The sequence below is a fragment of the Bosea sp. (in: a-proteobacteria) genome (assembly GCF_023953965.1).
Lineage (GTDB): Bacteria > Pseudomonadota > Alphaproteobacteria > Rhizobiales > Beijerinckiaceae > Allobosea.
The window spans coordinates 902,153-1,014,526 of the sequence record NZ_JAMLIX010000001.1 but is presented as its reverse complement, the minus strand read 5'-3'; the positions used below and the strand labels follow the sequence as shown (position 1 = coordinate 1,014,526).

106 protein-coding genes and 1 tRNA gene (2 of these 107 only partly in view) are annotated in these 112,374 nt (G+C 68.5%); 48 read left to right on the top strand and 59 right to left on the bottom strand.

The genetic code is table 11. The features are described 5' to 3' along the window. The 5 genes from M9917_RS04775 to M9917_RS04755 form a co-directional block, all read left to right on the top strand. A protein-coding gene (locus tag M9917_RS04775) for a sugar-binding transcriptional regulator (RefSeq protein WP_297251343.1) crosses the window boundary here: on the top strand, nt 1–554 show its 3' portion. 421 nt of this gene lie to the left of the window's left edge; 554 of the gene's 975 nt are visible here — the last part of the coding sequence; its start codon lies beyond the left edge, outside the window; the stop codon is at nt 552–554. A 135-nt stretch (nt 555–689) separates the two neighbouring features. Further along, complete coding sequence (locus tag M9917_RS04770) at nt 690–2,015, top strand: NAD(P)H-dependent oxidoreductase (protein WP_297251341.1); 1,326 nt, start codon at nt 690–692, stop codon at nt 2,013–2,015. A gap of 4 nt (nt 2,016–2,019) precedes the next feature. Next, the gene (locus M9917_RS04765) at nt 2,020–3,033 is read left to right on the top strand and encodes a thiamine pyrophosphate-dependent dehydrogenase E1 component subunit alpha (RefSeq protein ID WP_297251339.1); all 1,014 of its coding nucleotides are present in this window, start codon (nt 2,020–2,022) and stop codon (nt 3,031–3,033) included. Continuing rightward, nucleotides 3,030–4,022 carry an alpha-ketoacid dehydrogenase subunit beta gene (locus tag M9917_RS04760; RefSeq protein ID WP_297251337.1) on the top strand — a complete coding sequence of 331 codons (993 nt, stop codon included), beginning with the start codon at nt 3,030–3,032 and terminating at the stop codon, nt 4,020–4,022. The genes M9917_RS04765 and M9917_RS04760 overlap by 4 nt, the downstream gene beginning before the upstream one ends. Nucleotides 4,023–4,027: 5 nt before the next feature. After that, entirely contained in the window at nt 4,028–5,290 is a 1,263-nt protein-coding gene (locus M9917_RS04755) for an acetoin dehydrogenase dihydrolipoyllysine-residue acetyltransferase subunit (RefSeq protein WP_297251335.1), read from the top strand. Nucleotides 5,291–5,395: 105 nt separating this feature from the next. On the opposite strand, the gene tam is transcribed toward M9917_RS04755, so the two are convergent. From tam to hrcA, 10 genes are all read right to left on the bottom strand, one after another. Next, nucleotides 5,396–6,181 (bottom strand): trans-aconitate 2-methyltransferase, encoded by a 786-nt coding sequence (tam, locus tag M9917_RS04750; protein ID WP_297251333.1) that lies wholly within the window; start codon nt 6,179–6,181, stop codon nt 5,396–5,398. Then, nucleotides 6,178–6,957, bottom strand: a complete 780-nt coding sequence (locus tag M9917_RS04745) for a class I SAM-dependent methyltransferase (protein WP_297251331.1) — start codon at nt 6,955–6,957, stop codon at nt 6,178–6,180. Before M9917_RS04745 ends, tam begins: the two co-directional genes overlap by 4 nt. Next, nucleotides 6,957–7,742, bottom strand: a complete 786-nt coding sequence (locus M9917_RS04740; RefSeq protein ID WP_297251329.1) for an ABC transporter ATP-binding protein — start codon at nt 7,740–7,742, stop codon at nt 6,957–6,959. Before M9917_RS04740 ends, M9917_RS04745 begins: the two co-directional genes overlap by 1 nt. 4 nt (nt 7,743–7,746) lie before the next feature. After that, complete coding sequence (locus M9917_RS04735; protein WP_297251327.1) at nt 7,747–8,811, bottom strand: FecCD family ABC transporter permease; 1,065 nt, start codon at nt 8,809–8,811, stop codon at nt 7,747–7,749. An 18-nt stretch (nt 8,812–8,829) separates the two neighbouring features. Next, complete coding sequence (locus tag M9917_RS04730) at nt 8,830–9,966, bottom strand: ABC transporter substrate-binding protein (protein ID WP_297251324.1); 1,137 nt, start codon at nt 9,964–9,966, stop codon at nt 8,830–8,832. A gap of 217 nt (nt 9,967–10,183) precedes the next feature. Further along, entirely contained in the window at nt 10,184–10,390 is a 207-nt protein-coding gene (locus M9917_RS04725; RefSeq protein ID WP_297251322.1) for a CsbD family protein, read from the bottom strand. A 94-nt stretch (nt 10,391–10,484) separates the two neighbouring features. Next, nucleotides 10,485–12,290 carry a translation elongation factor 4 gene (gene lepA, locus M9917_RS04720; protein ID WP_297251320.1) on the bottom strand — a complete coding sequence of 602 codons (1,806 nt, stop codon included), beginning with the start codon at nt 12,288–12,290 and terminating at the stop codon, nt 10,485–10,487. A 103-nt stretch (nt 12,291–12,393) separates the two neighbouring features. Beyond that, a complete protein-coding gene (locus M9917_RS04715; RefSeq protein WP_297251318.1) occupies nt 12,394–12,645 on the bottom strand; it encodes a DUF3297 family protein in 252 nt (83 codons plus the stop codon). Between the two features lie 70 nt (nt 12,646–12,715). After that, a complete protein-coding gene (locus M9917_RS04710) occupies nt 12,716–13,378 on the bottom strand; it encodes an ankyrin repeat domain-containing protein (RefSeq protein WP_297251316.1) in 663 nt (220 codons plus the stop codon). Next, nucleotides 13,375–14,460, bottom strand: coding sequence for a heat-inducible transcriptional repressor HrcA (hrcA, locus tag M9917_RS04705; protein WP_297251314.1), 1,086 nt, complete (start codon nt 14,458–14,460; stop codon nt 13,375–13,377). Before hrcA ends, M9917_RS04710 begins: the two co-directional genes overlap by 4 nt. 142 nt (nt 14,461–14,602) lie before the next feature. Here hrcA and rph point away from each other — a divergent pair, with 142 nt between their 5' ends. Genes rph through hemW form a run of 3 tightly spaced genes read left to right on the top strand, consistent with a single transcriptional unit; the run spans nt 14,603 to nt 17,141 of the window. Further along, entirely contained in the window at nt 14,603–15,319 is a 717-nt protein-coding gene (gene rph / locus M9917_RS04700) for a ribonuclease PH (RefSeq protein ID WP_297251312.1), read from the top strand. Between the two features lie 2 nt (nt 15,320–15,321). Continuing rightward, a complete protein-coding gene (locus tag M9917_RS04695; RefSeq protein ID WP_297251310.1) occupies nt 15,322–15,969 on the top strand; it encodes a non-canonical purine NTP pyrophosphatase in 648 nt (215 codons plus the stop codon). Then, complete coding sequence (gene hemW, locus M9917_RS04690; protein ID WP_297251308.1) at nt 15,966–17,141, top strand: radical SAM family heme chaperone HemW; 1,176 nt, start codon at nt 15,966–15,968, stop codon at nt 17,139–17,141. Before M9917_RS04695 ends, hemW begins: the two co-directional genes overlap by 4 nt. Nucleotides 17,142–17,152: 11 nt before the next feature. Here the strand turns inward: hemW and M9917_RS04685 are convergent, their stop codons facing one another. From M9917_RS04685 to ugpB, 4 genes are all read right to left on the bottom strand, one after another. Beyond that, entirely contained in the window at nt 17,153–18,232 is a 1,080-nt protein-coding gene (locus tag M9917_RS04685) for a sn-glycerol-3-phosphate import ATP-binding protein UgpC (RefSeq protein ID WP_297251306.1), read from the bottom strand. A 7-nt stretch (nt 18,233–18,239) separates the two neighbouring features. Continuing rightward, on the bottom strand, nt 18,240–19,088 hold the full coding sequence (ugpE, locus tag M9917_RS04680; RefSeq protein WP_297251304.1) for a sn-glycerol-3-phosphate ABC transporter permease UgpE: 849 nt from the start codon (nt 19,086–19,088) through the stop codon (nt 18,240–18,242). Continuing rightward, the gene (gene ugpA / locus M9917_RS04675) at nt 19,088–19,969 is read right to left on the bottom strand and encodes a sn-glycerol-3-phosphate ABC transporter permease UgpA (RefSeq protein WP_297251302.1); all 882 of its coding nucleotides are present in this window, start codon (nt 19,967–19,969) and stop codon (nt 19,088–19,090) included. Before ugpA ends, ugpE begins: the two co-directional genes overlap by 1 nt. 135 nt (nt 19,970–20,104) lie before the next feature. Beyond that, entirely contained in the window at nt 20,105–21,430 is a 1,326-nt protein-coding gene (ugpB, locus tag M9917_RS04670) for a sn-glycerol-3-phosphate ABC transporter substrate-binding protein UgpB (protein ID WP_297251300.1), read from the bottom strand. Between the two features lie 204 nt (nt 21,431–21,634). On the opposite strand from ugpB, the gene M9917_RS04665 reads away from it, so the two are divergent. Next, nucleotides 21,635–22,813, top strand: coding sequence for a fumarylacetoacetate hydrolase family protein (locus M9917_RS04665; RefSeq protein WP_297251298.1), 1,179 nt, complete (start codon nt 21,635–21,637; stop codon nt 22,811–22,813). A gap of 181 nt (nt 22,814–22,994) precedes the next feature. Beyond that, the gene (locus M9917_RS04660; protein ID WP_297251296.1) at nt 22,995–24,701 is read left to right on the top strand and encodes a hypothetical protein; all 1,707 of its coding nucleotides are present in this window, start codon (nt 22,995–22,997) and stop codon (nt 24,699–24,701) included. Nucleotides 24,702–24,711: 10 nt separating this feature from the next. Here M9917_RS04660 and M9917_RS04655 read toward each other — a convergent pair whose 3' ends face one another. Then, nucleotides 24,712–25,608, bottom strand: a complete 897-nt coding sequence (locus M9917_RS04655; protein ID WP_297254706.1) for a methylated-DNA--[protein]-cysteine S-methyltransferase — start codon at nt 25,606–25,608, stop codon at nt 24,712–24,714. Between the two features lie 178 nt (nt 25,609–25,786). After that, nucleotides 25,787–26,281 carry a DUF2244 domain-containing protein gene (locus M9917_RS04650; RefSeq protein ID WP_297251294.1) on the bottom strand — a complete coding sequence of 165 codons (495 nt, stop codon included), beginning with the start codon at nt 26,279–26,281 and terminating at the stop codon, nt 25,787–25,789. 53 nt (nt 26,282–26,334) lie between these two features. Here M9917_RS04650 and nth point away from each other — a divergent pair, with 53 nt between their 5' ends. Continuing rightward, nucleotides 26,335–27,036 (top strand): endonuclease III, encoded by a 702-nt coding sequence (gene nth / locus M9917_RS04645; RefSeq protein ID WP_297251292.1) that lies wholly within the window; start codon nt 26,335–26,337, stop codon nt 27,034–27,036. A 9-nt stretch (nt 27,037–27,045) separates the two neighbouring features. On the opposite strand, the gene M9917_RS04640 is transcribed toward nth, so the two are convergent. Genes M9917_RS04640 through M9917_RS04620 form a run of 5 tightly spaced genes read right to left on the bottom strand, consistent with a single transcriptional unit; the run spans nt 27,046 to nt 31,301 of the window. Then, entirely contained in the window at nt 27,046–27,990 is a 945-nt protein-coding gene (locus tag M9917_RS04640; RefSeq protein WP_297251290.1) for a 2-hydroxyacid dehydrogenase, read from the bottom strand. Beyond that, nucleotides 27,987–29,312: a thymidine phosphorylase gene (gene deoA, locus M9917_RS04635; protein ID WP_297251288.1), complete on the bottom strand. Its 1,326-nt coding sequence runs from the start codon at nt 29,310–29,312 to the stop codon at nt 27,987–27,989. Before deoA ends, M9917_RS04640 begins: the two co-directional genes overlap by 4 nt. After that, nucleotides 29,312–30,043, bottom strand: coding sequence for a deoxyribose-phosphate aldolase (gene deoC, locus M9917_RS04630; protein WP_297251286.1), 732 nt, complete (start codon nt 30,041–30,043; stop codon nt 29,312–29,314). Before deoC ends, deoA begins: the two co-directional genes overlap by 1 nt. A gap of 3 nt (nt 30,044–30,046) precedes the next feature. After that, nucleotides 30,047–30,856 carry a purine-nucleoside phosphorylase gene (locus M9917_RS04625; protein WP_297251284.1) on the bottom strand — a complete coding sequence of 270 codons (810 nt, stop codon included), beginning with the start codon at nt 30,854–30,856 and terminating at the stop codon, nt 30,047–30,049. Between the two features lie 34 nt (nt 30,857–30,890). Continuing rightward, nucleotides 30,891–31,301 carry a cytidine deaminase gene (locus tag M9917_RS04620; protein WP_297251283.1) on the bottom strand — a complete coding sequence of 137 codons (411 nt, stop codon included), beginning with the start codon at nt 31,299–31,301 and terminating at the stop codon, nt 30,891–30,893. Nucleotides 31,302–31,402: 101 nt separating this feature from the next. Here M9917_RS04620 and M9917_RS04615 point away from each other — a divergent pair, with 101 nt between their 5' ends. Continuing rightward, the gene (locus M9917_RS04615) at nt 31,403–32,179 is read left to right on the top strand and encodes a HesA/MoeB/ThiF family protein (protein WP_297251281.1); all 777 of its coding nucleotides are present in this window, start codon (nt 31,403–31,405) and stop codon (nt 32,177–32,179) included. Between the two features lie 9 nt (nt 32,180–32,188). On the opposite strand, the gene gshB is transcribed toward M9917_RS04615, so the two are convergent. The 3 genes from gshB to rsmI are packed head-to-tail and all read right to left on the bottom strand — an operon-like array spanning nt 32,189 to nt 34,485. Next, entirely contained in the window at nt 32,189–33,136 is a 948-nt protein-coding gene (gshB, locus tag M9917_RS04610) for a glutathione synthase (RefSeq protein WP_297251280.1), read from the bottom strand. A gap of 60 nt (nt 33,137–33,196) precedes the next feature. Further along, nucleotides 33,197–33,580: a YraN family protein gene (locus M9917_RS04605; protein WP_297251278.1), complete on the bottom strand. Its 384-nt coding sequence runs from the start codon at nt 33,578–33,580 to the stop codon at nt 33,197–33,199. After that, entirely contained in the window at nt 33,577–34,485 is a 909-nt protein-coding gene (rsmI, locus tag M9917_RS04600; protein ID WP_297254704.1) for a 16S rRNA (cytidine(1402)-2'-O)-methyltransferase, read from the bottom strand. The genes M9917_RS04605 and rsmI overlap by 4 nt, the downstream gene beginning before the upstream one ends. A 182-nt stretch (nt 34,486–34,667) precedes the next feature. On the opposite strand from rsmI, the gene M9917_RS04595 reads away from it, so the two are divergent. After that, on the top strand, nt 34,668–35,879 hold the full coding sequence (locus M9917_RS04595; RefSeq protein ID WP_297251276.1) for a penicillin-binding protein activator: 1,212 nt from the start codon (nt 34,668–34,670) through the stop codon (nt 35,877–35,879). On the opposite strand, the gene M9917_RS04590 is transcribed toward M9917_RS04595, so the two are convergent. From M9917_RS04590 to M9917_RS04575, 4 genes are all read right to left on the bottom strand, one after another. Next, on the bottom strand, nt 35,839–38,016 hold the full coding sequence (locus M9917_RS04590; protein WP_297251274.1) for a protein-disulfide reductase DsbD family protein: 2,178 nt from the start codon (nt 38,014–38,016) through the stop codon (nt 35,839–35,841). The genes M9917_RS04595 and M9917_RS04590 overlap by 41 nt on opposite strands. Nucleotides 38,017–38,149: 133 nt before the next feature. Further along, on the bottom strand, nt 38,150–38,923 hold the full coding sequence (locus M9917_RS04585; RefSeq protein ID WP_297251272.1) for an ABC transporter ATP-binding protein: 774 nt from the start codon (nt 38,921–38,923) through the stop codon (nt 38,150–38,152). Continuing rightward, on the bottom strand, nt 38,899–39,582 hold the full coding sequence (locus M9917_RS04580) for an ABC transporter permease (RefSeq protein WP_465246365.1): 684 nt from the start codon (nt 39,580–39,582) through the stop codon (nt 38,899–38,901). Before M9917_RS04580 ends, M9917_RS04585 begins: the two co-directional genes overlap by 25 nt. A 74-nt stretch (nt 39,583–39,656) precedes the next feature. After that, on the bottom strand, nt 39,657–40,682 hold the full coding sequence (locus M9917_RS04575) for an ABC transporter substrate-binding protein (protein WP_297251267.1): 1,026 nt from the start codon (nt 40,680–40,682) through the stop codon (nt 39,657–39,659). A gap of 160 nt (nt 40,683–40,842) precedes the next feature. Between M9917_RS04575 and M9917_RS04570 the strand changes: the two genes are divergently transcribed. Then, on the top strand, nt 40,843–41,310 hold the full coding sequence (locus M9917_RS04570; protein ID WP_297251265.1) for an Lrp/AsnC family transcriptional regulator: 468 nt from the start codon (nt 40,843–40,845) through the stop codon (nt 41,308–41,310). Between the two features lie 76 nt (nt 41,311–41,386). On the opposite strand, the gene M9917_RS04565 is transcribed toward M9917_RS04570, so the two are convergent. Next, on the bottom strand, nt 41,387–43,672 hold the full coding sequence (locus M9917_RS04565; RefSeq protein WP_297251263.1) for an NADP-dependent malic enzyme: 2,286 nt from the start codon (nt 43,670–43,672) through the stop codon (nt 41,387–41,389). Nucleotides 43,673–43,859: 187 nt separating this feature from the next. On the opposite strand from M9917_RS04565, the gene mutS reads away from it, so the two are divergent. Beyond that, nucleotides 43,860–46,571, top strand: coding sequence for a DNA mismatch repair protein MutS (mutS, locus tag M9917_RS04560; protein ID WP_297251261.1), 2,712 nt, complete (start codon nt 43,860–43,862; stop codon nt 46,569–46,571). Between the two features lie 3 nt (nt 46,572–46,574). On the opposite strand, the gene M9917_RS04555 is transcribed toward mutS, so the two are convergent. From M9917_RS04555 to M9917_RS04545, 3 genes are all read right to left on the bottom strand, one after another. Further along, nucleotides 46,575–47,432, bottom strand: coding sequence for a C40 family peptidase (locus tag M9917_RS04555; RefSeq protein ID WP_297251259.1), 858 nt, complete (start codon nt 47,430–47,432; stop codon nt 46,575–46,577). Nucleotides 47,433–47,575: 143 nt separating this feature from the next. Beyond that, on the bottom strand, nt 47,576–47,929 hold the full coding sequence (locus tag M9917_RS04550) for a MarR family winged helix-turn-helix transcriptional regulator (protein WP_297251257.1): 354 nt from the start codon (nt 47,927–47,929) through the stop codon (nt 47,576–47,578). Between the two features lie 80 nt (nt 47,930–48,009). After that, nucleotides 48,010–49,392, bottom strand: a complete 1,383-nt coding sequence (locus tag M9917_RS04545; protein WP_297251255.1) for a leucyl aminopeptidase family protein — start codon at nt 49,390–49,392, stop codon at nt 48,010–48,012. A gap of 128 nt (nt 49,393–49,520) precedes the next feature. Between M9917_RS04545 and M9917_RS04540 the strand changes: the two genes are divergently transcribed. Then, entirely contained in the window at nt 49,521–50,387 is an 867-nt protein-coding gene (locus M9917_RS04540; protein ID WP_297251253.1) for a tetratricopeptide repeat protein, read from the top strand. Between the two features lie 7 nt (nt 50,388–50,394). Here M9917_RS04540 and M9917_RS04535 read toward each other — a convergent pair whose 3' ends face one another. Further along, on the bottom strand, nt 50,395–51,279 hold the full coding sequence (locus tag M9917_RS04535; protein WP_297251252.1) for an aldose epimerase family protein: 885 nt from the start codon (nt 51,277–51,279) through the stop codon (nt 50,395–50,397). Between the two features lie 136 nt (nt 51,280–51,415). Between M9917_RS04535 and M9917_RS04530 the strand changes: the two genes are divergently transcribed. The 3 genes from M9917_RS04530 (at nt 51,416) to M9917_RS04520 (ending at nt 53,880) form a co-directional block, all read left to right on the top strand. After that, entirely contained in the window at nt 51,416–52,312 is an 897-nt protein-coding gene (locus M9917_RS04530) for a 2-dehydro-3-deoxygalactonokinase (protein ID WP_297251250.1), read from the top strand. Next, entirely contained in the window at nt 52,309–53,235 is a 927-nt protein-coding gene (locus tag M9917_RS04525) for a ribokinase (RefSeq protein ID WP_297251248.1), read from the top strand. The genes M9917_RS04530 and M9917_RS04525 overlap by 4 nt, the downstream gene beginning before the upstream one ends. 123 nt (nt 53,236–53,358) lie before the next feature. After that, nucleotides 53,359–53,880, top strand: a complete 522-nt coding sequence (locus tag M9917_RS04520) for a retropepsin-like aspartic protease family protein (RefSeq protein WP_297251246.1) — start codon at nt 53,359–53,361, stop codon at nt 53,878–53,880. Between the two features lie 186 nt (nt 53,881–54,066). On the opposite strand, the gene M9917_RS04515 is transcribed toward M9917_RS04520, so the two are convergent. The 3 genes from M9917_RS04515 to M9917_RS04505 form a co-directional block, all read right to left on the bottom strand. Then, nucleotides 54,067–54,672: a TadE/TadG family type IV pilus assembly protein gene (locus M9917_RS04515; RefSeq protein WP_297251244.1), complete on the bottom strand. Its 606-nt coding sequence runs from the start codon at nt 54,670–54,672 to the stop codon at nt 54,067–54,069. Between the two features lie 14 nt (nt 54,673–54,686). After that, entirely contained in the window at nt 54,687–55,301 is a 615-nt protein-coding gene (locus M9917_RS04510; RefSeq protein ID WP_297251241.1) for a TadE/TadG family type IV pilus assembly protein, read from the bottom strand. Between the two features lie 186 nt (nt 55,302–55,487). Further along, nucleotides 55,488–55,988, bottom strand: coding sequence for a pilus assembly protein N-terminal domain-containing protein (locus M9917_RS04505; protein WP_297251239.1), 501 nt, complete (start codon nt 55,986–55,988; stop codon nt 55,488–55,490). Between the two features lie 415 nt (nt 55,989–56,403). Between M9917_RS04505 and M9917_RS04500 the strand changes: the two genes are divergently transcribed. From M9917_RS04500 to M9917_RS04460, 9 genes are all read left to right on the top strand, one after another. Continuing rightward, nucleotides 56,404–56,577 carry a Flp family type IVb pilin gene (locus M9917_RS04500; RefSeq protein ID WP_297251237.1) on the top strand — a complete coding sequence of 58 codons (174 nt, stop codon included), beginning with the start codon at nt 56,404–56,406 and terminating at the stop codon, nt 56,575–56,577. A 148-nt stretch (nt 56,578–56,725) separates the two neighbouring features. Continuing rightward, the gene (locus M9917_RS04495; RefSeq protein WP_297251234.1) at nt 56,726–57,238 is read left to right on the top strand and encodes an A24 family peptidase; all 513 of its coding nucleotides are present in this window, start codon (nt 56,726–56,728) and stop codon (nt 57,236–57,238) included. Nucleotides 57,239–57,352: 114 nt separating this feature from the next. After that, complete coding sequence (cpaB, locus tag M9917_RS04490) at nt 57,353–58,126, top strand: Flp pilus assembly protein CpaB (RefSeq protein ID WP_297251232.1); 774 nt, start codon at nt 57,353–57,355, stop codon at nt 58,124–58,126. Then, nucleotides 58,123–59,568 (top strand): type II and III secretion system protein family protein, encoded by a 1,446-nt coding sequence (locus tag M9917_RS04485; RefSeq protein WP_297251229.1) that lies wholly within the window; start codon nt 58,123–58,125, stop codon nt 59,566–59,568. The genes cpaB and M9917_RS04485 overlap by 4 nt, the downstream gene beginning before the upstream one ends. Nucleotides 59,569–59,603: 35 nt before the next feature. Beyond that, a complete protein-coding gene (locus M9917_RS04480; RefSeq protein ID WP_297251227.1) occupies nt 59,604–60,347 on the top strand; it encodes a CpaD family pilus assembly protein in 744 nt (247 codons plus the stop codon). After that, nucleotides 60,347–61,612 (top strand): CpaE/TadZ family protein, encoded by a 1,266-nt coding sequence (locus M9917_RS04475; RefSeq protein ID WP_297251226.1) that lies wholly within the window; start codon nt 60,347–60,349, stop codon nt 61,610–61,612. Before M9917_RS04480 ends, M9917_RS04475 begins: the two co-directional genes overlap by 1 nt. Nucleotides 61,613–61,693: 81 nt before the next feature. Continuing rightward, on the top strand, nt 61,694–63,145 hold the full coding sequence (locus M9917_RS04470) for a CpaF family protein (protein WP_297251224.1): 1,452 nt from the start codon (nt 61,694–61,696) through the stop codon (nt 63,143–63,145). Between the two features lie 27 nt (nt 63,146–63,172). Beyond that, the gene (locus M9917_RS04465) at nt 63,173–64,147 is read left to right on the top strand and encodes a type II secretion system F family protein (RefSeq protein ID WP_297251222.1); all 975 of its coding nucleotides are present in this window, start codon (nt 63,173–63,175) and stop codon (nt 64,145–64,147) included. A gap of 7 nt (nt 64,148–64,154) precedes the next feature. Further along, complete coding sequence (locus M9917_RS04460) at nt 64,155–65,132, top strand: type II secretion system F family protein (protein WP_297251220.1); 978 nt, start codon at nt 64,155–64,157, stop codon at nt 65,130–65,132. A gap of 7 nt (nt 65,133–65,139) precedes the next feature. Here M9917_RS04460 and mnhG read toward each other — a convergent pair whose 3' ends face one another. Genes mnhG through M9917_RS04430 form a run of 6 tightly spaced genes read right to left on the bottom strand, consistent with a single transcriptional unit; the run spans nt 65,140 to nt 71,125 of the window. Further along, complete coding sequence (gene mnhG, locus M9917_RS04455; protein ID WP_297251218.1) at nt 65,140–65,505, bottom strand: monovalent cation/H(+) antiporter subunit G; 366 nt, start codon at nt 65,503–65,505, stop codon at nt 65,140–65,142. Further along, a complete protein-coding gene (locus M9917_RS04450) occupies nt 65,502–65,783 on the bottom strand; it encodes a K+/H+ antiporter subunit F (RefSeq protein WP_297251216.1) in 282 nt (93 codons plus the stop codon). Before M9917_RS04450 ends, mnhG begins: the two co-directional genes overlap by 4 nt. Continuing rightward, nucleotides 65,780–66,265 carry a Na+/H+ antiporter subunit E gene (locus M9917_RS04445; protein ID WP_297251214.1) on the bottom strand — a complete coding sequence of 162 codons (486 nt, stop codon included), beginning with the start codon at nt 66,263–66,265 and terminating at the stop codon, nt 65,780–65,782. Before M9917_RS04445 ends, M9917_RS04450 begins: the two co-directional genes overlap by 4 nt. Continuing rightward, complete coding sequence (locus tag M9917_RS04440) at nt 66,262–67,872, bottom strand: monovalent cation/H+ antiporter subunit D (RefSeq protein ID WP_297251212.1); 1,611 nt, start codon at nt 67,870–67,872, stop codon at nt 66,262–66,264. Before M9917_RS04440 ends, M9917_RS04445 begins: the two co-directional genes overlap by 4 nt. Before the next feature lie 2 nt (nt 67,873–67,874). After that, a complete protein-coding gene (locus tag M9917_RS04435; RefSeq protein WP_297251210.1) occupies nt 67,875–68,213 on the bottom strand; it encodes a Na+/H+ antiporter subunit C in 339 nt (112 codons plus the stop codon). Continuing rightward, nucleotides 68,204–71,125 (bottom strand): monovalent cation/H+ antiporter subunit A, encoded by a 2,922-nt coding sequence (locus M9917_RS04430; protein WP_297254702.1) that lies wholly within the window; start codon nt 71,123–71,125, stop codon nt 68,204–68,206. The genes M9917_RS04435 and M9917_RS04430 overlap by 10 nt, the downstream gene beginning before the upstream one ends. Nucleotides 71,126–71,223: 98 nt before the next feature. Here M9917_RS04430 and M9917_RS04425 point away from each other — a divergent pair, with 98 nt between their 5' ends. Beyond that, nucleotides 71,224–71,475, top strand: coding sequence for a helix-turn-helix domain-containing protein (locus tag M9917_RS04425; protein ID WP_297251209.1), 252 nt, complete (start codon nt 71,224–71,226; stop codon nt 71,473–71,475). Nucleotides 71,476–71,509: 34 nt separating this feature from the next. On the opposite strand, the gene M9917_RS04420 is transcribed toward M9917_RS04425, so the two are convergent. The 4 genes from M9917_RS04420 to trpA all read right to left on the bottom strand — a co-directional run bounded on the left by M9917_RS04420 (nt 71,510) and on the right by trpA (nt 75,535). Further along, nucleotides 71,510–72,190: a L,D-transpeptidase gene (locus M9917_RS04420; RefSeq protein ID WP_297251207.1), complete on the bottom strand. Its 681-nt coding sequence runs from the start codon at nt 72,188–72,190 to the stop codon at nt 71,510–71,512. Between the two features lie 129 nt (nt 72,191–72,319). After that, on the bottom strand, nt 72,320–73,642 hold the full coding sequence (locus M9917_RS04415) for a bifunctional folylpolyglutamate synthase/dihydrofolate synthase (RefSeq protein WP_297251205.1): 1,323 nt from the start codon (nt 73,640–73,642) through the stop codon (nt 72,320–72,322). A gap of 29 nt (nt 73,643–73,671) precedes the next feature. Then, on the bottom strand, nt 73,672–74,586 hold the full coding sequence (accD, locus tag M9917_RS04410) for an acetyl-CoA carboxylase, carboxyltransferase subunit beta (RefSeq protein WP_297251203.1): 915 nt from the start codon (nt 74,584–74,586) through the stop codon (nt 73,672–73,674). A gap of 103 nt (nt 74,587–74,689) precedes the next feature. Continuing rightward, nucleotides 74,690–75,535, bottom strand: coding sequence for a tryptophan synthase subunit alpha (gene trpA / locus M9917_RS04405; protein WP_297251201.1), 846 nt, complete (start codon nt 75,533–75,535; stop codon nt 74,690–74,692). Nucleotides 75,536–75,613: 78 nt separating this feature from the next. Here trpA and hrpB point away from each other — a divergent pair, with 78 nt between their 5' ends. Then, complete coding sequence (hrpB, locus tag M9917_RS04400) at nt 75,614–78,103, top strand: ATP-dependent helicase HrpB (protein ID WP_297251199.1); 2,490 nt, start codon at nt 75,614–75,616, stop codon at nt 78,101–78,103. A gap of 6 nt (nt 78,104–78,109) precedes the next feature. Here the strand turns inward: hrpB and M9917_RS04395 are convergent, their stop codons facing one another. The 3 genes from M9917_RS04395 to aroA all read right to left on the bottom strand — a co-directional run bounded on the left by M9917_RS04395 (nt 78,110) and on the right by aroA (nt 81,076). Beyond that, a complete protein-coding gene (locus M9917_RS04395; RefSeq protein ID WP_297251197.1) occupies nt 78,110–78,904 on the bottom strand; it encodes a DUF1194 domain-containing protein in 795 nt (264 codons plus the stop codon). A 178-nt stretch (nt 78,905–79,082) separates the two neighbouring features. Continuing rightward, entirely contained in the window at nt 79,083–79,736 is a 654-nt protein-coding gene (gene cmk, locus M9917_RS04390) for a (d)CMP kinase (RefSeq protein ID WP_297251195.1), read from the bottom strand. After that, entirely contained in the window at nt 79,733–81,076 is a 1,344-nt protein-coding gene (gene aroA / locus M9917_RS04385; RefSeq protein WP_297251193.1) for a 3-phosphoshikimate 1-carboxyvinyltransferase, read from the bottom strand. The genes cmk and aroA overlap by 4 nt, the downstream gene beginning before the upstream one ends. Before the next feature lie 221 nt (nt 81,077–81,297). Between aroA and M9917_RS04380 the strand changes: the two genes are divergently transcribed. Together M9917_RS04380 and M9917_RS04375 are read left to right on the top strand one after the other, a co-directional pair. Continuing rightward, a complete protein-coding gene (locus M9917_RS04380; protein WP_297251191.1) occupies nt 81,298–81,693 on the top strand; it encodes a TIGR02300 family protein in 396 nt (131 codons plus the stop codon). A 165-nt stretch (nt 81,694–81,858) separates the two neighbouring features. After that, nucleotides 81,859–81,934, top strand: a tRNA-Ala gene (locus M9917_RS04375). 94 nt (nt 81,935–82,028) lie between these two features. Here the strand turns inward: M9917_RS04375 and M9917_RS04370 are convergent. Continuing rightward, nucleotides 82,029–82,925, bottom strand: coding sequence for an SMP-30/gluconolactonase/LRE family protein (locus M9917_RS04370; protein WP_297251189.1), 897 nt, complete (start codon nt 82,923–82,925; stop codon nt 82,029–82,031). A gap of 151 nt (nt 82,926–83,076) precedes the next feature. Continuing rightward, entirely contained in the window at nt 83,077–83,988 is a 912-nt protein-coding gene (locus M9917_RS04365) for a LysR substrate-binding domain-containing protein (RefSeq protein ID WP_297251187.1), read from the bottom strand. A 10-nt stretch (nt 83,989–83,998) separates the two neighbouring features. On the opposite strand from M9917_RS04365, the gene M9917_RS04360 reads away from it, so the two are divergent. Continuing rightward, the gene (locus M9917_RS04360; protein WP_297251185.1) at nt 83,999–85,150 is read left to right on the top strand and encodes an enoyl-CoA hydratase/isomerase family protein; all 1,152 of its coding nucleotides are present in this window, start codon (nt 83,999–84,001) and stop codon (nt 85,148–85,150) included. A gap of 88 nt (nt 85,151–85,238) precedes the next feature. Then, nucleotides 85,239–86,621 (top strand): MmgE/PrpD family protein, encoded by a 1,383-nt coding sequence (locus tag M9917_RS04355; protein ID WP_297251183.1) that lies wholly within the window; start codon nt 85,239–85,241, stop codon nt 86,619–86,621. Here M9917_RS04355 and M9917_RS04350 read toward each other — a convergent pair. The 4 genes from M9917_RS04350 to M9917_RS04335 are packed head-to-tail and all read right to left on the bottom strand — an operon-like array spanning nt 86,599 to nt 90,408. Then, nucleotides 86,599–87,771, bottom strand: coding sequence for a CaiB/BaiF CoA transferase family protein (locus M9917_RS04350; protein ID WP_297251181.1), 1,173 nt, complete (start codon nt 87,769–87,771; stop codon nt 86,599–86,601). The two genes, M9917_RS04355 and M9917_RS04350, sit on opposite strands and share 23 nt — an antisense overlap. After that, nucleotides 87,768–88,865 (bottom strand): CoA transferase, encoded by a 1,098-nt coding sequence (locus M9917_RS04345; protein WP_297251179.1) that lies wholly within the window; start codon nt 88,863–88,865, stop codon nt 87,768–87,770. Before M9917_RS04345 ends, M9917_RS04350 begins: the two co-directional genes overlap by 4 nt. Continuing rightward, nucleotides 88,804–89,235: a Zn-ribbon domain-containing OB-fold protein gene (locus M9917_RS04340; protein ID WP_297251177.1), complete on the bottom strand. Its 432-nt coding sequence runs from the start codon at nt 89,233–89,235 to the stop codon at nt 88,804–88,806. Before M9917_RS04340 ends, M9917_RS04345 begins: the two co-directional genes overlap by 62 nt. A 9-nt stretch (nt 89,236–89,244) precedes the next feature. Continuing rightward, nucleotides 89,245–90,408: a thiolase family protein gene (locus M9917_RS04335; RefSeq protein ID WP_297251174.1), complete on the bottom strand. Its 1,164-nt coding sequence runs from the start codon at nt 90,406–90,408 to the stop codon at nt 89,245–89,247. 659 nt (nt 90,409–91,067) lie between these two features. Between M9917_RS04335 and M9917_RS04330 the strand changes: the two genes are divergently transcribed. Next, entirely contained in the window at nt 91,068–92,249 is a 1,182-nt protein-coding gene (locus tag M9917_RS04330) for an acyl-CoA dehydrogenase family protein (RefSeq protein ID WP_465246323.1), read from the top strand. 399 nt (nt 92,250–92,648) lie between these two features. Here the strand turns inward: M9917_RS04330 and M9917_RS04325 are convergent, their stop codons facing one another. Next, nucleotides 92,649–93,860, bottom strand: a complete 1,212-nt coding sequence (locus tag M9917_RS04325) for an IS256 family transposase (protein WP_297254662.1) — start codon at nt 93,858–93,860, stop codon at nt 92,649–92,651. A 59-nt stretch (nt 93,861–93,919) separates the two neighbouring features. Here M9917_RS04325 and M9917_RS04320 point away from each other — a divergent pair, with 59 nt between their 5' ends. The 13 genes from M9917_RS04320 to M9917_RS04260 all read left to right on the top strand — a co-directional run bounded on the left by M9917_RS04320 (nt 93,920) and on the right by M9917_RS04260 (nt 108,833). Beyond that, the gene (locus M9917_RS04320) at nt 93,920–94,966 is read left to right on the top strand and encodes an HpcH/HpaI aldolase family protein (protein ID WP_297251170.1); all 1,047 of its coding nucleotides are present in this window, start codon (nt 93,920–93,922) and stop codon (nt 94,964–94,966) included. A 122-nt stretch (nt 94,967–95,088) separates the two neighbouring features. Next, complete coding sequence (locus M9917_RS04315; RefSeq protein WP_297251168.1) at nt 95,089–95,922, top strand: enoyl-CoA hydratase/isomerase family protein; 834 nt, start codon at nt 95,089–95,091, stop codon at nt 95,920–95,922. A 138-nt stretch (nt 95,923–96,060) separates the two neighbouring features. Beyond that, the gene (locus M9917_RS04310; RefSeq protein ID WP_297251167.1) at nt 96,061–97,089 is read left to right on the top strand and encodes an ABC transporter substrate-binding protein; all 1,029 of its coding nucleotides are present in this window, start codon (nt 96,061–96,063) and stop codon (nt 97,087–97,089) included. 98 nt (nt 97,090–97,187) lie between these two features. Then, the gene (locus M9917_RS04305; RefSeq protein WP_297251164.1) at nt 97,188–98,993 is read left to right on the top strand and encodes an ABC transporter permease; all 1,806 of its coding nucleotides are present in this window, start codon (nt 97,188–97,190) and stop codon (nt 98,991–98,993) included. A 22-nt stretch (nt 98,994–99,015) separates the two neighbouring features. Continuing rightward, nucleotides 99,016–100,128 (top strand): ABC transporter ATP-binding protein, encoded by a 1,113-nt coding sequence (locus M9917_RS04300; protein WP_297251163.1) that lies wholly within the window; start codon nt 99,016–99,018, stop codon nt 100,126–100,128. 78 nt (nt 100,129–100,206) lie between these two features. Beyond that, complete coding sequence (locus tag M9917_RS04295; protein WP_297251161.1) at nt 100,207–101,514, top strand: MmgE/PrpD family protein; 1,308 nt, start codon at nt 100,207–100,209, stop codon at nt 101,512–101,514. Between the two features lie 51 nt (nt 101,515–101,565). Further along, on the top strand, nt 101,566–102,540 hold the full coding sequence (locus tag M9917_RS04290; RefSeq protein WP_297251159.1) for a hydroxymethylglutaryl-CoA lyase: 975 nt from the start codon (nt 101,566–101,568) through the stop codon (nt 102,538–102,540). Between the two features lie 106 nt (nt 102,541–102,646). Beyond that, entirely contained in the window at nt 102,647–103,315 is a 669-nt protein-coding gene (locus tag M9917_RS04285) for an RraA family protein (protein ID WP_297251157.1), read from the top strand. A gap of 95 nt (nt 103,316–103,410) precedes the next feature. Further along, nucleotides 103,411–104,571 carry a CaiB/BaiF CoA transferase family protein gene (locus M9917_RS04280; protein ID WP_297251155.1) on the top strand — a complete coding sequence of 387 codons (1,161 nt, stop codon included), beginning with the start codon at nt 103,411–103,413 and terminating at the stop codon, nt 104,569–104,571. 71 nt (nt 104,572–104,642) lie between these two features. After that, on the top strand, nt 104,643–105,848 hold the full coding sequence (locus tag M9917_RS04275; protein ID WP_297251153.1) for an acyl-CoA dehydrogenase family protein: 1,206 nt from the start codon (nt 104,643–104,645) through the stop codon (nt 105,846–105,848). Between the two features lie 38 nt (nt 105,849–105,886). Continuing rightward, a complete protein-coding gene (locus M9917_RS04270; RefSeq protein ID WP_297251152.1) occupies nt 105,887–106,711 on the top strand; it encodes an N-acyl homoserine lactonase family protein in 825 nt (274 codons plus the stop codon). Between the two features lie 50 nt (nt 106,712–106,761). Continuing rightward, nucleotides 106,762–107,673 (top strand): HpcH/HpaI aldolase/citrate lyase family protein, encoded by a 912-nt coding sequence (locus M9917_RS04265; protein ID WP_297251150.1) that lies wholly within the window; start codon nt 106,762–106,764, stop codon nt 107,671–107,673. 104 nt (nt 107,674–107,777) lie between these two features. Continuing rightward, entirely contained in the window at nt 107,778–108,833 is a 1,056-nt protein-coding gene (locus M9917_RS04260) for a LacI family DNA-binding transcriptional regulator (protein ID WP_297251148.1), read from the top strand. A 31-nt stretch (nt 108,834–108,864) separates the two neighbouring features. Here M9917_RS04260 and tcuB read toward each other — a convergent pair whose 3' ends face one another. From tcuB to M9917_RS04245, 3 genes are all read right to left on the bottom strand, one after another. Then, entirely contained in the window at nt 108,865–110,055 is a 1,191-nt protein-coding gene (gene tcuB, locus M9917_RS04255; RefSeq protein ID WP_297251146.1) for a tricarballylate utilization 4Fe-4S protein TcuB, read from the bottom strand. After that, nucleotides 110,052–111,443: an FAD-dependent tricarballylate dehydrogenase TcuA gene (gene tcuA / locus M9917_RS04250; RefSeq protein WP_297251144.1), complete on the bottom strand. Its 1,392-nt coding sequence runs from the start codon at nt 111,441–111,443 to the stop codon at nt 110,052–110,054. The genes tcuB and tcuA overlap by 4 nt, the downstream gene beginning before the upstream one ends. A gap of 221 nt (nt 111,444–111,664) precedes the next feature. After that, nucleotides 111,665–112,374, bottom strand: partial view of a Gfo/Idh/MocA family protein gene (locus M9917_RS04245; RefSeq protein WP_297251142.1) — the 3' portion only. 436 nt of this gene lie beyond the right edge of the window; only the last 710 of its 1,146 coding nucleotides appear in the window; the start codon falls outside the window, past its right edge; its stop codon occupies nt 111,665–111,667.

Sequence of the window (112,374 nt, the reverse complement as noted above, 5' to 3'; positions counted from 1 at the left end):
GCCCGATCGAGGGGATGTCGGTGGTCTCGCTCCTGGGCGGGCTGACGCATTCGCGCAGCATCAATCCCTCCGCCGTGGCGCGTCGCGTCGCCGATCTGTTCGGCGCGGACTGCTTCCAGCTCACCGCGCCGGTCTTCGTGGCGCAGCCCGAAATCCGTGAGGCGCTCTGGCGCGAGCCGACGCTGCGCGAGCTGCGCGACAGGGCCCGGGCCGCGGACATCGCGCTCGTCAGCGTCGGCGACGTCCAGGGGAATGCCACGCTCTTCCGCGAAGGGTTGCTGCCCCGGGCCGATCTCGCCTCGCTGCGCAAGGCGCACGCCGTCGGCGATCTGCTCTGCCACTTCATCGATGCCGAGGGCCGGCTGGTCGACCATCCCGTCAACCGCCGCGTCATGGCGGTGAGCCCGGCCGATCTCGCCGGGATCGGCCTCGTCGCGATCGCGGCCGGCGGCGCCGACAAGGAGCATGCGATCCGCGCGGCGCTGCGCGCCAGCGCGGCGAAGGCGCTGATCACCGACGAAAGCGCGGCCGAGGCGCTGCTGGCCGACGCATGATCGCGGCGCCGGGGCTGCGATTTGCGCTCCGAACCCGCCCGGATCTGAACAAATGTATTGAACGACACATCTATGTTCGATAAGGATCGCGAAGCCTGGCGGGGCGAGCGGTGCTGCTTGAAGGAAGGGCGGACGATGACGGTTGCCAAGGTGGGTCTGGGCGCGGAGCTTGCGGCGCGTGCTGAAGCACAGGGGCCCGTCACCATCGGCCTTGCCGGCGCCGGCCAGATGGGCACCGACATGGTGGTGCAGCTGGCGCTCATGCCCGGCGTCCGCCTCGGCGCCCTCTGCGAGATCGATCTCAAGGCCGCCCGCGACGCGCTGACGCTGGCGGGCCATGCGCAGGGCGACATCGCCGAGGCCGGCAACGCCGGCGGCATCGACACGGCGATAGAGGCCGGCAAGGTCGCCCTGACCCAGGATTTCAAGGCGCTCTGCGCGGCCGGCCGCGTCGATGTGGTGATCGACGCCACCGGCAATCCCAATATCGGCACGCTGATCGCGCTCGAAGCCTTCCGCAACGGCAAGCATGTCGTGATGCTCAATGTCGAGGCCGACATCACCATCGGCCGCCATCTCAAGGCGCAGGCGCGCAAGGCCGGCGTGGTCTATACCGGGGCTGCCGGCGACGAGCCCGCCGCCGCGCTCGAGATCGTCGGCTTCGCCCAGGCGCTCGGCTTCGAGATCGTCGCGGCCGGCAAGGGCAAGAACAACCCGCTCAAATTCGACGCGATGCCGGAGGAATACGAAGAGGAGGCGCGCCGCCGCAACATGAACGCGCGCATGCTGGTCGAGTTCGTCGACGGCTCCAAGACGATGATCGAGATGGTGGCGCTCGCCAACGCCACCGGCCTCGTTCCCGACGTGCCGGGCATGCACGGGCCGGCCGCGACGCGCGACGAGCTCGCCCGGGTGCTCTGCCCCAAGGCCGACGGCGGCATCCTGACGCGCAGCGGCGTCGTCGATTATTCGATCGGCAAGGGCGTCGCGCCCGGCGTTTTCTGCATCGTCAAGCCGCGCCATCCGCGCGTGCTCGAGCGCATGACCGATCTCAAGGTCGGGCCGGGCCCGTGCTACACGATTTTCCGTCCCTATCATCTGACGAGCCTCGAGGTGCCGCTTTCGGCGATCCGCGCGGTGGTCGGCGGCCGGCCGGACATGGAGCCGCTCGACCGGCCGGTGGCCGAATGCGTCGGCGTGGCCAAGCGCGACCTTCAGCCCGGCGACGTCCTCGGCAAGATCGGCGAGCGCGACTATCGCGGCTTCGCCATGACCTGGAGCCAGGCGCGCTCCGAAGGCGCCCTGCCGCTCGGCCTGGCCGAGAAGGCGCGGGTGACGCGGCCTGTGAAGGCTGGCGAGCGGCTGAGCTATGCGAACTGCGCGCCGGAGGAGAGCTTCGTCATCACCCAGATCCGCCGGCGGCTCGACCAGGCCGACGCCGCCTTCACCGACGCGGCCTGACGCCATGGCCAGGACACGGGAAGCCGATAACCGCCCCTTCGCCTTCCGGCATTTTTCGGCTGAGATCCTGCGGGACGCGCTGCGGCAGATGTATCTGATCCGGCGTTTCGAGGAGGGAGCCGAGGAGAGCTATATGCGCGGCCTCGTCCACGGTACCATGCATCTGTCGATCGGGCAGGAGGCTTCCGCCGTCGGCATCTGCCTGCCGCTGACCGATCGCGACCAGATCACCTCGACCCATCGCGGCCACGGCCATTGCATCGCCAAGGGCGCCGAGGTGAAGCGCATGTTCGCCGAGTTCTTCGGCAAGACCACCGGCTATTGCAAGGGCCGCGGCGGCTCGATGCACATCGCCGACGTGTCGAAGGGCAATCTCGGCGCCAACGGCATCGTCGGCGGCGGCATCCCGATCGCGGTGGGAGCCGCGCTCTCGCTCAAGATGCAGAAGCGCGACGACGTCGTCGTCTCCTTCTTCGGCGACGGCGCCAACAACGAGGGCGCCTTCCACGAGGCGCTCAACATGGCCTCGCTCTGGAAGCTGCCGGTCGTCTTCGTCTGCGAGAACAACGGCTACGGCATGTCGACCTCGACGGCCCGCTCGACCGCGGTCGCCAACGTCGCCGATCGCGCGGCGGCCTATGCCATGCCGGGCGTCACCGTCGACGGCAACGACCTCTCGGCGGTGGCCGAGGCCTCCGTCGCGGCGGTGGCGCGGGCCCGCGCCGGCGAGGGGCCCTCGCTGATCGAGTGCAAGACCTATCGCCATCGCGGCCATTCCAGGAGCGACCGCAACCGCTACCGCACCAAGGCCGAGATCGAGGAATGGATCGAGCGCGATCCGATCGGCCGCTTCGAGGCCCAGCTCCTCGATTACGGCGTGCTGACGAAAGAAGCGATCGCGGAGCTCGGCGCCGAGGTCGAGCGCGAGATCGCCGAAGGGATCGACTTCGCCAAGGACAGCCCCGCTCCGCTCGTCAGTGAGGTCGCGCGCTACGTCTACACGGAAGTGAGCCGATGAGCCCCCGCGAACTGTCCTACGCCCAGGCCATCCAGGAAGCCATGGCGATCGCCATGGAGGCGGATGAGCGCGTCTTCCTGATGGGCGAGGACATCGGCGTCTATGGCGGCGCCTTCCAGGTGACCGGCGACCTGATCGAGCGCTTCGGCCCCGAGCGGGTGCGCGACACGCCGATCTCCGAGCTCGGCGGCGCGGGCGTCGCGGTCGGTGCCGCCGTCACCGGCATGCGGCCGATCTTCGAGTTCCAGTTCTCCGATTTCGCGACGCTCGCCATGGAGCAGATCGTCAACCAGGCGGCGAAGATGCGCTATATGCTCGGCGGCGAGGTCTCGGTCCCGCTCGTCATGCGCTTTCCCGCGGGCTCCGGCACGGGTGCCGCGGCCCAGCACAGCCAGAGCCTGGAAGCCTGGTTCGGCCATGTGCCCGGCCTCAAGGTCATCCAGCCGGCGACGCCGCACGATGCCAAGGGCATGCTGCTCGCGGCCATCGCCGATCCCGACCCCGTGATGATCTTCGAGCACAAGCTGCTCTACAAGATGAAGGGCGAGGTGCCGGAAGGCCATTACACCGTGCCGATCGGCAAGGCGGCGGTCCGGCGCGAGGGCCGTGACCTGACCATCGTCGCCACCGCGATCATGGTGCACAAGGCGCTGGAGGCAGCCGAGACGCTGGCCGCCGAGGGCATCGACGTCGAGGTCGTCGACCTGCGCACGATCCGGCCGATGGATACGCAGACGGTGATCGCCAGCGTGAAGAAGACCTCGCGCCTGCTCTGCGTCTACGAGGGCGTCAAGACCTTGGGCGTCGGTGCGGAGGTCAGCGCCATGATCGCCGAGAGCGAGGCGTTCGACTATCTCGACGCGCCGATCCGCCGCCTCGGCGGTGCCGAGACGCCGGTGCCCTACAATCCCGAGCTCGAGAAGGCGACCGTTCCCCAGGTGCCCGATATCCTCGGCGCGGCGCGCGAGCTCGTCGGCGGGAGGGCCTGAAGCCCATGCCGACCGAAGTGATCCTGCCCAAGGTCGATATGGACATGGCGAGCGGGCGCATCGCGCGCTGGTTCGCCGATGAGGGCGCGACCGTCGCCAAGGGCGATGTCCTCTTCGAGATCGAGACCGACAAGGCGGCGATGGAGATCGATGCGCCGGCGAGCGGCGTCCTCGTCCGCGCGCCCGGCACGGAGGATGCCGATATCCCGGTCGGCGAGGTCGTCGCCTGGATCTATGGCGAGGGCGAGACCCCGCGATTCGATGCAAGCCCTGCCGCCCCGGCGCCGGTTGCCGCGACGATCGAGCCGCCCGCGCCATCGCAACCGGCTGGTACCGAGGTCCCGGCCGGCGCGCCGGCGCCCGGCCGGACCGTCGCGGCCACGCCGCTGGCGCGGCGGCTGGCGCGCGCGCGTGGCATCGACCTCACGCGCGTGACCGGAACCGGCCCGCGCGGGCGGGTGCAGGCGCGCGATGTCGAGGCGGCGCAAGGCGCGCCCTCTGTCGCGACTGCGGCCGCGCCCGCCGGGGCGACCTGGCTGCGGCGGGAGGGCGAGGGGCCGCCCTTGGTGCTGATCCACGGCTTTGGCGCGGAGACGGCGAGCTGGCGGCCGTTCCTGCAGGCTTTCCGCCGCGCCATGCCGATCGTCTCGATCGATCTGCCGGGCCATGGCGCGGCGGTGGAGGTTGCGGCCTCGCGGTTCGACGACCTCGTCGCCCATGCCGAGGCGCAGTTGCAGGCGCTCGGCATCGGCGTCGCCCATCTCGCCGGCCATTCGCTCGGCGGCGCGGTGGCGGCGGCGGTCGCGGCGGGGGTTGCGGTCGAGGCGCGCTCGCTCTTCCTCATCGCCCCGGCCGGCCTCGGCCCGGAGATCAATGCCGGCTTCACCGAGGGTTTCGCCGCGGCGACGGACGAGGCTGGCTTACGCATCTGGATGCGCGAGCTCGTCCAGGATCCCGAGAGCCTGTCCGACGCCTTCGTCAGGGCGGCGGCGCGGGCACGCGCCGATGGCCGCCAGGCGCGGGCGCAATCGGGTCTCGCGCGCGCCCTGTTCGCCGGGGGCACGCAACGCTTCTCGGTTCGCGGCGCGCTCGGCCGGCAGACGATCCCCGTCAAGGTCGTCGCGGGAACCGCCGACCGGATCATCCCGGCCCGCCATGCCCAGGGCCTGCCGGGGCAGATCGCGCTGCACCTGTTCGAGGGCCTCGGCCACATGCCGCAGCTGGAGAGCCGCGCGGCCGTCGCGGCGCTGCTCGACCAGCTCGTCTAGGATCTGGCGACGCTTGCCCTGCCGCTGTCATTCCGGGTTCGCGCCTAAAGGCACGCCCCGGAATGACAGTGGTGGTGCAGACCGGGAGTGCTCGGAACCTGCCGCCTAACCCTCGCGCACCGCGACGATGAACAGGCGCGGGAAGCGCAGCAGCACCTTGCCGTCGCTCTCGACCGGATAATGCGGTGCGATCTGCTCGCGGTAGCGCGCGAGGAACTGGGTCCGCTCCTCGGCCGTGAGCGGGTCGAGATAGGGCTTCAGCCCCGTGGTCGCGAACCATTCGGCGATGGCGTCGAGGCCGGCGAGCGCATGGACGTAGGTCGTCTGCCAGATGTCGACCCGGCAGCCGGCCTCGCCGAGCCAGCGCCGGTAATCCCCGAAGGAGCCGATCGTCGCCCGCTCGCCTGCGGCGGCAGCCAGCTTCACCGCCCAGGGACCGGCCGCTGCGACCGCGCGCATCGCGGCGTGGGAGGGCTCGTCGAGGTTGTTCGGCATCTGCACGGCAAGGCAGCCGCCGGGCCTGAGCGAGCGCGCCAGCCGCGGGAAATGGGCGGCATGATCCGGCAGCCATTGCAGCACGGCATTGGCGAAGATCAGGTCATGGCCCGCCGCATCGGTCCAGGTCGCGACATCGCCGAGGATGAAGCCGAGGCCGGGCAGGCGCGCCTTCGCCTTCTCCAGCATGTCCGGCGAGGAATCGAGCCCGTCGATGACGGCGTCGGGAAAGCGTGCCGCGATGAGCTCGGTGCTGTTGCCGGGCCCGCAGCCGAGATCGATGCAGCGCTGCGGCCGGCTGAGCGGCACGCGGGCGAGGAGGTCGATCGACGGCCGTGTCCGCTCGTCCTCGAAGCGCAGATATCGCGCGGCGTCCCAGTCCGGTTTCGCGCTCATGCGGCGGGTTTGCGCGCCAGGAGGGCGAAGCGGGTCGAGGAGCCGAGCCTGATCGCGTCGTGCAGGGGCGCGGCCCGCTGCTGCTCGCGCACGACCTGGCCGTAATCGGCCGGGGCGATGTCGGTGAAGCCGGCCGCGGTCAGCATCGCCTCGAGGCGCTGGCGGCTCAAGCCGTCCTTGAAATAGAAGCGCTTCGTGATCGAGGCGTGCGTGTCGGCATCGATCTGGTGGGCGGGCGCGCCGCGCCTGTCGCGCAGCCAGGTGCCGAAGCGGTTGACCAGCGCCTGCCAGCGCGTGCGGTTGACCCAGTCGCCATCGATCACCAGAAGCCGGCCGCCGGGCCGCAGCACCCGGAACCATTCCGCGAAGGCGGCCTCCGGGTCGGTCAGCGTCCAGACCAGATGGCGGGTGATCGCCGCGTCATAGCTCGCCTCGTCGTCGAGCAGGCGCTCGGCATCGCCGAGCCGGAAGCGGGCGGCCTTGCCGTGCTTGGCGCGGGCGCGCTCCAGCATCGCTTCCGAGAAGTCGAGCGCGGTGACGCGGTGCTTCAGCGTAAGCAGCGCGCGGGTGATCTCGCCGGTGCCGCAGGCGAGGTCGAGCACGTCGAGCGGCTCGGAGCCGAAGGAGGTGCCGATCAGGCGCTGGAAGGCCTTGAGCTCCCGGTCGGACTTGATCGCATGGCCGTAGGAGAGATCGAAGCTCTCGGCCCGCGCCGACCAATAGGCGCGGATCTCCTCCTTCAGGGTGAAGTTGTCGTGCGAGGCGGATGTTGGCATCAGTGAACCTGGATATAGGGCTCGACCAGAAGCGTGCCCCGGGCCGAACGCTCCAGATGCACGCCGACGGCATATGTCTCGGAGACGGCCTGATGCGCAAGTACCTCGGCCGGGGGGCCGGCCTGCGCGATGCGCCCGTCATTCATCAGCAGGACGCGATCGGCGAAGCGCGCCGCGAGCGAGAGATCGTGGATCGCGACCATGGTGACGATGTCGCGCCGGCGCGTCGCCTCGCGGATCGTCGCCATGACGTCGAGCTGGCGGCGCACGTCGAGCGCGCTGGTCGGCTCGTCGAGCAGGAGCACGTCGGGCTCGCGCACCAGCGCCTGGCCGATCGCGGCGAGCTGGCGCTGGCCGCCCGAGAGCGTGGCGATGTCGCGCGAGGCGAAGGGGGCAAGGCCCAGTTCCGCGATCACCGCCTCGACGGCGCGGGTGTCCTCCGGCGAGGCGGCGAGCGCATAGCCGCGATGCAGGCTCTTGCGGGCGATGAGGATGATGTCGAAGACCGAGAGCGCGACGCGCGCCCCGGTGTCCTGCGCGAGGTAGAACACCTTGCGCGAGCGCTCGCGCTGCGGCAGGCCGGACAGATCGTGGCCGTCGAGCGAGACCGTGCCGGCAGCCGGCCGCAACAGCCCGGCGGCGCAGCGGAACAGGGTCGACTTGCCCGAGCCGTTGGGCCCGACCAGCGCCGTGAGCTCGCCGCGCGGCAGCGCCTGCGTGTCGAGGCCCTGCAGGACCGGCGTCGCGCCATAGCGGAAGGTGAGGTCGCGGATCATCAGCGCCATGGCTTCAGACTCCCCGCCCGCGGATCGACATGACCAGGCTGATGAAGAAGGGCACGCCGATCAGCGCAGTGATGATGCCGATCGGATAGATCACGCCGGGCGTGATCACCTTCGAGACGCTGGAGGCGAGCGAGAGCAGGACCGCGCTCGCGGTGGTCGCGACCGGCAGGAAGAAGCGCTGGTCCTCGCCGACCAGGAGCCGCGCGATATGCGGGCCGACGAGGCCGATGAAGCCGATGCCGCCGACGAAGGAGACCGAGACGGCGGCGAGCAGCGAGGTCGCGACCAGGATCTCCAGCCGCAGGCGATCGACGCGGACGCCGAGGCTTTCGGCCCGCTCGTCGCCGAGTCTCAGCGCCGTCAGCGCCCAGCCGCGCATCAGGAAGAACGGCAAGGCGAGCGCGATCAGCAGCCCGGCGACATAGACCTTCTCCCAGCTCGCCCGCGCGAGGCTGCCCATCGTCCAGAACACGATCTGGGTGAGCTGCACCTCGTTGGAGCGGTATTGCAGCAGCGCGGTCACGGCGTTGCAGGTGAACAGCAGCGCGATGCCGACCAGGATCATCGTCTCGGGGCTGACGCCGCGCAGCTTGGTCATGAAGAACAGGGTCAGCGAGGCGGCGAGCGCGAAGATGAAGGCGTTGGCGGTGACGATATAGGGCCCCGCGCCCGGCACGACGCTCCAGCCGAGCACGATCGCGACCGAGGCGCCGACCGTCGCCGCCGCCGAGACGCCGAGCGTGAAGGGATCGGCCAGCGGATTGGCGAGGATGGTCTGCATGCCCGCCCCGGAGAGGCCCAGCATCGCGCCGACCGTGAGCGCCATCAGCGCGATCGGCAGGCGCAGCTCCCAGACGATGACGGCAAGCCGCGGCTCGGCCGCCTGCCGGTCGATCAGCGTGTGCAGCACCGTGCCGAGCGGCAGGTTGCCGGGGCCGATCGAGACGTCGAGCGCGAGCGCCAGCATGAGCGCGACGCAGCCGAGCACGACGAGCCTGAGCCGGCGTCGGTTGCGCCGGCGATAGTCGCCGGTGGCGCTCGCCGGCGCGGGCAGGGTTGCGGCCATCATCGGCGTAGGGCCTCGAGCCTACTGGAGCTTCGCCCAGAAAATCCCGGAATAGGGGATCGGCAGGAACTTCTCGTGGAACTCCTTGAACACCGCCTCCGGGTCGATGTCCTTGAAGCGGTCCGGGTAGAATTCCTTCGCCATGGCGAGTTCGGCGATGAAGTAATAGGGCAGGTCGTAGAACTGATGGTAGAAGGCCATCACCTTCTTGCCCTGCACCGCCTTGAGCTCACGGAAGCCCGGCCGCTGCATCAGCGCCGTCAGCTGCTTCTGCACCTGCTCCGGCGTCGCGTCGTAGCCCAGCGCGACCGCGGTGCTGCCCGGGTTGCTGCCGTACCAGTTGGCGCCGGTGAGGAAATAGATCTCCGGGTTGTCGGCGAGCACCTTTTCCTGGGCGGCCTGCGCCTGGAAGGCGGAGAAGTACTGGCTGCCCCAGTTGCGCCCGCCGGCCTCCTCGATATAGCGGCCGAAATTGAACGGGCCGAAGGTGGCGCAGCAGGGCAGCAGGCCCGCGGCGCGCTCGACGAAGACCATCGGCTTCTGCTTGTCGGGGATCGCACCGACGCGGGCATAGATGCCGCGCGTCTGGCGGATGTAGTAGTCGGCGAAGGCGTTCGCCTCCTTCTCGCGGGCGAGGATGCGGCCGAGCAGCTGCACGCTCGGCAGCACGTTCTGAGTCGGGTCCTGGCGGAAATCGACGAAGACCGTGGCGATGCCGGCCTTCTCGAGCTTGCCGAGCAGGCCGGTCTCCTGCGCCTTGAAGTAGTTGGACAGGTCGAGGATGTAGACCTCGGTTCCGAGCGAGGCGATCTTCTCCATGCTGACATCGGCGGCATAGGGGTTGCCCATGATCGCGACGTCCTTGGCATGCGGGAATTTCGCGAGATATTTCGCCCAGGCGCCGGGATCGTTGTCGATCAGGTCGTTGCCCCAGCCGACGACGCGCTTGAACGTGTCCTCGCGGTCGAGCATCGCCAGCGTATAGAGCTGGCGCCCCTCGCTCAGCACGATCTTCTGAGGGTTGCGCGTGACGTTGACGACACGGCCGGCGAGATCGGTGACCTCGATCGTTTCGGCATGGGCCGCGCCGGCGACGAGGAGCGATGCGCCGATGACGACGGCGCGGGACAGGCGGGCAAACCACGAGGGAGTGGGCATGAGGAGGCATCCTTCCGGGAGGGACGCCTTCGCGCTATCACAGCTTATCGCGGCGCGGCAAAGTAATTCTTCTTGTTTTGAATTGGTCTAAATTAGATCTATTCTAGGGTTCGGCCAGAATTCAAAGACAACAACTGATGGTGACGGCAGGCCGGCATCGGAAAAGCCCGGCGCATCGCACCGGGCTTCCCGTTCACGGCGGCCGATCGCCGGCCGCTCACTGCCATTGCTGGCGCTCGTACCAGGCGTCGACATCGCTGCGCGCCTTGTCCTTGGCGAGGCCGTAGCGCTCCTGGATCTTGCCTTCGAGCTGGTCGCGCCTGCCGGCGATGACGTCGAGATCGTCGTCGGTCAGCTTGCCCCACTGCTCCTTGACCTTGCCCTTGAACTGCTTCCAGTTGCCTTCGACGCGGTTCCAGTCCATCGGGACCTCCTCATTCGCATGGGTGTCCCGGGAACAACGCGCCGGCGGCGCGATTGTTCATCGTGGCCGCCTGATGCGGACGAGGAAGCGCGGCTCAATCGTCCATCTTGAGGGCGGCGATGAAGGCTTCCTGCGGGATCTCGACCCTGCCGAACTGCCGCATCTTCTTCTTGCCTTCCTTCTGCTTCTCCAGAAGCTTTCGCTTGCGCGTGGCATCGCCGCCATAGCATTTGGCGGTGACGTCCTTGCGCAGCGCCCGGATGGTCTCGCGGGCGATGATCTTGCCGCCGATCGCCGCCTGCACCGGGATCTGGAACATATGCGGCGGGATCAGCTCCTTGAGCTTCTCGCACATGGCGCGCCCGCGCGCCTCGGCGCGCGTGCGGTGGACCAGCATCGAGAGCGCGTCGACCGGCTCGGCATTGACCAGGATCGACATGCGCACCAGGTCGCCCTCGCGATAATCGGTGATCTGGTAGTCGAAGGAGGCATAGCCCTTCGAGATCGACTTCAGCCGGTCGTAGAAGTCGAACACCACCTCGTTGAGCGGCAGGTCGTAGACCACCTTGGCGCGCGAGCCGACATAGCCGAGGTCGATCTGGAGGCCGCGCCGGTCCTGGCAGAGCTTCAGCACGGAGCCGAGATAATCGTCGGGCGTGAAGATCGTCGCGCGGATCCAGGGCTCCTCGATCGCCTCGATCTTCATCACGTCGGGCATGTCGGCCGGGTTGTGCAGCTCGAGCGTGTTCCCGTCGCGCAGGCGCAGCCGATAGACGACCGAGGGAGCCGTCGAGATCAGGTTGAGGTTGAACTCGCGCTCCAGCCGCTCCTGGATGATCTCCAGATGCAGAAGCCCGAGGAAGCCGCAGCGGAAGCCGAAGCCGAGCGCGGCCGAGGTCTCCATCTCGTAGGAGAACGAGGCGTCGTTCAGGCGCAGCTTCGCCATGGCGCCGCGCAGATCCTCGAAATCGGCGGCGTCGACCGGGAAGATGCCGCAGAACACCACCGGCTGCACCGGCTTGAAGCCCGGCAGCGGCTCGGCGACCGGCTTCTTCTCGTCGGTGATGGTGTCGCCGACGGCGGTGTCCGCCACCTCCTTGATCGAGGCGGTGAAGAAGCCGACCTCGCCGGGGCCGAGTTCCTTGACCTCCTGCATCTTGGGCTTGAACACGCCGACGCGGTCGACGCCATAGGAGGCGTTGGCGCGCATCATGCGGATGGTCATGCCCTTCTTCAGCACGCCGTCGATGATGCGCACCAGCACGACGACGCCGAGATAGGTGTCGTACCAGCTATCGACCAGCATCGCCTTGAGGGGAGCGTCGGGGTCGCCTTTCGGGGCGGGCAGCTTCTCGACGATCGCCTCGAGCACGCCTTCGATGTTGAGGCCGGTCTTGGCCGAGATCGGCACGGCGTCGGAGGCATCGAGCCCGATCACGTCCTCGATCTGCTGCTTGATGCGCTCGGGCTCGGCAGCGGGCAGGTCGATCTTGTTGAGGACGGTGACGATCTCGTGATTGGCGTCGAGCGCCTGGTAGACATTGGCGAGCGTCTGCGCCTCGACGCCCTGCGAGGCGTCGACCACGAGCAGCGAGCCCTCGCACGCGGCAAGAGAGCGCGAGACCTCATAGGCGAAGTCGACATGGCCGGGCGTGTCCATCAGGTTCAGGATGTAGTCCTTGCCATCCTTGGCGCGGTAGTCCAGCCGCACCGTCTGCGCCTTGATGGTGATGCCGCGTTCCTTCTCGATGTCCATCGAGTCGAGGATCTGGTCGCTCATGTCGCGCGCGGCGACGGTGCCGGTCTGCTGGATCAGCCGGTCGGCCAGCGTCGACTTGCCGTGGTCGATATGGGCGACGATCGAGAAATTGCGGATATTGTCGATGGTGCGGGTGCTCATGCGCGCGCCATAGCAGTGAAGCCGCCCGCCGCCAAGCGGGCGCCATCGTCATTGCTTCGCCACGCTCGCAATGACGGAAGAAGGCGTGCTTCGGCCTTCCGTCTCAGCCTTCGTTGGCCTCGCCGCGCACATAGGGCTCGACCGGCCCCTTGAGCGTGATCGTCATCGGCCGTCCGAAGCGGTCCTTGGCGGTGCCGGCGGCGACCTTCACCCAGCCCTCGGAGACGCAATATTCCTCGACATTGGTCTTCTCGACACCCTTGAAGCGGATGCCGATGTCGCGCGCCAGCACCTCGGCATCGTAATAGGGGCTTTCCGGGTTGACGGAGAGACGGTCGGGAAGCGCTTCGGACATGGGCGGAACCTGGATTGGCGGAAACGATGGCTTTCCGCGCTCGATAGCCGCTTCCGCCGGCAAAGCCAACTCAGCGCTGCACCCGGCCGCCCGCCTGCTCGATCAGCCGCGCGACGGCGCCCTGCCCGCGCGCGCGGGCATGGGCCAGAGGTGTTGCGCCGTCGCGGTCGGCGAGGTTCGGATCGGCGCCGGCGTCGAGCACGAGCTTCGCCACCTGCTGATGGCGCGGGCCGCCATCGCCGAGGATCACGATCTCCAGGAGGCAGGTCCAGCCGAGATCGTTGACGTGGTTCACGTCGATGCCGCTGGTCAACAGCAGCTTCACCGTCTCGACATGGGCGCGCTCGCAGGCCGGGATCAGCGCGCTGCCGCCATAGCGGTTGCGCAAGGAGAGATCGGGCTTGAGCGGCAGCATCGCCGCGACGATCTCGGCCCGGCCGGCGGCGCCGGCGAGGAGCCAGGGCGTGTCGCGGTTGGCGGCCTGGGCATTGAGGTTCGCGCCGGCGGCGAGCAGGGCTTTCGCCGCCCCGACATGGTTGCCGGCGACGGCGACGAGCAGGGCCGTCCGGCCTTGCGCATCGCGCGCTTCGAGATCGGCGCCCTGCGCGATCAGGGCCTTCACCGCCTCGGTGCGCCCGGCCTCGGTGGCCGCGATCAGATCGGATGCGGCCTGCGCGGGGGGAAACGTCATCAGGCAGGCTCCGAGGATGATCGTCCGCAGGCGGTGTTTCATCGGCTCGTATCCAGCAGGCGGCCGACGACCTTCGCCGTATAGTCGACCATCGGCACGATGCGGGCATAGTTCAGCCGCGTCGGGCCGATGATGCCGACCACGCCGACGATGCGCTGCTCGGCGTCGCGGAAGGGCGCGGCCACCATCGAGGAACCGGACATCGAGAACAGCTTGTTCTCCGAGCCGATGAAGATGCGCACGCCGTCGCCCTGCTCGGCGCGGGTCAGGAGGTCGATCACGTCGGTCTGGGTCTCGAGATCGCCGAACAGCATGCGGATGCGTTCCAGGTCCTCCTGCGCCCTGAGATCGTCGAGCAGGTTGGCCTGGCCGCGCACGATCAGATGGCGGTCGCTGCCGGGCCCGGCCTGGGTCGCGATGCCGCTTTCGACGAGGCGGGCCGTCAGCGCGTCGAGCTCGCGCTCCATCTGGGCCCGCTGCCCGGCAATCTCGCCGCGGAGCTCGGCGAGTGTCTTGCCGAGGACGCGGGCGTTGAGGAAATTCGCGGCCTCGCTCAGCGCCGAGGCCGGCAGCCCGGCCGGCAGCGCCAGCAGCCGGTTCTCGACCGCGCCGTCCTCCGAGACCAGCACGACCAGCGCGCGCAGCGGATCGAGCCGCACGAATTCGATGTGCTTCAGCCGGACATCGGCCTTGGTGGTGACGACGACGCCGGCGCCGCGCGACAGGCCCGACAGCAGCGCGGAGGCTTCCGCCAGCGTCTGGTCGAGATTGCGGTTGCCGGCCGCGACCTTGATCTGGGCCTCGATGCGCGCGCGCTCCTCGGCGGTGAGGTCGCCGACCTCCATCATCGCATCGACGAAGAAGCGCAGGCCCCGCTCCGTCGGCAGCCGCCCGGCCGAGGTGTGCGGCGCGTAGATCAGCCCCGCGAGCTCCAGATCGGTCATGACGTTGCGCACCGTCGCCGGCGAGAGCGCCATCGGCAGAAGCCGGGCGATGTTGCGCGAGCCGACCGGCTCGCCGGTGGCCAGATAGCCGTCGACGATCTGGCGGAAGATGTCGCGCGAGCGCTGGTCGGTCTCGACCAGGTTGCTCAGGGTCTCGGGGCGGGGGGTGGGGGCGCTCATGGACCTGTTCAGGCGAACCGTCGTTCCTTGTCCTATTGTCGTCATGCGGAGGCCGCGGATCAAGGGGCGGCGCGGCCGGCGCCTTGCCGTGTCGGCTGCGAGCGCCTACAAGCCGCCACTTCCCGAACGACAGGACAGTTCCATGCGACCCTCCAAACGCGCCGCCGACGAGATGCGCAAGGTCACGCTCGAACGCGGCGTGGTGCGCTATGCCGAAGGCTCCTGCATGGTGACGTTCGGCGAGACCAAGGTGCTCTGCGCCGCGACCGTCGAGGAAAAGGGGCCGCCCTGGCTGCGCGGCACCGGCAAGGGCTGGGTCACGGCCGAATATTCCATGCTGCCGCGCGCGACCCATGAGCGGACGCGCCGCGAGGTCACTTCCGGCAAGCCGTCGGGCCGCACGCAGGAGATCCAGCGCCTGGTCGGCCGCTCGCTTCGCGCCGTCGTCGATCTCACCGCGATCGGCGAGCGCCAGATCGTCGTCGACTGCGACGTGCTCCAGGCCGATGGCGGAACCCGCACCGCCTCGATCACCGGCGCCTGGGTCGCGCTGCACGACGCGCTGAAATGGATGGAAGGGCGCAATTTGCTCAAGGGCACGAACCCGCTGAAGGACCATGTCGCGGCCGTCTCCTGCGGCATCGTCGCAGGGCAGCCGGTGATCGATCTCGATTATGTCGAGGATTCCGGCGCCCAGACCGACGCGAACTTCGTCATCACCGGCACGGGCGGCCTCGTCGAGGTGCAGGGCACGGCCGAGGGCGCACCGTTCTCGGAAGAGGAATTGCTTGCGCTGCTCAAGCTCGCCAAGGGCGGGGTTTCCAGGCTCGTCGCGCTGCAGAAGGCGGCGGTGGCCTGACGATGAGCCCGCACCGCCTCCTCACCGGCAAGGTCGTGATCGCGACCCACAATCCGGGCAAGCTGCGCGAAATGCGCGAGCTGCTCGCGCCCTATGGCATCGCGCTGGTCTCGGCCGGGGAACTCGGCCTGCCCGAGCCGGTCGAGGACGGCATGATGTTTTCCGAGAACGCGGCGATCAAGGCGGTCGCCGCCGCGAGCGCCAGCGGCCTGCCGGCGCTTTCCGACGATTCCGGCATCTGCATCGATGCGCTCGACGGGGCGCCGGGCCTGTTCTCGGCCAACTGGGCGGGGCAGGCTAAGGACTTCGCCCCGGCGATCGGCCGCGTCCAGATGGAGCTCGCCAAGCGCGGCGCCGTCACGCCCGACAAGCGCAGGGCGCATTTCGTCTCGGCGCTGGTGATCGCCTGGCCGGACGGGCACCAGGAGCTGTTCGAGGGCCGCGTCTTCGGCACCGTGACCGATCAGGCGCGCGGCACGAGCGGCTTCGGCTACGACCCCGTCTTCCTGCCCGACGGCCACGCCAGGACTTTCGGCGAGATGACGGCCGGGGAAAAGCACGGCATCCCGGCCGACGGCTCGCCCGGCCTTTCGCACCGGGCGCGCGCCTTCCATCGCCTCGCCGCCGCCTGCCTGCGGAAGCCGGCGTGAGCGCCGTTGCCGCGCATCCGACTGCGGATGCGGGTTTCGCCGTCTATGTGCATTGGCCGTTCTGCCTGGCCAAATGCCCCTATTGCGACTTCAACAGCCATGTGCGGCTGCAACCGCCCGACCAGCAGCGCTATATCGCCGCCTTCCGCCGCGAGATCGCCCACCGCGCCGCGCTGGCGCCGGGGCGCACCGTCTCCTCGATCTTCTTCGGCGGCGGCACGCCCTCGCTGATGGAGGGGGCGACCGTCGGCGCGATCCTCGACGCCATCGGTGCGCATTGGGCCGTCGATCCGCAGTGCGAGGTGACGCTGGAGGCCAATCCGACCAGCGTCGAGGCCGGGCGCTTCCGCGATTTCCGGGCGGCCGGCGTCAACCGCGTCTCGCTCGGCGTGCAGGCGCTGAACGACGCCGACCTCAAGGCGCTCGGCCGCATGCATACCGCCGGGGAGGCGCTGGCGGCGGTGGCGATCGCGCGAAAATATTTCGAGCGCTATTCCTTCGACCTGATCTATGCCCGCTCGCCGGCGCAGACGCCGGCGCTCTGGCGCGCCGAGCTCGAGCAGGCGATCGGGCATGCGGCCGAGCATCTCTCGCTCTACCAGCTCACCATCGAGCCCGGCACCGCCTTCGACCGGCTGTTCCGCGCCGGCAAGCTCGCCATCCCCGACCCCGAAGCGGGCGCCGCGCTCTACGAGACGACGCAGGAGGTCACCGCGAAACACGGCCTGCCGGTCTACGAGATCTCGAACCACGCGCGGCCCGGCGCCGAATGCCGGCACAACCTGGTCTACTGGCATTATGGCGAATATGCCGGCATCGGCCCCGGCGCCCATGGCAGGCTGGTGACGGCGGAAGGCCGGATGGCGCACTCGACCGAGAAGCGGCCGGAAATCTGGCTGGAACGGGTGGAGGCCGAGGGCCATGCGCTGGTCGAGGACGAGCGCCTGAGCGCGGAAGCGCAGGGCGACGAATACCTACTGATGGGCTTGCGCCTCGTCGAGGGCATCGACCCGGCCGTGTTCGCCGCCCTGGCGGGGAGAAAGCTCGATGGGAAGCGCGTCGCCAGCCTGATCGAGGAGAAGCTGCTGATGCGCCGCGCCGGCGGCCGGCTCGCGGCGACTCCGGACGGGGCGCTGCTGCTCGACGCGCTGGTGGCGGATCTGGCGGCCTGAAGGTCGCCGTATCAGCCTCGTCCCAGCCTCGCGCCGGTCTTCGGATCGAAGACATGGATCTTGTCGGGGTCGACCGTGATCCACAGCCGCCCCTCCTGCGCCGCGACATCGCCCGTCGCCGCCTGCATCACGAAGGGCTGGCCGGAAAGCTTGCCGTGGAAGAGCTGCGTTGCGCCCAGTTCCTCGATGAACTCGACGTCGAAGGGCAGCGAGCCCGCCTGCCCCTCCGAGGCGACCTCGACATCCTCGGGGCGCAGGCCCACCTCGACCGGCGCCTGCGCCGCCAGATCCTCGCTGAGGTCGCGGACCTCGATGATCGCATCGCCCAGCGCGACGATGCCGTGACCATCGACCGTGCCGGGCAGGATGTTCATCGGCGGCGAGCCGATGAAGGTCGCGACGAATTTGCTCGCCGGCTTGCGATAGACCTCGGCGGGGATGCCGATCTGCTCGACCTGGCCGGCATTCATCACCACGAGCTTGTCGGAGAGCGTCATCGCCTCGACCTGGTCGTGGGTGACGTAGATCGCGGTGACGCCGAGCGCGCGCTGCAGCTTCTTGATCTCGACGCGCATCTGGACGCGCAGCTTGGCGTCGAGGTTGGAGAGCGGCTCGTCGAACAGGAAGACCTGCGGCTTGCGCACGATGGCGCGGCCCATGGCGACGCGCTGGCGCTGGCCGCCGGAGAGCTGGCGCGGCCGGCGGTCCAGGAAGGGCTCGATCGCCAGGATGCGGGCGGCCTCGCGCACGCGCTTGTCGATCTCGTCCTTCGGCGTGCCGCGGTTGCGCAGGCCATAGGCCATGTTGTCGTAGATGTTCATATGCGGATAGAGCGCATAGTTCTGGAACACCATCGCGATATCGCGGTCGGCCGGCTCGATCTCGTTGACGACGCGCCCGCCGATCGCGACCTCGCCGGAGGTGATCGTCTCGAGCCCGGCGACCATGCGCAGCAGCGTGGACTTGCCGCAGCCGGAGGGGCCGACGAGGACGCAGAAGCCGCCGTCGGGAATGTCGAAGGTGACGCTCTTCACGGCCTCGACCGCGCCGGCATAGACCTTCTTGACGTTGGTGAGGGTGACCTGGGCCATTCGCGAATTACTTCTCGGTTTCGACCAGGCCCTTCACGAAGAGCCTCTGCATGGCGATGACGACGAAGACGGGCGGCAGCATCGCCAGCATGGCGGTGGCCATGGCGAGCTGCCATTCCGTCAGCGCGTCGGCGGTGACGATCATCTTCTTGATGGCGATGACGATGGTCTGCATCGAGTCCTTCGTCGTCACCAAGAGCGGCCAGAGATACTGGTTCCAGCCATAGATTAACTGGATGACGAACAGCGCCGCGATCGTCGTCATCGAAAGCGGGATCAGCGTGTCCTTGAAGAACTTGAACGGGCCGGCGCCGTCGATCTTGGACGCTTCCAGCAACTCGTCGGGGATCGTCATGAAAAACTGCCGGAACAAGAGCGTGCCCGTCGCCGAGGCGATCAGCGGCACGGCCAGCCCCTGATAGGTGTCGAGCATGTTGAGGTCGGAGACGATCTTGAAGGTCGGGAAGATGCGCACCTCGACGGGAAGCATCAGCGTGACGAAGATGATCCAGAACGCCGTCATCCGGAAGGGGAAGCGGTAATAGACCACCGCATAGGCCGAAAGCACCGAGATGAAGATCTTTCCGAGCGCGATCGCCATCGCCATGATGAAGGAGTTCAGCATCATGTGGATCACCGGCTCGCGCGTCGTGCTCGAGGTGCCGACGAACAGGATGCGGTTGTAGTTCTCCAGGAAATACGGGCCGGGATAGAGCGGCATCTGGCCGTTGATCACGGTCGCGGCGTCCCAGGTCGAGGCGACGAAGGTCAGCCAGACCGGGAAGGCGACGATCAGGACGCCGATCGTCAGGATGAGATAGGCGATCGCGTCGCCCAGGCGCCGGTCCTCGACCATCAGTAGCTCACCTTGCGCTCGATGAAGCGGAACTGGATCGCGGTGAGCCCGATCACCATGATCAGCAGCAGCACCGACTGCGCCGCCGAGCCGCCGAGATCGGAGCCGCCCTTGCCGTCGGAGAAGACCTTGTAGACCAGGGTCTCGGTCGCGCCCGAGGGGCCGCCGCCGGTCACCGCGTCGATGATGCCGAAGGTGTCGAAGAAGACGTAGACGATGTTGACGACGAGCAGGAAGAAGGTCGTCGGCGAGAGCAGCGGGAAGACGATCGTCCAGAACCGGCGCATCGGCCGGGCGCCGTCGATCACCGCCGCCTCGATCACGCTTTTCGGGATCGATTGCAGCCCGGCGAGGAAGAACAGGAAATTGTAGCTGATCTGCTTCCAGGTCGCGGCCATGATGATCAGCAGCATCGCGTCGTTGCCGTTCAGCCGCGGGTTCCAGGCGATGCCGAGCCATTCGAGGCCGCGCGCCAGGATGCCGAGCGAGGGGTCGAACATGAACAGCCAGAGCACGCCGGCGATGGCCGGCGCCACCGCATAGGGCCAGATCAGCAGCGTCTTGTAGATCTCCGCTCCCCTGAGCTGCCGGTCGGCCATCACCGCAAAGAGCAGCGCGATCGACAAGGACAGCGCGCAGACGAAGGTGGAGAAGACGGCCGTGTTGATGGCGGCCCTGAGATAGCCCGGATCGGCGAGCAGCGTCTGGTAGTTCTCGAACCAGACGAACTGCGTCGAGATGCCGAAGGCGTCCTCCAGCAGGAAGCTCTGCCAGACCGCCTGGCTCGCCGGCCAGTAGAAGAACACGATGGTGATCGCCAGCTGCGGCAAGAGCAGCAGGAAGGGGATCGTCAGCCCCTTGAAATAGGCGTTCTTCTGCATCGGGAACTCTGTACGGCGCGGTCATCCCGGGCGACCGGAGGGCGACCCGGGGTCCATGCCGGAGCGGTTCGGGCATGGATCCCGGGTCTTCGCTTCGCTACGCCCGGGATGACGTAGCGCGGTAGGCGGATCGTTTCACTTCGCCGCGGTGCGCTCGAACTGGCGCAGCATCTGGTTGCCGCGCTCGACGGCTGCGTCCAGCGCCGCCTGCGGCGACTTCTGGCCGTTCAGCGCCGCCTCCAGCTCCTCCGACCAGATGTCGCGGATCTGGACGAGGCTGCCATAGCGCAGGCCCTTGGAGTTGTCGGTCGGGGCCTTGTTGGTGAGCTCGAGGATCGGGGTCTCGAGATAGGGCTTGTCCTTGTAGAAGCCCGAGGCCTTGACCTTCTCATAGGCCGCCTTGGTGATCGGCAGATAGCCGGATTCGGTGTGCAGCTTCACCTGCCGGTCGACATCGGAGAGGAAGCTGAAGAACTTGGCGACGCCCTTGTATTCCTCGGCCTTCTTGCCGCCCATCACCCACAGCGAGGCGCCGCCGATGATCGAGTTCTGCGGGGCGCCCTCCACATCCGGGTAATACGGCATCGGGGCGTTGCCCCAGTCGAACTTGGCGTTCGCCTTGACGTTGCCGAAGAAGCCCGAGGAGGTCAGGAAGATCGGGCATTCGCCCGAGGTGAAGCGGCCCTCGCCATTGTTGGTGCGGCCGGAATAGTCGTAGGTCTTGTCCTTCTGCAGCGCGACCAGATTGGTCCAGTGCTTGAGGAAGGCCGGGCTCTTGTTGAAGGTCATGACCGCGTCGAAGCCGGCCATGCCGTTGACCTGGGTCGAGAGCGGGATGTTGTGCCAGGCACCGAACTGCTCGATGTTCGCCCAGGTCGCCCAGGCGTTCGAGACGCCGCATTTGTCGAAGCCGGCGGCCTTCAGCTTCTTGGCGGCCTCGAAGGTCTCGGGCCAGGTCTTCGGCGGGTTCTCCGGGTCGAGGCCCGCCTTCCGGAAGGCGTCCTTGTTGAACCACATCACCATCGAGGAGGAGTTGAACGGCATCGAGAGCATCTCGCCCTTTGCCGTCGAGTAATAGCCGGTGATGGCGGGCAGATAGCTGTTCGGATCGAACTTCTCGCCGGCTTCGTTCATCACCTCGTGGACCGGCTTGATCGCGCCCTTGGCCGACATCATCGTGCCGGTGCCGACCTCGAAGACCTGCAGGATGTGCGGCGCCTGGCCGGCGCGGAAGGCGGCGATGCCGGCGTTCAGCGTATCGGGATAGGAGCCCTTGTAGACGGGCACGACCTTGTAGTCCTTCTGCGAGGCGTTGAAGTCCTCGGCGAGCTTGACGACGACGTCGTTGTTGGCACCGGTCAGCGCGTGCCACCACTGGATCTCGGTCTGCGCGAGGGCAGGCGTGGCGCCCGCCAGCGCGAAGGCCGCGACCGACAACAGGATGCGCGTTCTTGTGATCATGGCTCGAATCTCCCTATTCGCGGACGCCGCCGCGGTTCTTGTCGTTGGTGCGCAAGCTAGCACGAAGCGCAGACGACAATTCAATGACAAATCAATGAAGCCTGCCGCAATGCGCCTATGGTCGGGGTTCGCCGGCTTGCGCGGGCGCGCATTCCGGGTTGATCTGTGCTGCCCTTGTCCGAAACCGCCCGTGGATGCCGCGCCATGCCGAACCTCGCCCTTTCCGTGACCGCGACCCTGCCCGTGGACGCCGATGCCGCCGCGCTCGCCGGGCGCGTCTGGCGGCCCGATCTCGGCGGCCCGGCGGTGGTGACGCCGCGGGGCGGCGAGCTCGTCGACGTGACGGCGCGATTTCCCACGGCCCGCGATCTCTGCGAGGCCGCCGACCCGGCCGCCGCGCTGCGCCAGGCGCCGGGCGAGGCGATCGGCACGCTTGCCGATATCCTCGCCAACACCCCCGTCGACGGGCGCGATTCCGAGCGGCCCTGGCTGATCTCGCCGCTCGACCTCCAGGCGGTGAAGGCGGCGGGCGTCACCTTCGCCGTCTCGATGCTGGAGCGCGTCATCGAGGAGAAGGCGCGCGGCAACCCGGCGGCGGCTGCAACGATCCGAAGCGAGATCGGAAATCTCATCGGCGACGACCTTTCGAAGCTGAAGCCGGGCTCCGCCGAGGCGATGCATCTCAAGCAGGTGCTGATCGGGCAGGGCGCCTGGAGCCAGTATCTCGAGGTCGGCATCGGGCCGGATGCCGAGATCTTCACCAAGGCGCCACCGATGTCGACGGTCGGCACCGGGGCCGATGCCGGGCTGCACCCGGCCTCGCACTGGAACAATCCCGAGCCGGAGATCGTGCTGATCGTCGCCTCGACCGGCGCGATCGTCGGCGCCACGCTCGGCAACGACGTCAACCTGCGCGATGTCGAGGGCCGCTCGGCGCTGCTGCTCGGCAAGGCCAAGGACAACAACGCCGCCGCGGCAGTCGGTCCCTTCATCCGCTTCTTCGACGCCGGCTTCACCCTCGACCATATCCGCCGGACGACCGTGGCCTTGACCGTGGAGGGCGAGGACGGCTTCCGGCTGGAAGGCGCTTCCTCGATCGCCAGGATCAGCCGCGATCCGGCCGATCTCGCCCGGCAGATGATCGGCCCGCACCACCAGTATCCGGACGGGGCGGCGCTCTATCTCGGCACCATGTTCGCGCCGACCGAGGACCGCGATGCGCCCGGCGGCGGCTTCACCCACAAATACGGCGACATCGTCACCATCGCCGCGCCCGAGCTCGGCAGCCTCGTCAACCGGATGCGGCGCACCGACGAATGCGCGCCCTGGACCTACGGCGCCTCGCACCTGATGCGCCATCTGGCGAAGCGCGGCGTGCTGTGAGGGGCAGGCGCGCGGCCGTCATTCCGGGTTCGCGCCTGAAGGCGCGCCCCGGAATGACGGAGGTAGCTCCCGAAGCTGCAAACCATGCTGCTTTCGCCGAATGGAGCGACACTCCCCGATTTCGTCAGGCTGCTGGTAAGATTTTTCTGCCACACCGCAGGCTGGACCAGGAGGGTTCGGCGTGGCGATGAGCGAGACCGGGAGGCGGGGCTCCCAGCTGGGCGGCAAGGGAATCGTGGCGCGGCTGGCTGGCCGGCCTTTCGCCTGGATCGCGGCTTTCGCGGCGATGGCGGCCGTGGCGCTGACCCTGCCGCTGCGCCTGCCGCTCGGCCCCAACGCCTGGGACACGGTGGTCTATCTCGACGCCATCCAGCGCATCGGCCTGGGCCAGGTCCCGACCGTCGATTTCTTCGTGCCGATCGGCCCGCTCGGCTTCTATCTCGCCGCCGGCCTGGATGCGCTCTTCCCCGACGCGCAGCCGATGCTGCTGATCAACTGGGCGCTTCTGCCGGTCATGCTGCCGGTGCTCGCGCTGCTCGCCGGCGAGGTCTCCCGGCGCTCCCGGCCGCAGGCGCTGGCGCTCACGCTGCCCTTCCTCATGTTCGCGGCGCTGCCGGTCAATCTGCACGGGCTCTATCCGCATCCGGGCTTCGACGGCTACGGCTTCTACAACCGCCATGTCGCGCTGCTGCTCTACCTCCTGATCGCGACCCTGCTGTTCGTGCCGCGCCGGGCCTTGCGCATCGCGCTGGTGGCGGTGCTGATGCTCACGCTGTTCCTGACCAAGGTCACGGGCGCGGTTTCCGGCACGCTGCTCGTCGGCTATGCCGCGCTCGCCGGCCGGATGCGCTTCCGCGACGCGTTCGCCGCCGCCGCGATCGTGCTCCTCGCGCTCGGCCTGCTCGAGGTCGCCACAGGGCTGAGCTCAGCCTATCTCTCCGACATCCTGACGCTGCTCAGCCTCAACACCGGCACGCTGCTGCCGCGCTTCCTGACCGTGGCCTCGGTCAAGTTCAACGTGATCGGCCCCTCGCTCCTGCTCATCGTCGTGCTCGCCGTGGCGGCCTGGCGCGACGGGCTGCCGGCGACGCTTTCCGGCTGGCGGGCGCTAGCCGATCAGCCGGTCGGCTGGTTCGTCCTGGGTCTCGCCGCGCTCGCCCTGTTCGAGACGCAGAACACCGGCTCGCTCGAATTCATCGGCCTGTGGCCGATCCTGCTGCCGCTGCTGACGGGTTGGTGGCGGCGCCGCGAGGACCGGATGCGGCCGCTCGTCCTGGTGCTGGCGCTCGCGGTCGCGCTGCCGAGCGCGGTGATCTGCGTCGAGCGCGGCATGCGCGCGCTGATGGGCGCGCCGACCTATGTCGGCCTCGACCTGCCCGATCTCGGCCCGCTCGGCCGGGTCGAGATGAAGCCGGACATCGCAGCGCGCGCCGCGGCGATGCTCGACCACTACGCCACGCATCAGGAGGCCTATAGCGACCTCGTCCGGCGCGATATCCTGCCCTCCTACATCCTTTATTCGGAGATCGACTTCCAGGCGACCTGGCTGCTCGAGATCCAGCAGGCCGTCACCGCGATCCGCAACTGGGAAGCGGCCAACAAGCGCGAGCTCAACGGCTTCTTCACCTTCGATTTCGTCGATCCGCTGAACTATCTCATGGAGCGCACGCCGCCGCGCGTCGTGCCGGTCGGCGTCGATCCCGGCCGCAGCACGCCCGTGCTCGAGCCCGGCACGCTGGAGGCGCTGCGCCGGACGGATGCGATCCTGATGCCGAAATGCCCGGTGACGACGCAGCGCGAGGCGATCCGTGAGCATTTCGCCGCCGCGCTGAACGGGCGCGAGCCGGTCGCGCTCGCGCCCTGCTGGGACATGTATCTCAGGAAGTAGCCGGTCCGGATCATCCGGCGGCGGTCTGCCCGGCCTCCCAGCCGAGGATGGCGCGCTTGCGCGTCAGCCCCCAGTGATAGCCGGTCAGCGCGCCGGATTTGCCGATGACGCGGTGGCATGGCACCACGAAGGAGATCGGGTTCTTGCCGACCGCCAGGCCCACGGCGCGCGCCGCGCCGTGCTTGCCGATATGGCTTGCGACCTCGCCATAGGTGGTGGCGCGGCCGACCGGGATGCGCAGCAGCGTTTCCCAGACCCTGACCTCGAAATCGGTGCCGATCAGCACGACGCGCAGCGGCGTTTCCGGCGACCACGCCTTCGGCTCGAAGATGCGCGTGGCGTAAGCGCCCGTCAGTGCCGGGTCGTAATGATAGTCGGCATGGGGCCAGCGCCGCATCATGTCGGCCAGCGCCTCGGGCCTGCCGCCGACGACCTTGCCGCCGTCGGCGTCGGTCGAGACCCAGCCGAGGCCGGCAAGCCCCCGCCCGGTGACCACGATCAGCGCCTCGCCGAAGGGGGAAGGGTGGAAGCCGTAGGAGAGCTTCAAGCCTTCGCCGCCGGCCTTCCATTCACCGGGCGACATCGCCTCATGCGTCACGAAGAGATCGTGCAGCCGGCCGGGGCCGGAGAGACCGACCTCGAGCGCGGCGTCGAGCACGCTCGCCGAGGCGCAGAGCAGCCCCTTGGCATGGTCGAGCGTGATCGCCTGCAGGAAAGCCTTGGGGGTGAGCCCGCACCAGCGCCGGAAGAGATGGTGGACATCGCTTCCCGTCGCGCCGGCGGCCTCGGCGATCGCCTCGATCGTCGGCTGCTCGCGCCAGTTATGGCTGATGAAGGAGAGGATGCGCCGGACGGTATCGTAATCGGAGCCCGGCGCGGCGGCCGGAAAATCGGCCGCGCCGGGCATCGCCTCGGTGGCGCGCGTCAGCACCGCTTGCGAGAAGCGCGTCGGGGTCATCGCCGTTTTCATGGGAGCATGAGCGTTCATCGGGAACCTCGCATCATTTGTCATGATGCGAATCTAGGGGCCCCATCCTGCCGTTCCCACCCGAAAGCTGGCAAGGGCGGCAAGGGCTGTGTTCGGCTCAGGGCGGCCCGTAATCGGGGCCGCGGCGAGCGCTGGACAGCGCCGCGCCGAGCGCATCGGCGAAGCCCGAGCGCTCCTGCGGCGAGAGCGCGGCCGCGACCGCGACGCTCTGCCCGCGCGAGACCAGCGTGAGGCCGAGCAAACCGTAATCCTCGTCGGTCTGGCGTTCGAGCCGGGTCCAGGCCGGGTTGAAGCGCCAGACCGCCTCGCGGCCGTGATGCGAGACCTTGCGCAGCAGGATCTCGAGCGGCGTCACCACGATCCGCTCGAAGGCGCGCGCATGCCGGAAATTGAGCTGGAAGGCGATGAACAGCGCCAGGATATCGAGCCCGAAGAAGCCCGCCACCGGCCAGGCGCCGAGCAGGACGAAGGGAACCGAGGAGATCACGCTCGTGAGACACACCAGCGTCATCACGATGCGCAGGCCCCTCTGGCCGAGCGAGCGATGCGGCGTGATCGTGGCGTCGAAGACCGGCCGCTGGCAAGCGTCCACGATCTCGCTATCCGGGCTGTTGCGGGGGATCATCGGCGCATTATAACGCCGTCATGGACCAGCCGAACAAGCCCCCTCGCGCGACAGTGCCGGCAAAACGCATCACGTTGCCGCGCGCGCGGGGGCCAGCCGAGATCCGCGAGATCTTCAGCCGCTTCCGCGCGGCCAACCCCGAGCCCAGGGGCGAGCTCGAGCACATCAACGCCTTCACGCTCCTGGTCGCGGTCGTGCTCTCGGCGCAGGCGACCGATGCCGGCGTCAACAAGGCGACACGCCCGCTCTTCGCCATCGCCGACACGCCGGAGAAGATGCTGGCGCTCGGCGAGGACACCGTGCGCGACTACATCAAGACGATCGGGCTCTACCGCAACAAGGCGAAGAACGTGATCGCGCTCAGCCGGAAGCTGATCGCCGAGTTCGGCGGTGAGGTGCCTGCGACGCGCGAGGCGCTGGAGAGCCTGCCCGGCGTCGGCCGCAAGACGGCCAACGTCGTGCTCAACATCGCCTTCGGCGAGATCACCCATGCGGTCGACACCCATGTCTTCCGCGTTTCCAACCGGCTGCGCCTGGCGCCGGGCAGGAACGTGCTCGAGGTCGAGCGCGGGCTGGAGAAGGCGATTCCCGAGGAGTTCGGCCGCCACGCCCATCACTGGCTGATCCTGCACGGGCGCTACACCTGCAAGGCGCTCAAGCCCGAATGCGGCCGCTGCATCCAGAGCGATCTCTGCGATTCGCCCGACAAGCGGCTCGCATGACGCCGCCCTTCAGTAGCCCCGCGCCGGATCGACCACGTTCTGGAGCGGCTCGCCCGCTTCCAGCCGCCTGATCTGGGCGGCGACCGCGGTCGCCACCGCCTCGGGTTCCGACATCGCCGCGTTATGCGGCGTGACCGTCACGGCCGGGTGGCTCCAGAGGGTTGAATCGGGCGGCAGCGGCTCGGTCTCGAAGACGTCGAGCGTCGCGCCCTTGAGCGTTCCGGCGTCGAGCGCGGCGAGGATGTCGGCCTCGACCTGCGATCCGCCGCGCCCGGCATTGATCAGGAACGGCCCGCCGAGGCGTCCGTCCTGTGCCAGCCCGGCGATGAGCCCGGCATCGATGATGCCGCGCGTCTCCGGCGTCAGCGGCAGCAGGCTGACGAGGATGTCGGTGCGGGCGAGGAACGCCTTCAGGCCATCCTCGCCGGAGAAGGTTATGAGGCCCTCGATCGCCTTGGGCGAGCGGCTCCAGCCGGCGACGTCGAAGCCGATGACGGAAAGCTTGCGGGCGGCGTCCTGCCCGAGCTCGCCGAGCCCCATGATGCCGACGCGGACCGCGCGCGCGGCCGGCTGGTCGCGGTCGTCGGCCCAGAGCGTCTCGCGCTGCTGGCGGTCGTAGCGGCGCTGCTGGCGCAGATAGATCAGGCAGTGCAGCACGACGTATTCACTCATCCGCGTCGTCAGGTCGGGATCGACGATGCGCGCGATCGGCGCCGGCGGCAGCTTGTCGTCGGCGAAGATGAAGTCGACGCCGGCGCCCAGCGAGAAGATCGCGGCGAGGTTGGGCAGGCCGGTCAGGCTGCCGGGAGCGTGCTTCCAGCTCGCGACGTAATGCACGGCGCGGCGGTCAAAGGGCTCGCCTGGAACCACGATCGGCATATCCGGCAGCAGCGCCTGGAAACGCCGGCGCCAATCCTCGACATGCCAGCCCGTCATGGCCAGAAGCAGACTCATCCCGACAACCTCTCCGTGATCCGTTCCGCGACCAGCGGGCCGCGCGCCTGAGCCTCTCCGATCCGGTAGGCCTCGCGCAAGCGTTCGCTTGCCGCATGGTATCCGGCCTCGTCGCGGGCATGGACGATGCCGAGCGGCCGGTCGGGTCCGACCGCCTCGCCGAGCCCCGCCAGCGCGACGATGCCCACCGCGGGATCGACCCGGTCCTGCGGCCTGACCCGGCCGCCGCCGAGCGCGACGACGGCAAGCCCGACCGCGCGCGTGTCGATCCCCGCGACGGCCCCGGCCGCCCCGGCGAAGACCGGCTTCACGAGCGGGGCGGCGGCGAGATGCTTCCCCGGCGCTTCCAGGAGGTCGGCCGGGCCGCCGAGGGCAGCGATCATCCGCGCGAAACGTTCCGCCGCGGCGCCCGTTTCGAAGGCCCGCTCGATCGTCTGCCGGGCCGAATCGACATCCGGGGCGAGCCCGCCGAGCAGCAGCATCTCGGCGGCGAGCGCCACCGTGACCTGATGGAAGCGCGGCTCGCGCCGCCGCCCGGTCAGGTGGTCGAGCGCATAGGCGACCTCGAGCGCATTGCCCGCGGCCGAGGCGAGCGGCTCGTTCATGGCGGTGAGCAGCGCGGTCGTCGGCAGCCCGGCGCCGCCTGCGGTGTCGACCAGCGCCCGCGCCAGCTCTTGCGCCGCGCCATAGTCCGGCAGGAAGGCGCCGGAGCCGAACTTCACGTCCATGGCGAGGCCGGAAAGCCCGGCAGCGAGCTTCTTCGACAGGATCGAGGCGGTGATCAGCGGCAGCGATTCCACCGTCGCGGTGACGTCGCGGATGGCGTAGAGGCGCCGGTCGGCCGGGGCGAGGTCGGCAGTCTGGCCGATGATGGCGCAGCCGGCCTCGCGCACCACCTTGCGGAAGAGATCGAGCCCCGGCTGGCTGGCATAGCCCGGAACCGCGTCGAGCTTGTCGAGCGTGCCGCCGGTATGGCCGAGGCCGCGGCCCGAGATCATCGGGACATAGCCGCCTGAGGCCGCCACCGCCGCCGCCAGCGGCAGGCTCACCGTATCGCCGACGCCGCCGGTGGAATGCTTGTCGAGGGCCGGGCCGGGCAGGTCGTCCCAGCGCAGCACCGTGCCGGAATCGCGCATGGCGAGCGTCAGCGCCACGCGCTCAGCCTCGCTCATGCCGTTGAAATAGACCGCCATGGCGAAGGCGGCGGCCTGCCCCTCGCCGACCGTGCCGTCGGTCAGCCCGGCGATGAAGCGGCGGATATCGGCTTCGGGCAGCGCCGCGCCGTCGCGCTTGGCGGCGATGATCTCCTGGGGCAGGCGCATCAATCGCTCGCGATCGCCGCGACGAGCGCGTCATAGAGCCCGCTCGCGCCGAAGCGGAAGGTCGCCGGCGTCGCCCAGTCCGGCCCCATGATCGCGTCGGTGAGGTCGAGATAGCTCTTGGCGTCGGCCAGCGTGCGGATGCCGCCGGACGGCTTCAAGCCCACCGGGTGCGCTGTGGCCGCGATGACGCCGAGCATGGTGCGGACCGCCGGGATGCTGGCGGAATGCTCCGTCTTGCCGGTCGAGGTCTTGATGAAATCGGCGCCGGCCGCGACGGCGAGCTCGGCTGCTGTCCTGACCTTGTCGAGATTCGGATATTCGCCGGTTTCGAGGATCACTTTCAGCGGCCGCTCGTCGCAGAGCGTCTTGACGTTGCGGATCATCGCGGTCGCCGCCGTGGTCTGGCCGGCGAGCACGGCCCGCCAGGGCAGGACGAGGTCGATCTCGTCGGCGCCGGCCTCGAGCGCGCTTTCCGTCTCGCGCATCGCGGGTGCGATCGGCGTGTCGCCATCGGGGAAATTGACCACGGTCGCGATGCTGACCGGACCGTCGCCGAGCGCGGCCCGCGCCGTAGCGACGAATTGCGGCCACAGGCAGACCGCCGCGACCGGCACCGGCCCTGAGACGGCGCGCCGGCAGAGATCGCGCGCCCCCTCTTCCGTGGCGTCGTCGGCGAGATCGGTCAGGTCGAGCAGGGAAAGCGCCCGCCGGGCGAAAGCGGCATCGGTCATGGTTCACAGCTCCGACAGGAAGGCACGCAGCAGGCGCCGCAATGCGCCCGCCGCGAGCGCGGCGACATCGCGCGTCTCGGCATGGTGCGGCGCGCCGCCATTGAGCCCCGCGCCCATGTTGGTGACGATGGAGAGCCCGGCGACGCGCAGGCCGCAGCGCCGCGCCAGGATGGTCTCGGGCACGGTCGACATGCCGACCAGATCGGCGCCGAGGAGTTTGGCCATGCGGATCTCGGCCGGCGTCTCGAAGCTCGGCCCCGAGAACCACATGTAGACGCCCTCGCCGAGCGACACCGCCGCCGTCCGGGCGGCGCGCTGCAGCCTGCCGCGCAGATGCGGGTCATAGGCGTCGACCATCGGCACGAAGCGGCCGTCGCCCGTGTCGCCGACGAGCGGGTTGGGGCCGTTCAGGTTGATGTGGTCGGTGATCAGGGCGAGGCTGCCCGGCCGCATCTCGGCGCAGAGCGAGCCCGCCGCGTTGGTCAGGATCAAAGGCGGCGAGCCGAAGGCGGTGAGCACGCCGAGCGGCACGCGCATCGCCGCCGGGTCGCCGGTCTCGTAGTAATGGGCGCGGCCCTGGTAGATCAGCACCTTGCGGCCATGAAGCGTGCCGTAGCGGAGTTCGCGGGCATGGCCGGAGACCTCGCCGCGCGGAAAGCCGGGCAGCGCGAAATAGGGGATGCGCACCGCGTCCTGGATATCCTCCGCGACGGTGCCGAGGCCGGTGCCCAGCACGATCGCGCAATCGATCGCGCCGACGCCATGCCCGGCCAGGATGGACGCCACCTCGTCGAAGGCCGGATCGGCCGCCATCGCATGCTCCCTTCCGGCCGCGGAAAAGCCCGGATCACCGCGGCAAGTTGGCCGGTCCGAAGGAAGCTGGCAACAGCTCCTCCAGGGTGAAGCGCGCGCGGATGCCCTCAGGGCCCGCGACCGCGACCGGCGTGCCGGGGCTCGCGAATTCGCGCAGGCGCTGGCGGCAGGCGCCGCAGGGCGTCACCGGCTGCGCCCCCTCGCCATAGACCAGCACGGCGCGGATCGTCCGGTGCCCGGCGCCGATCATCGCCGCGATCGCCGCGGCCTCGGCGCAGGTGCCGACCGGATAGGCGGCGTTCTCGACATTGCAGCCTGCGTGGACCGAGCCGTCCCCGGCCATCAGCGCCGCCCCGACCCGGAAATGCGAATAGGGCGCATAGGCTCTGGGCTGGATCGCGGCGGCGGCGTGAAACAGCGCCTCGAAATCGGGATTCTCGGGCACGTCGCTCGTCCTCGACAGGGGGCGGCACGATGGCATGACGGAACGGTGTGGCCAAGCCGGGCCAGGTGCGATCATCGCCGTAATGCTCTAGGCTGTCGTCCATGATGCTGAACGACGACGAGATCGAGCGCTATGCGCGCCACATCGTCCTGCCCGAGATCGGCGGGCCGGGCCAGCAGCGGCTGAAGAACGCCCGCGTGCTCGTGGTCGGGGCGGGCGGGCTCGGCGCGCCGCTGATCCAGTATCTGGCCGCCGCCGGCATCGGCAAGATCGGCATCGTCGACGACGACGTCGTCTCGCTCTCCAATCTGCAGCGCCAGACAATCTTCACCACCGCCGATATCGGCGCGCACAAGGCGGTGGTCGCCGCACGCTTCGTGCGTGGCCTCAACCCGAACGTCGTGGTCGAGGAGCACGTCACCAGGCTCGATCCGCACAATGCCCGCGCGCTGATCGCCTTCTACGACGTGGTGGCGGAAGGCTCCGACAATTTCGCGACGCGCTACGCCGTCTCCGACGCCTGCTTCCATGAGCAGAAGCCGGTGGTGATGGGCGCGCTCGGCCGCTTCGACGGCACGCTCACCACGATCCGCGCCCATGAGGTCGCAGCCGACGGGCGGCCGAACCCGACCTGGCGCTGCCTCTTCCCCGAAGCGCCGCCGCCCGGCGCGATCCCGACCTGCGCCGAGGCCGGCGTGCTCGGCGCGCTGCCGGGCGTGATCGGCGCGCTGATGGCGCTCGAAGTGGTGCGCGCCGTCACCGGCTTCGGCGAGCCGCTGGTCGGCAAGCTCCTGCTGCTCGATGCGCTGACGATGCGCTTCGAGACGCTGCGCTATGGCTGGGACGAGGCCAATCCGTTGAATGGATCGGGGCAGTAGGGGCGCCTATCAGCGACTGCCCCGCTTCGCCTCGATCACGTCGAACAGCTGCGCCGCCAGATCCGGCCCGCCGAGGTTTTTGATCGCGCGCACGCCGGTCGGCGCCGTGACGTTGATCTCGGTGAGCTTCCCGTGGATCACGTCGATCCCGACGAGCAGGAGGCCGCGCTCGCGCAAGGTCGGGCCGATCGCCTCGCAGATCGCGAGCTCCTGCTTCGACAGGTCGGTCGGGCGCGCCGCGCCGCCGCGCACCATGTTGGCGCGCAGGTCGCCCACCGCCGGCACGCGGTTGACCGCGCCCGCCGCCTTCCCGTCGATCAGGATGATGCGCTTGTCGCCCTCGCTGATCTCCTTAATGAAGCCCTGCACCACCCACGGCTCGCGAAAGAGGTTGCTGAACAGGTCGAAGAGCGAGCCGAAATTCGGGTCGGTGCGGCTCGTCTTGAACACGGTCGCGCCGCCATGGCCGTAGAGCGGCTTCATCACGATCTCGCCATGCGCGTCGCGGAAGGCCTCGATCTCCGCCTTGTCGCGCGAGATCAGGGTCGGCGGCATCAGCTCGGGGAAATGCGTGACGAGGATCTTCTCGGGCGCGTTGCGCACCGAGGCCGGGTCGTTCACCACCAGCGTCTTCGGGTGGATGCGCTCCAGCATGTGCGTCGTCGTGACATAGGCCATGTCGAAGGGCGGGTCTTGCCTGAGCAGCACGACATCGAGCGTCGAGAGGTCGATCTTTTCTTCGGTGCCGGCGCTGAAATGATCGCCCTCGACGTCGCGCACCGTGACCGGGCGCATCGGTGCGCTGACCTTGCCGTCCTGCATCGAGAGCTTGTCGGGCGTGTAGGTGTAGAGCGTGTGGCCGCGCGCCTGCGCTTCCAGCATCAGGGCGAAGCCGGTATCCCCGGCGATCCGGATGCGCTCGATCGGGTCCATCTGGATGGCGACGTTGAGGCTCATGGCAGGCTTCCTGTTGCAGGCGGTTCTTATCGGTCGGCGGGCGGCCTCCCCGCAAGGGGGTCACAGCACGAGCGCGAAGGCGGCCGGGACATGGCGCGGCCGGCGCCAGGGCGCCAGGAACACCGCGTCGAAGCGCAGGTAATGGCCGGTGGCCCAGGGATTGCGGGCGAGCCAGTGCCGCACGCGCCGCTCGATCAGGCGCCGCTTCTCCGGCGTGATCGCGATGAGGGCATCGTCGAGCCGGGCGCGCGCCTTGACCTCGACGAAGGCGATGGTGCGGCCGCGCTTCATCACGAGGTCGATCTCGCCGCCCTTGCCGCCGAAGCGCCGCTCCAGCAGGCGATAGCCCTTGGCGCAAAGCCAGAGGATGGCGAGCCATTCGGCCCGGCGTCCGCTGAGGCCGGAGCGCCGCGCCTTGCGGCCGCGCTGCTGTGGATCGCTCACGGATCGCCGCGGGTGAGCTCGAGCGCCCGCGCATAGACCTTGCGGCGCGGCTGGCCGGTCTCGGCCGCGACCTGCGCCACCGCCTCCTTCAGCGAGAGCTTCGCCAGAGCGGTGCCGAGCCGCGCGTCGATCGCCTCGCCGGCCGGCAGCAGCTCCTCGGCGCCCGGCGGGCCGATGATCACGACGATCTCGCCGCGCGCCTCCTCCCCGCTGTCGTAATGGGCGGCGAGCTCACTGAGCGTGCCGCGCCGGACCGTCTCGTGGAGCTTGGTGAGCTCGCGCGCGACCGCGCCGGGGCGCGTCCCGAGGACGGCCGCGGCGTCGGCCAGCATGCCGGCGAGCCGCCGCGGCGATTCGAAGAAGACGAGCGTGCCGGGAATGGCGGCAAGTTCGGTCAGCCGGCTGCGGCGAGCCGCCGCTTTCGGCGGCAGGAAGCCCTCGAAGAAGAATCGGTCCGTCGGCAAGCCCGCCAGCACCAGCGCGGCGAGCACGGCCGAGGGGCCGGGAATGCCGGTGACCGGCAGCCCTTCCGCCACCAGCTCCGCGACGAGCTTGTAGCCGGGATCGGAGACCAGCGGCGTGCCGGCGTCCGAGATCAGGGCGAGTTTGCCGCCGGCGCGCAGCTTCGCCAGCACCTTCGGCCGCATCTGCGCGGCGTTGTGCTCGTGATAGGGCATCAGCGGCGTCGAGATGCCGTAATGCGCCAGCAGCACCTTCGAGGTGCGGGTATCCTCGGCCAGGATCGCGTCGGCGGCGGCGAGCGTCGCCAGCGCCCGAAACGAGATGTCGCGCAGGTTGCCGATCGGCGTCGCGACGATGTGCAGCCCCGGCGCCAGCGGCTCGGCCTCGGCTCGCAGGCCGAAGGCGGTGTAGCTGGACGGGCGGGCGGCGGCATCGGTCGACATCGCGCCACGCTGCCACAGCCGCGCGGCCGGCGCCATGGCGGGCGCGGCCTTACCCCTGCAACCCATAGTTAACAACTTGAAAATAGGCTTCCGGACTGGCACGACAGGTTCGGGGGGCTCAACCGTTCCAACGGATCCGTCGCCGGGCGGGTCGCCGGCCCGCCACGACTGGAGAAGCGCCCGTGTTGCATCCTCGGCATCTCGCACCGACCCTGCGGTTCAAGGCACGCGCGCTGGCGCTCCTGCTGCCGCTCGCGCTTTCCGCCTGCGGCGGCGGCACCTCGGGCCTGCCGGGCTTCGATTCGGGCGCGCCCGCCCCCGGCGGCGGCGCCGCGCCGAGCGGCCAGACCATCGGCGCCGGCAAGGTCCGGGTCGGGCTCGTGCTGCCGCTGACGGCCGAAGGCCAGGGCGCGGTCGTCGGCAATTCGCTGAAGAACGCCGCCGAGATGGCGCTCGCCGAATTCCCCAACGCCGACCTGACGCTGCTCCTCAAGGACGACCGCGGCACGCCCGAGGGCGCCCGCGCCGCCGCGCAGGAGGCGTTGTCGGAAGGGGCGGAGCTGATCATCGGCCCGCTCTTCGCGCCCTCCGTCCAGGCGGCGGGGCAGGTCGCGCGCGGCGCGGGCCGCCCGGTCATCGCCTTCTCCAGCGATTCCAACGTCGCCGCGCGCGGCGTCTACCTGCTCTCCTTCCCGCCCGAGAACGATGTCGAGCGCGTCATCGCCTATGCCGCCCAGCAGGGCCGCAAATCCTTCGCCGCGCTCGTTCCCGACACCGCCTATGGCAAGGTCGTCGAGGCCGCCTTCCAGCAGTCCGTCGCCGATCGCGGCCAGCGCGTCGCGGCGATCGAGCGCTTCGGGGCCGATCCCGCCGCGATGAAGGCGGCGATCCAGCGGCTGATGCCCTCGCTCCAGCAGGCGGACGCGCTGTTCGTCCCGGCCGCCGCCGATACGATGCCGACGCTCGGCCAGCTCCTCCAGGAGGCCGGCTACAACCCGTCGAAGGTCAAGCCGCTCGGCACCGGCGTCTGGAACGACGCCGGCATCGCGCGCGTGCCGGCGATCCAGGGCGGCTGGTTCGCCTCGCCCGACACCGCCGGCTTCAATGCCTTCGCCGGGCGCTACCAGCAGCGCTTCAACAGCGCGCCGACCCGCACCGCGACGCTCTCCTACGACGCGGTCTCGCTGGCGGCGGCGCTGGCGCGCACGCAAGGGTCGCAGCGCTTCTCGGAAGCCGTGCTGACCAATGCCTCGGGCTTCGCCGGGGCGGACGGCGTCTTCCGCTTCCGCCCGGACGGGCGGGTCGAGCGCGGGCTCGCGGTGCTCGAGCTGCGCAACGGCCAGATCGTCACGGTCAACGCCGCCCCGCGCGATCTCGGTCCGCGCTCGCAATAGGCGTTCCCGCCGCGCGTTCGGCCGCCGCGATGAGCGTATCGACGCTCAGGATCTGCGGCAGGGTCTCGGGCGGCGCCTGCCTGCGGCCGGGATAGAACAGATAGAGCGGCACGCCGGCGCGGCCCTGACCGCTGAGCGCCTGCGCGATCCGGGCGTCGCGATTGGTCCAGTCGGCCTTGAGATAGGCGACGCCGAGCCGGGCGAAGGCCTCCTTCACCTCCTGCCGGGAGAGCGCGACGCGCTCGTTCGCCAGGCAGGTGATGCACCAGGCAGCGGTGAAGTTGACGAAGACCGGCTTGCCCTCAGCCTGCAATGCGGCGACGCGCTCGGGCGACCAGGCTTCCGTCTCGCCGGCCCGCGCCTCGCTGGCCACGCCGGGAACGGCGTTCTGCACGGTGAACCAGCCGGCGCCGAGCACGACGAGCGCGGCGACCGCCGAGCCGATCAGGCGGCGCGGCAGGCTCCCGCGCGTCACGCCGATAAGCCAGACCGCAAAGCCCGCCGCCAGCACCGCGACGAGCGCGGCGAGCACGCCCTGCGGCCCGCTCTGGACCGAGGCGACCCAGATCAGCCAGATCGCGGTCGCGAACATCGGGAAGGCGAAGGCCTGCTTCAGCACCAGCATCCAGCGGCCGGGCTTCGGCAGGAGCCTGAGCAGGCCGGGCGCGAAGGAGAGCGCGACCACCGGCAGCGCGAAGCCGAGCGCCAGCGCCAGGAAGACCGGGAGCGCGACCGCAGGCGCCTGCGTCACCGCATAGCCCATCGCCGCCCCCATGAAGGGCGCCGTGCAGGGCGTGGCCACCACCACCGCGAGCATGCCGGTCATGAAGGCGCCGAAGCGACCGCCGCGGCTCGCGAGGCCGTTGCCGAGCCCCGTCGCCCCGGTGCCGATCTCGAAGGCGCCCAGCAGGTTGAGCCCGATCAGCACCATCACCACCGCAAGCGCGATGACGAGCGGCGGCGACTGCAACTGGAACCCCCAGCCGACGCCGCTGCCGAGCTGGCCGAGCGCTATCACCGCCCCGGCCAGCGCCGTGAAGGTCGTAAGCACGCCGCCGAGGAAGATCAGGCCCTGCTCGCGGACCTCGGCGCGGCTGCGATGCGCGACCTGCGCGAAGCCGAGCGCCTTGATGAACAGCACCGGCAGGACGCAGGGCATCAGGTTGAGGATCAGCCCCCCGGCGAAGGCGAAGACGAGCGCCGCCCAGAGAGTCAGGTCCGCCCCCTCGACCGGCATCGGGATCGGCACCACCGCCGGGCGGGTCTCCGCCGCCGCTCCGGATGCCGCGACCAGGGCGGGATCGGCATCGGCGACGAGCGTGACGGCCTTGCGCGTACCCGCCTCGGTGAAGGTCAGCACGCCGGATAGCGTGGGTTCCGCCAGCTTGAAGGCGCTCGCGCGCGTCAGCGTCAGGCTGGGCGTCTCGCCGGGCGTGAAGGGCTGCTCAGCCGCATGCTCGATCAGCGTGTCGGAGACGGGGAAGAAGCGCGGCTCGGTCACGCCCGCCGGCAGGCCGGGCAAGGCGAGTGCGAGCTTGCCCGCATCGTCGCCGAGCCTGCCGCGGAAGGAAGCGGGCCTGGGCAGCGCCGCGATCGCCGCCTCGATCCGCGCCGTGGCGTCCGCGTCGGCCACGCTCGCGGCGCCGACGGTGAGATCGAGCGAGAAGGAGCCTTCCTCGGGAATGCAGATCTTCTCGCAGACGAGCCAGGTCGCCTCGGCCTTCAGCGGAAAGCTGTCGCCGGGCCTGGCATCGGCCGGGACGGTGATCTCGACCGGCAGCACCACCGTGCCCTCGAAGCCGAAATTGACCAGCGGCTCGACCCGGATCGCCTTCGGCGCCGGCCACTGAATCTCGCCGGCGGTGGCGCCGGCCGGCAGATCCCACCGGATCTGGGTCGGCTCGCCGGAATCGCCGGGGTTCAGCCAGTAGCTGTGCCAGCGCGGCGAAAGCTTCTGGACGAGCGCGACCTCGAAGCGCTCGCCCGGTGCGACCGTATCCCGGCTCGACAGCAAGGTCGCGGTGACGCGCGGCGAGGTGACGGGCGCGGATTCGGCGGCAGCGACGAGGCTCGGCGCCAGGAGCCCCAGTGCCAGCACGGTCCTGTGCAGGAAGCGCCTGCCGAAATCTCGCCGCATGATCCCGCAATCCCGAAACATCCGGACCCCATGCCTGAAACCGCCCCGCCATGCCAATGACAAGGCGGTGAGGTGGAACGTGGGCATTCTCCGCGATCTGCCGGGTTGTGGCAGCGTGCCATGATGTCGCCGGTCAGATCGCGGCGCCGTCCGAGACGCTTTCGCCGCCGAGGCCCTGGCGGACCGCGCGCACGATCTCCTCCGCCGCGGCGCCGCGCCGGCGCGGGCGCGGCGCCTCGATGCGGTGCTCGGCGATGATCTGCCCGGGCGCGCCGGAGAGCACCACGACGCGGTCGGCGAGATAGGCGGCCTCGTCGATGTCGTGGGTGACGAAGAGCACGGTCTTGCCGGTGCGCTGCCAGACGCGGATCAGCTCGTCCTGCAGGGCCTCGCGGGTCAAGGCGTCGAGCGCCGAGAAGGGCTCGTCCATCAGCAGGATCTCGGGCTCGACGGCGAGCGCACGCGCGAGCGAGACGCGCTGGCGCTGGCCGCCCGAGAGCTGATGCGGCCAGCGCCCGGCGAGCGGCGCGAGCCCGACGAGATCGAGCATCGCTGCCGCCTTGGCGAGCCGCTCGGCGCGGGGCACCCGGCCCTCCAGCCCGAAGCCGACATTGGAGACGACCTTGCGCCAGGGCAGGAGCCGCGAATCCTGGAAGACCAGCGCGACCGGCCGGCGCGTCCTGTCCCTCGCGGAGATCACGACCTCGCCGCCGCTCGGTTTCGCCAGCCCGGCGATGACCCGAAGCAGCGTCGACTTGCCGACGCCGGAGGGGCCGACGATGGCGAGGAACTCGCCGCGCCCGACCGAAAGGTCGAGCTTGCGCAAGACCTCGGTCTCCTCGCCGTCGCGCCGGAAGCTCAGCGACAGGCTCTTGATCGCGATCACGCTTTCCAACGCAGCACCCATTTCTGGAAGGCGACGAAGCCTGAGTCGAGCAGGCCGTAGAGCGCCGCCATCGTCAGCATGTAGACGACGACGATGTCGGTCGCGAGCAGGCTCGACGCCTGCATCATGCGCTGGCCGACGCCGGCGACGCCGAAGATCTCGGCCGCGACCACCGCCATCCAGGCCTGGCCGAGCGCCGTCCTGACGCCGACGAGGATGCCCGGCAGCGCCGCCGGCAGCAGGATCTTGCCGAGGCGCTGCCAGGGCGAGCGGAAGCCGAAGGCGTCGGCGACCTCGACGAGATCGCGGTCGACGCCGCGGATCGCGCCCTGCGCCGCGAAGAAGACGATCCAGAACACGCCCACCGCGATGATGAAGACCGCCGCCGCCGGGGTGACGCCGAACCAGATGATGGCGAAGGGCACCCAGGCGAGGCCGGGAATCGGCCGCAGCACCCGCACGACCCAGGCCGTGGCCTCTTCGGCGACGCGCGACATCCCGACCAGCACGCCGAGCGCGACGCCGAGCCCTGCGCCGGTGATGAGCCCGACGAAATAGTGCTGGAGCGAGCCGCGTATCGCCGCAAGCCAGGCGCCGGAGGTGACTTCCCGCATGAAGGCTTTCGGCAGGAGGCTCGGCCCCGGCAGGAAGGCCGGGTTCACCCAGCCGAAGAAGGGCATCGCCTCCCAGATGAGGAGGAAGGCGACGAGGCCGAGACAGGCGAGGGCCGGAGCCCGGAGCGTGGCCACGTTTCTCAGCCGCCCGCCTTGATCGCGCGCTCGTAATACTGCGTCTCGAACAGCCCGTCGAACGGCGCTTCCTTGTCGAGCGAGCCGAGCTTGACCTGATAGGCCTGCATGGCGCGGGCGGGCTCGATGATCTTGCGCGGGTCGATCTCGAAGCGGCTGGCCGGCGAGACCAGCGCCTGCCGGATCAGCGCGGGATCGACGATGCCCTTGCCGAGCGCGGCCGCGACATGGGGCGCCGCCTTGTCGGGATCGGCCTTGATCAGCGCGGCGGCCCTGACGAGGCCGGAGACGATGGCCTGCACCGCGTCCGGGTTCGCGGCGGCGAAGGCGCCGGAGACGGCGACGACCGTGCCGGGCTGGCCGGGAAAGACCTCCTCGCCGCCGGCGACGAGCTTGATCTGCGGGTTGCGGGTCTGGAGGATGGTCAGCGCCGGCTCGCGCACGGTACCGCCGTCGACCGCGCCGGCGAGGATCGCCTGCTGAGTCGCGTCGATGCCCATCGGCACGATCGCGACATCGGCCCGGTCGACCTTGGCGACCTCCCAGAGCCAGTATTCGAGCACGGTGTCGGGCACCGAGCCCGGCGGCTGGGTGGCCAGCCGCGCCGGCTTGCCGGTCGCGGCGCGGAACGCCTTGAAGGCGGCGGCCGGGCTCGTGCCGGCGGTGAAGAACTTGGTGAGCGAGGGCGCGCTGACCACGACGTTCTCGCCCACCGCCGTCGAGGCGACGACGCGGATGTCGACGCCGCGCGAGCGGGCGACGGCGAGCGGGGCGACGCCGGCGACATAGACGTCGATCGTGCCCGAGGCCAGCGCCTGGATCATGTTCGGGCCGGATTCGAAGACGGTGACCGCGGTCTCGATGCCGCCCTGCTTCAGCCAGCCTTCCCCGGCGGCGACGAAGAACGGCGCCGTGCCGACGATCGGGATGTAGCCGACGCGGGCGGCGACGCTGCCGGCGCGGGCGGCACCGGTGAGCGCCGCGGTCGCCGCGAGGCTCGACCCGGCGATGAGGAACTGGCGGCGATCCATCGTTGAAATCCTTCCCGAAAGCAGGGCCGGAGGCAGCCCTATTGACAGGTGGAGAAAAGGATTTTTTATCTGGATGCAATAGACCGGCTCAAAAAAGATATTTGATCTCTTTTGAGCGGAATTGGCAGAAACGTCTCCTCCAGACAGGAAGCCCGAGAGCATGGACGCCATCGACCGCAAGATCCTCACCGTGCTCCAGGCCGATGCGAGTATCTCGATCGCCGAGCTCGCCGACCGCGTCGGGCTGTCGCAGACGCCGTGCTGGAAGCGCATCCAGAAGCTCGAGCGGGCGGGTGTGATCCTGAAGCGCGTCGCGCTGGTGGCGCCGGAGGCGATCGGGCTCGGCCTCACCGTCTTCGTCCAGATCGAGACGGCGGATCATTCCGGCCCGTGGCTGGAGAAATTCGCGCAAACGGTCGCCGCCATGCCGGAGGTGATGGAGCTTTACCGGATGGCCGGCGACGTCGACTACATGCTGCGCGTCGTCGTCGCCGACATGGCCGCCTATGACGGCTTCTACAAGCGGCTGATCGAGGCGGTTCCGCTGAAGAACGTGACCTCGCGCTTCGCGATGGAGCGGATCAAGGCGACGACGGCCTACAAGGTGCCCGACCTGCCGCGCCGGTGAGAGGGGGCTGCACGATTGTCATTCCGGGTCCTTCGCTGACGCGAAGCCCCGGAATGACCAAAGGGAGCGCCCCGGCTCAGCCGCCGATGTTGAAGGCGGCCAGCGCCGCCATGTTGACGATGTCGGAATCCTTCGCGCCCAGCGGCACGATCTGGACCGGCTTGTCGAGGCCGACGATCAGCGGGCCGATCACGGTCGCGCCGCCGAGCTCCTGCAGGAGCTTGGTCGAGATCGAGGCCGAGTGGAAGGCCGGCATGACCAGCACGTTCGCCGGCCCCGAGAGGCGGCAGAACGGATACTGGCTCATCACCTCGCGGTTGAGCGCGACATCGGCCGCCATCTCGCCGTCGTACTCGAAATCGACGCGCTGGGCGTCGAGCAGCGCCACCGCCTCGCGCACCTTCTCGGAGCGTTCGCCGGCCGGGTGGCCGAAGGTCGAGAAGGCGAGCATCGCGACCCGGGGCTCGTAGCCCAGCCTGCGGCCGACGCCGGCGGCCTCCTGCGCGATCTCCGACAATTGCCGCGCGGTCGGCATCTCGCAGATCGCCGTGTCGGCCACGAGGACGGTGCGGTCGCGCGAGATCACGATCGAGACGCCGATCACCCGGTGGCCCGGCTTCACGTCGATGACGCGGCGCACTTCCTCCAGCGCGATCGAATAGTTGCGGGTGACGCCGGTCACCATCGCGTCGGCATCGCCCAGCGCCACCATCGCCGCGGCGAAATGGTTGCGGTCCTGGTTGATCAGGCGCTGGCAGTCGCGGAAGAGGTAGCCCTGCCGCTGCAGCCGCTCGTAGAGATATTGCGCATAGGCGGCGTTGCGGTGCGAGAGCCGGGCGTTCTGGATCGAGATGCCCTTGGCCTCGAGGTCGACGCCGAGGAAGGTCGCGACCTCGGAGATGCGGTCCTCGCGGCCGACGAGGATCGCCTGGCCGAGCCCCTGCGCCACGAAGGAGGCGGCGGCGCGGATCACCTGCTCCTCCTCGCCCTCGGCGAAGACGACGCGCTTCGGATAGCGCCGGACGCGCTCGAAGATGCGGTTGAGCGTGCCGGCGATCGGGTCGCGCCGCGCCGAGAGCTGCGCCTTGTAAGCGGCGGTGTCGACGATCGGCTTGCCGGCGACGCCCGATTCCATCGCAGCCTTGGCGACCGCCATCGGCACGACGTGGATCAGGCGCGGATCGAACGGGACCGGGATGATGTAGTCCTTGCCGTAGCGCGGGCGCGCGCCCTGATAGGCGGCGGCGACCTCGTCGGGCACGTCCTCGCGGGCGAGCATCGCCAGCGATTCGGCGGCGGCGATCTTCATCTCCATGTTGATCGTGGTGGCGCGCACGTCGAGCGCGCCACGGAAGATGAAGGGGAAGCCCAGCACGTTGTTGACCTGGTTGGGATAGTCCGAGCGCCCCGTCGCCATGATGGCGTCGTCGCGCACCTCGGCCACTTCCTCGGGCGTGATCTCGGGGTCGGGATTGGCCATGGCGAAGATGATCGGGTTCGGCGCCATCGCGGCGACCATCTCCCTCGTCACCGAGCCCTTCTGCGACAGGCCGAAGAAGGCGTCCGCCCCCTCCATCGCCTGCAACAGGGTGCGCCGGTCGGTCACCGCGGCATGGGCCGACTTCCACTGGTTCATGCCCTCGGTGCGGCCCTGGTAGATCACGCCCTTGGTGTCGCAGAGGATGACGTTGTCGGGCTTGAAGCCCATCGCCTTGAGCAGCTCGGTGCAGGCGATCGCGGCCGAGCCGGCGCCGTTGATGACGAGCCGGGTCGACTTGATGTCGCGCCCGGTGATGTCGAGCGCGTTGATCAGCCCGGCGGCGGCGATGATCGCGGTGCCGTGCTGGTCGTCATGAAAGACGGGGATGTCCATCAGCTCGCGCAGGCGCTGCTCGATGATGAAGCATTCCGGCGCCTTGATGTCCTCGAGGTTGATGCCGCCGAAGGAGGGGCCGAGATAGCGCACGGCGTCGATGAACTTGTCCGGGTCCTCGGTGTCGATCTCGAGATCGATCGAATCGACATCGGCGAAGCGCTTGAACAGGACCGACTTGCCCTCCATCACCGGCTTCGAGGCGAGCGCGCCGAGATTGCCGAGGCCGAGGATGGCGGTGCCGTTGGTGATCACGGCGACGAGGTTCGAGCGCGTCGTGTAGTCATAGGCGCGCGAGGGATCCTCCGCGATCGCCAGCACCGGCACGGCGACGCCGGGCGAATAGGCGAGCGAGAGATCGCGTTGCGTCGCCATCGGCTTGGTCGGCACCACCTCCAGCTTGCCGGGCCGCCCCTGCGAGTGGAACAGCAGGGCCTCCTGGTCGGTGAAGGTCGGGCGGGCTCTCTTGGTCGTCGGACGGTCGTTCATCGAAGCGTCTTTTCTTGTGCGTTTCCTCGAGGGGAACCGACCATAAGGCGGTGCGCCGGCAGACCACAAGCGGCGAGTGCTGCACAGAACTCTTGCCGGAGCGAAAGAGCGCCGATCCCGCTTTCGATTGTTGAAAGCCGCCGCGCCGGATGGCCTCGGCCGCAGATTTTGCTAGCGTGCCGGCCCGATGCGCCAAAATCCCTCTCCCGAACCCGCCCCTGCCGCCGCCGCGCCTGAGCGCGTCACGCCGATGATGGCGCAGTACATCGAGATCAAGGCGGCCAATTCCGACTGCCTGCTGTTCTACCGCATGGGCGATTTCTACGAGCTGTTCTTCGGCGATGCGGAGATCGCCTCGCGCACGCTCGGCATCGTCCTGACCAAGCGCGGCAAGCACCAGGGCGAGGACATCCCGATGTGCGGCGTGCCGGTCGAGCGCGCCGACGACTATCTCCAGCGCCTGATCGCGGCGGGCCACCGCGTCGCCGTCTGCGAGCAGACCGAGGACCCGGCCGAGGCGAAGAAGCGCGGCGCCAAATCGGTGGTGAAGCGCGATGTGGTGCGCCTCGTCACGCCGGGCACCATCACCGAGGAGCGGCTGCTCGAGCCCGGCCGGGCGAGCCTCTTCGTCGCGCTGGCGCGCCGCAGGACCGGCGAGGCGGCCTCGCTCTACGGGCTTGCTGCGATCGACATCTCGACCGGCCGCTTCACCGTGATGGAGGCGCCGCAGGAGCGGCTTTCGATCGAGTTCGCGCGGCTGGAGCCGCGCGAGATCGTCTGCCCGGACTCGATCCACGACGATCCGGAGCTGAAGGAATTCTGGCGCGAGATCGCGGTTCCGGTGACGCCGCTCGCGCGTGACGGGCTCGACGCCGCTTCCGCCGAGCGGCGCCTGAAGGAGTTCTTCGGCGTCGCCACGCTCGATGCCTTCGGCGCCTTCAGCCGGGCCGAGATCGCCGCCGCCGGCGCGGCGCTCGCCTATGTCGAGCGCACCCAGCTCGGCGCCCGCCCGCCGCTCTCCGCCCCGATGCGCGATTCAGGCTCGGCGACGATGCTGATCGACGCCGCGACCCGCGCCAATCTCGAATTGACCCGCACGCTGGGTGGCGAGCGCCAGGGCAGCCTGCTCGCCACGATCGACCGCACGGTGACGCCGGGCGGGGCGCGCCTGCTCGCCGAGCGCCTCGCCGGCCCGCTGACCGAGCCTGCGGCAATCGCCGCGCGCCACGATGCGCTCGACCTGCTCGTCACCGACGCCGGCCTGCGCGAGGAACTGCGAGCCGCCTTGCAGAAGGTGCCGGACGTCGCCCGTGCCCTGGCGCGGCTTTCGCTCGACCGTGGCGGCCCGCGCGATCTCGCCGCGCTCGGCGCCGGGCTCGACGCAGGCCGCGCGATCGCGGCCCTGCTTGTGCGGCAGGGCGAGCTTCCCGCCGAGCTCGCCCGCGCCATGCGGGCGCTCGGCGAGAGCGATCCCGACCTGCCGGTCCGCCTCGATGCGACGCTGGCGCAGGAGCTGCCGCTCAACCGCCGCGACGGCCGCTTCGTGCGCGAGGGGCATGATCCCATGCTCGACGAACTGCGCCTGCTGCAGGTCGATTCGCGCAAGGTCATCGCGCAATTGCAGGCCCGCTATGCCGCCGAGACCGGCTGCCGGTCTTTACGCATCAAGCACAACGCCATGCTCGGCTATTTCGTCGAGGTGCCGCAGGCGGCGGGCGAGGAATTCCTGCGCGAGCCCTGGCGCGCGACCTTCGTGCATCGCCAGACCATGTCGGACGCGATGCGCTTCTCCTCGGTCGAGCTCGGCGAGCTCGAGGCCAGGATCGCCTCCGCCGCCGACCGGGCGCTGAAGCTCGAGCTTTCGATCTTCGCCGCGCTCAGCGAGGCGGTGCTTGCCCAGGCCGAGCCGATCAAGACGGCCGCGCTCGCGCTGGCCGAGCTCGATGTCGCGGCCGCGCTCGCCGATCTCGCCCAGCGCGAGGGCTGGAGCCGCCCGCAGGTCGATGACGGCCTGGCCTTCACCATCGAGCGCGGCCGCCACCCCGTGGTCGAGGCCGCGCTGAAGCGCGAGGGCAAGCCCTTCGTCGCCAACGACACCGACCTGTCCCCGCCGGGCAAGGCCGGCGGCGGACGCATCTGCCTAATCACCGGCCCGAACATGGCCGGCAAATCGACCTTCCTGCGCCAGAACGCGCTGATCGCGGTGCTCGCCCAGATGGGCTCCTTCGTCCCGGCGGCACGCGCGCATATCGGCATCGTCGACCGGCTGTTCTCGCGCGTCGGCGCCGCCGACGACCTCGCCCGCGGGCGCTCGACCTTCATGGTCGAGATGGTCGAGACCGCCGCGATCCTGAACCAGGCCGGGCCGCGCGCGCTCGTCATCCTCGACGAGATCGGGCGCGGCACCGCGACCTTCGACGGGCTTTCCATCGCCTGGGCCGCAATCGAGCATCTGCACGCGGTCAACCGCTGCCGCAGCCTGTTCGCGACGCATTACCACGAGCTGACGGCACTGGGCGACCGGCTCGACCGCGTCGCCAACGCGACCGTGCGCGTCACCGAATGGAAAGGCGAGGTCGTCTTCCTGCACGAGGTCGTAGCCGGCGCCGCCGACCGCTCCTACGGCATCCAGGTCGCGAAGCTCGCAGGCCTGCCGCCGGCCGTGGTCGAGCGCGCGCGCGCCATCCTCGGCGAATTGGAGAAGACCGAGCGCGAGAAGCCCGTCGCCTCCCTGGTCGACGACCTGCCGCTCTTCGCCGCGCCGCAGCGCCGCCCTGCGCCGGCTGCTCCCGAGGGCGCACCGGACGGCCTGCGCGAGGCGCTCTCCGGCATCGACCCGGACGAGATGACCCCGCGCGAGGCGCTGGAGGCGCTCTACCGGCTGAAGGGGCTGGCCTGAGCCTCAGCCGAGCCGCCGGATGGCGGTGATCTCGCCGAAGCTCTTCGCGCGGATGCGGTCGCGCGCCTGCCGCAGCGGCTCGCGGTTCACGCTCATCACATGCCCGTTGGCGTGAAGCAGGGTTTCAGGATCGGTCAGGATGCCGACATGGCCCTTCCAGAAGACGAGATCGCCGCGCCGGAGGCCGGCGAGGTCCTCGCGCAGCGCGACCGCCCGGCCGAGACCGGCCTCCATCATGTCGGAATCGCGCGGGGCTGCGATGCCGGCCGCCGCGAGGCTGAGCTGTGTGAGCCCCGAGCAGTCGAGCCCGAGGCTGGTCTTGCCGCCCCAGAGATAGGGCACGCCGAGGAAGCGCTCGGCCACGGCGACGAAATCCGGCTCGTGCCGGTCGAAGGGCGCAAGATGGGCGGCGAAGACGTGGCCGCCATCGGCGAGGATCGCGAAATCGCCCTTGGCCTCGACGACCGTGACGCCGGCCCAAAGCGAGAGCGCCGTGAGCGGCGGCAGCTTGATCGAGGCGCCGGGGTAGACGAATGTCCGCAGGGCCGCGACACGGTGCGTCGCTGCGCCTTCATCGGGGCGCAGCGCTTCGTCGGGCAGGTAGCCGACATAGCCGTCGCCCGCGAGCTGGCCCCAGGCCCAGCCTTCCTCGCGCTCATAGACCTGCACCAGCTCGCCCGCCAGCGCCTCGGTATCGAGGGCGGCGTCGGCCCGCGGCTCGCGCCTGAGCGGGGCGCAAGCAACGGCGACGCGCATCGGCCGCGGATCGGCGAAGCGGGCGGCCTCGACCCGGCCTGCGAGCGCGCGGGCGGCGAGATCGGGGCGGAAGGCATGGATGCGGCGGTCGAGAATCGCGGTCATCATCGCAATCTAGAGTATTTTCGAGCGAAGTGGGCACCGGTTCGCGTGAAGAAAATGCGACAAAACAAGGAGCTGGAGCATTTCCGCGATTCGGAGAAACGCGGAAATGCTCTAGCCGAGCTTCCGGCCGGTCGGGAGGGGCGTCAGCTCCCGCCGATCTCCCTGGCGTGTTCCGTCACGAGATCGGCCAGCCGCTCGACGGCGAGCGCGCCGGCGACGGTGCGCTGGATCACGACGTTGCGGCGGTCGGCCTCGTCGCGCTTGCGGGTCAGGAGGCCGAGCTTGCCGAGCGTGTCGAGCGCGCGCGTGATCACCGGCTTGGTCACGCCGAGCTGCTGCGCCAGCCCCCTGACCGTATGCGGCGGCAATTCGAGATAGACCGTCAGCAGGATCGCGGTCTGACGGGCCGAGAGATCGGCGTCGTCGTCCCGCACCAGATCCAGATGCACCTGCCGCCACAGTCTGAGCGCCTGCGAAGGCTTGATCTCCAGCGGCATGGCGGCACGGGTTCCGATCGTTACGGAGCCGTATCATTATCGCCCGGCGTCGCCCGTGCAATCGACTTCGCCGATCAGCCTTAACCGCGCGGATAGCGCCGCTTCACCAGCGCGTGGATCAGCCTCGCGCCCTGGCATTCGCCGCCCTCCGGCCGTCCGGGCCTGGCCGAGGCTGTCCAGGCATAGATGTCGAAATGGGCGTAGGAGCGCGTCTTCTCGACGAAGCGGTTGAGGAACAGCGCCGCCGTGACGGAGCCCGCCATGGCCCCGCTCGAGACATGGTTGAGGTCGGCGATCCTGGAATCGAGCAGGCCGTCATAGCCCGGCCAGAGCGGCAGCCGCCAGACCGGATCGTTCACCGCCATGCCGAGCCGGGCGATCTCGGCGGCGAGCCCTTCGTCATGCGTGTAGAAGGGCGGCAGCTCGGGGCCGAGCGCGGTGCGGGCGGCACCGGTCAGCGTCGCGAAATCGACGAGGAGATCCGGCGCCTCCTCGTCGGCGAGCGTGAGCGCATCGGCCAGGATCAGCCGGCCCTCGGCATCGGTGTTGCCGATCTCGACAGAGAGGCCCTTGCGGCTCGCCAGCACGTCGCCGGGCCGGAAGGCGTTGCCCGCAACCGCGTTCTCGACGGCCGGCACCAGGAGCCGCAAGCGCACCGGCAGCTTCGCCAGCATGATCATCCGCGCCGCCGCGATCGCCGCCGCCGCCCCGCCCATGTCCTTCTTCATCAGCAGCATCGCGGCGCCGGGCTTGAGGTCGAGCCCGCCGGTATCGAAGGCGACGCCCTTGCCGACGAGCGTGACCTTGGGGTGGGCGGCATCGCCCCAGACGAGGTCGACGAGCCGTGGCGCCCGCGGCGAGGCGCGCCCGACCGCATGGATCATCGGGAAACCGCGGGCGAGCAGGTCGTCGCCGACGATGCTGGCGACCGTGGCGCCGCATTCGGCGGCGAGAGCGCGGATCGCCGCCTCGATCTCGCCGGGTCCCAGATCGTTCGCCGGGGTGTTGACGAGGTCGCGCGCCAGCATGGTCGATTCGGCGATCAGCCTCACCTCCTCGCCGTCGACGCCCTCGGGGACGACGAGCCGCGCGCCGGGCGGGTTCGGCTTGCGGTAGCGGTCGAAGCGGTAGCCTTGCAGGAGCCAGCCGAGCGCGGCGAGCCCGCAATCGCCGATCTCGCCTGAAAGCGCGTAGTCGCCGGCCGGCAGCAGCGCGGCGAGCCGCCCCGGCGCGAAGGGGTCGGGCCGGCGCGCGGCGGCGTCGATGCCCAGCAGGACGGCGGCGAGCGCGCCCTCGGCATCGGGCAGCAGGGCGTGCTGGCCGGCGCGCGCCGTAAAACCCTGCGCCAGGGCAAAGCCCCGCTGGGCCGTGGGCAGGCGCTCCTGAAGGGCGGGCCAGCCGCTGGCCGAGACGACATGGACCGGGATGGCGGCGGCGGAAGCAGGGGTCAGGAGGCTTTGCACGGGGCGATGTTCGCTTTTCGCGGGGGCGTCGGGAGGGCGGTTAAGAATGCATTAGGGTTAACGCTTTATCACCGGATCGACCAGACGAACCCATCCAGACGACCCGTTTCCGGGAGGCGATCCGGCCCATGTCTTCAGCCCGGCTCCATTCTTCGACACGCTCCGCGGTTTTCCTCGGCGTCTGCCTCGCGGCGCTCGCGCTCGCCGGCTGCCAGGGCCGCGGCGGGCTCGGCGACATCACCGGCTCGATCGGCCGCAGCCCGGTGAGCCAGCCGCGCACCGACGCGGACTGGCAGGCCGAGCGCGAGCGCTGGGCCGGGCGCTACGACGCCAGCCCCAAGGACCGCGACGCCGCCTTCTATTACGCCCGCGCGCTGCGCAGCCTCGACCAGAACGCGCAGGCGGTGGCCGTGCTCCAGAACGCCGTCCTGATCCATCAGGACGACCGCGAGCTTCTCGGCGCCTATGGCCGCGCGCTCGCCGATAACGGGCGCCTGCAGGAGGCGGACGAGGTTCTGTCGCGGGCGCATTCGCCCGAGCGGCCCGACTGGCGCATCCTCTCGGCGCAGGGCACGGTCGCCGACCGGATGGGCGAGCACGCCCGCGCCCAGCAGATCTACCGGACCGCGCTGAAGCTTGCTCCGAACGAGCCGACGATCATGTCGAATTACGGGCTGTCGCTCGCCCTGTCGCGCAACCTGCCCGAGGCGGAGCGCGTCCTGGCCGAGGCCGCCGCTTCCGAGCGGGCGGATGCCCGCGTGCGCCAGAACCTCGTCCTGGTGCTCGGCCTGCAGGGCCGCTTCGCCGAGGCCGAGACCATGGCGCTGCGCGACCAGAGCCCGGCCGAGGCCGCCGCGACCATCGCCTATCTCAAGCGCAGCGTCAGCCAGCAGAACAGCTGGGAGATGCTGAAGGGCGGCAAGGGCAAGGCGCAACCCTCCGCCGCGCGGCCGGTGCAGGCCGGCGCCCCGGCGCAGGCCGCCCCGCCCGCCTGAGACGGTTCTAGATCGCCTCCGGCGCGATCCTGAGCCAGCCTTCCAGCGTTTCGCCGGGTGCGAGCCGCCTGAGCGGCGAGGCCGCCCGCGCCGCCGGCTCGCTCGGCGCGCCGATCGCGTGGCTCTGCGGCTCGACGCAGAGGAAATCCGCCTCCGCCGGCGCCCAGACCACCGGGCAGCCGAGCGTGTCGCTCGCGCTCAGGCTGATCGCGAGCCCCGTCGAGGGCGTCTCGATCCGGGCCCTGCCGTCCCAGCCGAGGAAGCTCCAGGCGGTCACCTCCGCCGACCGGAAGAGGGGCACCCGCGCATAGGGGCCGCCATCGGCGAAAGCCTGCCGGCCGGTGGCGCGGAACGCCTCGCCGAAGACGAGCGCCCCGGTGCTGCGCATCATGAGGCGCGTATCGGGCGCGCAGGGAAACCAGGGATGGTGGCCGATGCCGAAGGGCAGCGCGATCGGCGCCTCGTTGGTGATCGCAAGCCGGATCGTCAGGCCTGAACCGTCGAGGTCGATTTCCTGCCGCGCCCGGTAGCGATAGGGGTCGGGGCCTTCGCCGCGGCGATGCTCGAGCGTGGCCTGGCCGCGCTCGTGCCGCAGCACCGCCCAGGCCGCCTGCCAGCCGAAGCCGTGGATCGCGCCGTCGGGGTCGTTCCGCGGCACGCGGAAGCGCGCCTGCCCATCGTCGACGACGCAGCCGAAGGCGCGGTTGGCGAAGGGCAGCATCGCCCATGTGCCGAAGAAGTTCGGCGACGCCGTGCTGGGTTCCTGCCCGGCGGCCGGCCGCAGCACGTCGTGGCGGCGCCCGTCCGGCCCGCGCCAGCCCAGCGACGCGACGATCCCGCCCGCTTCGGGATGGATGACGGCATCGAGGCCGCCCGCTTGCAGTTCGAGCATCCGGCTTGTCCGATTCGTCCTCGTCGCCTGGAGAGGCAGGCTTGCCCCGAAGGCGCGCCGCGCACAAGCTTCCGGCCGGCCCTTGACCGGGGGCGGAACGGCACGGACAGTCGCGCCACCATCGCCGGAGCCCGCCATGCTGAGACCTCTGATCGCGCTCGACTGGGGCACGACCCGCGCCCGCGCCTTCCTGATCGCGGCGACGGGCGAGGTGCTGGAGCGGCGCGTCGCCGATCGCGGCATCCAGTCGGTCGCGCCCGGCGGCTATCCGGCGGCCTTCGCCGAGCTCGCCGGCGATTTCCGCGCCGCCGCGCCCGATGCCGTCATCGTGCTGGCCGGCATGGTCGGCAGCCGCAACGGCTGGGTCGAGGCGCGCTATGTCGCCTGTCCCGCCTCGGCCGCCGACATCGCCGCCGCCGCGATCGAGGTCGAGCTCGATGCCGGCACGCGCGCCACCATCCTGCCGGGCCTGAGCTGCGACGACGGCGCCTTCGACGTGATGCGCGGCGAGGAGACGCTGATCGTCGGGCTCGGCCTCACCGACGGCATCGTCTGCCTGCCGGGCACCCATTCGAAATGGGCCGAGATCCGGCAGGGGCGCATCACCCGCTTCGCCAGCTTCATGACCGGCGAGGTCTATGGCCTCCTGCGCAACGATTCGATCCTCGCCCGGCTCGCGGAAGCGCCCTCCGAGGCCGACGCCACCGAGGGCGCCGCGCGCGGGCGCGCCGCCGCCGACCGGCCGGGCGGCCTGCTCAACGCCGCCTTCGCCGCCCGCACCGAGGTCCTCGCCGGGCGGATGGCCGGCGGGGCGGTCGGCCCCTATCTCTCGGCGCTGCTGGTCGGGCGGGAACTGGCGGGCGCCGAGGCGCTGTTCGGCCTCGGAACGCAAGTCCACCTCGTCGCGGACGGGGTGTTGGCGCAGAGCTACGGCGCAGGCCTCGCGGCGCGCGGCCATGCCGTGCGGGTCGTCACGCCGGAGCAGGCCTTCATCGCCGGCATCGGGCGGCTGGCGAGCGGGCTTGCGGCATGATCGTCGTCTTCGGCTCGATCAACATCGACCTCGTCACCCCGGTCGAGCGTCTGCCCGGGCCGGGCGAGACGGTGCTCGGCCCCGGCTATGCGCTGCATCCGGGCGGCAAGGGCGCGAACCAGGCCCTGGCCGCCCGCCGCGCCGGCGCCGATGTCGTGCTGGTCGGCGCGGTGGGGCGCGACGGCTTCGGCGATGCCGCGCTGACGCTCCTGGCCGCGGACGGCGTCGATCTCGCCCATGTCCTGCGGGTGGCGCTGCCGACCGGCGCCGCCTTCATCGCCACCGACCGGGAAGGCGCCAACCAGATCGTCGTCGCGGCCGGCGCCAACGCCGCCGCCCGGCCGGACGCCCTGGAGCGGATGAAGCTCGAGCCTCGGGACATCCTGCTGCTGCAGCGCGAGGTTCCCGAGGAGGCCTGCCTTGCTGCCGCGCGCGCGATGAAGCGGGCCGGCGGGCGCGTGATCCTCAACCTCGCCCCGGCCGGGGCGCCGGCGGCCGCGCTGCTCGAGGCGCTCGACCTGCTGATCGTCAACGAGCACGAGGCCATGGTGCTGGCGCAGGCGCTCGGCTGGTCTGAGCAGGAGCCCGAAGCCGTCGCCCGCCGGCTCGACGGCGAGCGGCGCCTGGCGACCGTCGCGACGCTGGGAGCGGAAGGCCTGGTCGCCTGGATCGGCGGCGCCCGTCATCGCCTCGCGGCCCCGGAGGTCGAGGTCGTCGACACGGTCGCGGCGGGGGACAGCTTCGCCGGCGCCTTCGCCGCGGCGCTGGCGGCCGGCAAGGCGATGCCGGCGGCGCTGCGCGAGGGGCTCGCCGCCGGCTCGCTCGCCTGCACCCGCCCCGGCGCCCAGCCGAGCATCCCTCATGCGGCCGAGATCGCGCCGCTGGCGGCGGCGCTCGCCGATGCGCCGGTAAGCCCGGGTTAAGCCTGCGCGCAATCGCAAGGCCGCCGCCACTAGGTTGCACGCAAATGCGTGCGCCCTCTTCACGCTTCGTCAGGCCTCGCCCCGGCATCCTGAGGTGCCGGCACGAGGACCGGGGGAGAAGCCGTGGCGACGCAACCGCTGATCTGGTCGTTGGGCGTAGCCGGTGCCGTGATCGCCGGGGCGCTGTCTTCGACGCTTTTTCTGGCCCCACCCGCGGCGGACAAGGCCCCTTCCGCCGCCATGACCGAGCAGAAGCGGCCGGGGCCGCGCACGCCATCGACGCTCGCCGTCGCGGCCGATTATCGCGGGCACTATATCGTGCACCCCACGGTCGAGAACTATCGCATCAAGATGATGGTCGACACCGGCGCCAGCATCGTGGCGCTGACCGCCGCCGATGCCCGCGCCCTCGGGATCAGCAAGGACGCCTCGTCGCGCTCGATCATGCTCGGCACCGCCAACGGCACCGTCGTCGGCTTCCGGACGACGCTGCGGGAGATCCGCCTCGGCGATATCGTCGTGCGCAACGTCGAGGCCGTCGTCCTGCCGGCGCACGCGCTCTCGATGAGCCTGCTGGGCAATTCCTTCCTCGGCAAGCTCCAGGGCTACGAGGTCCAGACCGGGCGCATGGTCCTGCGCGGCTAGAGCATCGGGCACGAAAAGCGGAATCCACTTTTCGGGAAAATCCGATTCTGGAACATGCTGATTTCATGCGGAAGCACGCGGGGCCCGAGCCGGCGTTCCCGTCAGGACGCAAGCATCCTGTGAAGCGGACGCTCGGATCGCCATGTCGCGTCCGCCAGGACGCCCGGCGATCCGGGGCGGCAGGCTCTAGCTGAAGTTCGGGCAGCCATTGGTGCCGGTGCGCACCACCTGCTCGATATTTTCGACGCCGGTGGCCAGGCCGTTGCGCGGGCGCGAATAGACCGGGTTGTCGCCGAGCGTGAAGGTGCCGGTGATGACGTAGCCGATGGCGGGCGTGTATTTGTAGCTCGCCCGCGCCATGATGACGGAGGTTCCCGGGATCCGGGCGCTGTCGGGAAGGGTGACGGTGGAGCCCCGGGCGGGCGCCGTCGCGTTGCGCTGGTTGGACCAGCAGACCCGCGCCGTGCCGCCCGCATCGACCACCACATTGGCGATGACCATGGAGGCGTTGCTCGTTCCGAAGGGCATCAGCACCGTCTGCGAGGCGTTGAAGATGTTGTCGATGTCGGAGGGCGTCACGCTCTGCACGCGCGCCGTCAGGTCGCTGAGGGTGGAGGCGAGCTGCGTGACCTTGCGGTTCAGCATCACCATCTGGGCGACGTCGACCAGGCCGCAATAGGCGACCAGCATGATCGGAAACGCCATGGCGAACTCGACCATGGCCACGCCGTCCTGGTCCCGGCGGAACCGGCGCAGGGAACGAAGACCCGTCTTCTTGCGCATATGCGTCATGCCTGCCACCGGGGTTAGGGCGTGAACGGCTCGGCCCGGAAGGCCGTGCTCGCGACGATAGCGCGGCGGCCCGACCCGATATTGGCCAGCGCGGCCGACGCCCAGCTGGTCAGGAACAGCTTGTAGTCAAGGACCGCGCGCACGACGACGATGTCGTTCCGCTGCGGCTGGACATAGGTGAAGCTGTTGGTGTCGAGCGTGCCGCCCGATACCGGGTTGCTGCCCGAGGTCTGCGTTTTCGCCTCCGCGAAGCTGGCATAGGTGCGCACGTCCACGGAAAGCTTGGCGCAATCGATCAGACCCATCGGCGCTTTCGCGCAGACGTCGTCGCGGAACTTGGTCGCGTTGGCGGCGGGGTTCGCCGCCGTGTAGCGGTATTGCGACTGGCCGGTGACCAGGGAGCGCGACGCCTGCGAGAGCGATTCCTCGAGAACCTGGTTGGTCCAGAACATCAGGGCCGTTTCGAAGATCGCGAACAGCAGTGCGAAGAACGGCACCGCCACAAAGGCGAACTCGACGACCACGACACCGTCCTGCGAACGGCGGAAACGCCGCAGCAGCCGGCCGCCGCGGCCGAGCCGCAGCGCGGCTCGCACGGAGGAGGAAAGGTTTTTCGCTCGGTCGAACATCCGTCTGCCTCGAATTTCCGGAGCCTGACCCGGAAATCTCTAAGGCAAAACAATTGCCGATCAGTTATGCCCGTTCCGCCGCCGCCGGAAGCGACGTGAAGCTTTCGTTCACCATGAACGGGCAGGCGCGGGCAAAAGGCCGCGGGCCTCGCGCTCGCGCGCGCGTGCTTCTTCAGGCGTCTGGCCTCATCGCGATCCCGAGACGGTGGCGAGCGCGTTGCGCCTCACCGACTGGGCCCCGGCATCCCCGAAGAAGCGCTGCGCATCGCCGAGCTGGATCGAGGGTTGGCAGACCGGGTTGCAGGCATAGCTTTCGCGGTCCATGCCGCGCTGGACCGTCAGCACCGCATCGGAGGCGGCGCTCACCTGCACCAGCGATTCCGCCAGGAGGGTGCCGGCGGCGTCGAGCGCGATCAGGTTGGTGACGCCGAAGCTCTTGCCGGTCACCACCATGACGCCGTTGCGCTGGATGGCGACGTCCGCGATGGCGGGGTTGCCGACGATGACGGTGCGGGCCTGTTCGGGCAGGCGCACGACCTTGGCATGGTCGACGAGCACGACGACGCTTTCCGAGGGGGCGCCTTGCGGCGCGGCGAAGGCACCGCCGCACAAGGTCATCGCGAGGGCGGCGACGGCCGCCCGCAGGGCCGGCCGGCGATGCCCTGCAGGAGCACGGGTGATCAACATGACGGTGCCTCAAGCTTTATGACCGGGCCAGTGAAGCCCAAAATGATGAATCAAACCCTAAATCCGCGCGGGGCAGCGATTTCATTCTGCCGTGCCGGCCCCATCGCAGCGGAACATCGCGGAGCGAAACCGACCCCGTCGCCGCTGCCGCAAAATAAATCGAGAACCAAACCCGTATTAAATAACTTATTTACCGAATTCAACTCGACCTAACTCTACAATAGCGAAGGAAGTTATCAAAAATCAGTCATTAAATTGATCGTTAACCACGTAAAAAACTCCGCGATAAACGGATCAATTCTTCGATCGGTTTAACTGATCAGCAAGAGGCGCTGGCTAATGTCGTTCCTGTCGCTGACCGAAGCCACTTCAGAGCACAGGCAGCCGTCAAACCGTGGTGTAAAGGAGATTCAGCATGACCAACGTTTTCGCTCGCTTCGTCAAGGACGAGTCCGGCGCCACCGCCATCGAGTACGGCCTGATCGCGGCGCTGGTCGCCGTTGCCGCCATCACCGGCATGACCCTGCTCGGCACCAAGCTCGAGGCGCTCTTCCAGGGCATCGGCGGCAAGCTCAACGCCCCGGCCTGATCGCCGCGGAACCGCAGGTTCCGGTTTCCACGGGCGCCCCGGCTTCGGCCGGGGCGTTCTGCTTTCGGCGTGCCGCCCATCGCGGGCCCGTAAGGCTTTGGTGATGGATCGGTGTCAGTATCCACCGGCTTGCTGATCGGATGGTGCCATGTCGCTTTCGTTGATCGTCCTCATGGGGGTTTTTCCCTTCGCCATGGCCTATGCGGCCGCCAGCGACCTCGTCTCCATGACGATCTCGAACCGGCTGTGCCTGTTCCTGGTCGGCTCCTTCGCGCTCTGCGCCGTGCTGCTCGGCCTGAGCCTGGCCGAGATCGGCTGGCATCTCGCCGCCGGCGGGCTCGTCCTGGTGATCGCGTTCGGGCTGTTCGCCGCCGGCTGGATCGGTGGCGGCGACGCCAAGCTCGCCGCCGCGACCGCCCTGTGGTTCGGCTTCGACCAGCTCATGCCCTATCTGACGATCTCCGGCGTCTTGGGCGGCCTCCTGACGATGCTCGTCCTCATGCTGCGCTCGGGCCCGCTGCCGGAGCTGGCGGAGAACTGGTCCTGGCTGCGCCGCCTGCACGCCGCCAATGCGGGCGTGCCCTACGGCATCGCGCTCGCTTTCGCCGCGCTCCTGATCCTGCCGGAGACCGCGATCTGGCACGCCGCGATCGGCCTGTGACGGGCCGGCTTCGGCCGCGCCGAAAAAATATACGGCCGATTAACCATAAGTTGACGTTTGCGAACGACGATCCGGGACGAGAGCCAATCACGCTTGGCTGAGGGTCGGTCGTCCATGAGTCCCGCACGCATCATCATTCTCGTCGTCGCGCTGGTGGCAGGGCTGGGAGCGGCCCTGCTCGTCGCGCGGCCGTCCCCGGCGCCTGCGCCCGCCACGGTCGAGGCGGCCCCGACCGTGCCGGTCCTGGTCGCGGCCAGCGACATTCCCGTCGGCAACACGGTCTCGGCCAACGATCTGCGCTGGCTCGACTGGCCGCTGGCCAGCGTCCCGGACGGCATCATCCGCAAGGACGAGGCTCCGGAGGCGGAGACCGAGATCGTCGGACAGGTGGCCCGCTTCGCCATCCTCGGGGCCGAGCCGATCCGCCGCGAGCGGCTAATCAGGACCGACGGAACCGGCTTCCTCTCCGCCGTGCTGCCCTCGGGCAAGCGCGCCGTCGCGATCTCGACCGACAGCCGCGGCGCCAGCACCGCCGGCGGCTTCATCCTGCCCAATGACCGCGTCGACGTGGTTTCGACCTGGCGCGACGAATCGGGGAGGAACGGCGAGGCCTTCGCCAGCGAAACCATCCTGCACAACATCCGCGTCCTGGCGATCGGCCAGAACGTTCAGGAGCGCAACGGCGAGAAGGTCGTGGTCGGCGAGACCGCCACGCTCGAGATCGATCCGGGCCAGGTCGAGATCCTGGTCCAGGCCCAGAAGATGGGCACGCTCTCGCTGGCGCTGCGCAGTCTCAAGGATGCCGGCGAAACCACGCCGCCCGCCCAGGTCGACAGTTCCATGACCCTCGTGCGCTTCGGTGTCACCTCCAAGAGCGTGAAGCCATGATCAGAACCTCTCTTTCCCTCGCGACGGCTCTCGCGCTCCTGCTGGCGGCCGGTGCCGCCGCCGCCCAGTCCCCCGGCAGCGGACCTGCCCCGGTCCTCAATGTCGGCGCGAGCGAGCATGCGATCTCCCGCAAGCTCGACCTCTCGATCGGCCGCTCCCTGATCGTCGAGCTGCCGCGCGACGCCAAGGAGGTCTTCGTCGCCAACCCGAAGGTCGCCAACGCGGTGGTCCGCACCGCCCGCAAGCTCTTCGTGATCGGCATCGCCGACGGCTCGACCTCGATGTTCGTGATGGACGGCGACGGCCGGCAGATCACCGCGCTCGACATCAATGTCGGGCGCGACCTCAACGTGCTGCGCCAGACGCTGCGCACGGCGCTGCCGAACTCGCAGATCGAGATCAAGCCCGCGGGCGATTCGATCCTGCTCGTCGGGACCGTGCCCAACGCCTCGGACGCGACCCAGGCGGTCGACATCGCCAAGGCCTTCGTCGGCGGCGCCTCCTCCTGGCGGAGCGGGGCGGTGATCAACTCGCTGACGATCCGCGACCGCGACCAGGTGATGGTGAAGGTCACGGTCTCCGAGATCTCGCGCAAGGCAATCAAGCAGCTCGGCATCAACTCGAGCGGCGAGTGGCGCCTCGGCAAGTTCTCGCTGGCGCCCTCGATCGACAATCCCTTCCCGCTGCAGCCGCAGCAATTGTCGGCGACGGCGATCGGCGCCGGCATCGGCAACGCCCAGAACTTCACCCTGCGGGCGCTGGAGCGCGCCGGCATGGCGCGCGTCCTGGCGGAGCCCACGGTCACCGCGATCTCCGGCGAAAGCGCCAAGTTCACCGCCGGCGGCGAGGTCCCGACCCCGAAGGGGCAGAGCTGCTCCTACGACGTCTTCAACCGCCGGACCTGCCAGATCCAGATCGAGTACAAGCCGGTCGGCGTCGCGCTGAACTTCACCCCGATCGTCCTGTCCGACAACAAGATCAGCATGCGCATCGCCACCGAGGTCACCGAGCTCGACTTCGAGAACCAGCTGCGCCTCAACGGCGCCAACGAGGAGGCGCTCAACATGCCCGCCTTCCGCGTGCGCAAGTCCGACACCACGGTCGAGCTGCCCTCGGGCGGCACGCTGGCGACCGCCGGCCTGATCCAGCGCGTCTCGAAGCAGTCGATCAACGGCCTGCCCGGGCTGATGAACCTGCCGATCATCGGCACGCTGTTCCGCTCGCGTGACTACCAGCGCGAGGAGACCGAGCTCGTCATCATGGCGACGCCCTACATCGCCAAGCCGATGCAGCCCAACCAGATCCAGCGGCCCGACGACGGCTTCGTCGAGGCGCATGATTCCCAGGCGATCCTGCTCGGGCGGCTGAACAAGATCTACGGCAGCGGCGGCGGCCCGGTGCCCCAGGCCTATAAAGGCCGCATCGGCTTCATCGCCGACTGATGAGCCCAGCGACAACCCTGATGGATGGCCCGATCATGACGGTTTCCTCCCGCAACGTTACGCTGGCACCACGCCTGACCGCCGCCGTGCTGGCGCTCGGCGCCCTGCTCGGCGGCTGCGCCAATCGCTCGACCGGCGGCGACACCCTCGCCTTCGGGGCGGACGATGTGCGCGAGCGCCATCCGATCGTGCTGCGCGACGCGCCCCGCTCGCTCGACGTCTTCGTCGGCCGCGCCGGCGGCGCGCTCGATCCCCGCCAGGCCGAGGACGTGGCGAGCTTCGCCCGCGAATTCCGCCGCTCCGGCAAGGGCGGCCTCGTGGCCGAGGTCCCGACCGGCGCCCGGCGCGACTACGCGACCCAGGACACGCTGAACGGCATCCGGACGGCACTGACGCGCGGCGGCGTCTCGCCCGCCGTCCTCAGCGTCCGCAGCTACCCGGTCCAGGATCCGGGGCTCGCCTCGCCGATCCGGCTGACCTTCGCCTCGCTCCAGGCGAGCGTGCCGCATGATTGCGGACAATGGCCGACGGATCTGGGCTCCTCCAACTTCCGGTTCTCGTCCTCGAACGCGCCCTACTGGAACTTCGGCTGCGCCTCGCAGGCGACGCTCGCGGCCCAGATCGCCGACCCGATCGACCTCGTGCGCTCCCGCGACGAGGGCCGCTCCGACATCGTCAAGCGCATGAACGCCATCGCCAAGATCCGCGAAGGCAAGGATCCGTCGACCGAGTACCGGCAGCAGACGCCGCAGATCAACTCCACGGTCGGAGGCCGCTGATGCATCCCGACAGCCACGAGACCGCGACGGGCGAGCCGGCCGGCGACGAGATCATCGCCCCCCTGCCGCGCGTCACGCTGCAGGCGTTCTGCGAGACGCCGGCGGTCGCCGCGACCATGCAGGCGGCGGTCGCCGACCGGCGCATGGACAAGGCCCATGCCCGCATCCAGATGGGCGGCCCCGCCGCCGCCGTCGAAGCCTTCCGCTCGGCGCCCACGCCCAACATCATCGTGCTCGAGGCGGTGGCCGATCCCGCGACGCTGGTCGCCCATCTCGAAGCCCTGTCCGAAAGCTGCGACGCCGGCACCAAGGTCGTCGTGATCGGCCATGTCAACGACGTCCAGCTCTATCGCGACCTGATGCGCCGCGGCGTCAGCGAATATCTCATCGCCCCGCTCGAGCCGCTCGACGTGCTGCGCACGCTCTCGGAGCTCTACGTCGCGCCCGAAGCCAGGAATCTCGGCCGCGTCATCGCGGTGATGGGGGCCAAGGGCGGCGTCGGCGCCTCGACGGTCGCCCACAACCTCTCCTGGGCGATCGCGCGCAATCTCGACGCCTCGACCGTGATCGTCGACCTCGATATCGCCTTCGGCACGGCCGGCCTCAACTTCAACCAGGATCCGCCGCAGGGCATCGCCGAGGCGGTCTTCGCGCCCGAGCGTCTCGACTCCAACCTGCTCGACAGGCTGCTCTCGCGCTGCAGCGACAATCTCGCGCTGCTCGCCGCGCCGGCGGTGCTCGACCGGACGATCGACCTCGAGGAGGAGGCGCTCGAGCAGCTCCTCGAGCTCCTGCGCGCCAGCGTGCCCTGCATCGTCCTCGATGTGCCGCACCAGTGGAGCGCCTGGGTGAAGCGCACGCTGCTCGGCGCCGACGAGATCGTCGTCGTGGCCGAGCCCGAGCTCGCCTCGCTGCGCAACGCCAAGAACCTGATCGATCTCTCGCGCGCCACGCGGCCCAACGACGCGCTCGCCCGGCTCGTCCTCAACCGGGTCGGCGTCCCGAAGCGGCCCGAGATCAACGCCGCGGAATTCTCCAAGGCGCTCGGCGTCGAGGTGCTCAGCACGATTCCCTTCGACGCGCAGCTCTTCGGCACGGCCGCCAACAACGGCCAGATGATCGCCGAGGTGCAGGCCGGAGCCAAGGCGACCGAGGCCTTCATCCAGATCGCCTCGATGCTGACCGGGCGCGGCGAAGCCAAGCGCAACCGGCGCAGTCTGTTGGAGCCGCTCGTCGCGAAGCTGAAGCGCCGCAAGGCGTCGTGACGGGCGAAGGAGCGACGATGACGACAAGTCGCCCGGGCGCCAAGCCCGATGCCGGCCCGGCCCGGGCGGGAGAGTGACGAGATGTTCGGCAAGCGATCCGCAGGCGCAGCCCACGCGCCCAATCTGAACGCCAGGGCACAAGCGGCCGCGGCGGCCGCGCCGCGCCGGCCCGAGCCCGGTCCCGCCCCCGTGGAGGAGCGCAGGGTCGCGCCGCCGGTCGTCGAGACGGCTGCGCGCTCCGAAGACTACTACCAGATGAAGAGCACGATCTTCGGGGCGCTGATCGAGGCCATCGATCTGTCGCAGCTCGCGAAGCTCGACTCCGAATCGGCGCGGGAGGAAATCCGCGACATCATCAACGAGATCATCTCGCTGAAGAACGTCGTGCTCTCGATCGCCGAGCAGGAGGAGCTGCTCGACGACATCTGCAACGACGTGCTCGGCTACGGCCCGCTCGAACCGCTGCTGGCGCGCGACGACATCGCCGACATCATGGTCAACGGCGCCGGGCGGACCTTCATCGAAACCGCCGGCAAGATCCAGCTCACCAACATCCGCTTCCGCGACAACGCGCAGCTGATGAACATCTGCCAGCGCATCGTCAGTCAGGTCGGCCGGCGCGTCGACGAATCCTCGCCGATCTGCGACGCGCGCCTTGCCGACGGCTCGCGCGTCAACGTCATCGCCCCGCCGCTGGCGATCGACGGCCCGGCCCTGACCATCCGCAAGTTCAAGAAGGACAAGCTGACGCTCGACCAGCTCGTCCGCTTCGGCGCGATCTCGCCGCCGGGCGCCGAGATCCTGAAGATCATCGGGCGCGTGCGCTGCAACATCGTCATCTCCGGCGGCACGGGCTCCGGCAAGACGACGCTGCTCAACTGCCTGACCAACTACATCGACCACGACGAGCGCGTCATCACCTGCGAGGACGCCGCCGAGCTTCAGCTCCAGCAGCCGCATGTGGTGCGCCTCGAAACCCGCCCGCCGAACCTCGAGGGCACCGGCGCGGTGACGATGCGCGACCTCGTCAAGAACTGCCTGCGCATGCGCCCCGAGCGGATCATCGTCGGCGAGGTGCGCGGACCGGAGGCGTTCGACCTGCTCCAGGCGATGAACACCGGCCATGACGGCTCGATGGGCACGCTGCACGCCAACTCGCCGCGCGAATGCCTGAGCCGTATCGAATCGATGATCACCATGGGCGGCTTCTCGCTGCCGTCGAAGACGCTGCGCGAGATGATCTGCTCCTCGGTCGACGTCATCATCCAGGCCCAGCGCCTGCGCGACGGCTCGCGCCGCATCACCCACATCACCGAGGTGATGGGCATGGAAGGCGAGGTGATCACCACCCAGGACCTGATGATCTACGAGGTCCAGGGCGAGGACGCCGCCGGCAAGCTCGTCGGCCGCCACCGCGCCACCGGCGTCGGCCGCCCGCGCTTCTGGGAGCGCGCGCGCTATTTCAGCGAGGAGCAGCGCCTCGCCGCCGCCCTCGACCAGCTCGAGGAGGCCGGTGCCGGCCATGCGCTCTGAGCGGAAGGGCTCGACGGGGGGCCGGACATGAACAGCACGCTCGCGGTCGCCCTGCTCGCCATGCTCGCCGTCGGCGGCGCGGCCTATGCGCTGCTCTATCCGACGCTCAGCGGCGAGAAGCGCGCCGAGAAGCGGCGCAAGGAATTCGCCGGCCCGAGCACGGTACGCGGCATCGACCGCGAGGCCCAGGCCCGCAACAAGCGCGGCCAGGTCGCGCAGAGCCTCAAGGAGATCGAGAACCGCGAGAATGCCCGCCACAAGCTCTCGCTGGAGCAGCGCATCGCCCAGGCCGGGCTGAGCTGGACCCCCAGGAAATATTACGGGATCAGCGCCGCGCTCGCGGTCGGCCTCGGGCTGACGCTGTGGCTGGCGAGCGGGGGCTGGATCCTCGGCCTCGCCGGCCTGTTCATCGGCGGCTTCGGCATGCCGGCCTGGTTCCTGAAGCGCTGCCGGGTCCGGCGGCTGAAGAAGTTCGGCATGGAGTTCCCCAACGCGCTCGACGTGGTCGTGCGCGGCATCAAGGCGGGCCTGCCCGTCAACGACTGCCTGCGCATCGTCGCCAACGAGGCGGTTGAGCCGGTGAAGACCGAGTTCAGGCTGATGATCGAGGCGCAGGCGCTGGGCCTGCCGCTGGCGGAGGCCGCCACCAAGCTCTTCGACCGGATGCCCTGCGCCGAGGCCAATTTCTTCGGCATCGTCATCGCCATCCAGCAGAAGACCGGCGGCAACCTTTCCGAGACGCTGGGCAACCTGTCGCGCGTGCTGCGCGAGCGGCGCAAGATGCGCGACAAGATCGCGGCCGTTTCGATGGAGGCCAAGGCCTCGGCGGCGATCATCGGCTCCCTGCCGCCGATCGTGGCCGTGCTGATCTGGCTCACCACCCCGAAATACATCGAGATCCTCTGGCTCAGCCAGGCCGGCAAGTTCGCGCTCATCGCGAGCGGCCTGTGGATGCTGATCGGCGTCCTGGTGATGCGCAAGATGATCAACTTCGACATCTGAGGCGGCGATGATTAATCAGATCGTCAACAGCGTCACCGATCCGCAGTTCCTGCTGGCGCTGCTCGCCGCGATCGCGGCGGCGGCCACCGTGCTGACGGTCGCGATTCCGCTGACCGAGGGCTCGAGCCTCCAGAAACGCATGAAGAACGTCGCGACCGAGCGCGAGAAGATCCGCGCCCGCGAGCGCGACAGGCTCAACCGGCAAAACGAGAAGGTCTCGCTGCGCCAGGAGCCGAAGGCCTATATGCGGCGCGTGGTCGAGCAGTTCAAACTGGGCGACTGGCTCGGCACCGAGAACGCCAAGCGGCAGCTCGCCATGGCCGGCTATCGCGGCCCCCAGGCCGAGATCGGCTTCCTGTTCTTCCGCCTCGCCATGCCGGTCGGGCTGTTCCTGTTCGCGCTGTTCTACATCTTCCTCGTCAACGATTTCGGCCAGCCCTTCGCGATCAAGGTCGGCATCACCATCGCCGCCGCCTATCTCGGGATCAAGGCGCCGGAGATCTTCCTGTCGAACCAGGCCGGCAAGCGGCAGGCCTCGATGCGGCTCGCCTTTCCCGATGCGCTCGACCTTCTGCTGATCTGCGTCGAATCCGGCATGTCGATCGAGCACGCCTTCCGCAAGGTCGCGGGCGAGATCGGCAACCAGTCGGTTCCGCTGGCGGAGGAATTCGCGCTGTGCACCGCCGAGCTCTCCTATCTGACCGACCGCCGCATCGCCTATGAGAACCTGACGCTGCGCACCGGCCTGGAAAGCGTGAAATCGGTCTCGACGGCGCTGATCCAGGCCGAGCGCTACGGCACGCCGCTGGGCACGGCCTTGCGCACGCTCGCCCAGGAAAGCCGCGACCAGCGCATGTCGGCGGCCGAGAAGAAGGCGGCCGCGCTGCCGCCCAAGCTCACCGTGCCGATGATCCTGTTCTTCCTGCCGGTGCTGTTCGTCATCATCATGACGCCGGCCCTGGTGCAGGTCTTCAAATGGCAGTGACGACCTTTCAGGACGGCTCGTCGATGACCGGCACGAAAGGCGGGACGGCCTCGTTCTTCTCGGTGCGGTCGCGATAGAGCGCGGCCCTGGCGAGCAGCATCAGGGTGACCGGCGTCGTCACCGTCACGAAGGCGGTGATCAGCAATTCGTGCAGCATCGGGCGCGCCTCGGCGAGCGAGAACAGGAGCATCGACGCGATCAGGATCCCGCCCGCGCCCCAGGTGGTGCCGAGCGTGGGGGCATGGACGCGCTCGTAGAACGTCCCGAGCCGGACGAGCCCGATCGTCCCGATCAGCGTCAGCCCGGCGCCCAGCACCAGGAAGAACGAGATTGTCAGCGCCGCCCACAGCGGCAGGTCGGCTGCGTGGCTCATTCGATCACCTCGCCGCGCATCAGGAATTTCGCCAGCGCCGCCGTCGAGATGAAGCCGATGAGCGCGATCACCAGCGCCGCCTCGAAATAGAGCGTGCTGCCGCTGCGGATGCCGAAGGTCAGGATCAGCAGCATGGCGCAGACATAGAGCGCGTCGAGGCTGAGCACGCGGTCCTGCGCGCGCGGCCCGCGGACGAGCCTGAAGGCGCAGCAGCCCATCGCCGCGACCAGCATCAGCTGGGCCGCACCGAGCGACCAGGCGAGGATCGCGGCGCTCATTCGAAGATCTCCTGCAGCAGCGGCTCGTAGCGGCCCTTGACGAGGTCGATCCAGTCCTGCTGCTCGACCATGTCGAGGACATGGATGAGCAGCACGTCGCGCGTGGAGCGGTATTCGACCCAGGCGGTGCCGGGGGTGGCGGTGATCACGCAGGCGAGGGTGGCGAGCGCGGTCCGGTCGCGGATGGCGAGCGGAATGGCGACGAAGCCGGCGGAGCCCTTGCGCTTGCGCAGGCCGAGGATGATCCCGGTTACGGCGAGGTTGGAATGGACGATGTCGACCATGACGAGAGCGAAGAGCAGCGGGATCCGGCTCCATCGCCGGATGCGCGGCTTGGCGGGTTCCAGCGCCGACATCATCCGCGCGGCTGCGAGCGCGATCGCCGCGCCGAGGACGATGTGGCCGGCCGAGGCGCCGTTGAGCAGGAGCCACATCGCCAGGAGCGACAAGGCGAGCAGGGGATAGGGCAGCACCCGGTTCATGGCTTGCCTCCCTCCGGGGGCGCGACCCGCGCGGCCGACAGCACATCCCCGATATAGCCGGCGGGCGCGTGGAGCGAGCGGGCCGCGTCATCCGCATAGCGCATCAGCGGGCCGGCCTGCACCGTCATCGCCGCGCACAGCATGATCAGGAACGCGACCGGCACGAACTCCACCACCAGCACCTTGGGCACGGTGCCGCCCACCGGCGCCCAGAAGATGCGGATGCCGGCGCGCATCATGGCGATCATCGCGAAGAGGCCGGAGGTGAGCACGAGCGCAAGGAAGATCCAGGCCGTCACCGGGACGCCCTCCCGGCCGCCGGTGCCGAGCGCGGCCGACAGCAGGGCGAATTTGCCGAGGAAGCCCGACAGCGGCGGCAGCCCCGCGAGCAGGATGCCCGACAGCCCGAAGCACAGGCCGAGCGCCGCGAGCGTGCCTGGAATGGCGACGCCGACCTCGTCCTCGATCTCCTCCTCGTCGTCGTCGCCATAGGCTTCCATGGTGACGGCGAGCACGCCCGCCGCCGGGTCCTGCGCGCGCTCGACCAGCTCCACGAGCAGGAAGAGCGCGCCGATCGTCAGCGTCGAGCTGACCATGTAGAACAGCGCGCCGGCGGTGACCGAAGCGTCGGCCATGCCGGCGGCGGCGAGCAGCGTCCCGCTCGAGACCAGCACGCTGAAGCCGGTGAGCCGCGCCATGACCTGCGAGGCGAGCACGCCGATCATGCCGAAGGCGATCGTCGCCGCCCCGCCGATGAAGAGCCAGTTGTCGGCGAGCCCCGCCGAGGCGCCCCCGCCCGTGCCCAGGATCAGCGGCGAAAGCCGCAGCACGGCATAGACGCCGACCTTGCTCAGCACGGCGAAGATCGCGGCGACGGGCGCGACGGCGGCCGCATAGGCGCCCGGAAGCCAGAAGCAGAGCGGCCACATCCCTGCCTTGACCAGGAAGGCGATGCCGAGGATCGCGATGCCGGCCTCCAGCAGCGCCCGGCTCTCGGCCGGCACGCCCACGATCCGGACGGCGAGGTCGGCCATGTTGAGCGTGCCGGTGACACCGTAGATCAGGCTGACGCCGATCAGGAACAGGAACGAGGCGGCGAGGTTGACCGCGATGTAATGCAGCCCCGCGCGCGTCCGCCCGGAGCCCGAGCCGTGCAGCATCAGCCCGTAGGAGGCGGCGAGGAAGACCTCGAAGAAGACGAAGAGGTTGAAAAGGTCGCCGGTCAGGAAGGCGCCGTTCAGCCCCATCAGCAGGAACTGGAACAGCGTGTGGAAATGCGATCCGGCCTTGTGCCAGCGGGCGAGCGCGAAGACGAGCGCGGCGAGCGCGAGCAGGCTCGTCATCGCTAGCATCAGGGCCGAGAGCCGGTCCAGCACCAGGACGATGCCGAACGGGGCCGGCCAGTTGCCGAGCAGATAGATGCTGGCTTGTGCCCCGCCATCGGCCTTGCGCAGCAGCCCCTGGCAGAGGATGACGAGCAGTAGCGTCGCGGCGATGTTGATCAGCGCCTTCAGCGTGTGCCTGCGCTCCTCGAACAGGAGCAGAAGCGCGCCGGCGACGAGCGGCAGCACGATCGGCGCGATGGTCAGATGATCGGCGAAGCGCATGCTCACGGCTCCCGGCCGTCGACATGGTCGCTTCCCGTCTGCCCGCGCGAGACCAGGAGCACGACGAGGAAGAGCGCCGTCGTGGCGAAGCCGATGACGATCGCCGTCAGCACCAGCGCCTGCGGGATCGGATCGACGTAAGCCGCGGGATCGACCGGCGCGCCCGAAGGCAGGACCGGGGCCGCGTTCATCCGCAGCCGGCCCATCGAGAAGATGAACAGGTTGACGCCATAGGCGATCAGCGAGAGCCCGATGATGACCTGATAGGTGCGCGGGCGCAGCAGAAGCCAGACGCCGGAGCCGACGAGCACCCCGATCCCGATGGCGAGCGTCAGTTCCATCGGGAGGTCTCCGCTTCGGCCGGAGCCGGAATCTTCGCAGCGCGCAGCTTGCGGATCGACTGGTGCGCGAGCGCGATCAGCATCAGCACGGTCGCGCCCATCACCAGCGAGAAGACGCCGAGGTCGAAGACGAGCGCGGTCGCGGCCGGCACCTTCCCGATCAGGGCCAGGTCGAGATAGCGGGCATGCGAGGTGAGGAAGGGATAGCCGAACAGCCAGGAGCCCATCCCCGTGGCGGCGGCGGTGAGGAGGCCGAAGCCCATCCAGCGGACGGGCAGGATGCGCAGCCTCTCCTCGACCCAGCGCGTGCCGGCCGCCATGTATTGCAGGATGAAGGCCGAGGCCATGGCGATGCCGGCGACGAAGCCGCCGCCCGGCACGTCGTGCCCGCGCAGGAACAGATAGGCCGCGAACACCGCGATCACCGGGAACAGCCAGCGCATGATCACCGAAGGCACCAGGAGATAGTCGCTGGCGATGCTGCCCGCGCCCGGCCGCGCCTCGGGGTCGTCGACCGCGGCCTGCTGGCGCTGCTGCGCCGGGGATTCGATCGTGTCCGGCGCCGGGCGGAACCGGCGCAGCAGCGCGAACACGGTCAGCGCCACGATGCCGAGCACGGTGATCTCGCCGAAGGTGTCGAAGCCGCGGAAGTCGACGAGGATGACGTTGACGACGTTGCGCCCGCCGCCGCCGGTATAGGCGTTTTCGAGGAAGTAGTCGGCGATGGTCGGCGGCGGCGGGCTCGTCATCACCAGATAGGCGATCGCCGTCATGCCCGCGCCGCAGGCGAGCGCCAGCACGAGGTCGCGATAGCGGCGGGCGGCGGCGGCGGTCGAGGTGTCGCTTCCCCCCTCGATCCGCTTCGGCAGCCAGCGCAGGCCGAGCAGGATCAGGACCGTGGTGACGACCTCGACGACGAGCTGGGTGAGCGCGAGGTCCGGCGCCGAGAGCCAGACGAAGGTGATGCAGGTGACGAGCCCCGCGCCGCTCATCAGGATGACGGCGACGAGGCGGTGGAACTTGGCCTGATAGGCGGCGCCCACGGCGCAGGCGATGCCGACCGCCCATAATCCGACGAAGACCGGATCGGCGCCGCTCATCGTCAGCGCCGCCGGGCGAAACGGCCGGCCGACGGTGGCCGCGACCGCCGCGGCGAACGCGACCGCGACCAGGAGCCAGAGCTGCGGCTGCAGGCGGCGCGTGCCGAGCCAGCTCTCCAGCTGCCGCGCCCAGCGCCAGGCCACGGAGACCATCACGCGCTCGAAGATGCGCTGGCCCTTGAGCTGCCGGATATAGGGCGGGCCTTCCTCGCTGGTCGCGAGATAGCTGCGCAGGTTCAGGTAGAGCAGCGTGCCGGCGGCGAGCGCGACGAGGCTCATCATCAGCGGCACGGTGAAGCCGTGCCAGATCGCGAGGCTGTAGCGCGGCGTTGCCTCGCCGAGGACCGAGACCACGGCGCTGTGCAGATAGGGGCCGATGGTGAGGCCTGGAATGGTGCCGACCAGAAGGCAGGCGATCACCAGGAGCAGCACCGGCAGCCGCATGAAGAAGGGCGGCTCGTGCGGCTCGTGCGGCATGTCCGCCGGCCTTGGCCCGAAGAAGACGCCGTGGATGAAGCGGATCGAATAGGTCACCGCGAAGGCGCTGGCCAGCACCGCGACGTAAGGGGCGGCGGTGTCGAGGATCGAATCGGCATGCTGCTCGATCGTCTCGGCGAAGAACATCTCCTTGGAGAGGAAGCCGTTGAGCAGCGGCACGCCGGCCATCGCCGCGCTCGCCACCATGGCGAGCGTCCCGGTGATCGGCATCAGCGAGAACAGCCCGCCGATGCGGCGCATGTCGCGTGTCCCGGCCTCGTGGTCGATGATGCCGGCCGCCATGAACAGCGACGCCTTGAAGGTCGCGTGGTTCATCATGTGGAAGATCGCGGCGACCGCGCCGAGCGGGCTGCCGAGGCTGAGCAGCAGCGTGATCAGCCCGAGATGGCTGATCGTCGAATAGGCGAGCAGGCCCTTGATGTCCTGCTGGAAGATCGCGAAGCAGGCGCCGAGCAGGAGCGTCGCCATCCCCGCGAAGCCGACGATCCAGAACCATTCATAGGTGCCGGCCAGCACCGGCCAAAGCCGTGCCATCAGGAAGACGCCGGCCTTCACCATGGTCGCCGAGTGCAGGAAGGCCGAAACCGGCGTGGGCGCGGCCATCGCGTTCGGCAGCCAGAAATGGAACGGGAACTGCGCGCTCTTGGTGAAGGCGCCGAGCAGGACGAGCACCAGGATCACACGGTAGAGCCCGTGATCCCGGATCCTGTTCCCCGACGCCAGCACCGTGTCGAGGTCGTAGCTTCCCACGACATGCCCGATCGCAAGCGCGCCCGCGAGCAGCGCGAGCCCCCCGAGGCCGGTCATGGTCAAGGCCATGCGCGCCCCGTCGCGGGCGGCGGCGTTGTGGAACCAGTAGCCGATCAGGAGGAAGGAGAAGATGCTCGTCAGTTCCCAGAAGACGACGAGCTGGATCAGGTTGCCGGAGAGGACGATCCCGAGCATCGAGCCCATGAAGGCGAGGAAGAAGGCGTAGAAGCGCGGGATCGGATCGTCGGGCGACATGTAGTAGCGGGTGTAGACCACGACGAGGAAGCCGATCCCCGTGATCAGCATCGCAAACATCCAGGCGAAGCCGTCGAGCCTCAGCGCCAGCACGAGGCCGAGCCCGGCAACCCAGGGGATATCGAGGCGCAGCACCGCCCCGTTGGCGACCGCGGGATAGAGCAGGATCGTCAGGATCAGCAGGCCAAGCGTCATCAGCCCGGCGAGCCAGGCTTCCGCGTTGCGGGCATTGGAGCGCAGCGCCGCGGCGGCGAGGCTCGTCACGAACGGCAGCACGACGAGCCAGATCAGGGGCGTGCTGCCTTGCATGGGACGGGCGACCTCGAAGCAGAAATGGATGACGTTGCCGAATGTCACCCATTATGGTTGACTCCGCAATCTGCAATCGGACCAGGGGAGCCCGATCCATGCCGCTCTTTCCCGAGCAGTGCCGCGCGGCGCGGGGCCTTCTCGACTGGACGCAGAACCAGCTTGCAGCCGCCTCGGGCCTGTCGCGCAGCACGATCAAGGATTTCGAGCGCCATCGCCACGCCCTGAACCGCAGCTCCGAGGAACTCCTGCTCAACGCTCTCTTGCGCGGCGGCGTGGAGCTCGTCTCCGCCGACAGGGGCGCGCAGGGGATGGGCGTGTGCCTGAGGATGCGCGAGGCGGAGAGCTGACGCCGGGCGGGATCGGCCCCGCTCGCATCGCGCCTCAGCGCCAGCCGTAGCCGCTCGGATAATAGGGCTGGTAGCCATAGGCGCCGGCCGGCAGGCTGGGGCGCAGCAGGATCTGGCCGCGCGCCGCTTCCCAGCCGCCGCCGCGATGCGGCCGGGCGATCTGCGTTGCAGGCTTGTGATGCTTCGTCTTGGCGATCTTGTGCTTGGCGATCGTCTGCTTCGATGCCGCGGCTTTCGCGATCTTCGCCTTCGATGGAGCGGGCGCCTTGGCGAAGCGCGAGAGATCGTCGGGAGCCGCGCCGTTCAGCGCGATCCGGGTCTGGCCGGCGCCGTGCTTCTTCACCAGCGCGAAGAGCTTGGCGGCGTTGGCGGGGTGCAGGCGGATGCAGCCATGCGAGGCGGGGCGGCCGAGCGCGCCGACCGCGGTGGTGCCGTGGATCGCATAGCCGCCGCGGAAGAACACCGCATGGGGCATCGCCCCGCCGTATTTGCGCGAATACCAGCTCTTCTCGAGGCGCGTCGGCCGGTAGACGCCGTTGGGCGAGCGAAAGCCCTTGCGGCCGGACGAGATCTTCCAGTCGTAGACCTCGCCGTCGCTGGTGGTCACGCTCATGCGCTGGGCGACGATGTCGACCTTGACGTCGACGCCGGCGCGCGCCGTGCCGGCGATGGCCGACAGGATCAACACGGCCAGGATGCCGAGAACGCGACGCATCACACTCAAAACTCCGAAGAACGCCGATACCCTGACTCAAGGAAAGCGCGCCCCCTGCCGTTTTGTAAAGCCGGAAGGGGGAACGTGGTTTCCGCCGATTGAGATCATCGGCAGCGAAGCGGACTTGCTCTATGTCGGCGGCGTGCCGTTGGCCGAGAGCACCTCGCCGGCGAGGTAGAGCGAGCCGCAGATCAGGATGCGCGGCGGCGCCGGCCAGCCCTGCGCCGCGATCGTCCTGATCGCCTGCTCGACCGAGCTCGCGACCTCCGCGGCAAGCCCGGCGCCGCGCGCGGCCTCGGCGACCTCCTCGGCCGGGCGCGCGGCGAGTGAGTTCAGGATCGGCACGGCGTAGAGCCTCTGCGCCAGCCCCTTGAAGGGCCGCAGCGTCGCGGTGGCGTCCTTGGTCGAGAGCAGCCCCGCGATCATGACGAGCGGTGCCGGGTTGCGGTCGGCGAGATCGGCCATGGCCTGCGCGAGCGAGCGCCCGCCATCGGGGTTGTGGCCGCCGTCGAGCCACAGCTCCGCCCGCTCCGGCACGATCTCCGCGAGCGCGCCGCGCGCGAGCCTTTGCAGCCGCGCCGGCCAGTCGGCGCTGCGCATCCCCTCCTCGAAGGCCTGGGGCCGCAGGGCGCCGTAGCCGGCGGCGCGCAAGGCGGCGATGGCCGTGCCGGCATTGACGTGCTGGTGGCGGCCGGTCAGGCGCGGCAACGGCAGATCGAGCAGCCCGTCCTGATCCTCGTAGACCAGCCGCCCGCCCGCCTCGTGGACGTTGAAATCCTGTGCCCCGATCAGGATCCTGGAGGCGCCGGCGCGCTCGGCCGCTGCCTCCAGCACGGCGGTCGGCTCCGGCTCCTGCGGCGCGATCACGGCCGGCGCGCCGCGCTTGAAGATACCGGCCTTCTCGCCGGCGATCTTGGTGACGCTGTCGCCGAGATATTCGGAATGGTCGAGCGAGACCGGCGTCACCACCGCGCAGGCCGGATGCGCGATGACGTTGGTCGCGTCGAAGCGCCCGCCGAGCCCGACCTCGAGCAGGAGCACGTCGGCCGGGTTCTCGGCGAAGAGCAGGAAGCCCGCCGCCGTCGTCATCTCGAAGAAGGTCATCGGATCGCCGGCATTGGCGGCCTCGCAGCGCTCCAGCGCTTCGGTGAGCCCGTCCTCGCAGACGAAGCGCCCGCCGCCGGCCGCGCCCAGCCGGATGCGCTCGTGGAAGCGCACCAGATGCGGCGAGGTGTAGACATGGACGCGAAGTCCCGCCGCCTCGAGGATCGCCCGCATGAAGGCGATGGTCGAACCCTTGCCGTTGGTGCCGGCGACATGGATCACCGGCGGCAGGCGCTTCTGCGGATCGCCGAGGCGTTCGAGCAAAGTGAGGATGCGGCCGAGCGACAGGTCGATCAGCTTGGGATGCAGCGCCATGAAGCGCGCGAGCAAGGCGTCGGAAGACCCCATGGCGTGACGGCCCCCAGCCGCAAATGGACTCAGACCGCCTCGGCGGCCGGCTGCGGCGGCACGGGCGCCGGTTTCGCGGGCGCGGTCCCCGCGGCGGCGGGCTGTCTGGTCAGCAGGCGGCCGAGCCGGGCCAGCGTCTCCGGCAGGTCGTGGCGATGCACCACCATGTCGACCATGCCGTGGTCCTTGAGATATTCCGAGCGCTGGAAGCCGTCCGGCAGCTTTTCGCGGATCGTCTGCTCGATCACGCGCGGGCCGGCGAAGCCGATCAGCGCGCCGGGCTCGGCGATCTGGATGTCGCCCAGCATGGCGTAGGAGGCGGTGACGCCGCCGGTCGTCGGATTGGTCAGGACGACGAGATAGGGCAGCCCCGCCGCCCTGAGGCGGCGCACCGCGACCGTCGTGCGCGGCAATTGCATCAGCGAGAGGATGCCCTCCTGCATGCGCGCCCCGCCCGACGCCGCGAAGACGACATAGGGCGTCTTCTTGTCGAGCGCGGTCTCGGCGCCCTTGATGAAGGCCTCGCCCGCCGCCATGCCGAGCGAGCCGCCCATGAAGTGGAAATCCTGCACCGCGACGGTCATCGGCAGGCCCTTGACCCGGCCATAGCCGATCTTGAAGGCATCCTGCGCGCCGGTCTTGGCGCGGGCGTCCTTCAGCCGGTCGGCATAGCGCTTCTCGTCGCGGAACTTCAGCGGGTCGATCGCGACCTCGGGCAGCGCGACGTCGAGCCATTTGCCGTCGTCGAAGGTCAGCTTCAGCCGCTCCGGCGCGCTGACGCGCATATGGTGCCCGGAGCCGGGGATGACGTAGCCATTGGCCTCGACATCCTTGTGGAAGACCATCTGCCCGGAATCGGGGCATTTGATCCAGAGGTTCTCGGGGCTCTCGCGCTTGAACAGCGTCTTGATGCGCGGCCGGACGACTTCGGAAATCCAGTTCATCGGACGAATCCCTGATGGGCTTTGAGGCGCTCTCGCGCCGTCATGCCTGAAATAGGTCGCGCCGGCCGGCAGGCAAGCGGCGCGACCGTCGAACGAAACCGGCTCAGGCCGCCCGGGCGGCGGAGCGGATGCCCTGGGCGAGCTCGCCAACCAGCGCGGTGACGGCCGCGACCGTCTTGTCCGTGGCCTTGCCCTGCCCATCGAGCGAGAGCCGCACGCGCTCGACCAGCGCCGACCCGACGACGACGCCGTCCGCGCCTCTGGCGATCGCCGCCGCATCGGCCGCGGTCTTGACGCCGAAGCCGACCGCGACGGGCAGGTCGGTATGGCGCTTGATCCGGGCGACCGCCGCGCCGACAGCGCCGTAATCGGCGATGGCGCCGCCGGTCACGCCGGTCATCGAGACGTAGTAGACGAAGCCCGAGGTGTTCTGCAGCACCTTGGGCAGGCGCCTGTCGTCGGTCGTCGGCGTGGCGAGGCGGATGAACGAGACGCCGGCCGCAAGCGCCGGCAGGCACAGTTCCGCATCCTCCTCCGGCGGCAGATCGACGACGATCAGCCCGTCGACGCCGACGCGGCGCGCCTCGGCGAGGAAGGCCTCGACGCCATAGGCCCAGATCGGGTTGTAGTAGCCCATCAGCACGATCGGCGTGTCGTGGCCGGCCTTGCGGAAGCTCTCGACCATGGCGAGCGTCTTGCGCAGCGTCTGCCCGGCCTTGAGCGCGCGCTGTCCGGCGAGCTGGACCGGCACGCCGTCGGCCATCGGGTCGGTGAAGGGCACGCCGAGCTCGATCACATCGGCGCCGGCGCCCGGCAGCGCGGCGAGGATTTCGCTCGCCGTCTCGAAATCGGGGTCGCCGGCGGTGACGAAGGTCACGAGCGCCGCCCGGCCCTCGCGGGCGCAAGCCCTGAAGCGGTTCTGGATACGGGTCTGGCCGGTTTCTGTCATGCGCCTGCGGTTAGCATGATGCGGCCGGGCTGGCGAGTGGCTTGCGCGGGGCACGCGGCTGCGCCACATCGGCCGGATATGCGCGCCTTCGCCCAACCCCTGCCCATCGACGCCGTCCTCGGCGACCTCGCGGCCGCGCTGCGGGCGAGGCCGAACGCCGTCCTCGTCGCGCCGCCCGGCGCCGGCAAGACGACGCGCGTGCCGCTCGCCCTGCTCGACGAGCCCTGGACCAAGGGCGGCAAGCTGATCCTGCTCGAGCCGCGGCGGCTTGCGGCGCGCGGCGCGGCGAACCGGATGGCTGAGACGCTGGGCGAGCGCCTCGGCGAGACGGTGGGCCTGCGCGTTCGCCTCGGCTCGAGGATCGGCCCCAGGACCCGCATCGAGGTCGTGACCGAAGGCGTCTTCGTCCGGATGATCCTCGACGACCCGGCGCTGGAAGGCGTCGCGGCCGTGCTCTTCGACGAATTCCACGAGCGCTCGCTCGATGCCGATTTCGGCCTGGCGCTGGCGCTCGACGCTCAAAGCGGCCTGCGCGAGGATCTACGCCTCCTCGTCATGTCCGCGACCCTCGACGGCGCCCGCGTCGCGAAGCTTCTGGGCGATGCGCCGGTGATCGAAAGCGAAGGCCGCGCCTTTCCGGTCGAGACGCGCTATCGCGGCCGCGATCCGCTGAAGCGCATCGAGGATCAGGTCACCGAGACGATCCTGCTCGCGCTGAACGAGCAGCCGGGCTCGCAGCTCGTCTTCCTGCCCGGCCAGGGCGAGATCCGCCGCGTCGAGGAGCGCCTGCGCGAAAGGCTGCGCGACGCAAGCGTCGAGATCGCGCCCCTCTACGGCGCGCTCGATCAGCGCGAGCAGGACCGCGCCGTGCTGCCGGCGCCTGTCGGCAAGCGCAAGATCGTGCTGGCGACGGCCATCGCCGAGACCTCGCTGACCATCGAGGGCGTGCGCGTCGTGATCGATTCCGGCCTCGCCCGCGTGCCGGTCTACGAGCCCGATATCGGCGTCACCCGGCTGGAGACCCGCCGCGTCAGCCGCGCCGCCGCCGATCAGCGCCGGGGCCGTGCCGGCCGCACCGGGCCCGGCGTCTGCTACCGGCTCTGGGAGGAGGCCGCGACCGGCGCGCTCGAAGCCTTCGCCCGGCCCGAGATCCTCTCCGCCGACCTCTCCCCGCTGCTGCTCGACTGCGCCGCCTGGGGCGTGGCCGATCCGACGCGCCTCGCCTTTCTCGATCCGCCCCCAGTGCCCGCCCTCAAGGAAGCGCGCCTGCTCTTGAGCAGCATCGGCGCGCTCGACGCCGACGGCCGCATCGCCCCGGAGGGGCGCGCCTTGCAGGCCCTGCCGCTGCCGCCGCGTCTTGCCCGCATGGTCGTGGCGGCGGGCCGTTTCGGGCAGGCCGATCCGGCGGCCGATCTCGCGGCGGTGCTGGTCGAGCGCGGCCTCGGCGGCGATGCGGTCGACCTCGCCGAGCGGCTGGAGCGCTTCAGCCGCGAGCGCGGCGGCCGGGCCGGCGACATGCGCCGCCTCGCCGAGGGCTGGGCGCGGATGGTCGGGCGCGGCGCCCATCAGGACGAACAGCTTTCGCCCGGCCTGATCCTCGCCTTCGCCTATCCCGACCGCGTCGCCAAGGCGCGCGCGCCGGGCTCCGGCCAATATCTCCTCGCCAATGGCCGGGGCGCCGCGCTGGAGCCGTCGCAGCGTCTGGCGCGCGAGCCCTTCATCGTCGTCGCGGAGATGACCGGCGCGGCCCAGCAGGCCCGCATCATGGCCGCCGCCGCGATCGGCGAGCCCGAGATCGCGGCGCTCGTCGCCCGTGGCCTCGCCCCCTTCGCCATCGCGGAGCGCGAGGAGGCGAGCTTCGACCGGGCCGCCCGCGCCCTGCGTGTCCGGGCGGTGCGGCGCTATGGCGCGCTTGCCCTGTCGGAACGGCCGCTCCCGGTCGCGGATACGCCGGAGAATGCCGAGGCGCTGGCCAAGGGAATTGCCGCGCTCGGCATCGGCCTCCTGCCCTGGAGCAAGGGACAAAACCAGTTGCGCGAGCGCGCCGCCTTCCTGCGCAAGGCCGAGCCGGAGGCCGGCTGGCCCGATCTCTCCGACGAAGGGTTGGCGCAGGCACCGGAAGCGTGGCTCGCGCCGCATCTCGTCGGCCGCGCCTCGCTCGCGGCGGTTCAGGCCGCCGATCTCGATTCGGCGCTGGCGAGCCTGCTGCCCTGGGAGATGAAGCGCCGGCTCGATGCGCAGGCGCCGACCCATTTCACCGCCCCGACCGGCTCCTGCCTCGCGGTCGACTATGCCGCCGAGGCCGGTCCGACGATCTCGGTCAGGGTGCAGGAGCTCTACGGGCTTGCGGCGCATCCGGCGCTGGCGGGCGGGCGGGTGCCGCTGGTGCTGGAGCTGCTTTCCCCGGCGCATCGCCCGATTCAGGTCACACGCGACCTGCCCGGCTTCTGGCGCGGCTCCTGGTCTGCGGTGAAGGCCGAGATGAAGGGCCGCTATCCCCGCCACCCCTGGCCCGACGATCCCGCCGCCGCCCCGCCGACGACGCGGGCGAAGCCGCGAGGGACGTGAGCGCCCTCAATTCCCCATCCGGTCGCGCCATTGCCGCTCGCCGGCGAGGCAGTTGGCGGTGCTGCGGGCTTGCGCCTTTTGCAGCGTCGCATCGGCCGGCGCCTCGGCGATCTCGCGCAGCAGCTTCGTCTTCGTCGCCTCGACGAACTGGCTCTTGTCGCGGATCGGGACGACGAAGGCGCCCGGGCCCGTGATGACGCAGTCGCTGTAGTAGCCGTCGAGATTGTCGATGTCGAAATAGCTGGCCTGCTTCAGCATCACCGGCAGGCCGTTGATGGCGATGCCCTTGGCGCCGGCATCGTCGCGGGCGGCGGTGACCGGGCGCCCGTCATTGTTGGCGCCGTCGCCGGAGACGTCGATGACGCGCCGCATGGCCGCGACGTTGGACTGTTCCAGAAGCTGCACGCCGAAGTCGATCGCAGCCGAGATCGAGGTACGCCGGCCGCGCCGCGTCGGCGCCTCGCCCAGCTCCTCGGCGAAGGCGACGGCCGCGGCGGGCCCGTCGATCACCTTCCAGGGCCGCACGACATATTGGAAGCTGCCGCCGGCCCATTCGAAATAGGTCACGGCGATCTTGCCGATCGCGCCCTTGCCGATGGCGTCGTGGAGCTGGCGGGAGCGGAAGGCTTCGATATAGCCGTTGCGCTGCAGGGCGAGCTCGTCGAGATCCATCGAATAGGAGACGTCGACCGCGAGCACGAGCGCGACGTCGACCTCCTCGGGCGCCGTCTGGGCCCGGAGCAACGCGGGGTGCCACAGCACCGCCGCCAGACATAGAAGACCGTATAGCCAGCGCCGCATCGCCACCTCCGTCGTCTTGTCGCGACGGGGAGTGTGCGCTCAGGCCGGACGCGCGCCAAGCCGGAAAATCCAGCGAGCCGTGCCCGTTGCGATAGCAAATTCGCGAGCGGGCGCTTGGAGCCTGTGTCATCGCATCGGATGTGTCCGGAAGGTGGATTCCACTTTCCGGTCCGATGCTTCAGGCGGCGCGGCGGCCCTCGACGATGCCGATCGCGGCGGCCGTGGCCTCCTCGACGGTGAGCGCCGAGGTATCGAGCACCACCGCATCCTCCGCCGCCCTGAGCGGAGCGTCGCTGCGGCCGCAATCGCGGGCGTCGCGCCGGCGGATATCGGCCAGGATGCCCTCGAAGGTCACAGGCTCGCCGCGCCCGACGAGCTCCTTGTGCCGGCGCGCGGCGCGCACCTCGGGCGTCGCGGTGACGAAGAGCTTGGCCGGCGCACCGGGGCAGATCACCGTGCCGATGTCGCGCCCGTCGAGCACGGCCCCGCCGGGTTGCGCGGCGAAACGCCGCTGCCGGGTCAGGAGCCCGGCGCGTACCGCCGGCATGGCGGCGACGACGGAGGCCGCCTCGCCGATCTCGCGCCCGCGCAGCCGTTCTTCCGGGAAGGCCGTCTCGTCGAACCGGCCGACGATCGCCTCGGCCGCCGCGGCGTCGCTGATGTCGTGGCCGGCGTCGAGCATGGCGCGCGCCACCATCCGGTAGAGCAGGCCGGTATCGAGATAGGGCAGGCCGTAATGCGCGGCGAGCCGGCGCGCCAGCGTGCCCTTGCCGGAGGCGGCCGGGCCGTCGACGGCGATGACGAGGCGGCCGGGCCGCGCCGCCGCGCTCATCCGATCCGGCCTCCGAGCCCGTTCATCAGCGAAACGAAGCTCGGGAAGCTCGTCGCGATCATCTGCCCGTCGTCGACCACGACCGGATCGCGCGTCGCCAGCCCCATGACCAGGAAGCTCATCGCGATGCGGTGGTCGAGATGGGTCGCGACCGGCCCACCGCCGCGCACCGGCGCCCCGCCCGAGCCCTCGACGATCAGGTCGTCGTCCTCGATGGCGCAGCTGACGCCCGCCGCCCTCAAGCCCGCCTCGACGGCGGCAAGCCGATCGGATTCCTTGACGCGCAGCTCCTGCAGGCCGCGCATCCGCGTCGTGCCCGTCGCGAAGGCGGCGGCCACCGCCAGCACCGGATACTCGTCGATCATCGCCGGCGCCCGCTCCGGCGGCACCGTCACGCCCTTGAGGGCGGAAGCGCGCACGCGCAGGTCGCAGACCGTCTCGCCGCCCTCGTTGGCCTCGCGCTCGACGGTGATGTCGGCGCCCATCTCGCGCAGCGTCGTCAGCAGGCCGGAGCGCAGCGGATTGGTCATCACGCTCTCGATCAGGATGTCGGAGCCCGGCACGATCAGCCCCGCCACCAGCGGGAAGGCGGCCGAGGACGGGTCCGCCGGCACCACGATCGGCGCCGCCCGCAATTCCGGCTGGCCCTTCAGCACGATGCGCCTTCCATGGGCGCCCTCGGGCGTCACCGTGACCTCGGCGCCGAAATGGGTCAGCATCTTCTCGGTGTGGTCGCGCGTCGCCTCCGCCTCGATCACCGTGGTCTCGCCCGGCGCGGCAAGCCCGGCGAGCAGCACGGCCGACTTGATCTGCGCCGAGGCGACCGGCGGGCGATAGACGATCGGGATCGCCTCCTGCGGGCCGCGCAGCGTCAGCGGCACGCGCCCGCCCTCCTGCTGCGAGACGATGGTGGTGCCCATCTCTTCGAGCGGGTCGAGGATGCGCCGCATCGGGCGCTTGCGCAGCGAGGCGTCGCCGTCGAAGGTCGTGGTGATCGGATGCGAGCCGCACACCCCCATCATCAGCCGCGAGCCGGTGCCGGCATTGCCGAAATCGAGCACGCCGGCCGGTTCGCGCAAGCCCCCCACGCCGACGCCCTGCACGCGCCAGGCGCCCGGCCCGTCATGGTGGACGACGGCGCCGAGCGCACGCGCCGCGGCGGCGGTGCGCATCACGTCCTCGCCCTCGAGCAGGCCGGAGACCCTGGTCTCGCCGATCGCGAGCAGGCCGAAGATCATCGCCCGGTGCGAGATCGACTTGTCGCCGGGCACCCGGACGCGGCCCCTGAGCGGGCCCCCGGCGCGGGCGGTGACGGGAACGGGTTCATGGTCGTGGGACAAGGGGCGTAGGTCTCTTCAGGCTGGCGGCGCGACATGAGGATGCGCTGAAGCGCCGTAGCATGCCCGCGCGCAGCGCGCCAAGGCGCCTTGCGCGGGCATGCTCGAAACGCCGCTTGCGCGCCGGTTTCAGGCTTGCGTGCAAATCAGCATTTGACAGCGCCGCCTGCCCCGACTAACGGACGCGCCTGCTTTCAGAACACGATGGTTGAAGGTCCGACGCAGTGGCGAAACCGGAACTCGGAACGAAGCGCGTTTGCCCGGTCACGGGCCGCAAATTCTATGACCTGAACAAGGACCCGGTCGTCTCGCCCTATACGGGGCAGGCTTATCCGCGCGTGATGTTCGAGCCGCAGGCGAAGGCGGCCGCGCCGAAGCCGGAGGACGAGGAGGACGAGACCGAGGCCGCCGACAGCGCCGTCGAGCTCGTCTCGCTCGACGAGGCCGATGCCGAGGCGTCGGAGAAGGACGCCGTCGTCACCAGCGAGGACGACATCGAGGTCGAGGATGCGATCGGCGGCGACGACGAGGACGACACCTTCCTCGAGGAGGACGAGGAGGGTGACGACGACGTCGCCGACCTGATCGACGGCGACATCGAGGGCGACGAGGACAACTGAGTCGGGCCGCCGAAAAAAGATGATGGCAAAGCGGCATTGGGCGCTTGTGTCTTCAGCCCGGGCCGCCTATAGAGCGCTGCGTCGCCGCAGGGCGGCCCGGATCGGACCGCCGGAGCGGTCCTGAAATCCGGTTCACGGCCGATCCCCAAATCGGTCGTCGTAAGTGGGGCCATAGCTCAGTTGGGAGAGCGCTTGAATGGCATTCAAGAGGTCGGCGGTTCGATTCCGCCTGGCTCCACCAAATTCCTTCCGGAAAGTGCTGAAATAGCTGCTGGTCGGAACAGCGCCCAGGCGCTGCCCCGGAAGCCTGCCGGTTCCATCACATCCTGGAATCGCTATCGGCGCCAGTGGTACATCGGTTCGCCGGCGATCGGGGAGCGGAACGTCGCCAGGCGATCGAGAACGAGCGAGCCGACATAGACCGTTTTCAGGTCCGCCCCGCCGAAGGTGACGCTGGTCGGGGCGCGGACCTGCTCTCCGGCGGGATCTTCGAATATCGTATGGCTCTCGCCCGCGGGCGTGATCGCGACGATGGCGTTGCGCGATAGTTCGGTCACCCAGAGATTGCCGGCAGCATCGAAGGTGATGCCGTCGACGCGGGCGCCGTCGTAAAGGGGCGCGGGGCCGAAGGTCTCGAACCTGCCGAGGCTGCCATCGGCGTTGAACGGCGCGCGCGAGACGCGCCCCGCCGTGGTTTCCGCGACATAGAGATGAGACCTGTTCCGGTCGATGCGGATCTCGTTGGTGAAGTAGAACCCCCTGGCCATCAACTCCGGCTTTCCAAGGGCGTCGAGACGGAGGATGAAACCGTCATCGACCGGCTCGTCGAGCGCCTTCCGGCGCGGGACCGTGCGGGTCGAGATGGTCAGCCAGATGGCGCCGCTGTCGTCGATATAGACGAAGTTCAGCGAGCCGAGCGGCCTGCCCTCGAATGCGTCCAGGAGGAGTTGCTTCCCGCCGTCGGGGAGCATGCGCAGAAACTCGCCGGTTTCCAGATTGGCGACGAGCAGAGAGCCCTCGCGCTCCAGCGCCATCCCATTCGGCATCGGCGGCATCTCTCCGAGCCGGGACTGGCTGCCGTCGGGCGCGATCTTCGTCACGATGGCCCTGTTGTCGGCGACCCACAACGTGCCGTCAGGCTCGGCGAGGATGCATTCCGGCCGGCCGAGGTCGGATCCGGTCCAGCTCAGATCGGCTGCGGCGACCTTGAATGTCGAGATTGGATTATGCACGCGCCGCCTCCCATGCCGGGTGTCTCGAGATAGTAAATCGTTTCATATCGGGAATTCACCGTCGTGTCCCGGGTTGGTTGCCGTCACAAGCATGGTCTTCCCGGAGCCTGCGGAAATAGCCGGTGAGAAAAATCGCCCCGGCCCGTCGAGATCAATCGGTCATGTCAGGCTGAATGGCCGGACCGGCGCCGGATCCCTGGCCGACCGGGAAGCGATATGTCTCCGCGGAGCGGCCGGCCTCGTCCAGAATCCAATCACGAAAGGCCATCAGGCGCGGATTCTTCTCCGCCCGTTCGAGATAGGTCAGATAATAGGCGTTGCCGTTCTGGAAGACGAAATCCAGAGCCGGAACCAGATGCCCGCGTTTGAGGTCCTCGGCCACCAACGCCATCTGACCGATTGCGACACCGATTCCGTCCGCGGCTGCCTGATAGGCCAGGCTCGAACTGCCGAAACGCAGGCCGTGGCCGGCATTCACTTCATCGGCTCCGGCCGCGCTCAGCCAGTCGCGCCAGTCATCGGGCCGTGCCAGCGAATGCAGGAGCGTATGCCCCGCCAGGTCCGCCCCTTTCCGCAGAGGCGGGCCGGAGGCGAGCAGCTGCGGGCTGCAGACCGGAACCAGCTCGCCGCCGGCGATGCGATGAGCGACGAGGCCGCTCCAATCTCCCCGCCCGAGCTGGATCGACATGTCGACGTCACCCAATGCCAGGATCGACACCGGCATCGGGATGAAAGAGGTCGTCAGCCGGATGTCCTGCGTCGGGTCGCGCTTGAGAAAGAGCGGCAGGCGCGGCATCAGCCAGCGCTGCGCGAAGGTCATGGCGCAATGAACATGCAGCGGCTGCTCCTGATAGGCACTCCGCAGGCGCAGGGTCGCGCCGTCCACGCGCTCGAAGACGTCGGTCAGCGCTCCCGCATAGGCCCGGCTCGCGTCGGGGATGCGCAAGTCGCGATTCGTCCGGTCGAAGAGCTCAACGCCGAGGAAATCTTCGAGCAGCTTGATCTGGCGGCTCACGGCGCCCGGCGTGACGTGAAGCTCCTCGGCGGCCCGTGTGAAGCTCATATGCCGGCCCGTGGCTTCGAAGGCGCGCAATGCATTGAGCGGGGGCAATCGCCAGGCCATGCCGTCCCTCTTTGAAAAAACGATTCATATCGCCATGATGCTGGCTGCACAAGCTGTCGGGCGAACCGGGGACCCGCCTTTTCCCGCCGGGAGGCGGGGCCCGGCCGAGCTCCCGAGGGCGCCGCGTGAACGGGGGGAAGGGCTCTTCCTCGCCGGGATCAAGCTTGAGGAAATCTCAAAATATCCCGCCATTAACTCGTTTGACCCGCAGCCGGCGGCGCGTGAAAGAATTCGGCGCGAAGATATACGTTTGACGCTGCACCCCGACGCCGCCGTCGCGGTTCGAAACGGTGCGCGTTTGCCAGCTTGTGGCCGGAGACGCCCCGGAATGTCGGTCGATTTCTCGATCAGGGACCATGTCGCGACGGTCATGCTCGACCGGCCCGAGGCGATGAACGCGATCGATCCCGAAACGCAAGCGGCGTTGCTCGATTGCTGGGCCCGCATCCGGCAGGACGACGATGTGCGCGTCGTCATCCTGACCGGTGCCGGCGAGCGTGCCTTCTGTACCGGGGCCGACCTCAAGAAGACGATGCCGCCCGCCGAGAACTATGCCGCGCTCGCCTTTGGCGCCGGCGACGTCGCATTCTCCGCCAACCTCGAGCTCGACAAGCCGATCATCTGCGCCATCAATGGCTACGCGCTCGGCGGCGGGCTGGAACTGGCGCTGGCCTGCGATATCCGCATCGCTGCCGACACGGCGCGCTTTGGATTTCCGGAAGTCCGGGTCGGCAGCATTCCCGGCGACGGCGGCACCCAGCGTCTGCCGCGGACCATCGGCGCCAGCGATGCCATGCTGCTGCTTCTGAGCGGCGATCATATCGACGCGGAGGAGGCGAAACGTCTCGGCATCGTCAGCCGCGTCGTGCCGGCTGCGGCTCTGCGCGCCGAAGCCGAGGCCATCGCCGGCCGCATCGCCGCCAATGCTCCGCTGGCCGTGCGCGCCGTGAAGCGTCTCGTCAAGCAGGGCGCAGGCCTGCCGGTCGATGTCGGAATCGCGACCGAGCGGCTGGTATGGGGTGTCCTGCGCGATACGCAGGACCGGATCGAAGGACGACGCGCCTTCCAGGAAAAGCGTAAGCCGGTCTTTCGCGGGCGCTGACGCCGGGCCGATGGCGATCGGGCAACGGCATGCTCCGCGACGATGAGCCGGCGGACGGACGATCGAGCGATAAAGCCGGGAGGACCCCATGACCGATCCCACGAGGCGCCCCGGCAAGACCGCGGCGGAGAAGATCGGGGCGTTCGTCGCGTCGGTGAGGCCGGAAACCCTGGCTGCGGAGGTGGTGCGCCTGGGCGCGCATTCGTTTGTCGACACGTTCGGGGTGTCGATTGGTGCGGCCCGCGAGCCCGGCGGGGCGATCGCCATGGATTATGCCACCGAAGGGCGTTGCGGTGGCCCGGCCACGATCTGGCCCACCGGCCGGCACGCCCAGCCCGAGGATGCCGCGCTCGCCAATGGCGTGCTCGCCCATTTGCTGGACTATGATCACATAACCGCCAATGCCGGGCGCGGTCATCCGGCGGTGGTGCTGTGGCCGGCGCTTGTCGCGCTCGGCGAGACGATCGGCGCGACCGGCCGGCAATTGAGCGCGGGCTTCGCCGTCGGCTACGAACTGTTCATGATGCCCGGGATCGGCAAGATCCTCGATCACTATGCCCGCGGCCACCACGTCACCTCCACTTACGGGCTGATTGCCGCCACGGCCGCGGCCGCCAACCTGATCGGGCTCGATGCCGGGAAGGCGACCATGGCCATCGGCATGGCCGCCTCGCATGCCGCGGGCCTGCAGGCCAATTTCGGGACGATGACGAAGTCCCTGCATGCCGGCATCGCGGCCTCGGCCGCGGTGCGCTGCGTCCGGCTGGCGGCGCGCGGCTTCACCGCCTCGGCGGATGCGCTGGAAGGCCGGCAAGGTTTTGGCGGCGCCTATACTTTCCCCGATCTGAGCGTCGATATGGACGCGTTGGGAAAAGGGCCGCTCGCCCTCGGCGCAAGCAGCCTTTCGGTCAAGAAATTTCCCTGCTGCCTCAGCGTGCATATCGCGGTGCAGACCGTTCTGGACATGCTGGCGGAAAGCGCGATCCCGGCGGCCGATGTGGCGAGCATCCGGGTCGCCGTCGAGCCACGCGGCCTGACGGCGCTCATCCACCACCGCCCCGTCAGCGGCCTGCAAGGCAAGTTCAGCATGGAGTATTGCGTTGCAGCGGCGCTGATCGACGGCGCGCTCGGATTGGAGAGCTTCACGGACGAAGCCGTTCAGCGTCCCGAGGCCCAGGCTTTGCTGCGCAAGGTCGAGGCCATGACCGATGGCGGCGACCAGCGCCCGCTGCGCGCTGCCGTGGATATCGTGCTGAATGTTGGAACCCGCCTGCGCAAGCAGCGGGATAGGCTTCCCGGAAGCCCGCAACAGCCGCTCAGCGAAGCCGAAATGCACCGGAAATTTCGCGATTGCGTCGCCTATTCCGGGCTGGATGTCGATACCGACGGTTTTCTCGCCAAGATGGCCGATTGGGGCGACCGGCCGATCTCTTCCATTCTCGGGACGATCAGCCCGGCTCCAGCTCGATGACCCCGGCCCGCGCCAGCGCGGCGACCTGCGCTGGCGAATAGCCTGCGACACGGGTCAGGATCTCGGCGGAGTGGCTGCCGATGCCGGGTGCGTCACGGGTGATTCGTAACGGGGCCTCGGAAAGCTGGAAGGGAAATCCCTTCACCAGATCGCCCCCGTCGGTCCGCGACAACGCGTTGTCCCAGAGCTGGTGTTGCAGCGACAGCAGCGAATGGCCGTCGAGAACCGGGGCGGCGGCTATGCCCGCCGCTTCCAGGGATGCGACCGCTTCCGCGCCGGGCCGGCTCGCGATCCAGGCGCGCAGCGCCGTGTCCAGATCGGCGTCCGACCGTGGCGTTCCCATGCCAGGGACGGTCCGGAGCCGATCGATATCGGCGGCATCGACCGTCACGGCGACCCATTTGCCGTCCTGATCGCGGAAGCAGTCCTGCACGCGGTGCGGGGCCTGCGCATTGCCGGCGCGGGCGGGGGCGGCATCGCGCCCGGCCGCGAGGAAGGCCTCGCCGCAGAGGAAGCTGGTGAGCTCGCGCTGCGACAGGTCGAGATGGGTGCCGCCTCCGCCGTTCCTGCGCACACGCCAGGCCGTCGCGATGATGCCGGCGGCGAAGATCGCGACGATCTGGTCGGGATAGTTCACGTCGCGCCCGCTGATCGTCGGCGGGCCGTCGGGATAACCGGTCAACCAGGCGAGGCCGGCGACGGCCTCCAGGGTCGAGCCATAGGAGACATAGCCGGCGTCGGGGCCGGTTTCGCCCTGGCTCGATACCGACGCCAGGATGATCGCGGGATTGGCGCTGCGCAGCGCCTCATAGTCGAGGCCGAGCCGGCCGAGCACGCCGCGGCGAAAGTTCTCGACCACGATATCGCTGTTCGCCACCAGGCGCAGGAAGGCGGCGCGGCCGGATTCGTGCTTGAGGTCGAGGCTGATGCCCAGCTTGTTGCGGTTGGTCGCCCGAAAGAAGGGGGGCAGCCCGCCGGAGCCGGCTGCCGGATCGCCCGCCGCCCAGAGGCGGAACGGGTCGCGATAGTGCGGCGATTCGACCTTGATCACCTCCGCTCCCATATCGGCGAGCAGCGCCGAGGTCGCGGCGCCGGCGGTGATGATGCCGAGATCGAGGACCCGGCAACCCTGCAGCGGCGCCGGCGTCATCGGTGCGCGACCATGACGTCGTGCGGCGCGAGCGCACCCGCCGGGAATCGCATCCCGCCCCAGACGACCGGGAGCTGCGGCATCGCGGCCGCTGCGCAGCCCGCTGCGCCAACCGGCGCGAAGAGGCCGCGCGCGACGTTCTGCGGATCCGCCACAAGCTCCTCCACGCTCCAGACCGGACCGATGGGCAGCCGGCGCTTCAGCGCCTCCGCGTGCAGCGCCTCGCGCCGGCGCAGCAGGAAGCGTTCCGCGATGATCTGCGTCACCTCCTGGATCCGGCGCAGCCGCTCGGCGCGCCCGGCGAAGCAGGGCGCTCTCAGCCGGGCATCGTCGACCATGTCGCAGAGCCCGGCCCAATCCGCATCCTGATAGACGAGCGCGACCCAGCCGTCGGCGCAGCGGATCACCTGCCATTCGGCCGCGGCGCCGGCGCGGCTCAGCAGCGGCGCCGGGGCGACGAAAGGCGCGCTCTTCCAGTTGAGCCAGACCACCGTGTCGAGCATCGAGACATGGACGGTCTCCGCAGCCGCCCTGCCCGCGACCTTGGGCTTGCACAAGGCGGCGGCGATGCCGGCGAAGGCGGAAAGGCCGGCGGCATAGGCGGCCTGGTTGCCCGCGAGCCTGAGCGGCTCGCGCCCGGGATCGCCGACCATGTCGAGGAGGCCGCCGAGCGCCTCCACGGTGAAGGAGCTGGCCGGCCCGTGCCGGGCCTCGGGCTTGAACAGCGACAATACGGCGACGACCGGCGGCAGCTCCGTTGAACGCCTGCGGAGGGCTTCGTCGAGGATGACGACATCCGCATCGGCGAAGGCGCCATCATGGTCCGGCACGATGCGCTTGCCGGCATCGAGGAAGGCGGCGGTCGTGCTCGTATCGCCGATGAAGGGGGGGATGCCGCGCAGCGGATCGCCGCCCCCGGTCTCGATCTTGACGACGCGGGCGCCGAGATCGGCTGCGATGCGCGCCGCAAGACCGCCGGCGAGGCGCAGCCCCAGCGGGGCATCCGCCGCATAGGCCTCGACGATCGCGACGTCATGAAGCGGTCTGATCGCTGCCTCCCGCGACTGGTCCGTCTGGCAGGAGGCGCACGGCATGCTGCGCCCTGTCGCCCTGGCGGCGATAGACGAATTCGACCTGCGCGCCGATCCAGGAGCCCTCGGGCTCGTCGCCGACCAGGTTGGAGACGACGATCGGCCCTTCTGCGATCTGAACGGCGACGGCGTTGTACGGGGGCGGGAAATCGTCGAAATACTGGCGGTGGAACACCACCCAGGACAGGATCGAGCCGCGCCCCGATACCGCTTCCCAGCGATGGTCCATCGACAGGCAATGCGGGCAGATCGGGCCGGGCGGGTAGCGGAAGCGCAGGCAATCGTCGCAGCGCTGCAGGGCGAGACGCCGATTCTCGATGCTGTCCCACATCGGCTGATCGTAGAGCGTGAGCACGCGGTTGGAGAGGCCCATGACGCGCTCCTACCGGCCGTAGATGATCGAGACGGCCTTGCCGGCCACATCGGAGCTGTAATGGACGAAGCGGCAATCGGGCACCTGGCGCTCGCCGCATTCGCCGCGTATCTGCCGCACGGCTTCGACCTGATGATTCCAGCCTTGCATGTAGCTCTCCGAAAGATGGCCGCCGCTGGTGTTCACCGGCAGGCCCTTGGCCAGCGAGATTCCGTGCTCGCGCATGAAGCGGCCGGCATCGCCGACGCGGCAATAGCCGTAGCCCTCCAGGGCGAGCGGGATGTGGCAGGAAAAGCTGTCATAGACCTGCAAGGCGCTCATCTCCGCGGGGCCGGCGCCGGCCATGGCGAAGACCTGCTCGGCCGCCTCGCGCTGCGCCGGGCGGTAATAGTCGAACAGGCGCGGTTCGAGGCTGGTCGCGCCCGTGTTCAGGTCCGAGCGGCCGACGCCGCGGATCGGCACGGCCCGCGCCGTCATGCGCCGCGCGCGGCTGGCCTCGGCGATGATCAGCGCGACGCCGCCATCGTTGATCAGGCAGTAATCGAACAGATGCAGCGGCTCGCAGATATAGCTGGAGGCGAGGTAATCCTCGATCGTGATCGGCTTGCGCATCAGGGCGTTGGGGTTTCGGCTGGCCGCCAGGCGCTGGGCTACCGCCACCTCGCCGAGCTCGGCCTCGGTCAGCCCCTCCAGCTCCATGTAGCGCCGGAACATCATCGCATAGAGGGCCCCCTGCGAGGTGAAGCCCCAGGGCGCGTGGTAGACATAGGACAGGAACATGTTCCCGCCCATCGCATCGGCCCCGCCGTAGCTGATCGCGGCGGAGCGCTGATCGTTGCCGTAGACCAGCGCCACGACCTCGGCGAGCCCGCTGCGGATCACCGCGCAGGCTTCGATGATGCCGAGCATGGCGTCGGCCTGTCCGCCCCAGCGGACATTGAGCCCGAGCAGCTCGCCGATGCGTTCGTACGAGGTCGTCGGGCCGACGATGAGGCCGTCGATCTCGCTGCGCTCGATGCCCGCATCGGCGAGCGCCCGCCGGAAGGCGACCGCAGCGTAGCCGTTGGAATCATGGGGCTTTCCACCGGCGCGGACCCGGGCGTGATCGCCGATCCAGTCGCTGTGCCCGACGCCGGCGACGGCTGCCACGCCGGCGATATCGCGTTCGGACATGGCATGTGTCTCCCGGCAGGGGGAAGTGCTGGCTTCCCCGAAAAATTCTGGCGTGACGATGCGTCGTGACGGCGCGGCGAGGGCTAGGATACGGTCCGCCCCGCGGTCAGCGTCAAACGACTAATCGGCAAGACGGCTTGAGCTTCTCTCAACGCCGATGACGGTCTTGGCCGATGCCGGTCTTGGCCGATACCGGTCTTGCGCGAACCGCTGCTCTCCTGACGATACAGGCGCCGGGGGGCGGCATTCCGGCGCTCGTCCTGGCTCGGAGGTGCGATCAGATCGGGAAAGCGGCGCTTCATGAAAACGTTTCATTGACAGCGATGCTCCGGACCCCTTAGGCTTGAGGAAATAGGAGAGGGAGCCGGGATGGGGGTCGGTCCGCCTTCGTCCGAAGGCGCTCGCGGTAGTGTGGTGTCGCTTGAGGCCGCGCCGTCCTGAGCGGTGCGATGCAATCGAGGGGCCGGACGAGCTGAGAAGGTTGCGGCATTTCCTGCCAGTATCGAATCGGAGGTAATCGGCGAGATCGCCGCTGAAATCTGGCGTTTTGCGCTTTATCCAGCGGTCCGTCTCGTTGTTGGGAGAGCAGAACGATCCGCTGCTTCACGCCGAACGGTATAAATCATCATATAAGCGAACAATGACCTGGGATTAGGGCGATGGGCTTGAGCTTGGACATCGATGATTTTATCGGGAAGGATTATCCGGATATTCGTGAGTCCGTCCGAAAGATCTGTGCTAATTTCCCCGGAAAATACTGGACCGAAATAGAGGACCGCGACGAGTATCCATACGATTTCGTCAGGGAGCTGACCGAGGCGGGCTTCCTGGCCGCGCTTATCCCGGAGCAATATGGCGGCTCGGGCATGCCCTTGCGCGCAGCCTGCGCGATCGTGGAGGAGATCAACGCCAGCGGCTGCACGGCGGTTGCGGGTCTGGCGCAGATGTACATCATGGGCACTTTGCTGCGACATGGCAGCGAAGTGCAGAAGCAGCAATATCTGCCGGATATCGCCGCCGGCCGCCTGCGGTTGCAGGCCTTCGGCGTGACCGAGCCGACGACCGGTACCGATACGACCCAGTTGAAGACGCGGGCCACCCGCAAGGGCGACACCTATTTCATCAACGGGCAAAAGGTCTTCACCTCTCGAGCTTTGCAATCGGACCTGATGCTCCTGCTGGCGAGAACGCAGCCGGCCGATCAGGTTCGGAAGAGAAGCGACGGGCTTTCCGTCTTCATCGTGGATATGAAACATGCGCTTCAAAACGGAATGACGATCCGTAAGATTGAAACCATGATCAGCCATCAGACCACGGAAATCTTCTTTGACAACGTGCCGGTGCCGGCCGAAAACATGATCGGCGAAGAAGGCAAGGGCTTCCGCTACATTCTAGACGGGTTGAATTCGGAGCGGATACTCGTTTCCGCTACGGCGCTTGGAGATGCGCGCTTCTTCCTCGACAGGGCCGTGCCCTACGCCAAGGATCGCAACGTGTTCAACCGGCCGATCGGCCAGAACCAGGGCGTCCAGTTTCCGCTCGCGCGGGCCTATATCGCGATGAAGGCAGCGGCCGTCATGAGCCGGACCGCCGCCCTGCTGTTCGACAGCGGCAAGAATTGCGGTGAAGAGGCGAACATCGCGAAGCTGATGGCGTCCGAGGCGTCCTGGCAGGCCGCCGAAACCGCGATGCAGACTTTCGGTGGTTTCAGTTACGCCAGAGAATATGACATTGAACGCAAATGGAGAGAGACGAGACTTTTCCAGATCGGGCCGATCTCCACCAATATGATCCTGAGCTATGTCGGCCAGCATATTCTCGGTCTGCCGAGATCGTTCTGAGCGGCAATGTCGGGTCGGCAAGGACCGGCTCGTCGGCCGGTAAGGGGCGGCTTGCGTGTGCTGTCGCGTTGCGCCCGGCATTGAAATTGGGAAAACGGCTCCGGCCTGCTTCTCGTTGTTTCTGACGCTTGCTTTACCGGCCAGCGTTCTGCTGCGGATATCCTTGTAAGAAGGACGTCGCTGAGGGTCTTGGAATGCGCCCGAGAAGGTTTCGGGCGATGCCATGTCCCGTTGTGAGCTTCGCTCTTCACGCGTAACCGCGATCGGTGCCGCAGTTGCGGCAAGCACATCGCACTGCATAGAGGCGAATTCAAAGAGGTGCACGGCGAACGCAAAAATCCTTGTGGATAGCGTCCGTCAATGTGGTGTAATTTCGGGTGTGGGACCGGGCCGTCATGATCAGGCGGCCTTTGGTGTAATCTGAAGGGGCCTTTCGTCCTCGATCGCCGGTGTGTTGAGGTCCGCCATGGCCTCGACCTGCATGTATCGATGCTGAAGCTGCCACTCGTCGTTGGCTTCGAGCAGGACGGCTCCGATCAGGCGGACGATGCTGTCCTCGTTCGGGAAGATGCCGACGACATCGGCCCGGCGCTTCACCTCCTTGTTGAGCCGCTCCAGCGGATTCGTGCTGTGCAGCTTCGAGCGGTGCTGGGCGGGGAAGGCCATGTAGGCGAGCACATCGGCTTCCGCATCATCCATGAAGCTTCCCAGCTTCGGCCATCTGGCGCGGAGTTGGTCGGCGACATGCCGCCAGGTCTGCACGGCACTGTCGTGGTCGGGCTGGATGAACGCCTGCCGGATCGCGGCGGCGACCATGGTGTGCTGGCCCTTGGGAACGTAGGCCAGCGCATTGCGCATCGCATGAACCCGGCACCGTTGCCATGTCGCGCCGAGCACGCGGACAAGGGCCGCCTTCAGCCCTTCATGGGCATCCGAGATGACCAGCTTGACCCCGGTCAGTCCCCTGCGCACCAGATCGCGCAGGAACGAGGTCCAGAACGGCTCGGCTTCGGACGGGCCGATGTGAAGGCCGACGATCTCCCTCTTTCCGTCGGTATCGACGGCGACCGCGATTATCGCCGCCACGGAGACAATACGCCCACCCTCGCGCATCTTCAGATAGGTGGCGTCGAGCCACAGATAGGGCCAGTCGCCGGACAACGGGCGCTTGAGGAAGGCGTTCACCCGCTCGTCGATGTCCTTGCACAGCTTCGACACCGACGATTTCGAGATGCCCGTCATCCCCATGGCCTGCACCAGTTCATCGACCTTGCGGGTCGAGACGCCGTTGATCCAGGCTTCCTGGATGACGGCGACCAGCGCCTTCTCCACCGTCTTCCTCGGCTCCAGGAAGCCGGGGAAGTAGGCTCCGCTGCGCATCTTCGGGATTTTCAGGTTCAGCGTGCCCAGCCGGGTGTCGAGCGTCCGGTCACGGTAGCCATTGCGCCAGGTCTGCCGGGCTTCGCCGCGCTCGTATCGCCCAGCCCCGATCAGGCCATCGACATCGGCCTCCATGATCAGTTGCAGCACGCTCTCGGCGATCGCGCGCAGAAAATCAGGGTCGCCGCTCTTCGCGGAAAGCTCGGCAAGCGCTAATCTGTCCTCGGTCATCGGGTTCTCCGTTTCGGTCAGGTCGAAGTCTTGCAACTCCACCTTCTCAAACGGACCCGGTGCCCACACCGGTTTTGGCCAAAAACGCAGCGGATTCTCCACCGCTGTTTCCACCGAAAGCGCTCCCCGAAATTACACCACGTCCTCGGACGCTACCTCCTTGTGTCGACAGCTTGCCTGTGCAATCGTTTCACCGAGGCGCTCTTCACCCGATTTCCAAGGGCGCGGCCGATCACGCCAAAATATGGATTGAGACCGTGGAAGGCAGGACATCTCCAGGCTATGACATTCCCGCCGACCGCCTGAGGCGGAAGATCGGGAATTCCGAGCTTTCAGTGTGCCTTCGCGTCCTCGCGCATCGCACCGGAGAAATCGCCCATATCGCCCGCGCCAGCGGGTTCGACGCCCTCTATGTCGATATGGAGCACAGCGCCATATCCCCGCATCAGGTCGCCGAGATCTGCTCCGTCGCGCTCGCCATGCATTTTCCGGCGCTCGTTCGCGTTCCCGAGGAGGCATCCTCCCTGGCGACCATCCTGCTCGATGCCGGCGCGGCCGGGATCATCCTGCCCCATATCGAGAATGCCGAGTCCGCGCGGAAGGCCGTTGCGGCCTGCAAGTTTCCGCCGCTGGGAGCCAGGTCCATTTCAGGCGCGGCGATCCATCTCCACTACGCCGATACGCCCCTCGAGCAGATGATCGATGCCTTGAACAGGGCCGCTTTTCTTGCCGTCATGCTCGAATCCCGTGTCGCCCTGGCCAATGCCGATGCGATCGCCCAGGTGGAAGGGCCGGAGCTTCTGCTGGTGGGCACCTCGGACCTTTGCATCGAGATGGGAATACCGGGGCAACATGGCCACCCGGCCATCGAAGAGGCCTACAGGCACGTCGCGAAGGTCTGCAAGGCGCACGGCAAGGCGTTCGGCATCGCCGGCATCGGCGACAGGAACCTGATCGCGAAATACGCCGCGTTGGGAGCGACATTCGTTTCGGCGGGCTCGGATCATGCCATGCTGCTCGATGCCGCCCGCCAGCGCGTGAAGGTCTTGCGCGATGTCGTCGCGCCTTCGTCGAACGGAACGCAACCAGGACATGCCGCCGGCTGACGTGGCTTAGGCTTGAACGCGGCGCCGATCCATGCCGCGGAACGCAGATGTGTCGGATAGATAATGTCGTCGTCATCGAAGCTTTCGGAAGAAAAGCAAAAGATGCGGGGGGAGAGAGAGCCATGAGCGATGCCGCGATCGACGCGGGCGGGGCTGGAAAGCCGGGTTCGGGGGAAAGTGGCGAGCCGCTTCTGTCCGAGACCCGCGAGCACGTCCGGATTTTGACCATCAACCGGCCGCAGAGGATGAATTCCCTGTCGCCGGAACTGATAAACGCGTTGGCGACGGCCTTCACGGAGGCGGGGCACGATCCCGACGTGCGCGCGATCGTTTTGACGGCAACCGGTGAACGGGCGTTCTGCGCGGGCATGGACCTCAAGGCGCGGGCCGAAGCCGACAAAGCCGGCGCGCCCTATCGCTACTTCATGTCGGAGGTGAATCGGTTTTTCCTCGAGATCATTCTCGAAACCTACAAGCCCACGATCGCGGCCCTCAACGGCGCGACCGTCGCGGGAGGCTTCGAACTGGCGATGGCATGCGATCTGCGCGTGGCGGCGCAGGGCATCGTCATGGGTCTGCCGGAAGCCAAGCGGGCGATGGGCGCGCATTTCTGCACGGTCCTGCTGCCGCGCATCATTCCGCGCGCGCTCGCCCTGGAGCTGCTGTTCACGGGCGAGTACATCAGCGCGGAGCGCGCCAAGGAGATCGGGCTCGTCAACGCGGTCGTTCCCCGGGAGCAGGTCCTGGCCGCGGCGTTCGAGCTGGCTGCGAAGATCGCCCGCAACGCACCCGTGACGGTAAGGCGGATGAAGGAGACGGCCGTGAAGTCGTCCGGGCTGCCGCTTGCCGCCGCGCTTCGGCTGAATGAAGGCACGAATCCTTATCTGGCCGAGGATCGAATCGAGGGAATACAAGCATTCGTTGAGAAAAGAGAGCCGGTCTGGAAAGGAAGGTAAGATCGTCTCGGCGGATGCCGGAAGACAAAATCTCAACGCACGTTGAAAAAACGTTTTTTGCCAATCGAGTGGCGGCGTGGTATCGCCGAAATGGCAAATATAAATCAAATAAATAACAACTAACGTAGGGTGGAGGTGATGATGAAGAAATCAAATACCCTGATGGCTGCTGCCGCGCTGATGACGTTTCCTATCTGGAGCGCATCCATGGCAAATTCTCAGATAAAGGACGAATATGGCTCCCCGGAACTCATAGAGGCGGCAAAAAAAGAAGGGCAGATTACATTCTATTCGGCCCTCGTTTCCGAGACAGAAGAGTTCCTTATTGGCGAATTCAACAAACGCTTTCCGTTTGTCAAAGTGAATTTGATTCGTCTTCCGGGCGGCCAGTTGCTGACACGGGTAAAAACGGAAGCCGCCGCAGGAAAGCTCACGGCCGACGTTGTCGACACCTCCGATCCGGTGCTCGTCATGGAAGTCGAGCATCTATTCGCGGATTACGCGCCGCCCAATGCCGACCAGTATCCGGCCGAGAGCCATACGAAAAGACTTTGGTCCCGCACGGCGAATTCCTGGTGCATCTCGTATAATACGGCGCTGATCACCAATCCGCCTAAGACCTGGCAGGATCTGGCCGATCCGAAATATGCCGGCAAGACGGGCATGACGCCGATCCCGATCGGCGGATCGCCGTGGATCCTGGCGATGTTTCACCGCGAAAAGTTCGGTATCGAGTATTGGAAGGCGCTCGCCGCCAACAAGCCGACCTTCTTCACCAGCACGGCCTCCCTCACCAGTGCCTTGATCCAGGGCGAAATACAGATCGGCGCGAATCTGTCCAACGTTGCCTTGCCCAAGGCGCGTGAAGGCGCGCCGATCGATTGCAAGTTCCCGGAAGGGCCGATCGTCGTCAACCTCAATGTCGCCGGCGTGTTCGCCGGGGCGAAGAATCCGAATGCTGCGCGCCTGTTCATGAACTGGTCTCTGTCCAAGGAAGGGCAGACCGCCAATGTGAAGGGCCAGTATTTCTTCTCGACATTGGCGGGCGCGCCATTCCCGCTGGAAGGATATGAAGGGCGCGAGATCTGGATCGCAAAGCCCGCCGACCAGATCAGGCTGCGGCCGACCTGGTCGGCCGAATGGAACGCGATCTTCAACTATCACTGAACGCATCCGGCCCGTCCCGGCGTCGCGCTGGGGCGGGCCTGTCGCGCAGGTGAAATGGACGCGCCGGGCTCCTGGGCCGGGCCCTTGGGAGGGAGAGAATGAGCGTCAGCGCGGGAACTGCTACGGATGGGCTTCTCTCGTCTGCCTCATCCTCGAGGTACTTGGGAAAATATCGCCTTTTCTCAAGGCTGTGGTCGGTTTTTCTGATCGCCATCCTGACGTTTCTCATTCTCTATCCGGTCGGGATGCTGCTTCTCGGAGCCCTGACGAGCGGCAACCCGGTCGAGGTCGGCTATTCGAACCTGGAGCTGTCGCTGGACAATTTCGTGACGGTGCTCAGCAACCAGAACGGAGCGCTCGCCCTGCGCAATTCGCTGATCACCTGCCTCGGCGGCACCTTCGTCGCCCTGGTCATCGGCCTGACGTTTTCCTGGATCGTCGTGCGGACCGACACCCCCTTCCGGGACTTGATCGGCGCTTTCAGCGTGACGCCGCTGTTCATGCCGCCCCTGATCGCGGCCGTGGCATGGGCGATCCTGGGCTCGCCGAAAACCGGCCTTCTCAACACCGCTCTGGGATGGATGGGTTTCGATTTTCGTATCAATCTCTATAGTCTGGGCGGGCTGATTGCCGTTTTCGGCATGTATTATGCCCCTTATGTTTACATGTTTACGGCGTCTGCTCTCCGAAACATGGATCCGAGTCTCGAGGAATCCGCGGAAACCGCAGGCGCCAGCCCCTTCGTCACGATGATGACCGTCACGTTTCCCCTCATCGCGCCGGCGATCATCTCGGGGATGCTGCTGTCCTTCATCATCATGATCGGCATCTATGGCATCCCGGCCGTCCTCGGTTCGCCGGCCAACATTCCGCTTCTGACGACCTATATCTTCAGATTGGTGGTCTTCACGCCGCCGCTCTACAACACGGCTGCTGCGGTCGCGGTTCTGCTCATGATGGTGACGGGCATTCTGGTGCTCCTGCAGCAATACGCCCTGCGCGGCCGCTCCTATACGACGATCGGCGGTAAGGGAACGCGCCCGCGGACGCTTCGTCTCGGGCGCTGGCGCTGGGTGATGTTCGCCCTGGCGATGCTCTATATCTTCGTGGTGGTGGTGCTGCCGCTGGTTGCGCTATCCGTTGCGGCTTTCCGCAAGTACATGTTCATTCCAAACCTGGCGAGCCTGCTCGACGCCAAGCAATACACGCTCGGCAATTTCGCCATCGTCCTGGGCAACGCTTTCACGATGCTGTCGGTGTGGAATACGCTCCTGGTCAGCCTGATCACGGCCGTGTTCGGCGGGCTGCTCGCCTTTGCGATCGGCTATACCGTCTATCGCAGCCGCTCCGTGCCGGCTCGCGGCTTCATCGATCTGGTGACCGCCCTTCCCATCGCCATTCCCGGTCTCGTCATCGGCGTGGCCTATCTGTGGGCGTGGATCGGATTGCCGGGAGGTCTTTACGGCACGATCTGGATCATGGCCTTGGCTTTTATTGCCCGTTTCCTGCCCGATACGGTCAGGGCGCTGTCCAATTCGCTGATGCAGATCCATCGCGAGCTCGAGGAGGCGGCATGGATCTGCGGCCGCGGCACGGTCGGGACGGTGACGTCGATCGTTCTGCCCCTGGCCTGGCCCGGCCTGGTTTCGGCGATGACGCTGCTCTTCGTGCTGGCCGTGCGCGAGCTTGGATCGTCACTGTTCCTGTATTCGAGCGATACCATCGTCATGGCGGTTCTGCTTCTGGATATTTACGAATCCGGCAATATCGGCCGCGCGGCGGCCTTCGGCCTGATCCAGATCGTGCTGATCGGTCTCGTCCTGATCGTTGCTCATCTCATTTCGAAGCTCGTATCCAGAAAAAGCAACAGTGGCAGCCAGGAAGTATTGCCGCGATCTCTTTAGATAGCATTCTTGGAGGAGAAATATGGCTGCCTCGCTCGATGTCAGCGATCTGCGTAAGGACTACGTTCAGGGTAAACCTGTCGTCGATCATGTCAGCTTTCATGTTCCGGCGGGTGAAATCATCGTCCTGCTGGGATCGTCCGGGTGCGGCAAGACCACGACGCTGCGCTGTATCGCCGGCTTGGAGCACCCGACGGCGGGGCGCATCAGCATCGGCGGGCAGACGGTATCGTCGCCTGCGGAAGGCATATTGCTGCCGCCCCGCTCGCGCGAGATCGGCATGGTGTTCCAGTCCTATGCGGTCTGGCCCCATATGAGCGTCAGGCAGAACGTGATGTATCCGCTGAAGCGCCGCGGCGTATCCAGGGACGAAGCCGAGCGCCGCGTGAAGGAGGCCCTCGATCTCGTCGATCTCGGGGCTTATGCCGACCGTTCCGTCGTGGCGCTCTCGGGCGGCCAGATGCAGCGCGTGGCGCTGGCGCGCAGCCTGAGCTACCGTCCGCAGCTCCTCCTGCTCGATGAGCCGCTGTCGAATCTCGATGCCAAGCTGCGCCTGCGGTTGCGCGACGATTTGCGCCGCATCATCAAGCAGACCGGCACGACGGCGCTCTATGTGACGCATGATCAGGCCGAGGCGACCGCGCTCGGCGATCGCATCGGCGTCATGCACAATGGGCGCCTGCTGCAGCTCGCGCCGCCCGAGCAGGTCTACAGCCACCCTGCCGCGCTGTTCATCGCCAACTTCACCGGCGCCACCAACATGGTTCAGGCTCGCGTCAGGAGCCGGCAGGCCGGCGGCTGCACCCTGGAATTGTCGGGCGGGCGCACGCTATCGGCCAGCATGCCCTCGCCGATCGGCGAGGGGGCCGGCGCGGTGGTGGCTTTCAGGCCGGAAAGCGTCCGGCTGTCGCGGGCGAGCTCGGAACACAGTCTTCCCGGAACGATCGTGGAGAAAAGGTATCAGGGCGTCCAGACCGCGTACCGGATCAAGATGTTCGACGAGATCCTGGAGGCCGTGGAGGTTGGAAGCGAATTGGGCCACGACGTCGGTCAGGATGTGAATGTCTCGATCCCGCAGCAGCATTGCTGGGCGTACGAAAGAGACAAGGATAGTTATAGCTTGCTTGCGGAATAAGAAGAAAACGTTTTCTATAAAGATAACAGCCAAACTGGATATAGTAAATCTGGCAAGACAGGGATGAAGGAAACGGCGATGAGCGTTGATCTCGTGGAGCAGTTTTGCGCGTTGGTCAGGCAGCCGCGGCCTCTGAGCGCTGCGGAAAGGGCCGAGGTCATCATGGCCTTCGAGGACACCTGGGCGGTGGCGCATGTCGGCTGGCACGAGCCGGTCGCCGTCGCGGCGCGCCGGCTCTATGCCGGCGACCGCGTGCCGCTGCTCGACGGCACCTATGTGAACTCGATGGATCAGGCCGCATTCGTTCATGCGATCGCCGGTCATGCCATCGATTACGACGACTGCGAGATGACGGGCGCCACGCATCCCAGCACCGTCCTCGTCCCGGCCTTGCTGGCGGTGCAGAGCCAGCGGAACAAGGGTTCCGAACGGCTAATCAATGCGCTCGCCGTCGGAACCAGCGTCAGCGTGGCGCTCGGGCGTGCCATGGGCTTTGCCCATTACGAGCAGGGCTGGCATCCGACCAGCACCATCGGTCCGGTTGCGGGCGCCGTCGCGCTGGCGCATCTGCTCGAGCTCAACGACGAGCAGACCCGCCATGCGATCTCACTGGCGGTCTCCCAGGCCGGCGGCATGCAGCGCAACTTCGGAACCGAAGGCAAGCCCATGCATGCGGGCTTCGCCGCCTCGGCGGCGGTTCGCGCCGCCCTGCTCGCGGAGGCGGGCGTGACCGCGGACAAGAACGGCCTGGGGCCGGGCGGGTTCTTCGATCTCTATGGCGCCGGCGGCGAGCCGGTCGAATCGATCAAGGTCGATCTCAATGTCGGCACGCTCTCGCGCAAGCTCTTCCCCTGCTGCTACGGCACCCACCGGCTGATCGGCGCGAGCCACGAGGTTCGTTCCGAACTCGGCGCCTCCCTGCCGGAGACGGCCCGCATCGAGGTGACGGTTCCGTATGGCGGGCTGCGCCCTCTGCGCGTCGTCGACCCTAGGACCGGCCTGGAGGGCAAGTTCTGCGCCTCCTATTGCACGGCCGTGGCCTTGGAGCAGGGCTGGGTCGGCCTGGAGGATTTCACCGACAGCGCCGTCCATCGCCCGCGGATCCGCAGCCTGATGGAGCGCATCACCGTGACGGAGGACGAGCTGGAGGGCGACGAGATTCCGATCGGCGTCGATCACGGCACGGTCCGGGTCCGCGTCAAGGATGGGGAGCGGGTTCTCGCGGCCGCCGAGATGTCCGCCTTTCCCGGCTCGCCGGCCGCGCCCTTCACCCCCGAGCAGCTGGACAGGAAGATTTCCGACTGTCTCGAAGTCTACTCCTCTCATGCATCGCAAGCGCTGGGCCTGGAAAAGTTCCGCAGGGATCTTTCCCGGGTGCTCGGATGACGCGCGTGCCCCGATGAGAGCCTTGCAAATCCGCGATTCAGGAGAGCGCAGATGTCGCTGACGGAATGGGAAGAAGGGCGTGAGTTTCCGCCCAAGGGAACCTTCATCGAGGTCGTGGAGGTCGGTTCGCGCGACGGGTTCCAGATCGAGCGGGACTTCATTCCGACCGACCGCAAGATCGAGATCATCAATGGTCTCATCGATTCCGGCGTGCGTTATCTGGAGGTGACGTCCTTCGTTTCGCCCCGCGCCGTGCCGCAGCTTGCGGACGCGGCCGAGGTGATGGCGGGGATCGATCGCAGCAAGGGCGCCTATCTCACCACGCTGGTTCCCAACCTCAAGGGGGCCGAGCGGGCCGCCGCGTCCCGGGCCGATGCGATCGTCATCGTCTGCTCCGCCTCCGAAACCCATAACGCCAAGAACGTCAATCGTTCGGTCGCCGGGTCTCTCGCCGGCTTCGGCGAGATCATCCGGTTCGCCCATGACGCGGGCATGGATGTGGTCGGGGGCATCGGCACCTCCTTCGGCTGCCCCTTCGAGGGCGATATCGATCCGCAGGCCGTGCTCGATCTCGCGAAGGCCTATGCCGATCTCGGCGCCCGGCAGGTGACGCTGGGGGATACGACCGGCATGGCGACCCCGCCGACCGTGAGGCGCGTGGTCCGTCTGATCAGGCAGGAATTGCCCGATCTCGGCATCAGGCTCCACTTCCACAATACCAGGGGTATCGGGCTCGCCAACGTGCTGGTCGGCCTTGCCGAGGGGGTCACCCTTTTCGATTCCTCGGTGGCGGGCCTGGGCGGATGCCCGTTCGCGGCCGGCGCGACCGGAAACATCTGCACGGAAGACCTCGTCTATCTGTTGCATGAGAGCGGCTACGAGACCGGCATCGATATCGAGAAGCTGGTCAAGGTCGCGCGCCGCACGCAGCAGGTCATCGGCCGCGAGCTGTCCGGGCAGGTGATGAAGTCGGGCCAGCGGCTGCAGCTCTACGATGCCGGGGCGGTTTCGACCGCGGCCGGCTGACCGCGCCGGCCCTGCCGGCAAGGCGCGTGAAGAGGACGGGCCCTTTTTCTCGCATGGCGGCCGGGGGCCGCCGGGGGCCATCGAAGATAACCGGGAGACCCTTGTCATGGTTGCGGACGGCAAAGACATCATCCAACGTCTCCGGCGCCTTTCGACGCCGAATATCTCGGATGCGATGGACAGGCTCGGCCTGCGCGGGGCGATGACCGGACTTTCCGTGCTCGACAGGGGCATGCCGAGGCTGGCGGGGCGGGCGCGAACCGTTCTGCAGGGGCCACGCAGCGCCACCGCCGTGCCCGGTCAAGGCTATGCGCGCCATATCGATCTGGTGGACAGCGCGCTCGAGCCCGACGACGTTCCCGTCATCGCGGTGACCGGCGGCGTGGCGGCGAGCTCGTGGGGATATCTGCTGTCCCTGCGCAGCAGGGCGCGGCGCGCGGCAGGCGTGGTCGTCGATGGCACGGTGCGCGATCCCTCGCAGATCGTGGAACTCGGCTTTCCGACCTTCTCGCGCCGCGATTGTTGCTCTGCCGGCACGAAGCTGCGGGTCGAAACCCTGGCCGTCGATGCCCCGATCATCTGCGGCGGGGTTCATGTCAGCCCGGGCGATTTCATCGTCGGGGACGACAGCGGCGTCGTCGTGATTCCGCCGTCGGCCGTCGCCGAGGTCATCGCCGCGGCCCAGGCCGTCGAAGACGCCGAGGAGCAGCTGGCCAGGCGGCTCACCGAAGGCGGCACCTTCAAGGAAACGGGCTCCTACGGCGGCAAGAGCTGAGGCCGTCAAAGGCTGTGCGAGCCTTGCGAACGGGCTTTATCTCGATATAAAACGTTTCATCATCTCTTTTTTGCTCAGATAGCTGGACGGAGACCATGCAGCCTGAATTGCCTCTTTCCGGCACGATTGCGATCGAGATCGGCCATAGCGTCGCGATCCCGTTCTGCGGTCAGATCCTGGCGACGCTCGGAGCGACCCTGATCAAGGTCGAGCATCCCGAGCGGGGAGACGACGCCCGCAAATGGGGCCCTCCCTTCTGGCACGGCACATCGTCGCTGTTCCAGGCGCTCAATCGCGACAAACTCGGCGTCACCGTCGACCTGAAGGACCCTGCCAGCCGGGACCGGCTTCGCAAGGTCATCGTCGAACGCGCCGACATCGTTGTGCAGAACCTGCGGCCCGGCGTCGTCGAGACGCTCGGGCTCGATGCCGCAAGTATCCGGGCCCTCAATCCGAAGCTGATCTATTGCAGCCTTTCCGGCTTCGGGGCGGAGGGGCCCCTCAGGAACCGTCCCGGCTACGATCCGCTGATGCAGGCCTTCGGCGGGATCATGAGCATCACCGGGGAGGAGGGACGGGCCCCCGTGCGGGTCGGTCCTTCGATCATCGATATGGGTTCGGGCATGTGGGCCGCGCTCGGGATCGTGGCGGCGCTCAGGCGCCGCGAGCTGACCGGCGAGGGCTGCGAGGTCGAGGGGTCGTTGTTCGAGACGGCGGTTACCTGGATGAACATGACCGCCGCGGCCTATTTCGCCTCCGGCAACGTGCCCGGCAGGATCGGATCGGAGGCGCCGTTCGCATGCCCCTACAACGCCTACAAGACGGCCGATGGCTATATCATCATCGCCGCGGGCAATGATCGCCTGTTCCGGCTTCTCGCCGACGTTCTCGGCCATCCGGAATGGGCCGGCGACGCGCACTACCTCACCAATGCGGACAGGGTGAAAAACCGCGTCGCGCTCAACGGCCTGATCGCGGCGATCGTGGAAACCCAGCCGAAGGCCCACTGGCTCGAGCAGCTGGAAAAGGCAGGTGTCCCATGCGCTCAGCTCCAGTCGATCAACGAGGTGGTCGAGCACGAGCAGACGATCGCGCTGGGGATGCTGCAGAACACGCCTGAACAAGCCATGCCGCTGATCGGCCTGCCCCTGAGGTTCAACCGGACGCGCCCGCCTTGCCGGCACGACCCGCCGACGCTCGGGCAGCACAATGCCATCCTGGACGAGCTTTGCGGCGACACGGCCGCGGCCGGCTAGCGCATTTTCGAGCGGAGCAGGCGGCTGTTCGCGCGCTCCAACCCGACGATCCCTTTTGGAGTTTGCAAGCAATGACCTCGAATCCGTCTCAGCCATGGGATGCCGGCGAGGAGACGCTCGTCCCGCTCGGTCGCGATTTCGCCGATCTGAGGGACTCGGTCCGTAGTATTTGCCAGAAATTCCCGGCGAGCTACTGGCGCGGGCTCGAGGACAGGAAAGCCTATCCCGAAGCCTTCGTGGAGGAATTCACGAAATCCGGCTACACCGCCGCCCTGATCCCCGAGGAATATGGCGGCTCCGGCCTTTCGCTCAGGGCGGCCTCGGTCATCGTCGAGGAGATCAACTCGACCGGCTGCTGCGCTGCCTCGTTCCATGGCCAGATGTACATCATGGGGACGCTGCTGCGGCACGGAAGCGCGGAGCAGAAACAGAAATACCTTCCGAGAATCGCGACCGGTGAACTGCGCCTGCAGGCCTTCGCGGTGTCCGAACCCACCACCGGCACGGATACCACGCAGTTGAAGACGCGCGCCACGCGCAAGGGCGACAAGTATATCGTCAACGGTCAGAAAGTATGGATCTCACGCGCCCTGCATTCCGACCTGATGCTGCTTCTGGCCCGGACGAAGCCTCTCGATCAGGTCAGCAAGAAGACCGATGGAATATCCGTGTTCCTCGTCGATGTCGATGAGGCGAAACGCAATGGAATGGATGTTCGCCCGCTCGACGCGATGATAAATCATCAGACGAACGAGATCTTTTTCAACGACGTGCCGATCCCTGCGGAAAACCTCGTCGGCGAAGAGAACAAGGGCTTTCAATATATTCTCGACGGCATGAACGCCGAGCGCGTCCTCGTCGCGGCGGAGGCCGTCGGCGATGCGCGCTTCTTCATCGACAAGGCCTCGGCCTATGCGAAGGAGCGCATCGTGTTCAACCGCCCGATCGGGCAAAACCAGGGCGTCCAGTTTCCGATCGCCCGGGCCTATGCCGAGATGCGCGCGGCCGACGCCATGGTGCGCAACGCGGCTGCGTTGTTCGACCATGGCAGGCCCTGCGGCGAGGAGGCCAACATCGCCAAGCTCCTCGCCTCGGAGGCGTGCTGGCGCGCCGCGGAGGCGGCGCTGCAGACCCATGGCGGCTTCGGCTACGCGCGTGAATACGATGTCGAGCGCAAATGGCGCGAGGCGCGCCTTTTCCAGATCGCGCCGATCTCCACGAACCTCATCCTGAGCTATCTCGGGCAGCATGTCCTGGGCATGCCGCGCTCCTTCTGACGCGGCAGCGCGCAACAACGCAAACAGGGAGATCCGCCATGGCCGGCACCGTCTACGAACTCCACGCGCTTCGTTACGCGACGAACCAGGGCCGGAAGCGCTTTTCGAATTTCCTGCTTCACCCGGGCGAGGATCCGCACCAGGGTCCGATGCCTCTCGATTTTTTCGTCTGGGTGGCGGTCGGCGGAAACAGGGTTTTCCTGATCGACAGCGGCAGCAACGCCGAAGTGTGCACCGGCCGCGGGCATCAGTTCCTGATCTGCCCGAGCGAGGCCCTGAAGCGGATCGGGATCGCTCCCGAAGACGTCACCGACGTCATCCTGACCCATATGCATTGGGACCATGCCGGCAATCTCGAGAAATTCCCGAATGCGCGCTTCCATGTCCAGCCGAGCGAGATCGCCTATGCGACCGGCCCCTGCATGCTGCATTCCCATATCCGCTGGCCTTACGACGTCGAGCAGATGTGCGCCTATCTGAGGATGCTCTTTCGGGGGCGCGTGGCCTTCCACGACGGTGATGACGAGCTGGCGCCCGGCCTGTCGGTGCACCATGTCGGAGGGCACGCCAAGGGCCTGCAGATCGTGCGGGTCCAGACCAGGCGCGGACAGGTCGTCGTCGCCTCCGACGCCATCCATTTCTTCGAGAACGTCAGCAGCGCGACCCCCTTCCCGATCTTCGTCGACCTGGGCGAATATCTCTCGGGCTGGACAAAGGTCGCCGCACTGGCCGAGAGCGGCGAGCATATCATCCCGGGGCACGATCCCATGGTCATGAAGCGCTATCGCGCTCCGAGCCCGGAATTGCAGGGCCTCGCGGTCAAGCTGAGCGAGGCGCCTGTGGCATCGGACACGGATCCCTGAGCCGCCGCGGCCGGTTTCGTATCCGCGCAAGGCTTGCGCAGGAGCACCGCATGACCTGTCAGACCTGGCCGATCCGGTCCTTTCTCTTCGTTCCCGCCCATCGGCCGGCATGGGTGGCCAAGGCGCTGCGCTGCGCGCCGGAAGCGATCATTCTCGACCTGGAAGATTCCGTTCCGCCGGCCGAGAAGCAATCGGCAAGGAAGCTGCTGGCCGCGGAGGTCGCCGAGGCTCATGCCGGCGGCGTGAAGGTTTTCGTCAGGATCAATCAGCTCTCTTCGGAGACCGCCGATGAACTCGAAGCGGCTGTCCGTGATGGATTGACCGGCCTCATCGTGCCGAAGGTCGACGGGCCGTCCGAGGTTCGCCGGGTTCATGACCTCCTCAGCCATGCGGAAGGGCGCGCGGGGCTCAGGCACGAGAGCGTGTCGCTGCTTCTTCTTCCTGAGACGGCCAGGGGCGTCTTGCTCGCCTTCGAGGTCGCCAGCGCGAGCAGCCGCGTAAGAGGGCTCATCGGCTCGGTCAGCGGCCTCGTCGCCGGGGACGTCGCCGCGGCCGTGGGCTATCGTCCGTCCGCGAGCGGGGAGGAGCAGATCTACGTCAACTCCAGGCTCGTCCTGGCCAGCCGCGCCGCGGGCGCCCTCTATCCGATCGCCGGGACGATGGGGGTCCCGGTCGGGGATGCCGCCGCGATGGAGACGCTCATCAGGCGGGCGAGGCACCTCGGCTTTTCAGGCGTGGCGCTGATCCACCCGAGCCATGTGGAGATCGCCCATCGCGTGCTGAGGCCGACGACGGAGGAGGTCGCGCACGCCGCGGGTCTCCTGGAAGCTCTGGAGGCGGCTGAGAACAGGGGCGAAGGCGCGGTGATCTACAAAGGCTACATGATCGATCAGGCCATGGTCGCGGCCGCGCGCGAAATCCTGCGCGATGCAGGAAAGACGGCGGGCCGTCTCCGCAATTGACGGCTGGTCATGAGGCGCGGAGCCGGGCAGCGTCGAGGGGGCGCTCTTGTTTGCTATTTGCCTGGAAACCGTGCATCTAGTCCTTCCGAAACGCGAATAGTGCAATGCCTGGACGTAAGAAGACTCCAGAAGCCAAAGCTAGGGTCACAATACGCGACGTTGCGTTGGCAGCGGGAGTGTCGGTCGGCACGGTCTCCCGCGTCATCAATAACAATGCCAAGGTCGCTGCCGGTATTCGCTTGCGCGTGCTCACGGCGGCGCGCGATCTGGGTTATGTTCCCGATGTGATCGCGCAGAGCCTGCGGACGAACGCGACGATGATGGTCGGCTGCATCCTAGCCGACATCACCAACAAGCTCTTCATGACGGCGATCAGCGCGGCCGAGGCCGTGCTTCGCAAGGCCGGCTATGTGATCGTCCTGGCGGCGAGCAACGGAGACATCAACCGCGAGGTCGAGATCCTGTCGATGTTCGACAGCCGCCGCCTGGAAGGCTGCATCATGACGGTCAGCGACGAGAACGATCCCAGGATCATCGAAGCTTTGTCGAAGCTGCGCATGCCCGTGACGTTGCTCGAGCGGGAAATGTCGCTGGGAATCGACTGCGCCTTCACGGATCAGTTCAGCGGCGTCTATCAGGCGGTCACTTATCTTCTGACGCTGGGGCATCGGCGCATCGGTCTCATCACGGTCTCGCGCGAAACCCGCCCCGGGCGAGAGCGCGCGAGAGGCTTTCGGAAAGCCTTCGAGGATTTCCAGCTTCCGGTCGACGAGGCATGGACCGCTTTCCGGGGAAACTCCCCGGAATACGGCTACAGGGTGGCCTATGGCTTCCTCAGCGCGAAGTCCCCGCCCACGGCCATCATCGCCGGCGCCAACGAGATGGTCGGTGTCGTGCAGGCCGCCCGCGCCCTGGGGGTCGGAGTTCCCGAAGCCCTGTCGCTGATCAGCCTGGGCGACACGGATCTGATGACGATCCACTCGCCGCCCCTGTCGGTGATCCGGTGGGACCATGCGCGGACCGGGGAGCTTGCCGCCGAGCTCATGCTGTCCAGGATCAACAATTCCGGGCCGGACGATGTGCGCAAGATCATCCTGCCGACGGAACTCGTCATGCGCCTCTCCTGCGCCTCGATCCACGGCGCGGCGGGCGGTGCGTGACCGCGTGGGCGGTTGATCGGCGCGATCCCGCTCACTTGCCCGCCGCCCCTGGCGCGAAGGCGCGGTGCCGCTCCTGCGCCGCGCGCACGAGCGCCAGGAACCGGTAGATGCCGTGCACGAACTTGCCATAGGGCATGGTGACGAAGAGCGCGAAGACGACGCCGAGATGCAGCGCGAGCAGGAGGCCCATGGCCGGCGTGGCGCGCAGGACGAGCAGGCCGAGCCCTGTCACGCTGGTCAGGAGCAGCATCAGCAGGAAGGCCATGTCCATGCCGTAGGGCGTGCCCTCGCGCAGCGTGCGATCGCGCCGCCGCTTCTCGGCCATCAGGCCGATGGGGCCGACGATCAGCCCGATGCCGCCGGCCGTTCCGAGCAGCACGGGAAGGTCATACCAGGGGTAGGGCGCCTCGAGGCCGAGGAGGTAATGATAGAGCGTCGCCGTCGAGGTCGCGGCGAAGCAGAGCATGAAGCCGTAGAACGTCAGGTGGTGGTAGAGCTTGCGGCGGTCGCTCGGCCGCTCGCTCTCGTTCATGCAGCCGGCCCCCCCGCCGTCGAGATAGCGCAGGCTCCCGGCATCCTTCAGCGCCTGCCAGAGCGAGCCGGGATCGCGCAGCGACGCCTCGGGTGTCCCGATATCGCGCCAGAACGTCCGGACCCCCATCCAGATCGCGACGAGCGCATAGAGGAAGGCGAGCCCGAAGATCGCCACCATGGTGTTGTGCGGCATCAGCCGGTAGAAGGCGCCGGGCCCGGTGTGGCTGCCGAAGAGCACGGCCGGATCGGTCCAGGCGACGAAACCGGCGACGAAGACCGTGACCGCGAGCGCGAGCGCGATCGCGATGAACAGCCCGTTGCGCTCGAACATGCCGGCGAAGGCCCGCGGCCAGGCGTAGTGGGCATAGGATTGGGTGCGCACCTGCGCCAACGTCGCCGGCACATGCACCGCGTATTCGTGCGGCGGCGAGAACTGGCAGTCGTAATAGCAGGCCCCGCAGTTGTGGCAGAGATTGGCGAGATAGTTCAGGTCCCCGTCGGAGAAGGAGCGCCGCATCTCCATCGCCGGGAAGACGGCGCAGAGCCCTTCGCAATAGCGGCAGGAATTGCAGACGGTCATCAGCCGGTCGGCCTCGGCCAGCACCGCCGTGGCGTGATGGGCGGTGGAGCCGGCCGTGCCGGCCGGACCTGTGCCCACCGTGTCGCGCAGGAACGAGAAATCCGTCATGACAGCGCACTCCTTGCCGCTTCGCGCCCGGCGATGCGTCCGAAAACCCCGCCGATGGTCATCCCGATGCCCGCGGCGTAGCCTTCGCCCAGCACGTTGCCGGCCATGATCTCGCCGGCGGCGAACATGTTCGCGGCGCGCCCGCCATCGGCCAGCATCATCCGCGCCTCTTCGTTCACCCGCACGCCGAGATAGGTGAAGGTGATGCCCGGCCGCACCGGATAGGCGTAGAACGGCGCCTTCTCGATCCGCCGCGCCCAATGTGTCTTCGGGGGGGTGAGCCCCTCGGTCCGGCAATCGTCGAGGATGGTGTCGTCGAAGGTGCCGGGGCGTACCGCCGCGTTGAAGGTCGAGACGGTCCGCTCGAGCGCATCCGCATCGAGCTCGAGCTTGCCGGCGAGCGCGCGGATGCTCGGCGCGCTGATCGGCGGATAGAGCGAGGGCATGAACAGCTCGAGCGATGAGGCGTCGAACAGGATGTAGGCGATCTGCTCCGGCTGGGCCGCCACCAGCCGCCCCCAGATCGCGTAGCGCTTCGGCCAGATGTCCTCGCCCTCGTCGTAGAAGCGCTCGGCCTGCCGGTTGACGACGATGCCGAAGACCACGCAATCGAGCCGCGTGATGATGCCGCCGTCGTATTTCGGCGCGCGGGCATCGATGGCCACCGCGTGGCACTGCGTCGGGTCGCCGACCTCCTGCACGCCCTTGTCGAGCAGGAGCCGCAGGATCGTGCCCTTGTTGTTGCGGGTGCCGCGGATCAGGAAGTTCTCGGCCGCCTCGCCCCAGTAGCGCTTCAGCCACTCGATATTGGATTCGAAGCCGCCCGCCGCCGCGACCAGGGCCTTGGCCCGCAAAGTCTCGCCGCCGACCGTGACCGAGCGGAACCGGCCGTCCTCGATGTCGATGTCGGTGACCTCGGCCTCGTAGCGGATCTCGACGCCGAGATCCTCGGCGGTCCGGTAAAGCGCGTTCAGCATCGCCCGCCCGCCGCCGAGGAAGAACGAGTTGGTGCGCCCCAGCGACAGCGTGCCGCCGAGCGAGGGCTGCCAGCGCACGCCCTGCTCCTCGATCCAGCCGAGCATCGATTTCGATTCGGCGATCATGAAGCGCGCCAGCGGCTCGTCGGTCTTGCCCTTGGTCACCCGCAGGAGGTCGTCGAAGAACTCCTCCTCGCTATAGGGGCCGGAGAGGCTGGCGGTCGCCGCGTCGTGGGCGCAGCGCATATTGCGGGTGTGGCGCGTGTTGCCGCCGCGCCAGAAGGCGTCCGATGCCTCCAGAACCAGAACGCGCGCGCCTTCCCGCCGGGCCGAGATCGCCGCGCAGAGCGCCGCATTGCCGCCGCCGATGACGATCACGTCGTATCGTTCGGATTGTCTCGCTTCGGTCATGGCCCGGCCGTTGGCTGGAGAAGGAGCGCCCGGCGGCTTCACGCCGGGCAAGCGCGTTATCTGCATATCTTTGTATACAATAAAGTGCAACAGCGCGTCCGCACGTGAAGGCGAATCCGGTCTCGGCGCCCGCCGCGACCTGTGGAAGGACAATGTGCGGCGGTCGGGGAAGGGCGGGGCCGGGTGCGCCACGCTGCCGTGCAAAGCCCGGATCGCCGGCCTCAGAAGTGCGAGCGCGGCCGGTAGGGCTGCGGCAGGTCGCGGGCGTCGTTGAGCGCGAGCGCGAGCTCCGTGATGTGCAAGGCGAGCGCGCCCGAGAAGCGCGGCGCCTCGCCGCGCCCGATCGCCTCGGCCTGATCCGCGACGCCGCGCATGAAATCGATCCGCGAGGGAAAGCCGGGCAGGGCCTCGGCTCCCGGCCGGTCCCGATAAGGCAGGCGCCGCCCCGCAACGGGCTTCCAGGGCAGCGCCCGCCCGAGCTTCGCTTCCGCCCGCGTCAGCATCCGCCCGAGCAGCGGCCGGGGCGCGCCGGTCTCCTCGACATGGACCACCGAACGGTTGTCCCAGAGGTCGCGCACCGTCAGCGAGCCCTTCTCGGCGAAGATCTGGAGCGAGCGGTCGCGCGGGGCGGCAAGCCCGTTCGTCAGCCGTGCCACCGCCCCCGAGCGGAAGCTCAGGCAGCCGACGGAGAAGTCCGGCGCCATCGCGATGGAGCCGGTGCCCGGCCCCTTGTCGGGAAAGGTCACGGCGGAGAAGGCGGTCAGGCTCTCGACGGGGCCGAACAGCGTGACGAGCCAGGACAGCGCGTAGCCGGCATGCTCCAGCGTGCAGCCGATCGCGAATTCATGCGCGCCCGGCCAGGGCGCGCCCGAGCGCGAACGCCAGCGCGCCCACGCATCGCGGAAGACCGGGCCGTCCTCCATCGCCGCGT

Coding starts and splice junctions, on each gene's coding strand:
- M9917_RS04475 (WP_297251226.1), top strand. CDS start 60,347: ATGCATCCCGACAGCCACGAGACCGCGACGGGCGAGCCGGCCGGCGAC.
- tam (WP_297251333.1), bottom strand. CDS start 6,181: ATGAGCGCGAAACCGGACTGGGACGCCGCGCGATATCTGCGCTTCGAG.
- M9917_RS04435 (WP_297251210.1), bottom strand. CDS start 68,213: ATGGAACTGACGCTCGCCATCGGGATCGGGGTGCTCGTCGGCTCCGGC.
- M9917_RS04285 (WP_297251157.1), top strand. CDS start 102,647: ATGGTTGCGGACGGCAAAGACATCATCCAACGTCTCCGGCGCCTTTCG.
- cpaB (WP_297251232.1), top strand. CDS start 57,353: ATGAGTCCCGCACGCATCATCATTCTCGTCGTCGCGCTGGTGGCAGGG.
- tcuB (WP_297251146.1), bottom strand. CDS start 110,055: ATGACGGATTTCTCGTTCCTGCGCGACACGGTGGGCACAGGTCCGGCC.
- accD (WP_297251203.1), bottom strand. CDS start 74,586: ATGAACTGGATTTCCGAAGTCGTCCGGCCGCGCATCAAGACGCTGTTC.
- M9917_RS04420 (WP_297251207.1), bottom strand. CDS start 72,190: ATGCGTCGCGTTCTCGGCATCCTGGCCGTGTTGATCCTGTCGGCCATC.
- M9917_RS04590 (WP_297251274.1), bottom strand. CDS start 38,016: ATGCGGCGAGATTTCGGCAGGCGCTTCCTGCACAGGACCGTGCTGGCA.
- M9917_RS04450 (WP_297251216.1), bottom strand. CDS start 65,783: ATGAGCGCCGCGATCCTCGCCTGGTCGCTCGGTGCGGCCCAGCTGATG.
- M9917_RS04510 (WP_297251241.1), bottom strand. CDS start 55,301: ATGTTCGACCGAGCGAAAAACCTTTCCTCCTCCGTGCGAGCCGCGCTG.
- deoC (WP_297251286.1), bottom strand. CDS start 30,043: ATGACCGATGCCGCTTTCGCCCGGCGGGCGCTTTCCCTGCTCGACCTG.
- rph (WP_297251312.1), top strand. CDS start 14,603: ATGCGACCCTCCAAACGCGCCGCCGACGAGATGCGCAAGGTCACGCTC.
- M9917_RS04290 (WP_297251159.1), top strand. CDS start 101,566: ATGTCGCTGACGGAATGGGAAGAAGGGCGTGAGTTTCCGCCCAAGGGA.
- M9917_RS04415 (WP_297251205.1), bottom strand. CDS start 73,642: ATGGGGTCTTCCGACGCCTTGCTCGCGCGCTTCATGGCGCTGCATCCC.
- M9917_RS04305 (WP_297251164.1), top strand. CDS start 97,188: ATGAGCGTCAGCGCGGGAACTGCTACGGATGGGCTTCTCTCGTCTGCC.
- M9917_RS04625 (WP_297251284.1), bottom strand. CDS start 30,856: ATGGCGGCCGATCCGGCCTTCGACGAGGTGGCGTCCATCCTGGCCGGG.
- M9917_RS04580 (WP_465246365.1), bottom strand. CDS start 39,582: ATGCCCTTCTTCGGCTGGGTGAACCCGGCCTTCCTGCCGGGGCCGAGC.
- M9917_RS04365 (WP_297251187.1), bottom strand. CDS start 83,988: ATGAGCTTCACACGGGCCGCCGAGGAGCTTCACGTCACGCCGGGCGCC.
- mnhG (WP_297251218.1), bottom strand. CDS start 65,505: ATGAGCCACGCAGCCGACCTGCCGCTGTGGGCGGCGCTGACAATCTCG.
- M9917_RS04730 (WP_297251324.1), bottom strand. CDS start 9,966: ATGCCCACTCCCTCGTGGTTTGCCCGCCTGTCCCGCGCCGTCGTCATC.
- M9917_RS04540 (WP_297251253.1), top strand. CDS start 49,521: ATGTCTTCAGCCCGGCTCCATTCTTCGACACGCTCCGCGGTTTTCCTC.
- M9917_RS04685 (WP_297251306.1), bottom strand. CDS start 18,232: ATGGCCCAGGTCACCCTCACCAACGTCAAGAAGGTCTATGCCGGCGCG.
- M9917_RS04350 (WP_297251181.1), bottom strand. CDS start 87,771: ATGACGCCGGCGCCGCTGCAGGGTTGCCGGGTCCTCGATCTCGGCATC.
- M9917_RS04755 (WP_297251335.1), top strand. CDS start 4,028: ATGCCGACCGAAGTGATCCTGCCCAAGGTCGATATGGACATGGCGAGC.
- ugpB (WP_297251300.1), bottom strand. CDS start 21,430: ATGATCACAAGAACGCGCATCCTGTTGTCGGTCGCGGCCTTCGCGCTG.
- M9917_RS04725 (WP_297251322.1), bottom strand. CDS start 10,390: ATGGACTGGAACCGCGTCGAAGGCAACTGGAAGCAGTTCAAGGGCAAG.
- M9917_RS04480 (WP_297251227.1), top strand. CDS start 59,604: ATGACGGTTTCCTCCCGCAACGTTACGCTGGCACCACGCCTGACCGCC.
- mutS (WP_297251261.1), top strand. CDS start 43,860: ATGCGCCAAAATCCCTCTCCCGAACCCGCCCCTGCCGCCGCCGCGCCT.
- M9917_RS04535 (WP_297251252.1), bottom strand. CDS start 51,279: ATGCTCGAACTGCAAGCGGGCGGCCTCGATGCCGTCATCCATCCCGAA.
- M9917_RS04340 (WP_297251177.1), bottom strand. CDS start 89,235: ATGGGCCTCTCCAACCGCGTGCTCACGCTCTACGATCAGCCGATGTGG.
- M9917_RS04765 (WP_297251339.1), top strand. CDS start 2,020: ATGGCCAGGACACGGGAAGCCGATAACCGCCCCTTCGCCTTCCGGCAT.
- tcuA (WP_297251144.1), bottom strand. CDS start 111,443: ATGACCGAAGCGAGACAATCCGAACGATACGACGTGATCGTCATCGGC.
- hrcA (WP_297251314.1), bottom strand. CDS start 14,460: ATGAGCGCCCCCACCCCCCGCCCCGAGACCCTGAGCAACCTGGTCGAG.
- M9917_RS04735 (WP_297251327.1), bottom strand. CDS start 8,811: ATGATGGCCGCAACCCTGCCCGCGCCGGCGAGCGCCACCGGCGACTAT.
- M9917_RS04440 (WP_297251212.1), bottom strand. CDS start 67,872: ATGCGCTTCGCCGATCATCTGACCATCGCGCCGATCGTGCTGCCGCTC.
- M9917_RS04695 (WP_297251310.1), top strand. CDS start 15,322: ATGAGCCCGCACCGCCTCCTCACCGGCAAGGTCGTGATCGCGACCCAC.
- M9917_RS04465 (WP_297251222.1), top strand. CDS start 63,173: ATGAACAGCACGCTCGCGGTCGCCCTGCTCGCCATGCTCGCCGTCGGC.
- M9917_RS04495 (WP_297251234.1), top strand. CDS start 56,726: ATGTCGCTTTCGTTGATCGTCCTCATGGGGGTTTTTCCCTTCGCCATG.
- rsmI (WP_297254704.1), bottom strand. CDS start 34,485: ATGTCGACCGATGCCGCCGCCCGCCCGTCCAGCTACACCGCCTTCGGC.
- M9917_RS04530 (WP_297251250.1), top strand. CDS start 51,416: ATGCTGAGACCTCTGATCGCGCTCGACTGGGGCACGACCCGCGCCCGC.
- M9917_RS04575 (WP_297251267.1), bottom strand. CDS start 40,682: ATGGATCGCCGCCAGTTCCTCATCGCCGGGTCGAGCCTCGCGGCGACC.
- lepA (WP_297251320.1), bottom strand. CDS start 12,290: ATGAGCACCCGCACCATCGACAATATCCGCAATTTCTCGATCGTCGCC.
- M9917_RS04425 (WP_297251209.1), top strand. CDS start 71,224: ATGCCGCTCTTTCCCGAGCAGTGCCGCGCGGCGCGGGGCCTTCTCGAC.
- ugpA (WP_297251302.1), bottom strand. CDS start 19,969: ATGCAGAAGAACGCCTATTTCAAGGGGCTGACGATCCCCTTCCTGCTG.
- M9917_RS04525 (WP_297251248.1), top strand. CDS start 52,309: ATGATCGTCGTCTTCGGCTCGATCAACATCGACCTCGTCACCCCGGTC.
- M9917_RS04570 (WP_297251265.1), top strand. CDS start 40,843: ATGGACGCCATCGACCGCAAGATCCTCACCGTGCTCCAGGCCGATGCG.
- M9917_RS04460 (WP_297251220.1), top strand. CDS start 64,155: ATGATTAATCAGATCGTCAACAGCGTCACCGATCCGCAGTTCCTGCTG.
- M9917_RS04260 (WP_297251148.1), top strand. CDS start 107,778: ATGCCTGGACGTAAGAAGACTCCAGAAGCCAAAGCTAGGGTCACAATA.
- M9917_RS04760 (WP_297251337.1), top strand. CDS start 3,030: ATGAGCCCCCGCGAACTGTCCTACGCCCAGGCCATCCAGGAAGCCATG.
- M9917_RS04565 (WP_297251263.1), bottom strand. CDS start 43,672: ATGAACGACCGTCCGACGACCAAGAGAGCCCGCCCGACCTTCACCGAC.
- M9917_RS04485 (WP_297251229.1), top strand. CDS start 58,123: ATGATCAGAACCTCTCTTTCCCTCGCGACGGCTCTCGCGCTCCTGCTG.
- M9917_RS04500 (WP_297251237.1), top strand. CDS start 56,404: ATGACCAACGTTTTCGCTCGCTTCGTCAAGGACGAGTCCGGCGCCACC.
- M9917_RS04715 (WP_297251318.1), bottom strand. CDS start 12,645: ATGTCCGAAGCGCTTCCCGACCGTCTCTCCGTCAACCCGGAAAGCCCC.
- M9917_RS04270 (WP_297251152.1), top strand. CDS start 105,887: ATGGCCGGCACCGTCTACGAACTCCACGCGCTTCGTTACGCGACGAAC.
- M9917_RS04515 (WP_297251244.1), bottom strand. CDS start 54,672: ATGACGCATATGCGCAAGAAGACGGGTCTTCGTTCCCTGCGCCGGTTC.
- M9917_RS04345 (WP_297251179.1), bottom strand. CDS start 88,865: ATGCCGTGCGCCTCCTGCCAGACGGACCAGTCGCGGGAGGCAGCGATC.
- M9917_RS04330 (WP_465246323.1), top strand. CDS start 91,068: ATGGGCTTGAGCTTGGACATCGATGATTTTATCGGGAAGGATTATCCG.
- M9917_RS04300 (WP_297251163.1), top strand. CDS start 99,016: ATGGCTGCCTCGCTCGATGTCAGCGATCTGCGTAAGGACTACGTTCAG.
- M9917_RS04295 (WP_297251161.1), top strand. CDS start 100,207: ATGAGCGTTGATCTCGTGGAGCAGTTTTGCGCGTTGGTCAGGCAGCCG.
- M9917_RS04745 (WP_297251331.1), bottom strand. CDS start 6,957: ATGCCAACATCCGCCTCGCACGACAACTTCACCCTGAAGGAGGAGATC.
- M9917_RS04640 (WP_297251290.1), bottom strand. CDS start 27,990: ATGAGTCTGCTTCTGGCCATGACGGGCTGGCATGTCGAGGATTGGCGC.
- M9917_RS04355 (WP_297251183.1), top strand. CDS start 85,239: ATGACCGATCCCACGAGGCGCCCCGGCAAGACCGCGGCGGAGAAGATC.
- M9917_RS04665 (WP_297251298.1), top strand. CDS start 21,635: ATGCCGAACCTCGCCCTTTCCGTGACCGCGACCCTGCCCGTGGACGCC.
- M9917_RS04265 (WP_297251150.1), top strand. CDS start 106,762: ATGACCTGTCAGACCTGGCCGATCCGGTCCTTTCTCTTCGTTCCCGCC.
- M9917_RS04655 (WP_297254706.1), bottom strand. CDS start 25,608: ATGCCCGGCGCGGCCGATTTTCCGGCCGCCGCGCCGGGCTCCGATTAC.
- M9917_RS04310 (WP_297251167.1), top strand. CDS start 96,061: ATGATGAAGAAATCAAATACCCTGATGGCTGCTGCCGCGCTGATGACG.
- trpA (WP_297251201.1), bottom strand. CDS start 75,535: ATGACAGAAACCGGCCAGACCCGTATCCAGAACCGCTTCAGGGCTTGC.
- M9917_RS04585 (WP_297251272.1), bottom strand. CDS start 38,923: ATGGGTGCTGCGTTGGAAAGCGTGATCGCGATCAAGAGCCTGTCGCTG.
- M9917_RS04505 (WP_297251239.1), bottom strand. CDS start 55,988: ATGTTGATCACCCGTGCTCCTGCAGGGCATCGCCGGCCGGCCCTGCGG.
- deoA (WP_297251288.1), bottom strand. CDS start 29,312: ATGCGCCTGCCCCAGGAGATCATCGCCGCCAAGCGCGACGGCGCGGCG.
- M9917_RS04275 (WP_297251153.1), top strand. CDS start 104,643: ATGACCTCGAATCCGTCTCAGCCATGGGATGCCGGCGAGGAGACGCTC.
- M9917_RS04615 (WP_297251281.1), top strand. CDS start 31,403: ATGATGCTGAACGACGACGAGATCGAGCGCTATGCGCGCCACATCGTC.
- M9917_RS04740 (WP_297251329.1), bottom strand. CDS start 7,742: ATGGCGCTGATGATCCGCGACCTCACCTTCCGCTATGGCGCGACGCCG.
- M9917_RS04710 (WP_297251316.1), bottom strand. CDS start 13,378: ATGAAACACCGCCTGCGGACGATCATCCTCGGAGCCTGCCTGATGACG.
- M9917_RS04395 (WP_297251197.1), bottom strand. CDS start 78,904: ATGCGGCGCTGGCTATACGGTCTTCTATGTCTGGCGGCGGTGCTGTGG.
- cmk (WP_297251195.1), bottom strand. CDS start 79,736: ATGAGCGCGGCGGCGCGGCCCGGCCGCCTCGTCATCGCCGTCGACGGC.
- M9917_RS04325 (WP_297254662.1), bottom strand. CDS start 93,860: ATGACCGAGGACAGATTAGCGCTTGCCGAGCTTTCCGCGAAGAGCGGC.
- M9917_RS04280 (WP_297251155.1), top strand. CDS start 103,411: ATGCAGCCTGAATTGCCTCTTTCCGGCACGATTGCGATCGAGATCGGC.
- M9917_RS04770 (WP_297251341.1), top strand. CDS start 690: ATGACGGTTGCCAAGGTGGGTCTGGGCGCGGAGCTTGCGGCGCGTGCT.
- gshB (WP_297251280.1), bottom strand. CDS start 33,136: ATGAGCCTCAACGTCGCCATCCAGATGGACCCGATCGAGCGCATCCGG.
- M9917_RS04445 (WP_297251214.1), bottom strand. CDS start 66,265: ATGAACCGGGTGCTGCCCTATCCCCTGCTCGCCTTGTCGCTCCTGGCG.
- nth (WP_297251292.1), top strand. CDS start 26,335: ATGGACCAGCCGAACAAGCCCCCTCGCGCGACAGTGCCGGCAAAACGC.
- M9917_RS04315 (WP_297251168.1), top strand. CDS start 95,089: ATGAGCGATGCCGCGATCGACGCGGGCGGGGCTGGAAAGCCGGGTTCG.
- M9917_RS04335 (WP_297251174.1), bottom strand. CDS start 90,408: ATGTCCGAACGCGATATCGCCGGCGTGGCAGCCGTCGCCGGCGTCGGG.
- M9917_RS04555 (WP_297251259.1), bottom strand. CDS start 47,432: ATGACCGCGATTCTCGACCGCCGCATCCATGCCTTCCGCCCCGATCTC.
- M9917_RS04430 (WP_297254702.1), bottom strand. CDS start 71,125: ATGCAAGGCAGCACGCCCCTGATCTGGCTCGTCGTGCTGCCGTTCGTG.
- ugpE (WP_297251304.1), bottom strand. CDS start 19,088: ATGGTCGAGGACCGGCGCCTGGGCGACGCGATCGCCTATCTCATCCTG.
- hrpB (WP_297251199.1), top strand. CDS start 75,614: ATGCGCGCCTTCGCCCAACCCCTGCCCATCGACGCCGTCCTCGGCGAC.
- M9917_RS04550 (WP_297251257.1), bottom strand. CDS start 47,929: ATGCCGCTGGAGATCAAGCCTTCGCAGGCGCTCAGACTGTGGCGGCAG.
- M9917_RS04470 (WP_297251224.1), top strand. CDS start 61,694: ATGTTCGGCAAGCGATCCGCAGGCGCAGCCCACGCGCCCAATCTGAAC.